The following is a 115032-nucleotide window of genomic DNA, read 5'->3' as shown; positions in this document are numbered from 1 at the left end:
TTGAAGCCAGGCGATAGCCCGGAAAGCTCGACCACCTGTCCATAGTCCATACGGATCGCCACGCCATCAGCGGACGACCAAGTCTCCGCGCCTTGATCCAAGGCCGTCAACACGAAAATGCTGGGCGGATACTTCGGCAAACGGACCCCGAGCTGCGCATACGTAAACGCCTCAATTTCCGGACGCGTGCGCGGATATTGAGCGGCAGCGTAATTGCCCAGCCCCATACCACGCGCCGCCAGCCGCAAGCTGGAATCATCGCTAAGGCATCCAGCACAGGAAAAGGCCGCCACAAATGCCAAAGAAGAAGAGAAAAGCCGCAAGATCATCCCGCCTTAACGCTCTGGAATTCGAAGTGTGTCATATCAACCACCGACAAGAGCTGTAAAGCAAAAAAGGCCGCCTACACGGCGGCCTTTCGCATCTTGGCGTCCCCACGGGGATTCGAACCCCGGTACCCACCGTGAAAGGGTGGTGTCCTAGGCCTCTAGACGATGGGGACGGACTAGGAAAATCGATAAATCTGGTGGAGCCAGCCGGGATCGAACCGGCGACCTCTTGCATGCCATGCAAGCGCTCTCCCAGCTGAGCTATGGCCCCGAAAAGGGACGCGAAGTTTACTGTCGGTTCGTCATCTACGCAACACGTTTCGCAATCAATCTCTCAACAGGTAAACAGGCATAGTGCGCGATACGGCCAACATCGGGCTCTTAGGGCCCTGTGACTCGCCGCCGCTGCCTGCCATCTATAGCCAACGTTGCAAGTTCTTCCACAAACCGCCCAAGCACCGCCTCTCGGCCTAATGCGTCTTCTGCGTACTGCCGCGCGCAACGACCGAGTTCGGCTCTACGAACAGAGTCCGACGCCAGCTCCGTTAGCGCCGCCGAGAAGCGCTCAACGTCGCCCGGAGGCACGACCACGCCTCTCCCAGAAACCGCCTTAGCAAGCTCCGTTGATTCCACAGCCGTAGCCAACACGGCCCTACCGCTGGCGAGCATGCCAGTAAGCTTGGATGGCATAACCAGATCTGCTGCGTCTGCTCTCTGGGGCAACAAATGGATGTCAGCAAGACCAAGCAGATCGTTGAAACGGTCCATAGACTGCAGCGGCAAGAACTGGACATTGCTTAAGCCAGCACACTGACGCTCCAGCGCGGACCTGCCGGATCCGCCACCGCAGAATACAAACCTAATATCCGAACGACCGGACAACCGGCGAGCAGTATCTCCAAGAATCTCTAAGCCCTGCTTCTCCCCCATGTTTCCCGAATAAAGTGCCACGACGCTCTCAGCGGGGATCCCGAGTTCTCTGCGATACGGGCTGAATCCTTCAAGTGGGCGAACCGCCGCGGTGTCAACCCAATTTGGGAAAAGCGTCAGCTTGGATGGCGCCACACCCTTCTTCGCCGCACGCTCCAACATTCGGTTAGAAATTGTCGAGACGCGGTCGAATCGACGTAGCAACATCCTCTCCATTACCAATACGATACGCTGAAGCGTGGCGCCACGCAGTAGCCCTAGCCCGAACGCGGCGTCAATTTCGAAGTCTTGAATGTGAATCCACGAAGCGGCTCCACTAAGCTTGGCCACGACAGCGGCTATGGGCGCGGTCAGCAAGGATGGCTCGACCGTCCAGACGACATCCGGTTTCCAGAACACCTGCCTTAAAGCAATTGGCAAGCTGGATACAGCAAAGCTCGCTAAGTGTACCAAACGTTTGCCCCCCCCCGGATTCACCGGCACCCACAGCGGACAACGGTACACAGCGCAACCCAGTTCGTTGCCCATATAATACCTGCGCGATGTATGGGGCAGCGGAACCACCCACTCTGGATAGTACGGTGGCGCTGTAACCACCCGAACGTCGTGCCCAGCAGACACTAAAGCCTGAACCATCTCGCCCGTGTATTTTCCGACGCCTGTCAGCTCGGGAAAGAAATTAAGCCCATAAACGAGAATGCGCATTAGGAGCAGGGAACTATACTAGCGTGCGCCACGCGCACCGGAAAGCGATAAACTTCGGGAACGAACGTACTGTGCCAGCCGCCTCCCCGACTCCCAGTTGCGAAAAAGCCCGAAATCACTGTCATCCTAGTCACGCATCTGGCCCACGTTCTCAAGGAACCATTGATACGTCATCCGTATACCTGCTTCCAAAGTTATGCTTGGCTTCCAACCCAGCGCCGCCAAGCGACTCACATCCATCAGTTTCCGGGGTGTTCCATCCGGCTTGCTGAGATCCTGAGTAATCTTGCCACTGTAACCCACCGCAACCTTTATCGCTTCCGCAAGATCCCGGATGGCCACATCGCTACCCACCCCCACGTTGATAAACTCTTCGCCCGTGTATTTTTCCATAAGAAAAACAGCAGCAGCTCCCAAATCGTCGACATGCAAAAACTCGCGTCGCGGAGTACCGGTGCCCCACATAATTACTTCCTTTGCACCGCCCAACTTTGCCTCATGAAATTTCCGGATCAAAGCCGGCATTACATGAGAATTTTCTAGATTAAAGTTATCGCCAGGACCGTAAAGATTCGTAGGCATTAACGATATCGCATCAAAACCGTATTGGCGACGATAAGCTTGGCACATCTTGATACCCGCAATCTTGGCGACGGCGTACCACTCGTTCGTCGGCTCCAAGGGGCCGGTCAACAGGCAGTGCTCGGACATCGGCTGCGGCGCGAGCTTGGGATAGATGCACGAAGATCCAAGGAACAACAATTTACTCACACCGTTCTTCCATGCCGAATGGATAACATTGGTCTGAATTGCGAGATTATCGCGAATGAACTCAGCTGGGTAGGCGTTGTTGGCATGAATGCCTCCGACCTTGGCTGCGGCGAGAAACACGTAGCCCGGCTTCTCATCAGAAAAAAAACGCTCAACCGCAGCCTGGTCAGTCAAATCCAGTTGGGTGTGCGTCCGCCATACTATGTTGTCATAACCCCGGCATCGCAGGGCACGCACGACCGCACTACCGGCAAGGCCGCCGTGGCCTGCAACGTAAATCGTCGAATTTTTATTCATTCCTTTCGAATTCCATCATTATGAGTTCCAACGCAAATCCCTCTCCACGATAAACATCCATACTCCAATGGTGTCAACTTGCAAATGCAACGGCGCCAATAAATTGGTGGCTTCTAACAAAGCCATGAACGAAAGTTACACAGCGCGCCATTTAAACACATAAATCGCCATAATTTGGTTCCATGACGTTTCGAGTGGGAGGATGAGGCGCAGTTGTTGCTGCGATTGAGCCGTCGGCGGGTGTCAAGGTCGGCCGCAGGCCGCCCGAAGGGCTCGACCTTGATGCCCGCCGACGGCGAAGCAATCCTACGGAAAGGCTTGTCGGACAGGCAGTTTTGGCCGGCAAGCCTCGGTGACAAGCCGTTTGCCGGCTGTGCGAGAGCAAACGCCCTCACGGTGGCAAACCGACTCCGCTTGGACCTCATCCTTCCACTCGAAACGACATAGACCCCATAATTTGAGCCTAAGCATGCAGACCGTCACGATCCTAGTTTTGGATCCCTACCGAGCAACGACCGAAAAATCAATGAGCCGGATCCCAAGACGCGTCAGGGAAAGTCGAATTTTTCTCATATAATTCCGCCCAATATCCACGCACAGCCTTGGAGTTCTCCAGGGAAATAACTTCAAGAAAATTTTCGGCGCTCCTTCCAGCAATATCATTCATGAGCGATATACGAGGCACATGGCAGCTCACTGTTATTCTATTTTGAAATGCCAAATTGGCGCCTCGCATATTGTCACTGTAGACCACGTAGTCGCACATCCCTGCACATATAATCGAAATTTTGTTGCCACTGGAAACAGCTGCCGCACTCGGCTTGACAGGGGCCAAATTCAACGCAGGAGAAAACATAACTAGCGCCATACATTCCCCCCGGTAACTTACATCAACGTCAGAATTAGAGAAGGAACCACGGATTACCGCACCGATTTCCCCATAGCTAGGTTCGTTCACAACCGAGAAGTTACGAACCGAGAACGAATGCCCTCGCTCGGAAACAACGACCCCCCCCCCCTCTCCGTTCGTTCCTGGGGCAAGTGCACTGGTGGACTTTCCACAATTGAATGCCGTCCCACCATTTACGATTACCTGGGCACTTTCGGCGCTGTTTAGGTTGATATCCCCATCAAAAAGATCATAAAAACTAATTGCTTCCTCACATTCTGAAATCGTAGGATTTACGACGATAATTCCATCCAAGCGGGCGCTATGGCGCCCATGAAAGTCAATTCCGGTAGTACAATTAGTGATTTTTGGGCTATTAACCTCAATATTTTTACAATTAAACTGAAACGTAATGCCACGCCCACCGCCCGTGCGAGGATCTCGTCGAAAGCCATATATGTGTGCACCGTCGCATTGTATGCCCTTCGAATTATTTGCCCCGAAGCCGTTCGGTCCGACCTCACCACCGCCGTTCAAGGTAAGGCCTTTGTATGTCGCATTTTCCACAAAGCTGTGCTCGAAAAAGCATGTCAATGGGTATCGAGCGGGGTTTTCCAGTTTGAGCACAGCGCCTTGAGCAAATTCGACCTGAACATTGCTGCGCCCTCGCAACACCGCCCCAGGCCCATTGGCCCTGATCACGTACTCGCCCGGCGGGAAATATAGCTTTCCCCGAATCGCAGAAGCCCGCTCCAGCGCGGCATCGACCGCAGCACGATCGTCGGCGATGCCGTCACCTCTTGCATAGAAAGGGGCCATTTTCACGCTGAGCGCGGCGCGCCGAACCGCAACGTCGCCGATACCGGCAGTCGGGCTCAATTGCGGTGTGAGTCCGTCGTCGTTCATCTCCGTTGCGTTGACTCGCCCCCAAACTCGTCCCAGCAGAGGCACCCCTAAAGCGGTCAGTATCAATGCCCGGCGAGTCCGATTACTCATAAGTCAGAAATATAGGCGACACTTGGGTGCCTGAAGAATGAGCGCACCAACGCGGGTCGCCGTGCGATCTCGGCCAACTGCGCGTGGATGCGCTCGGCCAGCTTTTCACCGGCTTGCAGAGGGCGGCGTGCATTGCCTGTCCGCTTGGCATAGCTCCAGACCAACTCGTCCGGGTTCAGGTCCGGGGCATAACCGGGCAAGAAATGGAGGGTCAGCTTGCCTTCCAGTTCATCGACGTGATCGCGCACGGCCTTGGTCTTGTGTGCAGGCAGTCCGTCCACGATCAAATGCACGGGCTTGCGGCGGCCGCGCATCATCTTGCGCAGCAACTCGATAAACAGCGATCCGTTCAAACCGCCCGTGTAGGTGACAAACCAAAAGGCGCCTTTGGAACTAACAGCCGAGGCCGCGCTGATGCTCTGGCGCTGGCCAGGAACCGACACCACCGGTGTCTGACCCTTGGCTCCCCAAGTCTTGCCTTGCACGGCATCGGCGCGAAACCCGGATTCGTCCCAGAAGTAGATGTCCGCCTTTTCCCGCTTGGCCTGGCGCGCGATTGCCGGGTAAGTCTCCCGCTGCCAACGCGCCACCGCCTGCGGGTCTCGTTGGTAGGCTTGCTGCAATGGCTTTTGCGGCGTCAGGCCTACCCGCGCCAGCAGGGCACCGACCGAGGCCAGACTCAGCGCCACACCAAAACGCTGCTCAATCAATTCTCGGACGATCTGGCGGGTCCACAGTCCGAAGTCGAAACCGTACTGCATTGGGTTCTTACCGTTGACCCAACGAAACACTTGGCGCTCCTGCGCCGCATCCAGTTTGCGCGGCCGGCCGCTGCCCTTCGTCGAACGCAAGGCTCGCTTGCCCTTGCCTCGTCCTCGTGCCTTTTCCCGAATCTTGTAGGCCCAACTTCGATGCAGCCCGAATGAGGCCGATACCGCCCGAGGACTCTCGCCTTCAGACAGGCGATCCAGCGCCATCAGGCGCATTTCTTCCAATGCTTCGCGCGATACGCTGCAACCATCTCTTTTCATGACCATTTGGAGCGCGACGACACGGGAAAGTTCAACCAATCGTCCCCTTTATTTCTGACCTATGAGCAATTTCCAACTGATCGTCCAAAATAGGTTGACATGTTCCGGGGGGATGCCGACGCAGGCAGCGGTCTAGGCTCGAACGCGACACCTGCGGACACATGAATTCCGCACCACCGCGAGCAGATCGTCCAGCGGCAGCAGCAACGTCCGGCGCAGTTCGACCGCCACCACCTCCTCCCCAGTTCGACGGTTAACGCCATAAGTGATTGATCTTACGATGTCGCGCTGCAGAACGCTCCACCACAGCGGCCCATTTCCGCAGAAAAGGCGAGCTTTTCGTTTGAATGCCGCCACTTTATCACTGGCCAATGACACGTCAACAAAAATTCATTTCCTTACAAACGTGCCACTACAAGTATTTTTCGAAAATTGGCGCTAACCGATTGATTCTTCGTTGCCCGGAAACCTAAAATGGCCGATTTTCGCCGCGAGTTGTCGAACTCGGTCGGGGGTTCATGAAGGCGCTGCGATGTTTCATGATGGCGGAAGAATGGTATTCAGAACCTCCGGCAACATATCCAGCTCAGTGATCTCGTGAATGAGCGGGTGACCGGAAAACGACACGCAAACTCGGTCCGGCGCCGCCCAAAAAATGGCGGGCACACCTGCCGCTACGTACTCCATTGCCAACGTTGAGTATCGGGTAATCACTACGGCGACGTTGGAACAACGCAGCTTTCGCTCAAACCGAATATCCGGGAAGCGAACATGCAGCTTCGCTAATCCCTTGGCTGGCGCCGCCGGATGTGCATAAGCCAACAAGGAGAAGCGCCCCCGCGCAATGACCTGGAGCGCATCCAACAGCCGCGCGTCGGATGCTTCATCATCGGTTTGTAAAGCGACTCCAACCGTGATTCCTATAGCGGCACAGTGTTCAAATATTGGCATTTTCTCTCGGACGTGAAAGACGCAATTAGGATTGGCGCTAAGGCGCTGTTCGAAATAGCGTCTTGACTCCGGAAAAAGTAACTTGTACTCATCAAAGAAAAGGGGCGCCGGCTCACCAAACCAAAAATTTTCAAACAGACCATGTTGAATTCCGGAAAAATTCTTTATCGAGCCATCTTGGCGAAGCTGGGACATCAGTGCCGTGTAGACGTCAAAATGTCCGGCACACTTAATCCGCTGAAATTTAGATAAGGCCGTTTTTGCAAGCAATAGATCGAGGCAGCGCAGATAACTGAATCCGGAAAGAGCTAGCAATTGCTTGCCTGAAAACTGAGTGATACCGCGCATACGCATAATATCCTCCGCCATCAACCGCCGCCGGCTAAAGGCGTCTACTAAGCAACGCAGCACTTCACGCAAAGACAGAAGCTGATAAACATGATCCTCACGAAACACGGAAAAATATTTATAGAGACCAATATTGTAAGCCGGGCAATCGCCCTCCGAAAATTTCAAACGACGCCTGTCCACATAAATGAATGCCGACTCTGGGTTAGAGCCCGACGGCACTCTAAAACAAAAAAGAATCAAAAACGAAAACGCGGAAGCCACTCGCAACAAAAATGAATAAAATACGTTAATGAAGAAGCCCGGAGATTTAGTGTATACGACGGCTGATGGAAACCGGCCTTTATGGAGGCCTCCATCGAGACGACAAATTTGATTCAGCTTAACTAAAAGCTCATTTTTAAAAATCAATTCAGCATTTAAACGATTCGACACGTACAGAGCCCATTATACGATAAAGTGACCTCAGCCAGCCATTGTCATCGCGCACTCGTTTTAATTCGGGCGCTCACATTACGCACGCTTTCTACTCCTATTCCCGCCCCACTTAATGCGGAGTAAACGATCCCAATGTATAGCCATATAAAAATGAAATTTAGATCCGGAGAAAGCATTCCACATAACATCCAGAAATATATTATATCCTTTACGCCGCGCCGCCATATGAACGACACCGCAACGATTGCAATAAAAAATCCAACAAATCCAACAGAAACCAACAGGTTGAATATAAGGGTTGTGGGCCTGTCGGAGCCGAGCGCGGCTCCCCAAAATGGATTTATTGAAATATTTTTTAGCGGCAATTCGAGTCCAAAATAATATCTTTCAATAAAAGATGCTTTCTTTTGATCAAAAAAAGTGGAGGGCTCGAATAAAAAAAGTGAGGGCAACCAACTCGCTGCAGCAACCACTACTAATATGCAGCACAGGCACAATGCGATGCCAGTCATTCCCCTATACTTATGAGCAAGATAGAATCCCGCCAATGTGAATAGGCAAAAATAAAATGTTCCGGATAGAGATATCATCCCAGCAAACAATGCGACCCAGAAGCTGGGCCTTTTCAGCAGATAGTCAACCCTCCAGCCTCCCAATATCAAAGCAACCAGCATATATAATCCAATATATAGCCCGAAAATTGAGGGTTCCGAGAACGTCGAATTTATTCTCTTTATTCCTCCAATTTCGTTCCACGCCAGTTCACTAAAATTGGATGCGGCGGAATTATAAAACATCCACAAATATACGCCATAGAAATTGTAGTAATAAGCGACGATTTGGAATAGGCCGATTATTGAGATGAGTGCGGCGGATTTCCCAAGTGCCGCCCCTATATGCTCTCGCTTTGATGCCATATCCACGCTGGCCGATACAACAAAAACAACCAGTGCAGCAATAATATAGAGAAGCTGCGTGAAATTTGTACTTGTTATCTCGCGCCTAGTTGTTAACTTTTCATAGAAAACCTCTCTTTTTTCCGCGTCGATTTCCCAAGCGTCAATCGGATTGAAGTGGTACACGTTAAGAACCAACGAGATCAGGAACGGGATAAAGAATAAAAGCGCAAAAATAAGCGGGGCCGATTTAAGGGACCCCCTCTTCGCAATGAACAGTACCGCCAATCCCGCAGCATATACTTCTGGGGGCTTTATGTACGCGCTCCACGGCAAATCAATCAACGAAATGGAATAGAATGGAGCAATATAGATAAAGTTAACTACGGCAGTTTTTAGTCCCATTCTAAATGAATAAGCCATGAATACCAGCACGCACATAAGATGCAGGTAGTTAACGTTCAATGAAAGCAATCCGCTGGCAGTTTAATTTGAACCGCAATGGTTGAAGCCCTTTCGCAAAAATAGCGGCGCACAACTATTTATGCCTTGTAGGAATTATCAGAATGGCACACAAAAAAAGAAACCGGATAGCGTAAAATACAATTGGCACCCATGCAACGGGGGCTAAGAAAGCCATCCCTACCGATGCTACCAAAACTAGTGAACTAGCGTGCAGCGCAAATCGGATGTTGGCATATTTCACTACCAAAGTTCTAACTACAGAGTATGCCAACGCAGTCGTAGTAAAGTAAAATACCAACCACATCTGACCTCCATATACTTCATGGTACAGGATGCTGTGCATCCATCTAAATACAACGACCGAACCTAATCCTGTAACCGCGATAAGCGCGGCAACCCAAATCAATATGTGGCGTATTTCCTTCGATCCTAGCGACAACCCGTATCGGCTCATGAAGCTGAGTAGCGGACTCGACACCATCAAAGATAACGGCGCGCAGAAGAAATTCACCGTCAAGATCAGCTTGGCATAGCCCACGTAGTAATCGGTGTCTAGCACTTTCATAAGGGTCAGGTCACCGCGTTGGATGAATCCCATTAGCAGAGCGCTGGCAACAAATGGAAGAATGGAAAAAAATTGAACCTCTGACCGCTGATTTCCACTTTCCGCACGAGCAGCTATGACCATGTCTTCATGGGTGATGGCGTTCAACCTGATCCAATATATGCATTCGAATGCCAGCAGCAGCCCCGCCATGCACTCGATCTCCACTCCCCGCGCCCATACCACATTCGATTGGATGCCCCAGAGAACCAGCAGGTAAGGCGCACTACGGAACGCCATGTATACAAAATTTTCGGCGAATCGCATTTTATTGAATACGATTTTAATCTTCAGCGCATTCAGGGCGAACAAGTAAAGGTAAACGGACAATAGCAGCGATACGCTCGTCCCCATTCCGAGCATCAAAAATGCTGCCAAGCTGACGAAGCTGATCAGACTAAATCTACCCAGCTTATGTATCAGTTCAGCGTCGACTGCACCGCCATGAACGCGCCGAACATAGTAGTCTGGAATAGCGCCCGTAAACCCATAGGCGATAGCCTCGAACGTAAAAATCATGAAAGTAAGGCCGATAAAAAGATCGTCACTATATCTAGAAACGGCTGGAAAGACGACGATCTGCCTGACAAAGCTGAATACCAGTACGGATAGCGCGAATATCCCAGAGCCGGAGAGGAATTTTTTTATCACGCGGCTTTACCATTGAAAATAGCTATGGTGCCCCAGTGAAGCAAGTCAAACATACTTGAGGGCAACATCAATCGAAAACCATGGGGTTCCGCCGTGGGACCGTTACTTGAAGTAGCTCTCTAGAAAGTCCAACGCACACCAAAACCCTTCTCCGTGATTTTTGTGCCCTTGCCAAACTTCCGGAATGAACTGTGTGCTTGGCGCGCATTGATTGAGATCGAGTGAAAGCTCAGTAAAGTCCACATCACCTTTACCGATCTGCACTCCTTCGCCGTCTACACCCAAAGCATCTACCACATGCATATGTGCGATATATAGACCGACTGCGTTAGTGAAATCGGTTAGCTTCCACTTATAGTAATTACAGGCCATCATCGAGTGTGAAATGTCGTAGCAGATGCGATAACCATAACTACTGCAGAATTCCCGAATCTCGTTCGGGTCCACAAACAAGTTGTGATAGCTCTGGCCACCAAAATGCCAGGGGAAAGGGGGCATCGTCTGGATAATCACTTCCACGCCGGACTGATTCAGTTGCCCCAGTGACTCCGCGATGCGCTTATACATAGTTGGGCGCGCGTCTCTGGGCAGGAAAGACGACGTACTGAACCCGCCAGCATTGATGACGATGACCGGCTTTTCAGTTTTTGGAAAAAACTGCTTGAGCTTGCGGGTGATGTCACAAACTCTTTGAAGTTCGGCGATGGAGTGCCGGCGATAGGCTTCATTCTCGCTGGCCAGATCCATGATGTGATCACCGGCGAACAGCTCCGGGCTGTGCACTGCAAAACCGATGTCCTGTGGGCCATCGAAGAAATCTGCCGGCTCCAGTTCCATATCCTGATAACTGAGATGAAACTCGACGAAATCGAAATTCGACTTAGGCACTAGCGTGTCGTAGTCATGGTAGCGAACCGGGATTCCGAACGGGCGGTTGAAGCGGTAATTGCGTGCCTCTACCGACTCATCCTTGAGGTCCGACTCGTAGAAATAGTCACCAACCTGCATGTTTCGCTTGGCACGCTTACCGAGCAATTGTTCCAAGTACATGGGTTGGAGACCTTGCCCAGGACTTTTCACTTCTACCATGCCCGGTTCAATCACCTGCCCCTTGCTCATCTCGCAGTTCGCCACCAAGCTCTTTGCCAAGGACTCACGGTTGATTAGCTCCCCCTGGGTGATGATGCGCTCGCCACCATTGCCCATGGATTCTTCGACTTCGCGAATCTTCCGGACCATATCGCGGAATTCATCCGGCAATAACGACACCTTGTGGTCGTTGCCCTCCATGCTCTTGTCGATGGTGAAGTGCTTTTCGATCACTCGGGCACCTAGAGTGACTGCGGCTACAGCGATAGAAATTCCCCGTTCGTGCCCCGAGTAACCGACTAGGCCACCCGTTATCTCCTGAAGGCGCTTTAGGTACACCAAGTTGACGTCCTTGAACGGCGTAGGGTACGTCGAGTTACAGTGCAGAATGACAAAATTCGCGCCCTTGCTTTTCAGAAAAGCAACGGAACGACGGATTTCCGCCTCTGTGCTCATGCCGGTGCTGCAAATCAATGGCTTGCCTGTAGCAGCCAAAGCACCAAGCAGCTGGTGATTAGTGAAGTCTGCAGAAGCCACTTTGTAGGCCTCCATTCCGTACGCTTCCAATACTTGCAGGCTTTTGATGTCCCAGGGGGTACATAGGGGCGTCAGCCCCAACTCTTTGCAGTAATCAAAGACCTCTATCAACTCCACGTTGCTCAGCTGAAACCTGCTCAGCAGATCCATGGTGTATTGAGCACCCAAGTCGGCGCTCTTGTCCTTGTCGCGCCCCCCCTTGTATAGCGACTCCACGTCGCGCATCTGGAATTTGACACAGTCAGCACCGGCCTCTAGCGCCAGATCAACCAAATGTTTGGCCAGCTTTATATCACCGTTGTGATTGTTGCCGATCTCGGCAATCACATAGGCCGGTGAAGTATCAGAAATAAGATGCTTGCCAATGGCGAGGCCGCGCTCGTTCTGAAATGCAATTGCAACAAGTCGCTGGTAGTGGTCTACCAGCGGAATCAGCTCGATGCCTTGACTGAAAGCGGCGTCGATCTCGGTGCGCGGCGCATCAACCTTGCATGACGTAACGGCATCATGAGCGATAGAACCCACTTCGCGATGCAGATCAAAGTCCGGCGACGATGTAAGCCAGCGGCGGAAATCGCCATCAGAGAATGAGCCTGTCAAAGTGCCGCCTTCATTGACCACGAAAACGACTCGCTTCTTATTATTGTTGATCTTCTCCAAGGCTCGAAAAACTGACTCAGTTTCAAAAACCAGGAACTCGGAAATTTTCTTGCTGATCAACATGTCATTTTCCTGCAGTGTGCTTCAGTAGCGTTTCGACGACCGCCCAATCCACAAGCGAGTCAATTTCGTAGCTTTCCTCGTCGCTCATGACGAAGGCTGCAATCTTCCCACTCAGGCGATTCTTTTCCTTCACCAATACGTCGGTGCGGGTGATGTAGATAGACCCATTCTCTTTCAGTTTGATGTCCTCAGCGCGAATGTCTTGCCGGCGCGGCCGACGCTTGTAGTCGTATAGAGCGACCGGCGCAGGTCGCCCCTGCCAAAGGAAATGCCAGAACTCGCAAACCGAGAGCAAGCTGTCGGCACCTTCATGAAGAAACTGCCGCATGGCCCGATCAATGGCTCCGCTATAGCGAACTGGTGAAGTCGCCTGCAGCAGGACTACATTGTCGGGACGATAGTTTTCGCTTTTTTTCAGCCATTCAAGCGCATGGATCAGACTGGGCTCGGTGGCTGCGGTGTCATTGGCAAGAGCCGCAGGACGTCGAAAAGGGACTTCGGCGCCATACTGCAAAGCCACCTCGGCTATCTCGTCGTCATCTGTGGAAACCAACACACGATCAACTGATTCGGCAGCCAACGCCTGCTCGATACTCCACGCAATCAGCGGTTTGCCGCCGATGTCGCGGACGTTCTTGCGTGGGATGCCTTTGGAGCCGCCGCGCGCGGGGATAATGGCGAGATTCTTCTGCATACTTGAATCTTCCATTAGTTCTCTTGACTTACAGCCACATCGTAGCCATGGCGCTTCAGCAGTGCGTGCTGGCGCGCACTATCCAGGTCCGCGGCCACCATCTCGATCACCATTTCCTGCAGGGTGATTTGAGGTACCCAACCTAGATTGGCCTTGGCCTTGGCCGGATCACCCAGCAGAGTTTCCACTTCAGCTGGACGGAAGTAACGCGGATCCACAGCCACGATCACGTCTCCCGGCCTCACCGCCGGCGCGTTGCCGCCCTCAACCGACCGTACCACGGCCTTTTCCTCGACGCCCTCGCCTTCGAAAGCCAAGGTGATGCCCAATTCCTTTGCTGCCATATCGATGAATTGGCGCACGCTGTACTGCACCCCGGTTGCTATCACATAGTCCTGTGGGCGGTCCTGCTGCAGCATCATCCACTGCATGCGGACGTAGTCCTTGGCGTGGCCCCAGTCTCTCAGCGCGTCCAGGTTGCCCATGTATAGGCACTTGTCCAGTCCCTGCGCGATGTTGGCCAAACCACGGGTAATTTTGCGGGTTACAAATGTCTCACCGCGGCGCGGACTTTCGTGGTTGAATAGAATACCGTTGCACGCATACATATCGTAGCTTTCGCGGTAGTTAACTGTGATCCAGTACGCGTAGAGCTTGGCTACACCGTAGGGGCTGCGGGGGTAGAACGGGGTGGCTTCCTTTTGCGGAATCTCCTGCACCAAACCGTAGAGTTCAGAAGTGCTGGCTTGGTAGAAGCGGGTCTTGTCGCCAAGCTTAAGGAAGCGGATCGCTTCCAGCAGGCGCAAAGTTCCCATGGCATCAACGTCTGCCGTGTATTCCGGAGCCTCGAAGCTAACAGCCACATGGCTTTGCGCACCAAGGTTATAGACTTCATCCGGCTGGACCTCGGCCACAATGCGCGTCACGTTACTGGTATCGGTCAGGTCGCCATAGTGCAGGTGAAAGCGCGCGCCGCTCTCGTGGGGATCTTGGTAGATATGGTCTACACGCTGAGTATTGAACGATGACGCTCGGCGCTTGATTCCATGCACCTCGTAGCCTTTGTCCAACAAAAACTCGGCCAAGTAGGAGCCGTCCTGCCCAGTGATGCCGGTGATAAGGGCACGTTTAGTCATCCAAGGATCCTATTGATTCGGTAATTAGGTAAACGTTCGCGTATAGGCCTAGCATAAGCAATGCGGGCGATACTGCCCATCAGGCTAGGATCTATGCCGTTTCGAGTGGAATCGGCCTGTAATCTGGCTCTATGTCGTTTCGGGTGGAAGACAAGGCCCAGTTTCTCGAGCTGCTGTTGAGCGTCAAGGTCGGCCGCAGGCCGCCCGAAGGGCTTGACCTTGACGCTCGGCGGCAGCGTGAAATGCTCGGAAAAGGCTTGTCGGGCAAGCAGTTAGCCCGACAAGCCTTGACCACGGAGCATTCGTCCTCACCATGATCGACGCAACACACTGAGAAGGGTGTCCAGCACATCAACGGTAACTGCACGCGATGAGGGCACGATTGTTCCACCTGAAACGTCATGGACCCGAATCATGCGCACCAACGCTGCCAAGTGGCGCTAGCCGCTTCTTGTAGCACTTGGGGAGCGAAAAGCCAGTTTCATTCAGACACGCTACCGCCAGGGCGAACCAATAAGCCGCCAATTTACAATGAGTTACACCGACTATTATGCCAGCAGCGTTACTCCGCCGCCGTTGATCACACGGCCCGCAGGTGCTCTTGCGGCAGTTCCACCGGGCGCGACGCACCAAGTAACTTCAACAAAACAATGACCCGATCATGGCTACTGGCGGCGGCGAACACGGCATCCAAACCGGCGAAAGGTCCATCCAATACATCCAATCGCCGGCCCGGCATCCAGCTTGCTTGGCGGCGACGCGATTCACCTTCCCGGCAGCGCGCCTGAATCCATTCCAGAACACCGCTCGGCAAATACGCCAATCGCAGGCCGAAGCGAACCAGACCGCAGCAGCCGACGGTGGACCGGATCGGAGCGGTGTTGTCCACAGCCGTATCCAGATTCACGAACAGGTAGCGGGGGAACAGGGGAACGCGCTTGTTAACGTATTTGCCTTGCTCGCGCCGACGCTCACTGACGATGGGTAGATAGCTCTCATAGCCCTGCCGCGTGAGCTGGGCGAGTGCGATCTGCTCCTGCCGGGGCTTGGTCATCACGACGTACCAACGGCGCATCAGCGTTTTCTCCTGGCCGCCCGAGACGATGCCGCACCGTTCTCGCCAGCCGCACGATAGGCTTCCACATCTGCGCTCAAGCGCAGAATCTCAAGGCGCAATTTTTCGTACTCCGCCACTTTTCGCTGAAGGAAGAACAGAGTCGCCTGCGCCTTGGCTTCAAGGCCGCCCGGCGTCAGCAGGTAGGAATACACCCGCTTGTTGGGGTTGCGACGAAAGTTGTCGAGCTTGACATAACCTTTTTCCATTAGCGCGTGCAGACAATAATTGATCTTGCCGACACTGACGCCGAGTTCTTCGGCCAGTTGCCGCTGCGTGAGTTGCGGTTGCTGTTCGATCAGCTCCAGCAAACGATAGCGAACCTCTTGGGCGTCCATTTGAGCCATTGGCGTTACGCTGCGTCCATCTCATTCGAACTCCCCTGCTCTCGCGTACTCGGGCCACTGCGGTGCGTTCAACGGTTGAACATTGTTGCAGTCTCTCAGCGCAAGGACAAGCCCATTCCGCCAGGCATTTGCACGTGGGCGGCATGGCGATGACTTGCGACGGAGCCAAGCGCGACTCAATAGGCACGTTCGTCACCGCGTAGCACGGTGAGTACCGTGAGCACAATGACCTTGAGGTCCATACGAAGACTCATGTTCTTCGCATAGAACAGGTCGAAGCGAATGCGGTGCGTCATCTCGCGAATGCTTTTGGTCTCCCCGCGGCACCCGGAGACCTGCGCCAAGCCTGTAATGCCCGGGCGGACGACGGTTCTCGCCGTATAACCGGGCACGGCGGCGCCAAAAACGTCATCCAGTTCCGGGACGTGCGGACGTGGGCCGACAACGCTCATGTCACCCCGCAGGACATTGATGAACTGCGGCAGCTCGTCCAGGTTTGTCTTCCGAAGGAAGGCGCCGACCCGCGTGATGCGGGGGTCATTTTTCCGGGCCTGGACAAACGCGGCTTGGGGGTCGTGAACCATGGTCCGAAACTTGATGCATCGGAACACCCCGCCCCCTTCCCCGACGCGGCGCTGTATAAAGAATACGGTTCCCCGCGAATCGAGCTTGATCAGCAGCCCGATCAGGGGCAGCAGCCAGCACCCGATCAGCAGCATAAAGGCAAGCGCGAACAGGACATCGAAGCCGCGCTTGCTTGATCTTGCATAGACTGACTTCTTCGGCACCGTTTGGTTGACGGACTCAGCTCGGCGCCCGCGTGCTCGATCGATTGCCCAATCGGTGTTGACCCCCTGTTCATAAGGGCCTGCTTCAACTCTGCGTTCGAATGCCACGTTGCCTCCACTTGACGATTTGATTGGTTCCATGACCTCACCCACTACGAACCTCTATCGATTCTTTACGGGCAGGCGCACAGAAATCGCGGTCCGACTTCCTACATCGCCGCGTCTCGTCCTTGAGGGTTTGATGCGTCGGCGGCAGGCGTTTTCAGCCCCCCCCTCCCGACGCGTGCAACAGTGCGATCATCATCCACGCGGGCATCATTGTAGATGCATCACGTTTCAATTGTGCAACGCAGCATGAAGTATGCCAGAAGAAGTTCCGTTGAAATCCCAAGGGGTTTTCCCTATGTAGCGCCTGGCTGCCATTAGAGGGCAATGGCGGACAAAGGTCATCCCCTATTTGGGGGTCTCTTTGCCACTTTTCATGATCAAATTCACAAATCGCCGCTGCATGGCTGTCATGCGTAAGTAAAAAGTCGGCGGCCGGCCCGGCTCGATGAGCGAATCGATATTTCCGCCACGTTGTGTGTCATCCACGCGGCTTCCGAACAGGCGCACGATGGCTTCCCTGCCAAGCTCTCTGGCGACTTCGCCTTTTTATGATTTCAGGTGTTTTTGTCGTCGAACTGCCTTTAGATCTCGCGGCCAAGTTGGGGATAATTTTCCAGCATTTGGCCTTTCCGCCCCCCTCGGCAAACAGTGAGAGGATGAAGTCGACCGCCAGGCGCGTACCCTTGGTGATCGGCTTGCCGGCCAACACGCCCGGCTCGGTGGCAATGCGAGTTTTCCATGTCAATAGCCCCATGACAGTAAGGCGATTTTGCATTACCATGCAAGGCACCAACCGACGAGATCGCGAGGGCACAACACCATGACCACATTGACTGTTACCGCACGGGGACAAGTGACGTTTCGGAAGGACGTACTGCAACACCTCGGCATCAGGCCAGGCGACAAGATCGAGCTGGATTTATTGCCAGATGGTCGGGGCGTACTCAAGGCGGCGCGGCCCGCTGGGACGATATCCAGCTTCATCGGCCTACTCGCGGGCAGGACGCAGAAGGTAGCCAGCATCGAAGAGATCAACGAGGCGGCAGCGCAAGGATGGGCAGGCAAGAAATGAAGGTCGCAGTAGATGCCAATGTCCTTGTGCGTGCTGTTGTGCGCGACGATCCCGTACAAGCGGACGTTGCCGCCACGGTCTTGACCGACGCCGAATTGATCGCTGTCGCGTTGCCGTGCCTTTGCGAATTTGTTTGGGTGCTGCTCCGGGTATATGGCTTCCAGCAAGCCGACGCGGCCAGCGCGATCCGGGTACTACTTGCCGCTGCGAACGTGGAGGTGAACCGGCCAGCCGTAGAGGCTGGCCTGCTGGTGCTCGACGCGGGTGGAGATTTTGCCGATGGCGTTATTGCCTACGAGGGCAATTGGCTTGGCGGAGAAACCTTCGTTTCCTTCGACAAAAAGGCGGTGGCACTCCTCGCGTCTCAAGGGCAATCAACGCGCCTTTTGTGATCTGGGCGAAATGCCAGCCTTCAAGTGCTATGTCAGGATAAAATGCCCTATCCGCCAAGCACTTTAGCCAAACTTAGCGTGAAACAACACGGGGTTGCGGGCACGGTAAAGCTTCGCGACTCCAAAAGAGCGCGAAGCGTTTGAAACCGCCTCGGCGGCCCGGGTGTAGCCTCGATGACGGACTGCGGCTTCGAAGGCCTGCAAGGTTGCCGGGGGCGGGAGCCGGACGGTCTTGGAAAGCATGTCCCAGTGTACTGTGAATTCCGCTCACATCGCTGAGGAAAAGCTTTCGATTCCGGCCGGCGCGAGCTTGGTGCACACTGCACGCCCTTTTCGCCTTAGCGGACCTGGCGGTCCGATTGGAATCCGAGATGAGCGAACCCAAGGCCGTTCCGGCCGCCGATCCCGCAAGCGCGCCGAATCCGGCGCGGCGTGGTCTGATCGCCGGTGTGGCCGCATTCGCGATCTGGGGAGCGCTGCCGCTGTATCTGCACGAATTGCAGGGTGTGTCGGCGGTCCTGATCATGGCGCACCGGGTGGTGTGGTGCGCGCTGATGGTGTTGCTGTGGCTTGGCGTGCGTGGCGAGTTGTCCGGTGTCATGCGGGCCTTGCGGCAGCCGGCCACGCGCCTGCGACTGGCCGCCAGCGCGACGCTGATCAGCGTCAACTGGCTGACCTATGTCTGGGCGGTGGGCAATGGCCATGTCGTCGACAGCAGTCTTGGCTATTTCATCAATCCTCTGGTCAATGTGTTGCTCGGCGTGACGCTGTTGTCCGAGCGGCTCAATGCGCGCCAGTGGACCGCCGTATCGATTGCTGCCGGCGGTGTGCTGTGGTTGACGGTGCAGGCCGGACAGCTGCCCTGGATCGCGCTGGTTCTGGCCGTCAGCTTTGGCGGCTATGGGTTGATCCGCAAGACCACGCGAGTGGATGCGGTGACCGGACTGGCCACCGAAACGGTGCTGATCACACCGTTCGCACTGGCCTACCTGCTATGGGCGCAGTTTCACGGCACCGGCGCGATGGGCGGCGCGAATGCTCTGCAGATCGGTTTGCTGTTGGCCGGGGGCATCGTCACCGCGGTGCCGCTGGCGCTGTTCGCGTACGGTGCGCAGCGCATTCCGTATTCGACCATCGGCCTGCTCCAGTACCTCGCTCCAAGCCTGCAACTGATTCTGGGGTTGAGCCTGTTCGGCGAGTCGTTTCCGCTGGTACGTGCGATCGGCTTCATTCTGATCTGGCTGGCCCTGGCGATCTTCGCCGCCGATGGGCTACGGCGATCCTGGCAGCAGCGGCGTCCGCCGGTGGTTGCCGGCATCGAGGCCGAGGCGCCGGTATGCCGAACCTGACGAAAAGCGGGGAAGCGAAGCGGTGATCACCGTGTACGGCATCAGCAACTGCGACACCGTCAAGCGGGCGAGAGCACGCCTGGAAGCCGAAGGCATCGACTTTCGCTTTCACGACTTCAAGCGCGACGGGCTTGCGCCGGAACTCGCGCGATCCTGGATCGACCGGCTGGGGATCGAGCCTGTGCTGAATCGTCGCGGCACGACCTGGCGCAAGCTCGACGAGGCAAGCCAGGCCGCGCTGCACGGGCCGGCGGCAGCCGATGCACTGGCGCAGCACAGCAGTGTGATCAAACGTCCGGTGTTCGATCGCGACGGCGAGCTGCGCATCGGCTTTGCCCGCGGCGATGAGTCCGAACTGCTCGACTGGCTGCGCGGCTGAGGCCTATTGCATGCGAAAGCGCACAGGCTGGTCGATCAGAAACGCCAGCTGACCGGGATAGATCGCGCTCGGAATCGGCGGGAACCGCCCGATGCGCATCATCACTTCGCGGGCTTCCGCGTCCAGGGAGTCATATCCACTGCTGCGCACCACCAGCGCCTCGATGACGCGGCCGTTGCGCGCCAGTCGCAGGCGCACGGTGGCGACGCCCTGTTCCGCGTTGCGCATCGACCATGACGGGTAGTTGACGTTGCGATTGACGATGCGGCTGAGCTGCGTGAGATAGCTCAGCGGGAATTCCTGCACCGTCAGCGCGGACGGTGGCTGCGAGCCGCTGGAGACGCCCGCGCGCGAATCGGTGGCCGAGGGCGGTGTCGACGCCGGCGCGGAGGATTCGGTGGCCGCACTGCTGCGGGGCGGGAGTGAATCGGTTTCGGCCGGTTCGGGCGGCGCTGCCTGTTGGGTGGCGCTGCGTTCCGGGCGCTGACGTGATTCGACCGCCTGCGGACGCGAGCGGGCCTGCTCGCGCGACTCGGATTCGCTTCTCAGGGCGGCCGCCGGCTCGGCTTGCGGTGCTTCGGCCGGTGTCGCGGGTTTCGATGAGGGACGAGCGGGCGCAGACAGCATGATCGCGGTGATCGTCCGGCCTGCGGCGGGCACTGGAGAGGCCGCCTGCATCGGCGGCGGCAGGCGCAACCACAACAGCAGCAGGAGCAGGTGCAGCAGGATCGCGCCGGCCAGATTGCGCCAGTACCTTGCGGGTGCCGCCGGCCGCGTAGGCATGTGTGTCAGTTCGATCTGCACGTGCCGTCCATGGAGTCGCGTGACTCATCCGTGTGAAACGCGGCTTTCTGTTCGCAAGAACGAGTCCAGACGAGGGCATCTGCGCACCGAAAAATAACAGACGCGCAAACAGAAACCGCGGCCGAGGCCGCGGTTTCTGGTACTGCGTGAAGCTCGACTTACAGCGGGCGGATCTGCGTGGCCTGCATGCCCTTCTGGCCGCGAGCGGCGACGTACTCGACGCGCTGGCCTTCCTTGAGGGTCTTGAAGCCGCTGCCCTGGATTTCCTTGAAGTGCGCGAAAAGATCTTCGCCGCCTTCGCTCGGGGTGATGAAGCCGAAGCCCTTCGCATCGTTAAACCACTTCACGGTGCCGGTCGATGAGTTGCTCATGAATACATTCCTGAATAAAAAAATAATATTACGGACGCGGAACGCCCGCAGGGTGCAAGCGATCAAGGAACGCATTGAGGAGAAACCGGCCGTGCATATTGATACGGCTTTTACTCACGCTGAATACATGCTTGAAACACTGCGGCGCGGACGTTACCGCAGTTTTCTCGATTTGTCCAAAAGCAGCCGACGGACGTACGCCGGCAGCCTTCGGCTTCGGGATTGGAAACCGGCCGGCGGCGATGCCAACGGGGTGAGACAATCGCCAAATGACGTCGATCCATCCTGAACAAGTTCCGAACCTGAACTGCCTGGTACTGCGTTGCTCCAGGCAATCCGAGATGTACCTGTATCTGCGTGAGGGCCTGGACCTGGACAGCTTGCCGCCGGCACTGCTACGGCGACTCGGCAAGCTCGACGAGGTGATGCGCCTGAGCCTGGGGCCGACAAGCCGACTGGCGCGGGTCGATGTGCGACGTGTGGTCGAAGCGCTCAAGAACACCGGCTACTTTCTGCAGTTGCCGCCGGGCGGCTTGGTTGAGGCTCCGCTGAATCAGGGCGGTTGAAGGACTCAGTTCGGACGTCGAATTCCTGCTTCGAGGTTGGCCTTCACTTCGGCCGCGCTGAGCGCATCGCTGCGATCTTCCGGCTTGTCGCCTTGGTACATCAGCACATCGGCCTGTGCGCGAAAGTCTTCACCGCCGCCGCCAATTCCGGTGCCGATGCCCAGGCCGAAACCCGTGGAACCGCCGAACGAGCCGAGACCGAAGCTGACGCCGGTGCGCGAGCCGCTGCGTGTGCCGGGTTCTGCCGCGGCGTCCCGCCCGGCGAGCACGAAGTAGTCGTAGCCATTGGCCAGCGTCAATTCGGCGGCCCGGTAGATCAGGTAGTTCTGGACGGTCTCACGCGAGGTCTTGGAACTGCCGACAAAGCTCACGCGGTAGCGATTCGATTCGAGCTTCTGTTCACTGTATCCATAGCCTTGGTCGGCCGGCTGGTACGGCGTGGCGGTCGCGCAGGCGCTGAGCAGCGCGATCAGCCCACACAGGATCAGTTGCTTGGTCTTCATGTCGAACCCTCCTGACAAGTGAAATGAAAAAGCCCGCCGAAGCGGGCTTCTGATAGGGCGTACGCGCTAGAGGTCTTCGGTTTCGGTCAAACTGCGGCAGCGCTCGGCGCCGAGCGCGCTCGGCGTGCTGGCTTGGTGACGATGACGGGCGCCAGGCCGGAACGGCTGGCCATCTTGTGCAGCGCATCGAGGCTGAACTTGCTGAGCCGGCCGTTCACCAAGTCGCTGAGCCGCGGTTGCGTCACGCCCAGCCGTGCGGCGGCTTCGATCTGCGTGACTCGCCAGCCCTTCACGCGCTTCTGCAGGACGGCCATCAGTTCGGCCCGCGATTCCATCAGCGCGGCTTCCTCCGGCGAGTAGAGGTGGTGCCACACACTCATGTTGGTCAGGTCAGCGGTCATTGGGTAAATCCTCATTTGAGGATCTTGTCAGCGCGAAGTCGCGCCACAAGATTCGGAATAACGCTTACGGCCTTTCTCGATGTCGCCGGCGGTCGTAGCGTTCGTTCTTCAGGAAGGCGTGCAACACATAGACCGCTGGCGGAAACTTGGCGAAGTAGAAGACGCGAAACCAGCCATCTTCATCGTTGACGATCAATTCCATGACGCCCGATCCGACCGCGTTCATAGACTTCATAGACTTGAAGCTGTCGGCCGGATCGCCGCGCTGCGCCTTGCTGAGCTGGAAACCGGCGTCCTGTTGCACGGCGTCGGGGAAGTTGCAGAACACAGCCTTGGAGCCCCCCATTCGAGGTTTTGTATCCGGGTGCTTCCTTCCTTGGCTTATTCGTCGGCATGGTGTCGTCCGCGCGCATTATATCAGTGTTGATATAGAAAAGAGTGGCGAAGGTGCAGGGACTCGAACCCCGATCCCCGGCTTTGGAGACCGCCGCTCCACCATTGAGCTACACCCTTGCCGTCGCTGTCCTGCCCCTGCTCTTGATTCCCGCCTGGCGGGGTACGGCATCGATCTGAGCGATCTGTTCGCGGCCGTGGAGCACGGCTCTACGAGGCCAAGCGGGCGGGACGCAAGCGCGTCGCCGCCGACTTCCGAGACGGCTAGCTTGCCTCGTCGAGCAGTTGCCCGAGGTCGTCCTGCATGGCGGCGAGCGGGTCGTCCGGGCGGAACAGCAGACGTGCGGCGCCGCTACCGTCGAATACGTAGATGCCGCTGCTGTGAGACACCTCGTAGAAGCCGGTCTCGTCCGGATCGCCATAGCCGAAGGTGGTCCGGTAGCGCTGTGCCAGTTTGCGCAAGGCTGGCTCCGGGCCGCGCAGGCCGATGACCTGATCGCCGAAATAATCGACGTAGGCATGCAGCTTGGCGACGCTGTCCCGCTGCGGGTCGACCGACACGAACAGCACGCGCACCCGCTCGCGCCGTTCCTCCGGCAAGCCCTGGATCACCGCGCCGAGCCGGCCCAGCGTCACCGGGCAGATGTCGGGGCAGGAGGTGTAGCCGAAGAACAGCAGCCGGATCTTGCCGGCCGTATCCTGCGCACTGGCTGCATTGCCCTCGTCGTTGGTCAGGGAAAATTCCAATGCCGGCATCAGGCCGGCGATCGACTTGGCGTGAAAACCCTCGTCACGCGAGCAGGCCGTCGCCAGACCGAGCAGCAGCATTGCGATGAACGCCAAGGACGGTTTCAGCTGTCTCATTGCACAATTTCCGTGTAGCGAGGGCGGGTGGCGGCATTGCGGCTGTGGCGCAGCAGGCCGGCGAGGACCACGAGCATGCCGAGCACGCTCATCATCGCCGCCGGTATCCAGGTGACCAGGCCACCGATCTGCTGGTCGACGATCGGGCTGAGCGGCCAGGCGCGGCCGCACACGGCGTAGACGTCGAACAGTTCCTGGTCGGACAGGGCGATGCGTGAGCCGATCACGATCTGCGGCGGCGCGATCAGCACCAGCACCAGCAGTCGAACCCCGTAGCCGAAAGGTGGCGCGGCGCCGTTGCGACCACGCTCGAAAGCCCAGAACCAGAACAGCAGGCCGTCCAGCGCCATGCTCCAGTTCATCAGCCAGTACAGGTTCAGATTGAGCATCGCGTCGAAATGCAGCGATGGCGTCAGCCAGAAGGCGATCAGGCCCACGAACAGCAGTGGTGCGACCAGGGGATTCTGCAGCGCCAGATAAAGCCAGCGTCCAGCGCGTTTCAGCGCTGCCGGCAGCGGCCGGGCACGCCATGCCGCTGGCAGGCCGGCGGCCAGCACCGCCTGGGGTTGCGCCAGCGCCAGCAGGAACGGGCCGAGATGGTGCAGGCCCAGATGCTGCAGGCGATGCATGAAGAACATGTATTGCGAGTAGTAGTCAAAGCGGGTCTGCGCCACCACGTACATCAGCACGGCGCCGAGCACGAAGCTCAGCGCGCGGCCGAAGCCGGGCCGTGCGCCTGCGCGCAGGCCGCGCCAGTACAGCAGCAGGGTTCCCCAGAACAGAATCTGGGCGGTCGGTGAGAAATGGGGTGGCAGCAGCCAGCTGATCGGCATCGAAATCGGGAGGGTCGGTATGCGGCCTTGGTTCAGACCGCGCGGTGGTGGAGCGGTTCGGTCGGGCTCAGGCGGAACGGTTACGGCGCAGTCGGCTGTTCTCGCGGCTTTCCACCGAATCGCGAATCTGCGTGAGATTCTCGCGCAGCAGATCGGACACCAGTTCGTCGGTGCGCGGATCGTTGAGCGTTTCCATCACCACGCGATAGGCCGCCCGGACCACCGAACGCACGATCTCATCATAGAACGGAACCCTGCGCAGGCGTCCGGTCTGCGGATCCTCGCGCAGTTTTTCGAGGATCATCTCCTCGACTTCGCCTTCGTTCTCGTTGAGGGCGCGCGCGATGTTGCGGGTGTAGTGGCCGCGCTGCAGCACGATGGCCACCTCTTCGAGCACACCGATGGTGATCGGGCCCTTGATCGCATCGACGAAGCCCTTTCGGAAGCGCGTGATGATCCGGTACGTGAATTCGTCGCCAAAGGCACGATCGGCGGCCTTGCCGAAACGCGACAGCAGCACGATGATGCGAATCACCCGGAACAACCGGAAACCACGGAAGGCCGGACTCGATACGGGGATCATGCCGAGAATTTCGTACCAGTTGCGCAGCACGTAGCTGCGGTCCCAGCCCTGGGCGCGCCAGCGCCACACGAACTCCAGCGCGAACACCGCGCAGATCAGGTAGTCGGTCAATATGATCAATCGGGTGGTCTGTTCGGAAACGTCCCAGAACGTCTCCCAACTGAGCAGGCCGATCGAGGCGATCGCCAGCGCCAGCATCAGCCAGTCGATCAGGCCGATGCGCGGGCGAACCACCTCGGGTGGTGTTACCAGACTCGATGCTTCGGTACTGTTCTGCAAGAGTTTCCCCGGTCTGCGTCGCGACCGGCTACGGTAGCCGCCCGCACGCCGACTGTCGACGCGGGCGCTTCACGTGCGATGATGATTCCGGACTTCAGTAAAGCAGGAACACCGACACAAAGACGCCGATCATCACCAGCGAGATCGCCAGTTTGGCGAGTGCCCCGAGCAGCAGGCCGATCCAGGTGGCGACGCCGACGTTCATCGCCTGCGACAGCCCGCCACGGGCGACCAGCTCGCCGACGACCGCGCCCACGAAGGGGCCGATCAGCAGGCCCGGCAGCCCGAAGAACATGCCGGCGATCGAGCCGATCAGTGCGCCGGTGACGGCCTGCCTGCTGGCGCCGACGCGCCGCGCGCCAAGCGCGCTGGCGATGAAGTCCAGGATCACGCTGAACGCGGTCAGCACGCCCAGAAAGACCAGGGTCTTGGTGCCGACGCGGGCATAGCCGTCGACCCATGCGCCGATCCACATGCCGATGAAGATCATCGGCACGCCCGGCAGCAATGGGTAGATCGTGCCGACCAGACCGCCGCCGATCAGCAGGACCGCCAGGCCCCACCAGAGTATTGGTACGAATTCCACAATCTATGCGCCTTGCTCGCGGGCACGTAGTCTAGGCGATTGACTATTTCAACATTTGGAGACGCCATGCAGGCCGCCTATCTGACGCATCGCGCCTGTCTCGACCATGACACCGGGACGGTTCATCCGGAGAGCCCACAGCGCCTGCATGCGATCAACGACCGTCTCATGGCGAGCGGGCTGGAGGCGCTGATGTGGCAGATTGAGGCGCCGGCGGCAAGCCGCGAAGCCCTGCTGCGCGTGCACGATGCCGCACTCATCGACCGTGTCCTGGCGCCTGTGGCGCAGGGCCGGGACTGGCTGGATGCAGATACCGTGGTCAGTACCGGCAGTGCCGCCGCCGCCTTGCACGCGGCGGGCGCCTGTGTTCATGCCGTGGACCTGCTGTTGCAGAAGCGCGCCGAATTCGCGTTCTGCGCGGTACGTCCGCCGGGCCATCATGCGGAGCGCGCGCACCCCATGGGATTCTGCCTGTTCAACAACATTGCGGTGGCGGCGGCGCACGCGCTGGCCAGCGGTCTGGAGCGCGTTGCGATCATCGATTTCGACGTGCACTACGGCAATGGGACCGCCGACATCTTTCGTGCCGACCCGCGCGTGATGATGTGCTCGACCTATCAGGAAGCCTTGTACCCGAACTGGGCCGGCGACCCCGAGGCGCGCGGTCTGATCGACGCACCCTTGCGGTCCGGCGCCGGCAGCGGGGACTACCGAACAGCCGTGGAGACCGTGTGGGGGCCGGCACTGGAACGCTTCCAGCCGCAGATGCTGCTGGTCTCCGCCGGCTTCGACGCGCATGCCGGCGACCCACTCGCCGATGTCCGGCTTCACGAAGACGACTATCGCTGGACTGCTGCCTGGTTGCGCGAACGCGCCGCCGAACATGCGCAGCGGCGGGTGCTCGCGTCGCTGGAGGGTGGCTACGACCTGCACTCACTGGCGCTCAGCACCGAGGCCTTCCTGCGGCCGTTTGTCGAAGCTTCGGGGTGAGCGCCCGGGCATCGACGCGGCGCAGATCGGACCCCCCTGAATGACGATCCGCAATCTCGACTTTCTGCTGCGCCCTCGGCGGATCGTGATCTGCGGTGCGCCACGTACCGCCAGCCATCGGCAGATACTCGCCAATCTGGAACGCTCGAAGCCGGTGCTGCAACGCTACACCCTCGGTTTCGACCGCGAGGGCTGGGGCAGCGCCCAGGCCGATACCCCGCCGATCGTGGAGCTGGGCATCGTCTTCGAGCCCGACAGCCTGCCGGTTGCCACGCTCGGACGCCTGATCGAAAGTGGCTGCCGTGCGCTGTTGTGGGGTGCCGATGAGGCGCCGTCGCAGGCCGTGCTTGAGGCGGCACGACCGCAACGGGTTCGCATTCTGGGGCCGCGCTCCGGTGGCGTGGCCTGGCCCGGGCTCGCACTCAACGCCACCACCTATGAACAGCCCATCGGCAAGGGGCGGGTCGCCCTGATCGCGCAGTCGTCGTCGGTAGCGGCGGCGGCGCTGGACTGGGCGGCCGGGCGTGAACTCGGCTTTTCATGGGTGGCCGTGACCGGCGGCGAAGCGGATGTCGATATCGGCGATCTGCTGGATACCGCAGCGGTGGATCCGATCAGCCACGCCGTGGTCCTGCAGATGTCGCGCCTCAAGAGCGCGCGCAAGTTCATGTCGGCGGCGCGAGCCTGCGCCCGCAACAAGCCGGTTCTGGTGTTGCAGACCCCGCCGCACGGCATCGGTCTGCGCGATCCGGTGCGCAGCGCCGCGCTGCAGCGTGCCGGTCTGATCGAGTGCGAGGTTCTGGGCGGCCTGTTCGACGGCATCGCGGCCCTGGAGCGATTGCCGAATCAGCAAAGATTTCGCGTCATCGTGGCCGGCAACGGGGCCGGGGTCTGCGCGCTGGGTCTGGCCGCGATCGGTCGTCACGGCCTGCAGTACACCGATCTGGCCGCGTCCTCGCGCACGGCCATCAGCGGCATCTTCGCCGGCACGCGCTTTCTGGCCGGCTCGGTCGATCTGTGCGGCGCGCCGCCGGAATCGATCGCCCGGATCGTGCGTGCCCTGAGCGAAGATCCGGGCGTTGACTCGGTGCTGCTGATGCACAGTCCGCGCGCCGGCCAGCCACACGATCAGACCGCGCAGGCGGTTGCCGGGCTGGGTCTGGGTGCGCGCGTGCTGACCGTATGGCTGGGCCTGGAGACCGCGTTGCAGGCGCGCGCCTACAGCAGCGAGATGACCGTGCCCACGTTCGCGTCGGCCGACGAGGCGATGCGCGCCTTGCGCTATCGCCAGCAGTACCGAAGCACGCAGGAACTGCTGATGCAGACCCCGCCGCCGCTGGATCTGCCACAGATCGACCGCGAGAAGATTAGCGGGCTGCTGGCGGCGGCGGCACGGCACGGCACGGCGATGGAGCCGGCGCTGACGGCGGAGGTCATGAGTCATTACGGCCTGTCGATGGCGGCCGACAAGGCCGATTCCACGCTGGTGGTCGAAGTCGCGATCCTGCGGCATGAGGAATTCGGGCAGTACCTGCGTGTCCGCGGTTCGGCGCTGTGGTCCGGCCGTGGCGCGGCCCATGGGTTTGCGCCGCTGGACCCCTTGTTGGCGCGACGTCTGCTCGAAGAAGCGGGCGTGGTTGCGGCGATGGCACGACGCGGCTGGGACGCCGCGGCCTACGCCGCCGTGCTCGTGCACATCGGCCAGATGCTGGTCGATCAGCCGGCCATCGCCAATGCGGTGTTGCGGCTGGCGCCGGATGCACGAGGGCTGCCGATCCTGTTGCCCGATTCCACCTTGACGCTGACCGATGCGCCGGAGCCGCCCAGGCGCCGCCTCGCCCTGGCGCCGTACCCCGCCGATCTGGCGCAGGGCGTGACGCTCAAGCAGGGGCGGGAATTCCACATCCGGGTGGTGCGCCCGGCCGACGAGACGGCGGTGATCCGCCTGCTGGAACGCAGCGACCCGGAGAACATCCGCCTGCGTTTCTTCGGTTACATCCGCCAGTTCTCGCATGCGATGGCGGCGCGTCTGACCCAGCTCGACTATGACCGCGAGATCGCCTTCGTCGCGATTCCGCGCGGCACCGCGCGCATCGTCGCGCTGGCGCATTTGATCGCCGATCCTGATGCCGGCAGCGCCGAATTCTCATTGCTGGTTCATCAGGACTTCGCGCGTGTCGGCCTGGGCCGGTTTCTGCTGGGTGAGCTGGTCCGCCACGGACGCCGCCAGGGCATTCACACGGTCTTCGGAGAAATTCTCGCGGAGAACTGGCCGATGCTGTCGCTGGCCCGCGCGCTCGGCTTCACGGTGCGGCATGCCCGGCACGACCCAGGTAGCATGCATGCTGAAATTCAGACCGGGGCACCAGCCCATGTCCAGTAATTCCTTGATGGCATACGCCTTGAGCCTGGCCTGTCTGCTGGTCCCGGCGATCCCCACCGCACAGGCCCAGGAGGGCACCGGAATGCAGATCGATCAAATCGATTTCGTGAACATGCGTCATCCCGAGGACGGGCGAGTCAGCGGCGGCCAGCCCACGGCCGATCAGCTGCGCGCGGCGGCGAATGCCGGGCTTCGCCATGTCATCGATCTTCGTCCCGAGAGCGAGGACGCCGGTTTCGACGAGCCGGCACTGCTGCAATCGCTGGATGTGACCTACCGTCGTGTGCCGGTGGCCGGAAGCGTCGGCCTGACGCCGCAGGCGGTCAGGGCACTCGACGAGGCGCTGGCCGACGCCGGCGGCGAGCCGACGATGATTCACTGCGCGTCCGGCAATCGTGTGGGCGCGATGATGGCGCTGCGCGCGCACTGGTTGCACGGCGCTTCCGCCGAAGATGCGCTGAAGATCGGACGTGACTACGGATTGACCGGGATGGAGCCGGCGGTGCGGCAGCTGCTGGGGCAGTGAGCGTGCTGCGACTCAGTTGAGTCCGTACTTCTTCAGCTTGTACCACATCGATCGTTCACTGATTCCGAGCAGCGCGGAGGCCTTGGTCTTGTTGCCCTCGGTCTGTTCGAGCGCGCTGCGGATCATGCGCGATTCCAGGGCTTCGACCGCGTGTTCCAGGCCCAGAGACAGATCCGGCGGCGGCGTCGACGTGCTGCTCGCGCCCGTCACCGGATGGGCCGCCGTCGAAGCGGCCAGCGGAAAGTGCTCGACATCCAGCGTGTCGCCGCGCGTGAGCACCAGGGCGCGCTCGATCATGTTCGACAGTTCGCGGATGTTGCCGGGCCAGGCATAGCGCTGCAGGTGATCCAGGGCGCGCGGCGTCAGGCGTGCGCGGCGGCCGCCATGTTCGGCGACGAAATGCTCGACCAGCAGTGAAATGTCGTGCGGATGTTCGCGCAGCGGCGGCAATTCGATCGCGAATACGTTGAGGCGATAGTAGAGATCCTCACGCAGTCGCTGATCGCGTACCGCGTCCTGCGGGCGGCGGTTGGTGGCGGCAATCACGCGCAGGTCCAGTTCCAGGGTGCGGTTGCTGCCGAGCCGCTCCACGGTCTGTTCCTGGAGCACGCGCAGCAACTTGGATTGCAGCGCGATCGGCATTTCGGTGATTTCGTCGAGAAAGATCGTGCCGCCGTTGGCGAGTTCGAACTTGCCGACGCGGTCGCGTACGGCGCCGGTGAACGCGCCCTTGTCGAAGCCGAACAGTTCGGCCTCCATCATGTCCGCCGGAATCGCCGCGCAATTGATCGGAACGAACAGGCGATCGCTGCGCTCCGACTCGCGGTGGATCGCGCGAGCCACCAGTTCCTTGCCGGTACCGGTTTCACCCAGGATCATCACGCCGGTGCGCGTGGGGGCCACCTGCTTGATCTGTTCGTAGACCTGGCGCATCGGCTCGCTGCTGCCAATGAGTCCGCCCCAGCCGCGGTCGAGTTCCTCGCGCAGAAACTGGTTCTGACGCAGAACCTCGCCGGCGGCGAATACCCGCCGGATCGCGAGGTTGAGTGCATCCACATCGAAGGGCCTCAGCAGGTAGTCGAAGGCGCCGAGCTTCATCGCTTCGACCGCGCTTTCCACCGTGCCGTGCGCGGTGATCACGATCACCGGCACGTCGTTGCCGCCGGCGCGCAGCTTTTCGAGCAGACCGAGCCCGCCGAGCACCGGCATCTTCAGATCGCTGATGACGAGGTCGGTGTCGCGGGTGTCGAGAAATTCGAGTGCCGCGACGCCGTTTTCGACGCTGTCGGTGCAATAGCCCATGCGCTGCAGCATGATTTCCAGCACGCGCCGCATATTGGTTTCGTCGTCAACGACGAGGACGTGTTTGTTGCTCATGACTCCGTGGCCTGAAGCGGCAGGACCATCTCGAAGACGGCGCCGCCGCTGATGGGTGCATCGAGTATGGTGACAGAACCGCCGTGTGCCTCGACGATCTGACGCACGATCGCCAGGCCCAGGCCGGTGCCGCCTTCACGCTGATACACGAAGGGATCGAACAGTTGCTCGCGATACTCCGGATCGATGCCGGGGCCGTTGTCGGCCACGGCGATGTGCAGGCCATCGTCCTGCATGTGTGCACTGACGTCGACCTGACCACCCGCATCCAGAATCTGAATGGCGTTGAGCAGCAGATTGAGCAAGGCCTGGGTGAGTTGCTCGGCGTCGCATTCGATTTCCGGCAGTTCGTCCGCGATCCGCGTGCGGATCGTGACGCCGCGTGCATCGGCCTGGTTGTTCAGCAGTTCCACACAGCGGCGCACCAGCCCACCCGGCGCGGTCGGCGCCAGCTGCAGCGGGCGCGCCCGTGTGCTGTCGAGCATCGACGACACCAGGCGGTTGAGGCGTTCGGTCTCGCTGGCGATGAAACCCACCAGCTCGCGACCTTCGGGACTGATTGCGGGCTCGCGTTCCAGCACCTGTGCGGAGGAGCGGACGATGCCCAGCGGTGTCCGAATCTCGTGAGCCATCACCGCCGACATTTCGCCCAGCGCCGCCAGCTTCGACGCCCGGATCAGCGCTTCACGCGAGCGTTCGAGGTCCTCGACCATCTGCACGAAGGTATCCCGCAGCCGCCCGATCTCGCCGCCGGAACCGGGCGGCGGGGGCGTGGTGCGTCCGCTGAGGATGAAGCCGCGGGTGTAGTCGGTGAGCGCGGCGATGGGCCGCGACAGGCGGCTGGCCACGGCCGAGGACATCAGCACGCAAATCGCGGCGATGCCGGCGATCAGCGCGGCGAACACCAGACTCATTCGATGGACCGGTTTGAGCGCCTGACCGAGCGGTTGCAGCACCATCGTGGTCCAGCCGAAGCCGGCGAAGTGCTCGTAACCCTGCGAGCGGTCGATACCGACGATGATCTTGCCGTCGATCAGCGGGGCACCATCGCGCAGCATCACTGCGGCGCGGTTGCGCGGAGTCACCCAGTCGCGCAGCGAGGCGGTCACGGCGCGCGGCGCCAGCAGCGACGAGGCCGCGATCACGCGACCGTCGGCATCGGCGACGATGACACCGCGCCGATCCTCCGCGGCCTGATCGAGCAGACCCTCGATCTGCGTCCAGTCGAAACGCAGGACCAGCTCGCCGAGTTCACCGTCGCTGAACTGTGACGGTATGCGAGTGCGGATGGTGAAGGTGGCCGGTCCACCCGGACGGTCGCGCTGCGGGCGTTCGATCCAGACCACGCCGCCGGGAAGCTTTGCCTGCAGCCAGGCGTATGACGAGGGCTCGACGCGGCCGATCTGCCCGGCGTCGCTGGATGCCAGCACACGACCGTCTGCGTCCACGCAGTAGATCAGGTTGTAGACGCCGCCGTAGCGCTGTTTGACCTCGCCGAGGAACGCGGACACGCGTTTGTCCACATCGTCGATGCGAAGATCCTGCATCACCTGCAGATGATTCCAGGTCACCGCGTTCTGCAGGCGCTCGAACAGCATGCGGTCGATGTCTGCGGACACGGACTCGGCGCGGCTTTGCAGGTTGCTCTCGATCTCCTGCTGCATCGAGGCTCGCATCTGCGAGAACGACAGCGCCCCCAGAGCCAGCGCCGGCAGCAGGCTGATCGCGAGAAAGGCGAGCAGCAGCGTCTTGCGTATCGTCACCGTGCCGGGATACCGGTGGCGATCGCGCGCGGGTGCCGCGTAGAGTAGCGCCGCTTCTGGCTGTCCATGCTGGGGCTGGGGACCGGAGTGGTTTGAATCATGAGTGACTCGAAAATGATAGCGCTACGGCGGCGGCAGCTGTGGGCGGCGCTGTTGGCAGCTGGTCTGGTCTGCGCGAACGTTCAGGCGTTCGCGCAGACTGATGCCGCTGCGGACGAAGTGCCGGTTCCGACGCCGCAGCCCGAGCTGCCCCAGAATTCCGACAATCGCTTGGCGCGCGGTTATACCGTGCCGGGCACCCGTGCGCGCATCGGCGGTTACGGCGAAGTCAGTTTCATCGACGAGAACGACAACGCCGAGCGCTGGCGCGCCACGCTGGACAGCATCAGCCTGTTGCTGAACTGGGACGACGGCGCGCGCTGGCGCTTCTTCGCCGAGGTGGAGCTGGAGGATTCCTTGATCCTTTCGCCCGGTGACAGCACCACCGACGAGGCCTACGTCAGCCTCGAACGGCTGCATGTCGACTACACGCGGTCGGACTTCCTGCAGCTCAGGGTCGGCAAGTATCTGACGCCGATCGGCCGCTGGAACCTGATCCACGCCGCGCCGCTGGTCTGGACCACCTCACGGCCGCTGATGACCGATTCCACGTTCCCCACCAATGCGACGGGCGCCATGATCTTCGGCGTGGTGCCGCTGTTCCACCGTGCGATCGACTATTCGATCTATGGTTCGATCGGGGAGGAGCTGTTTCCCAATCCCGAGCTCGACACCTTCAAGGAAGCCTATGGCATCCGCCTGAACTACTCGTTCGATGTGCATACGCAGATCGGCACCTCCTTCGCGTCGTTCGAACAGGAACTGACGCCGGACGAGCGCAAGGAAATGTTCGGCGTGGACTTCGTTTGGAAATATCACCGTTGGGAACTCCAGGGCGAATGGGTTTATCGCCGCCTGCAGCAAGCAGCGGAACGCGCCGATGAGCGTGGTTACTACGTGCAGTTGGTGGCTCCGCTGAGCGAGCGCCTGTACGCGGTGGCGCGCACCGAATATCTCAACAAGGTCGATTTCGACCGAGGCGTGCATCTGCAGATCGGTGGCCTCACCTGGCGCTACAGTCCGGCGTGGGTGTTCAAGGCCGAATATCGCTATGCCGTCGAGAACGATATCGGCGTGGACGAGGGTCTGCTCACGTCTTTCGCGGTTCTGTTCTGAGCCGCGCAATGCGAAACGCAAGCATCCGGATGAGGCGCTGGCTGGCCGGCTTATGCCTGCTGGCGGCGATGGCGCCGCTGCATGCCGAACCGGTGCCGATCGCCGTCATCGTCGCCGCCGAGCATGCCCGCGAGGCGATCGACCCCGACGCTCTGACTTTGATCTATCGTCGCAAGCGTCTGCACTGGGCGGACGGCAGCCGCATCGAGCCGATCAACCTGCCGGCGGATCATCCGCTGCGTCTGCGTTTCTCGCGCACGGTGCTGGGATTGAAACCCGAGCAGATGCAGGATTACTGGAACGAAATGTACTTCCAGGGCGTATCGCCGCCCTACGTGCTTGCCTCGGAGGCAGCGATGCTGGCCTTTGTTGCCGCCACGGCCAATGCCATTGGTTATGTCTCGGCCTGTCACGTCGCCGGTGATGTCAGCGTGCTGTTTCTGCTCGACGAGCGCGGGCGGCGTCTGCCCTTCGAGACAGTGCCTCCATGCGCGGACCCGGCTCCGTGAGCACCGCGGAAAACCCCGCAAGAATTGTCGACGCGGCTTGCAAGCCTGCATTTCCCGGAGGGAGGCTCAGCGCCTCGATTTAGTAAAAATAACCGTAAAAACAAAAAGTTGAATCGATGATGCCGGGCCGCTTCACGCTGGCACTGCGATTGCCATAGAGCCGTCAGACCCGGGCGAAAATCCTCGCCCCATTCGGACCGCAAGCTTTCATGGCCCCAAACATGGCATCCCTCGGCGCGAATGCCGGCGCCGCCGGCCCGCGTCACCGCACGGCTGTCGGCCGGTATCTGAGCGTATCGATCGCCGCGACCGTTGCGCACTATCTGGTGTTCGCCGCGCTGCTCCGGTGGAGTGGTCCGATTGCGGCGACCGCGCTGGGCGCGCCGGCGGGCGCCGCGCTCAGCTACCGACTCAATCACGCCTGGACCTTCGGCCGTCGCGGCGGACATGCGCGCGCACTGCCGAGATTCGCGATCACGGCTTTGGCTGTCGCACTCGGCAACGCTGCGCTGCTTGCCGCGCTGGCTCCGCGGATCGGGGCCTGGCCGGCGCAGATTGCCGCCACGGCCAGCGTATTCCTCGCAGGCTTTCTGGCGAACCGGCATTGGAGCTTTCGATGAACGCGCGAACCCCGCTGGTTGCGCCGGTCGCCGGCTTGCCGCGCCCGGCACGCCCCAGTCTTTGCGTGGTGGTGCCGGTACACAACGAGATCGATGTATTGCCGTTGTTCCTGGAACGCCTCGGTGCAGTGTTGACGATGCTGCCCGTGGTGCCGGAAATCCTGTTCGTCGACGATGGCAGCCGCGATGGCAGCCTTGCCTGGATCGAACGGGCGGCGGTGACGGATTCGCGCATCGGCCTGCTGCAACTGTCGCGCAACTTCGGCAAGGAGGCGGCAATGACCGCCGGGCTCGACCATGCCGAAGCCGAAGTCGTCGTGGTCATGGACGCCGACCTGCAGGACCCGCCGGAGCAACTGCCACGCATGCTCGACGCCTGGTTTCAGGGTAATGACGTGATCGTCATGAAACGCCGCTCCCGCAACGGCGACAGTCCGGGCAAGCGCATCGCGGCAGCCGCGTATTACCGCCTGCTGGCGCGGGTCGGGGAAATTCCGATTCCGGTCGACGTGGGCGACTTCCGACTGATGTCGCGGCGCGCGGTTCTGGCCCTGCGCACGCTGCCGGAGCGCAATCGCTACATGAAGGGCCTGTTCGCCTGGATCGGCATGCCGCAGGTGCAACTCGAATTCGAACGGCCGGCGCGTGCCGCCGGCAACACGCGCTGGCCGCTGATGAAACTGATCGGACTGGCTGCGGACGGCCTGACCTCGTTCTCGGTATTGCCGCTGCGCTTTGCCGGTGTCGCCGGCATGCTGGCCGCCTGCTTCGCACTGGTGATGGCGCTGGTCTATGCCGGCAAGACCGTGTTGTTCGGCGAATCCGTGGATGGCTTTCCGACGCTGATCGTTTCGATCTTCTTCATCGGTGGCCTGCAACTGTGCGGGCTGGGCATACTCGGCGAGTACGTCGGGCGCATCTACACCGAGGTCAAGCAGCGCCCGCTGTATCTACGGCAGTCCTATCGCCCGGCGCGGCAGCAGTCGGATCGGCTCGAACGCCAGTCGGTATGATGCTGTTCCCAAAGACGGCGGCGCGTCGCTACGCGCTCGCCGCGATCGCGGTGCTGGCGCTGCGCCTGCTGAGCCTGCCGCTGTATCCGCTGACCGACACCACGGAGGCGCGTTACGCGCTGGTGGCGCGACTGATGGCGGATTCGGGCGACTGGATCACGCCGTGGTTCGCGTCCGGCGTTCCGTTCTGGGGCAAGCCGCCGCTGCTGTTCTGGGCAACCGGCGGACTGATGCAGCTGTTCGGATTCGGCGAGTTCACGGCGCGTGCAGGCACTTGGATTCCCAGTGCTTTGCTGGCCTTGCTGACTGTGGTCTGGGCGCGCCGTCGTTACGGCGCCAGCATCGCCAACCTGGCGTCCCTGATGCTGGTGTCGGGTGTGCTGTTCTTCGTCACATCCGGTTCCGTGCTGACCGACAACTGGCTGGCGCTGGGCCTGGGATTGATTGTGGTCGGCAGCTTCGAGTGCCATCGATCCAGCGTGATCGCGCTGCTGACGATCACGCTGGGTGTGGCCATCGGAATGCTCGCAAAAGGGCCGCTGGTGGTGGTGCTGGGTGGTCCACCGGCCTTGCTGAGCGCATGGCTGCTCGGCAGCAAGCGTTTCAGAGCAATCGGCTTGCTGTGCCTGGCCTGTTTGCTCGGCGGGCTGCTGACCGTGCCCTGGTACCTTGCCGCGGAACTCAAGACGCCCGGTTTCATCGACTATTTCATCGTCGGGGAACACTGGCGTCGCTATCTTGAGCCGGGCTGGGCCGGCGATCGCTACGGCAGCGCGCATCTTCAGCCGCTCGGCAAGATCTGGCTGCTGGCGATTCCGGCGTTCCTGCCGTGGCTGCCGCTGGCTCCTCTGGCCTGGCGGGGCCGCCGCGAGGACCTCGAGGGCTGGTTGCTGTTGGCCTGGGCGCTTTGGCCAGCGCTGTTTTTCACCGCCGCGCACAACATCCTCTCGACCTATCTGCTGCCGAGCGCGATGCCGCTGGCGGTGTGGTTGTCACGTGGGCTATGCGCTCGGCCACAGCAGAATTCGGGGATGCTATTGCTGATGTCGAGTGTGGCGCCGCTGTTGCTGTTCGCCGCCATGCTGGTCCATGCGTTCGGTGGCTTCGCCTTGCGATCCGAGCGCGATCTGATCGCGCAATGTGATCGATACCCGGGCCCGCAACGGCCGGTCTTCTTTACGGATGATCCACCGTTCTCGGCAAGGCTGTACGGCGGCGACCGGGTGCACCCACTGAGCGGCGTGGTCGCACCCCCCGAAGCTGCGTGCTGGGCGCGGCGCAAGCGCGACGTGGATGCGATTGCCGGTTGGCATCCGGTGTTCGAGGACAAGCGCTACCGCCTGTGGATCCGCCGCGAACGCGAGTGACCGTTCCGAACAGCGTGGCGTCGGTATCGCATCCTACAATGGGCCATGAACTTCCTCGCGCATCTGCTGCTGACGGACGAGGCCGGCCTGCCGCTGGAAGGCGCGCTGCTCGGCGACATGGTGCGGGGCAATCTGGAGGGGCGCTTCACCCCCAACCTGGAAGCATCGATTCGTTTGCATCGCAGCGTAGATGCGAGCACCGATGCACACCCGGATGTGCACGCCCTGATCCGTGAATTTCCGTCACCGAAAAGACGCTATGCGCCGGTGATCGTGGACATGCTGTTCGATCACTGCCTGGCCCTGGACTGGTCCCGGTACAGCGAGGAGCCGCTGGAGCAGTTCACGCGCCGGGCCTCGCTGGCCCTGGCCGGGGCGGCCGATGCGTTCCGGGACGCAGGGGGCTGGGTGCCGCAGCCCTGGCTGTTTCAGCGCCTGTTGCTGTCCTATCGGCGCGAGGCCGGTCTGGACCGTGCGCTGCATCGAATTTCACGGCGATTGAAGCGGCCGGAAGGATTGATCGAGGCGAGCCAGGGCTGGGCCGGGCATATCCAGTCGGGGCGGCGGACGCTGCCCCTGCTGATGGCTTCGCTGCGCGAGGTGGCGCGCGCGGCCGCCACCGAAATCAGCCCGGCCGACGCGCCAGTGCGGTGAGCACCTCGAAGTAGGGCGGGCGGTTTTCGCGCGAACTGATCTGACAGCTTTGCACCTCGAGCCCGGCGTCGCTGAGCCAGGCGCGCAGGGTTTGCGGCGTCACGCCCAGATTGACGTGGTCGTAGGCTTCGGCGGCCACGGAATGTTCGTGCTGGTTCAGCGCCGTGACGATCAGGCAGCCGCCCGGTTTGAGTACGCGCGCCGCTTCGCCGAGCACGGTTTGCGGCGCCTGAGCGAACGCCAGGGCATGCATCAGGAACACTTGGTCGTAGGCGGCGGCCGGCAGCGGCAGGGCATGCATGTCCGCCCGGATCAGACTCACGCGGTCCACGGCCTGAAGGCGTTTGGCGGCCGCATCGAGCACCGCGGCGCTGACGTCGATGCAGGTGATCGAGCGGGCCTGGCCGGATAGCAATTCCGCGAGCACGCCGTCGCCGCTGGCGATGTCGAGTACATCGCCGAGGTCGAGCAGGGTGATCAGGCCGCGCGCCGTCGCCTCCCAGGTTCGCCCCGGTGAGTAGTGCAGTTCCATGCGTCCGGCCACGGTCTCGGCCCAGGACTGGCCGGCGTGGCGGGCGCGAATCACCTGTTCGGCGTGTTCGAAATCCAGTCCGGCCTGCACATCATCGATGCGTTCGCGCAGCAGCGCCCAGACCTGGGCGGCCGGGTCGTCCGAACCGATCGGCTGCGCGCAGTAGTACGAGGACGCGCCGACCCGGCGGTCCCCGACCAGCCCGGCGCGACGCAGCCGCGACAGATGCGTGGAGACCCGACTCTGCGCCAGGCCGGTGACGTCGGTCAGCTCGGCCACGGTGAGCTCGTGGCGTTCCAGCAGCAGCAGGAGTCGTAGGCGGCTGGCATCGGACAGCAGACGGCACAGCGCGGTGCTTTGGTCCAGGGAGAAGGGCATCCGTCGATTGTAGGCGGCGGGCGTTTTCGGCGCGATAAGCCGCTTACGGCGTATCGGCCCGCGCGAGCATCCCGTCGCGCAGCAAGTGTCGACTTTTCTTGCACCTTCGACATTTCATGCGGCGGTGGAAGCGGCCGAATCCGAACCGAGAATCTCAGATAATCGTTGCTGAAACAATCAGATGGCGCGAGTTCGGGATGTGGCGTCCGGCTGGCACTGTCGCTGCGCTGTCTGCCTGTTCCCCACAGCAGACCGCCAGCGTCGATGTTCAATACCGAGACAGTTCGTGACACCCGCACCGCCGAGCGTAGCGAGCGCGTGCCGATTCGTGCAGGGCGGCCGGCCGCAGCGGTCACCCTGCTGTGCGCCCTGTTCGTGGTGATCTTCGACAACTTTCACTTCTGGGCCTCGCTTTACCGCGACACGCCGCCCGAGTCCATGGAAGCAGTGGCGATGTACGGCATCGTCTTCATCGCCCTGGTGATGATCTACAACGCGCTGTTTTCGCTGCTGGCTCTGCGATGGCTGCTCAAGCCGATGCTGAGCCTGATCCTGATGGTCGCGGCGGCCTGCGCATATTTCATGGATGCGTTCGGCGTGATCATCAACGATTCGATGTTGCGCAATGTGTTGGAGACCGATGCCGGTGAGGCCGCCGAACTGCTGTCGCCACGGTTGCTGATCTATCTTGGCCTGCTCGGTGTATTGCCCTGCGTGCTGCTGTGGCGCACACCGATCCGCCACGGTGCTCTGAGCCGCGAAGTTCCGCTACGTCTGATCACGGCGATACTGAGTCTGATGATCGGTGTCGGCGTCTTATTCACGCACTACAAATACATCTCGTTCGTGGCGCGCCAGCACAACGAGCTGCGTTACCTGCTGAACCCCTACTATCCGGTATGGTCGGCGCGCAAGCTGTTGCCGAGTCGCGAAGCGGCCGCTCCCGATCCGCGAGGACGGACCGCGACGCAGGCAGCCGCCACGGTCACCGCCAAGCCGACCGTACTGGTGCTGGTGGTCGGCGAAACCGCGCGCGCCGCCAATTTTCAGCTGAATGGCTACGCGCGGACCACCAATCCACGCCTGTCGGACGAGCCGTTGCTGATCAACTACACCCAGGTCACGAGCTGCGGAACGGCGACGGCGGTGTCGGTGCCCTGCATGTTTTCCCGCCTGCCGCGCAGCGAGTTCAGTCACGACAAGGCCAAAGCTAACGTGGACTTCGTGCAGGTACTGCAAACGGCTGGCGTATCGGTCTACTGGCGCGAGAACGACGGTGGTTGCAAGGGCGTCTGCGTCGGCACCGATTTTCAGGATCTCAGCCATGGTGTCGCGCCCGATCTGTGCGATGAGGATGGTTGCCAGGATGGCGTCATGATTCGCTCGCTGAGCGCGATCCTGGATCACCTGCGGGGCGATACGCTGATCGTGCTGCATCCCCAGGGCAGCCACGGCCCGGCCTACTATCGCCGCTATCCGGAGGCATTCCGCCGCTTCACGCCGGATTGCCGCACGCAGCAGGTGCAGACCTGCAGCCAGCCCGAGATCGTGAACGCCTACGACAATACGATCGTCTACACCGACGACATCCTGGCCGAGGCGATTGCGCAGTTGCGTCGCCGCGCGGACAGCCTGGATACCGCGATGCTCTATTTATCCGATCACGGCGAATCGCTGGGGGAGAACGGTCTGTACCTGCACGGCATGCCCTATTCACTGGCGCCGGCCGAACAGACACATGTGCCGTTCATGCTGTGGCTGTCGCCGCAGCTTGAAGCCCATGCCGGCCTTCGGCGTCACTGTCTGCTGGGCAACGCCGATATTTCGTACTCGCACGACAACCTGTTTCACTCGGTGCTTGGCTTGTTCCGTATCCGGACGGATGCCTACGAACCGGAGATGGATATCCTGGAAGAGTGCCGGGGCTAAGGGCGCGTGCTGTTCCAGGCAAAAACAGGCCGGGCTGATGCCCGGCCGTTCTGCGCTGCCGGAAACCGGGGCTCAGCTTTCGCCGGACGAATCCTTGGGAGTTTCCGTTGCCGGTGTCATAGACGGTTCGGCCGGCGCCGCTGTCGGCATCGGTGTTCCTGCGCTTGGCGTCGCGCCGGCCTTCTTGGCTTTGCTGGTTGCCAGCGCGGCGCGCGAATTCGGGGAAGGCTTTACGCGAGTGGGACGCTTGACCACTTTGGTGGGCGCCCTGGTGACGGTCTTGGTCGGCATCTTGACTGGCGCCTTGGCGACGATGGCCTTCTTCACCGCGACCTTGGCCGGAGCCTTCTTGGCCACGACCTTCTTCGCTGCCGCCTTTTTCACGGCGACTTTCTTCGCAGGTACCTTCTTGGTGGCCAGCTTTTTGACGATGGCTTTCTTGGCGACCAGTTTCTTGGCCGGAGCCTTCTTGGCTGCCGCCTTCTTCGCCACGAGCTTTTTGACTGCGGCCTTCTTGGCGGCGGCTTTTTTCGCCGGGGCCTTTTTCGCGACGGGCTTCTTGACGACCACGGCAGCTTTCTTTGCGGCCTTGGCAACAGCCTTTTTCGCAGATTTTGACGATTTAAGCGCTTTCGAGATTTTGTCGCGTGCTTTTTTCAGCATGAATGTGCTCCCTCGGAATAGTTCAGAACTTCGATCATTCAGTGCGCCGCCGCCCTAGCGGCGAGGGTAAGCGCGAAACAATCCCGACCGGCGAACACACCGCAGAACGCTCGTCTCAAAAAGTGACTCGCGGGTGCTGCGCCCATTGATCTCCCTCAGAATCCCTGGGCGGTACGAGTGATTGCAGTGTATGCGGCGGAAAATCCACTGTAAAGCGCAGAAAATACAAGAAATCCGACACTTGTCCACGCTCCGGAGTATTTTCCGATCCCCAAATGAGTCTGAACGCATCGATGTGTAGCGATGAGTCAGGCGGTAGCGCGGGATCGCGGTGAGAAGGAAGCGAAGAGCGTATGGCGTGCGGTGTTGAGGCCTTGGGTGGTTTGGGAATCGGACATGGTCCTGGCGGTGTTCCGGAGGTGCGCGGGCGTGAGGTCGGGCTTGAGCTGGGAGACGATGTCTGGGATGGCGAGCAGTCGGTCGCAGGGCGTCATGATCCGGTTTTTCGGGTAGCGCTTTTGGATCTAGCCCTTGGCATCGCGAGTCTCCACGGCAAAGGCGCAGGAGTGGTGGAAGCTCATAGGGCTTGAGGTACCGGCGCTACAAGCAGAAAAGACACCCCACCGAGCAGTGCAAGGCGCTCAGAAAATCCCAGGATGGGCACGGCCTACGGCCTTTGCCCATCCTCTCCCAATCGATGCCACAAGCACAGTGGGCGGTGTCCTTTCGGAAAAGGCGCATGCGGGCCGGGCGACTTCGAGCCCACGGGCGAAATCAACGGTTCAACCAGATGCGCGCAGCACGACGCTGCGGTGTCGGCCGAAACACGCGTTCCGCCTCGACGACGTTCAAACGCCCGGTACAATTCCGCCACGGATATGGCAGGATTCACGCTAATCGGAAATGGGGGATTTTTCGACCGACTGGGCCGTCAGATTCACTAGCGCACAGCGTGCGACAATCAATGTGGTGCCGGCGGAGGGAGTCGAACCCCCGACCCACGCATTACGAATGCGTTGCTCTACCAACTGAGCTACGCCGGCCCTAAAAGAGGGCGCGAAGTATACGCAAAGCGGATTTGAAATACAGCTTGGGGAACTGGGACGAGAAATGGGCGGTATCGGCAGCTGGGGGACAATGCAGCGCACCGCAGAAGACCGGGGTTTCACCCTGATCGAAATGTTGGTGACGATCGCCGTGCTCGGCATCCTGGTCGCTGCCGCCCTGCCCTCGATGATCGATATCGTCCGAAACAATCGCGCTTCATCAGAAGTCAACGCCCTATTGACCATGATGACACTGACGCGTAGCGAAGCCATCAAACGCAACCAGTCCGTGACGGCGTGCAAGACCGCGGACAGCCTCAGCTGCAGCACGACGGCCACCTGGGCGGACGGTGTGCTCGTCTTTTTGGACACGGACGGGGACGGTACTTATGACAGCACCGCGACCGGCGTCGACGAGGAGACGTTGATCGCCGTCGAGTCGCCGCTCGCACCGCGCAGCAAGGTGAGCTGGAATGGCGGAAGAAACATGATCGTGTATGGGTCGGATGGTCGCGCGAGTCCGTTCGGATCCTTTTTGCTGACGCCCAACGGGGAATCGGCAGCGACACGCAAGCTGACGATCAACTGGATGGGACGCCCATCGGTATGCACGCCGGACGCCAGCGGGAATTGCTGACATGCGCTTCCCGAACCGAAGTTTTCGATCGGATTCTCGCGGCGTATCGATGATTGAAGTACTCGTTGCGATCGTGATCATCGCGATCGGTTTGCTCGGGATTGCCGCACTCCAAGGCTCTGCGCTCCAGAACAACTACCTGTCGATTCAATATACCCAGGCGGCGCTTCTCGCCCAGAACCTCTCGGAAAGCATGCGAGCCAATCGCGAGGGGGTTCTGCAGGATGACTACGCTGTCGCTGCCGGGGTCACGCCCAACAGCCCCGCCACCGATTGCGCGCTGGCGAACTGCAGCCCGACCGAGCTCGCCACCTGGGACCTCGACCGGTTCGATACCGCCTTGCGGGCGATCAACGCCAACAAGCAGGTCAACGCCCCGGTTGCCCTGGCCAGCGGAACGTTCAGCGTCCGCTGTTCCGATACCCCGTGCACCGACAACAGTCCCAGAGTCATCACGGTGTATTGGGACACCGAACGCAGCGACGCCAAGGAATATGATTGCGACCCGGACAGCAGCGGCAGTCTTCGGTGCTTTCGACTGATTCACATTCCATGAGGCGATCAAGCGCTTTGGGTTTGTCGTTGATCGAGCTCATGGTGGCCATGGTGCTCGGCCTGCTGCTGATCGCCGGCGTGATCGAGATATTCGTACAGAGCAAACACGGCTACCGCGTGCAGGAGAGTTCGGCACGCATGCAGGAATCCGCCCGGTTCGCGCTCGACGCCCTGGGCCGCGATCTTCGTCATGCCGATTTCTGGGGCGGCGTCGATGTCGCCGGCCAAGCCGCCTTGCCGCCCGAATTGATCTCCGACAGCGCTGCCCCTTGCAGCCTGAGCTGGTTTGCCGATTATCGCTACGGCATCGGCGGCTATGACGGGGCCGCCAGCTCGCCGCTGCCGACTTGCACGGTGTCGAGCTATCAGGCGCAGACCGATGTGCTGGTGATCCGCCACGCCGACCCGAACAATCTGATCGACGAATCCAGCTTCGTCTCGGATCCAGCCGACGAGATGCCGGCCCTGCTGTTCAGAGGGATCGTCGGCCGCGGCGGGCTGGTATTCGCACCTGCGCAACGAAATGCGGCCAAGGCGGCGCTGTCGGGAGACCAGTCCAACGGCGTCTTCAACTATGGTGTGCGAGGGGCGGCCTACTACATCGCAACATTCAAAAGTGGCGGGGTCGATCGGCCAACGCTGTACATCAATGCGTCCGACACCTCGAATTCGCAACCGCTGGTCGAAGGTATCGAACAACTGCAGATCGCCTACGGCCTGGATACCGACAGCAACGACATCGTCGACCGCTACGCCGCCGCGAGTGCGCTCGCCACGGCCGACTGGGCGCGGGTCATCAGCGTGCGGGTGGGCATCGTCGCACGCGGCGATACGCGCGACGCACGCGACGCGGATACGAACGTTTATGCCATGCCCGGGGCGTACGACTTCACGCCCGCGGCCAGCGAACGGTTCTATCCAAGAAAATTGTTCGTTCGCGACTTCCAGCTGAGGAACAGGACACGCCAATGAAGCATCGCGCCCGAGGCTTTGCCCTGTTCACGGCCCTGATTCTGCTTGGGGTGCTGGCGCTGGTCGGCGTGCTGGCCTTGCGCGTGTCCGGTCTCGAACTGGACATGAGCACCAATCAGGTGCTGCATATCGAGTCCTTCGAATCCTCGGATTCACCCCGGCTACTGACAGTCCCGGCCCTCGAGGCGCATATCTTCAGCCGGGGCTGGCCCAGGACGGTGGACCCGGACAGCGAGATTACCGACGGGGAGTTCGACTATGACCCGCTGATCAGCTGGATCAAGGCGGGCTGGTACACCGTCGAGCCGGACAAGGGCGGACGCCCGCGCCAGTGGTACCTCGGCAACGAGGAATGCGGCGGCGCCGCCAGCTGCATACTGAAGCAGGACGCGTTACAGACCGATGCACGCTACGAACGCTCGGTCACGCTCTCAGGACAGGATTCGAGCAACCCGATCCGGGTCCACAGCGACATGGCGGTATTCAAGGTCCGAACCGACCTGGCGCCGGGCGCCGGCGCCGCGATGGTCGCCGGCTACGAGGGAACCGGCAAGGCGGCGGCAGCCAGCGGCGGAAACATTTTCTTCCTGATCTCAAGCCGTGGACTGGACAGCACCCCGACAGCCGGCAAGTCCGAGGCCGCAACCCGAACGTCCGCGATGTATCGTCACGTCATTAGAAATTAGGCATCGAAGATGAGCGCTCTTATATCCAAATTGATCTTTCGTCTCACGGTCGCACTGATTGCGCTGGTACCCGGTTTTGCACTTGCCGGCGGACTTGAGCACATCTCATCGGATTCGGTCGTAAAATACACGAGCCTACCGGTCACGAGCGTGGACTCGGCTATTCCTCAGGCGATGATCACTTTGGCCAAGGATCATCAACTGTTCATGAAGGCTTTCAATGACTACGTCGACCTGGACCGTGACGGCAACGTCGAACCGAATGAAGTCACCTACAACCACGGCTTCGACTATTACGGCTATTTCGACAGCTACAAGTGCTATGACTACAGCACGACTTCACAACGCTTCGTTCCGACAACCGAATACGACAAGGTTGAGTCAGACAGCGCTGCCAGTAGTACCAATCTCGCCGCAAAATACTGCTCCGGAAACTGGTCTGGAAACTTCCTGAACTGGGCGACAATGGCCCGCATTGATGCAGTTCGCAAGATACTGTTCGGGGGGAAACGGAGCATCGACAATTCTATCTCCTACGATCAACCTGCATTGACCGTCCTCGAGAGAACCTATCTTCCGAACGACGCGCATTCCTGGGCAAAGTATTACAACGGCTCGGACATCGACAACCTCACACCATTCAACCCTCCCTCAGGTGGCAGCGGCCAAGCCAACGGCATCACGATCTGCAACACCACTCTGGACTCCAGCTTCTCCAAAACATCAGGGGAAGTGACTGCGCCACCGTTGATTCGGGTAGCCGAAGGCAATTACTCACTTTGGGCTGCGAATGAGCGGTGGCAGTGCCTCTGGAGTGACGAAAAAGGCGCCAGTAACGGCAACGATCTCACCTATTCCGGCATCGCAGCCGCAAGCTCGAATCCCGACCGTTCCAACATTGCGCTTGGCACTGGCGTCGCCAAAGGCGATTACGTTGTCCGTATAGAAGTGTGCACAACAAATTTCGAAGAAGGCGATCGATGCAAGAAATATCCGGACGGTACTTATAAGCCGATCGGTCTCTTGCAGGAATACGGGGACGGCGAACGCATGTGGTTCGGCCTGATCGCCGGCAGCTATTCCAAGAACAAAAGCGGGGGCGCGATCATGAAAAACGCCGAGCCCTTCACTGATGAGATCAACGTCAGCGTCGACGGACGATTCATCAAGGTGGCCGGTCTCAACGGCGTCGGTAGTCAACCGTCCAAATCCAACGGAATCGTCAACGCCTTGTCGCTCTACCGCATCATCAAGTATAGCCATGATGACGGCACTTACGGAGTCAAAGGCAACAGCAACGACAACTGCACGTTTCGACTCGCAGAGTTCGGGAGTGGAACCTGTCAGAACTGGGGAAACCCGTTCGGCGAAGGCTTCTTCCAAGCCATTAACTACTATGGACGGGGCAAAACAATTGGCGACTTCCAATCGAACGATTCCAACGAAATTCCGGGGCTCAACCCACCCACCAACATCAAGCCGTCAATCGAAGACAGTAACTCGTGCGCCTCCCTGAATGTGGTTGCGTTCAACAACAGCACGATCTCGTACGACGGCGATGAGCTGGATGGCAATTCCGACGGAGTTGGCAGCATTGGATCAACCCTGACCGCAGCCCAGTTGACCGATATCGTCGGCGCTGGCGAAGGCGTCTACGGCAACAAGTTTTTCGTCGGCGAAAATGGCAGCACTTCCCAAGGTGACGCCGGTCATCAAGTGTGCACCGCCAAGACCGTCTCTTCGCTTGGTGCCGTGAAAGGGCTCTGCCCTGAGGCGCCACGCGTCGAAGGCACGTTCAAGATCGCAGGGGTCGCGCACTACGCGCACCTCAACGACATTAACGACGACGTCGACGGTGTGCAGACCGTCAAGATGTATGCAGTCAATCTCGCGTCAGCGACTCCTCAAGTACACATTCCCGTTCCGGGCGGCGGCGACTCAGTTCTCCTGCTGCCTTCCTGTCAGAACTTGGATCTAAAAAATGCCAACGGCAGCACGGTCAGCGGACTCAGTGGCGCCTGTGCGATCGTCGACTTCAAAATCGTCAAGCCCTATTCCGAATCCGCCGGCGTGGGTTCGGGGAAGTTCTACGTGAACTGGGAAAACGGTGAGCAGGGCGGTGACTACGATCAGGACATGTGGGGGGTGATCGACTACAAGATCACGGCGTCCGAAATCACAGTAACCACCGATGCAATTGGCTACAGCGGTGGTTCGGCCCGTATGGGGTTCGGCTACATCATCAGCGGCACCACAAAGGACGGTGCCCACTACCACTCCGGCGGCGGCGGCGACAACAACGGCAACAGCACCAGCACTCCTTATCGATACACCGACCCTACCGGCGCAACAGATTGTTCGGCCGGCAATGGCTGCCAAATAAGCCAAGACTCAACGTCTTACACCTATGCAATCGGTGCTTCAGATGCTGAATTGCTCAAGGATCCGCTCTGGTACGCGGCCAAGTGGGGTGGCTTCGACGATCTCGACGGCGACAACAAACCAAGCAGTCTGGCTGAATGGGACAATGTGGACGCGGACGGAAACCCGAATCCGGACGGGGACCCGGACAACTATTTCCATGCCGTGGAACCGCGTCAGCTGGAAGCGCAGCTGCGGCGTGTATTCGACCAGATCATCGGCCGCGTTGCAGCCGGCACCGCGGCCTCGGTAGTGGCCAATGCGCGCGAAGGCGAAGGTGCGATCTATCAAGCGCTGTTCGAACCCACGCGATCCGACAAGGACGGCAACGAAGTTCGCTGGCTTGGTTCGCTGCACTCGCTCTGGGTCGATTCCAACGGCTACCTGCGCGAGGACGGCGATCAGGACGCGGTGCTCGACGGTTACGGCACCGATCCGGTGGTGGAGCTGTTCTTCGACGATTCCAGCGCCAACCAGCAGGAGCACAAGACCAAGGTTCGCCGCTATTCCGGGGACCCCGCCGATTCAGCCACGACCTCGTCCGTGGTGTCGATCGACGATCTCAGAACCCTGTGGGACGCGCGTGAACGTCTGGCCGCCATCAGCAATTCCAACATCAATACGCAACGCCCGTACGGCAGCTCGGCCACGACCGGTCGGTACATCTTCACCTTCCTGGACCTCAACCAGAACGGCTCCGTCGACTCCGGGGAAATCAAGCCGTTTGTCCCGGCCAGCTTCGGAAGCGCCTCGGGTACGTACGGGGTCCTGAATGCGCCGAGCTCCGATACTGCGGACAAACTGGTGAAGTACATACGCGGCGACGACCAATCCGGCGTCAGTGGCCTCAATCTGCGACCGCGCACGCTGGACTATGACGGAGACGGCACACCCGAAACGATGCGCCTGGGCGACATCGTGCAGTCGACGCCCACGGTGGCGGCCGCGCCATCCGAAGCCTTCGACCTGCTCTACGACGATGCCAGCTACGGCGAATTCCGACGCAAGTACCGGAACCGTCGCAACGTCGTCTACGTGGGCGCCAACGACGGCATGCTGCATGCCTTTAACGCCGGCTTCTATGACGCCGAGAACACTCAATTCAAGACCAGCTACAACGGCGAGACGGCGCACCCGCTGGGCTCGGAGCTTTGGGCCTACGTACCCTACAACCTGCTGCCCCATCTGACCTGGTTGAGCGATCCCGACTATCCCCATGTCTGGTACGTCGATGCCAAACCACGCGTCTTCGATGCCCGCATTTTCAACGACGACAGCGACCACCCCAACGGATGGGGCACCGTGCTGGCGATCGGCTTCCGCTTCGGCGGCGGCGACCTGACGCTGCCCGCCGGGAACTACGCGGATGCATTCTCAGCGTTCAGCAACTGGTCCCAGAATCAGGCAAAAAAGCGCAAGCTCGAAACGCACTCCGCAATCGTGCTGCTCGATGTGACCAACCCGGAGAAAGCGCCCACGCTCCTGGCGGAATTCAGTGATCCGGACCTGGGCTTCACGACCTCGTTCCCCACCGTGATCGCGATGAGCCAGCGCGGCAATCAGGCCGGCGCCAGCATCGACGATGACTGGTATCTGGTATTTGGATCCGGCCCCGACAATCTCAATTCGATTTCGAGCAATATCACGGACGCCGAAAGCACGCGCAGCGGATTGCTCTATGTCCTCGACCTCAAATCCATGAAACTGGTCAATGGCAAACCCTACGACCTCGGAAATGCGGCCAGCAAGAGCTTTGTCGGCGACCCCGTCACCGTCGATTGGGATCTCGACTTCATGGCGGATAGCGTCTACTTCGGGACTATCGGCGGCGATGCCGCAGCCCCTTCCGGCAAACTCTTCAAATTCCAGCTCGCAAATGGCGTTGGTGAGGAGCAGCGCGCAACCGCCAACTGGGCAGCACCTCGGGTGATGGTCGACCCGGGGACGGCCAGCGTGTCAACGCCGACGGTCACTTTCGACCCACAAGGAAATCGATGGGTCTTCGCAGGAACAGGCAGACTGTTCGGCGACCCGGACAAGGCCTCAACCCCGCAGCAGTATCTTTTTGGTGCAGTCGACTCGTCCAATTCAATCGGCACGTCGACCTTGTACAATTTCTCGAATTTCGTGGACGTATCTGACGCGACCGTAGCCACCAATGGCAGCGTGACGAACGTGATCGGCGTCGGCAGCGAAGGTGCGCTGTCGACCCTGGCCGTCAAGAACGGTGGCTGGAGGCTCGATCTTGAACTGCCCGGCGTGGCTGAACGCAGCGTCACGCAGATGTCCCTGCTGGGCGACATCCTGTTCGCCTCGGCGTTCACGCCGAGCACCGACCTGTGCGGAGGCGAAGGCACGAGCCAGCTCTACGGTCTGTACTACAAGACCGGGGCGCCCAAGGCCGCACTTCCGACCTTTGGCACAACGACCAGCACCGTTGATGGACAAACACTCGACATCGGCATCCGCCAAGTCACGATTGGGGCCGGGCTTGCGTCCTCGCCAAGCCTGCATACCGGCGTAGCGCGTGACCAACGCGGCATCACAATTTTCACGCAGACCTCAACGGGCGCCATCGTGAATGAAACAGGCCTGGTCACGGAACGCGCGCGCAGCGGTGAAATTGACTGGCGCGAGCGCTTTTGAGCATGTGGCCCTCCGCACGACACGCGGCGACAGCAGCAGGTCCAGCACGTCACGAACTGGGCGTAACCCTGATCGAGTTGATGATCGCCGTGGCCGTGGTCGGCATTCTTGCGATGATCGCCTACCCCTCCTACGTCGAGTATCGCCTGCGCGCCGATCGTGCGCTTGGGCAAAAATGCCTGATCGATGCCCTGGGGCGTGCGGAAAGCTATTACACCAGGATCGGGCGTTATCCCGAATCCGCGAACGAGATATTTCCGAGTGCCGGCAATGCCTACTCATGTGGAAATGAAGGCCTGTATCGATTGTCCATCGAGTCGGAAGCGGATTGTCCTTCTCGAAACTGCGTCTCGATTCGGGCGGACAGCATGGGCAAGCAAGTCAAGGACGGGAATCTGCAAATTCGCTACGAGTTCGGTTCCAAGTCGACGACAAAGAAGCGCCTGCTGCCGGATGGCGGAAGTACGAGCTGGGTGGGTCACTGAGCCATGGCCAACGCCCGACAGACCGCCACTGCTCCACGGGGCACCCCGCACGGTTTCACGCTGATCGAGCTGATGATCGTCGTCGCCATTGCAACGATCCTGACCGTGATCGCACTTCCGGCCTACCAGCAGTACATTCGCAAGTCGCAGCGGGATCTGGCAACAACCGCCTTGGCCGACCTTGCTTCGCGGCAGCAGGCGTTTCACATCAAACGACGCAGTTATGCCGGCAGTTTCGAGCCGCTGGTCGCAATCGACGCGACCAAGGTCTACCTTCAACGAAACGGACAGTACGTGGCCAGCGCCGACGAGGACTCGATCTACCTCCTGAGTCTGCTCGCCGACGGCATCCAGGCGGTGCCAAAAGGGCGGCAGGCCAAAGACGAGTGCCTTTCCCTGAGCGTCGCCTACAACGGGCAGCGCTCGGCCACGGCCACCGGTCACACGGCCGCCGAAGCGCGGTTGTTGTGTTGGCGCTGAGGCGCATGACTGTGGCGCGCTCTGGAGGCCCGGGGCATCCGGCTTCGTGTGCTTCGTCCGGCTTCACGCTCGTAGAACTGCTCACCGCCATCGCGGTGCTGGCCATCCTGCTGGCGATCGGAATCCCCAGCTTCCGGCTCTATCTGCTGTCGTCCCAGCGTTCAGCGGCCTCGACTCAGCTGTACGGCGCGCTCGCCCAGGCGCGCTCGGAGGCGATTGCGCGCAATACCGAGATTTCGGTATTCCCGCGAAGCAGCGGCGCGGATCTGGCCTGCGGCAGCAGCGATCAGGATTGGAACAACGGCTGGCTAGTGGGCGCGTCCTGCGATCAGGACTTCATCGCGGTATTCGACGCCGTCGGCGCCGGCGTTTCTGTCATCCCGGCGACCGACATCACCCGGGTGGTCTATCGCGCCTCGGGCAGGACCAGCGGCAATGTGTGCTTCATGATCGAGCCGGACAGCGAAAAACTTCAGCCGCGCGAAGTCAGCACGCAACTTTCTGGACGTGTCAGCCTGCGCGAAACCGATACTCCCTGCGCCGGCTGAAACGCGCCTCGGCCACTGCTGCTGCCGGATCACAAAGCAAAAATAACGCGGGGCAAAAATAACGCGGGCCTTAGCGTTCCCTGTCCACACGGTTCAAGGGCCGTGGCAGCGAGAACACCACGTTTTCCTCGCGCCCCTTCAGCTCCTCGGCCAATTCGCCACCCAATTCGCGCAGACGGTTCACGACCTCGGACACCAGGACCTCGGGCGCGGAGGCACCCGCCGTGACGCCGATGCGCAGCTTGCCGCAGGTCCATTCGGGATTGATGTCGTCCGGACCGTCGATCAGATGCGCGACTACCCCACGCTGTTCGGCGAGCTCGCGCAGGCGGTTGGAATTGGAACTGTTACGCGAACCCACCACCAGTACCAGATCGCATTGCTGGGCCAGGGACTTCACGGCGTCCTGGCGGTTCTGGGTGGCGTAGCAGATATCGTCCTTGCGCGGTCCGTGCACCTGTGGAAAACGGGCGCGCAGCGCGTCGATGATGCGCGCGGTGTCGTCCATCGACAGCGTGGTCTGGGTGACGTAGGCCAGACGGTCCGGCTTGCGCACCGGCAGCCGCTGCACGTCGTCCACGGTTTCGACCAGAAAGATCGCACCACCGCAGGTACTGTCAAACTGGCCCATCGTGCCTTCGACCTCAGGATGGCCGCGATGGCCGATCAGCACCACCTCCCGCCCCTCACGCGAATACTTGGCGACCTCGATGTGTACTTTGGTCACCAGCGGACAGGTCGCGTCGAACACCGTCAGGCCGCGTATGCGCGCGTCGCTGCGCACGGCCTGCGACACGCCGTGGGCCGAGAAGATGCAGATTGCGCCTTCCGGCACTTCATCGACTTCCTCGACAAACACCGCACCGAGTCCGCGCAGCCGGTCCACCACGAAGCGGTTGTGGACCACCTCGTGGCGAACGTAGACCGGCGGGCCGAGTTGTTCGATCGCCCGTTTCACGATTTCGATGGCGCGGTCGACGCCGGCGCAGAAACCGCGGGGGTTGGCGAGCAGTATCTTCATTCAGGCTCCTGCGCGGGCCTTGCCGCGCTTCTGCCGGAAGCTATCCAGCACCATGTCCAGAATCAGCAGGGCGGCACCCACGCTGATCGCGGAGTCGGCAACATTGAAAGCCGCGAAGTGCCAGTTGCCGACGTAGAAATCGATGAAATCGACCACGTGCCCACGCGTGGCGCGGTCGATGACGTTGCCGAGCGCACCACCGAGTATCAGCGACAGCGCGACCGCCACCAGCAGCTGCCCGCGCGGATTGCGCCGCAGCCACCACATGATGCCGATCGACACCGCCACGCCCAGCGCGATGAACACGACCGGCGAGGCCTCGGCGAACATCGAGAACGCCGCGCCGGTATTGCGCATGTGCACGATGTTGAAGAACGGAATCACGGGAATCGACTCGTACCAGTCCAGCCCGCGCACGATCAACTGCTTGGTGATCTGATCCAGCAGGATGACCGCAGCCGAGAGCCACAGCCAGTACACATTCTTGTATCGAAATTCCATTAGCGTCCCGTGGATCGAATCCAGTAGGCGGCGGAGATGCCCCAGATCGCATTGAATATCAGGACCGCGGCCGGTGTCAGCAGGCCCAGACCCAAACCACCCAGTCCGTGTGACGTCTGTTGCGGAAAGAAGAAAAGCAGCTGCGCCAGACTCGGTCCCAGGCTGACCACCAAGCCGCGGATCAGGGTACGTCCGGGCGCCAGCGGCAACAACAGCAGCAGGCCCCATAACCCGCCCCATACGATACGCGGATAGAGCCAGGCCGCGCTGAACGATGGGTGGATGGCCACACCGATCCGCGCCGTCAGCCCGTAGTGTCCGGCCGCCCACACTGCCAGGCTGTTGAGCAGGGCGCCGACCGCGCCGGCCGCGAAAGCCAGGGAAGCGGCGCGCATCAGACCCAGCGCCGCGTCTCGCCGACGCCGTCCACGTTGTCGATGCAACGCCCGCACAGCGCCGGATGCGCCGCATGCTGGCCGACATCGGGCCGGCGATGCCAGCAACGCTGGCACTTCTCGGACTCGCTACGGCCAATGCTGATGCCCAGCAGTTCGCCATTGTCGAGCTTGATCGCGTCCTCCAGCGGCTCGGCGACCAGCTCCGCATCCGATGTGATCAGCCAGAAGCGCAGTTCGGCGGCGACGCCGCTCAGCGCTTCCTGAAGCACGCCCGTGGCATGCAGCCGCACCGTGGCGTCCAGCGATCCGCCGATCTCACCGCGCCGGCGCGCATCCTCGAGTTCCTTCTTGACCGCATCGCGCACCAGAACCAAGCGCTTCCAGTCGATCGCAGCTTGCGGCGCGGCCATCGGGAACGCGTGCCAAGTCTGGGTAAAGATGCTGGCCTTGCGCTCACCGGGCAGCAGTTGCCAGATCTCATCGGCCGTGAACGACAGGATCGGCGCGATCCAGCGCACCAAGGCTTCACTGATGTGGAACATCGCGGTCTGCGCGGACCGACGCGCTTCGCTGGCCTGCGGCAGGGTGTAGAGCCGGTCCTTGAGCACGTCCAGATACAGGCCGCCCAGGTCCACCACACAGTAGTTATGCAGACGCTGGTACACCTGATGGAACTCGCGGGTCTGATACGCCTTGCTGATCTGCGTCTGCAGTGACGCGGCCTGAGCCAGCGCATGCGCATCGATCGCCAGCATCCGATCCACCGGTACGGCATCACCGGCCGGATCGAAGTCATGCAGATTGCCGAGCAGGAAGCGCGCGGTGTTGCGGATGCGTCGATAGGCATCGGCGATGCGCTTGAGCAGATCGTCGGAGACCGCGATCTCGCCCGAGTAGTCGCTGGCCGCCACCCACAGGCGCAAGACATCGGCGCCCAAGGTCTTGAGCACGGTCTGTGGCGCAACCACATTGCCGAGCGACTTGGACATCTTGCGTCCCTGCGCGTCGACCGTGAAGCCGTGCGTCAGCACCTCGCGATACGGCGCCCGGCCGCGCATCGCCACCGAGGTCAGCAGCGAGGACTGAAACCAGCCGCGGTGCTGGTCCGAGCCTTCCAGGTACAGGTCCGCCTGCGGCGCCAGCCCGTCCGCGCCCAGCGCTTCGGGATCGACCGATTTGAATGAACACTGATGCACGGCACCGGAGTCGAACCAGACGTCCAGCGTGTCCGGGCATTTCTCGTAGTCCGCCGCTTCCGCGCCGAGCCAGTCTTCGACGGACGAGCCGAACCAGGCCTCGAGTCCCTCGGCTTGCACACGTTCCGCCACTTTCATCAGCAGCGCCGACGTTTCGGGATGCAGCTCCTGCTTCTGCCGGTGCACGAACACCGCCAGCGGCACGCCCCAGTAGCGCTGACGCGAAATACACCAGTCTGGGCGCCCCGCCACCATCTCGCGGATACGGCTTTCGCCCCAGGCCGGAAGCCATCGGGTCTTTTCGATCTCGCTGATCGCGTCCTTGCGCAGCCCGGCCACGTCCATCGATACGAACCACTGCGGCGTGGCACGGAAGATCAGCGGCGTCTTGTGACGCCAACAATGCGGGTAGCTGTGCGTGATCGTGGCCTTGTGGGCCAAGGCACCTTGGGCCGACAGCGCGTCGAGGATCAACGCGTCCACCTTGCGCACGTGCTGGCCAGCGACCAGCGGCGTGCCGTCGATGAACACACCATTGCCCTGCACCGGATTGTCGACCGGCAGGCCGTATTCGCGGCCCACACCGTAATCTTCCACGCCGTGCGCCGGCGCGGTGTGGACCAGGCCGGTGCCGGCATCCAGCGTCACATGCTCGCCGAGTATCAGCGGCACCGTACGCCCCGCGAACGGATGCCGCGCGCGTGCGCCTTCCAGCGCCGCGCCCTTGATCGTGGCGAGCATCCGCGCTTCGGTGGCACCCACGCGCGCCGCATAGGCCTCTACCAGACCGGTCGCCAGCACGAGGTGTTCGCCGCCGATCTCAACGAGCCCGTACTCCAGTTCAGGATGAACCGTGATGGCCTGATTCGCCGGCAGCGTCCACGGCGTGGTCGTCCAGATCACGTACGAGGCCGGGGCCTCGCCATCGAGTCCAAAGCGGCGGTTCAACTCGGCCGCGTCCGCGGTCGCGAACCGCACATCAACGGCAAAAGACTGCTTGTCCTGATATTCGACCTCGGCCTCGGCCAGTGAGGAGGCGCAATCCAGGCACCAGTGCACCGGCTTGAAGCCGCGCACGACATGGCCGCGCTCGACGATACGAGCCAGCACCCGCAGCTGCTCCGCCTCGAATGCCGGCTGCATCGTCAGGTAAGGACGATCCCAGTCGGCGAAAATTCCCAGCCGTTTGAAGTCCTCGCGCTGACGGTCGATCTGCTGCCCGGCGTATTCGCGGCAATGCGCGCGGAACGCAGCCGCATCCAGTTTGACGCCGACCTTGCCGTGCTTCTTCTCGACCTGCAGTTCGATCGGCAGACCGTGGCAGTCCCAGCCCGGCGTGAACGGCGCGCGATAGCCGTCCAGGCGCGCGGACTTGAGGATCATGTCCTTGAGCACCTTGTTCACGGCATGGCCGATGTGGATGTCGCCATTCGCGTACGGCGGGCCGTCGACAAAGCGAAATACGGGGCGATCGCGGGTCTCAGCCTCGATCCGCTCGTAGAGCTTTTCGGACTCACAGGCCGCAATCCAGGCCGGTTCGCGTTTGGCCAGATTGGCCTGCATCGCGAAATCGGTCTTCGGCAGGTTCAGCGTGTTCTTGTAGTCTTGCTCGTTGCTCACGGCGTCGAATCGGTCAGGGCCTCGATCGAAACCGTCGCGCGGGCCGCGTCTCGGTTTTGACGATCAGGCGATGGAGAAATGGTCCCGCGCGGCATCGGCATCAAGCCGAATCTGCGTCTTGAGCGCGTCCAGCGAGTCGAAACGCTGCTCCGGCCGCAGAAACCGGGAGAATTCAACCCGCAATTGTCGCCCATAAAGCTCGCCCGTGTCTGCAAACGCATGGACTTCCAGCAATAGTCGCTGCTCGCCGCCCAAGGTCGGACGCACGCCGAAATTGGCAACTCCGGTCCATTGCCGGTTCGCCTGTTGCACCCGCACGGCATAGACACCGTAGCGCAAGGCCATGCGCTTCTTGAAAGCGATATTCGCGGTCGGTACGCCCAGAGCGCGACCCAGCTTGCGGCCATGCCGCACCACGCCGCGGATCGAATAGGGGCGCCCCAGCAGCTTCGCGGCAGCGGCCAAGTCGGCCGCGCCCAGCGCCCCGCGTACCGCCGTGGAGCTACAGCGCAGTCCATCGACATCAACCGATCCCAGGGTTTCCACGATCATCCCGTGTTCGGTCCCCAGCTTGCCGAGCAGTTCCAGATTTCCGGCACGCCCACGGCCGAAACGAAAGTCGTCACCGACCACCAGCGCACGCACACCGAGCCGGCGGATCAGCAGCTCCTCGACAAAGGCTTGCGGGCTCTGCGAGGCAAAACGCCTGCAGAAGCGCACCAACAGCAGGCGGTCGATCCCGCGGTCCTGGATTTGCGCGAGCTTGTCGCGCAGCGTGGCGACACGCGGCGGCGCCTCATCACGGGCGAAGTATTCGCGCGGCGTGGGATCAAAGCTCATGACCGCAGAAGGTAGACCGAGACCCTGCGCGATTTCGCGCGCCTGATCCAGCAAGGCCTGATGGCCCAGGTGAACGCCGTCGAAATTACCGATCGTCAGCGCACAGCCGCTGTGCCGCGATTTCAGATTGGCGAGTCCCCGTATCAGCTCCATGATTTTTCAGCGGGGCAATGGACAGAAGGATGGCATCAATACCACGATCGTTTCGGACAGTCTGTTCAGACGGCGGGCGTCGGCAGACGCAGGAAATGCTCGCGGTAGTAACGCAGCTCCTCGATCGAATCGCGGATGTCGTCCAGCGCGAGATGACGCGATTCCTTGCGGTGCCCACGGGCCACCGCCGGCGCCCAGCGGCAGCACAATTCCTTGAGCGTGCTCACGTCGAGATTGCGGTAGTGGAAGTGACGCTCCAGGGCCGGCATCCAGCGCGCCAGGAAACGACGGTCCTGGCAGATCGAATTGCCGCACATCGGCGAGGACCGCTCCGGCACCCAGCGATTCAGAAATTCCAGGGTTTCGCGCTCCGCCCTCGCCTCGTCGACGTTGCTGTCGCGCACACGCTGGGTCAGGCCGGAGCGGCCGTGCTGGGTGGTGTTCCATTCATCCATCGCGTCGAGCTCGGTAGCTGGCTGGCGCAGCGCCAGCACCGGCCCTTCGGCCAGCACATTGAGATGACTGTCGGTCACGACGGTCGCGATTTCGATGATTCGGTGGCGTTCCGGAATCAACCCGGTCATCTCCAGGTCAATCCAGATCAGGTGGCTGGCTTCGGCTTTCATGGCGTCGGGGGTCTCATGCGTATCAATGCTAACAAATGCCGGGTGCCAAGCTCGGCGGACTGTCTCACATGCGCCTGCGCCCAAACCAGAACCAGAACCAGAACCAGACAGCCGTAGGGATTGCATTGGACTGCGACAACTCCGTTCCGGGACGGTCGGCGCACCATGCACCGCCCACATTCAACCTTGCAATCATGGATATGTACTCCATAATTGCAATGATGATAGCTCGCAACTTGCTTGCTGAGGTACGTCTTGCGCTGGCGGAATCGCCGGCCGTCGCTCTGCTTGGCCCGCGGCAAGTTGGCAAGACCACACTGGCGCTGACGGTGGGCAAGGACGAGGCTTCGGTCTACCTTGACCTGGAGTCTGCACAGGATCGCGCAAAGCTAAGCGAGCCGGGACTCTATCTGCCGCAGCATGAAGACAAGTTGGTGATTCTCGACGAAATTCAACGCGTACCACAGCTGTTTCAAAGCCTGCGCGGCCTGATCGACGCGGGCAGAAGGCATGGTCGAGGAAACGGTCGTTTCCTGCTATTGGGCGCAGCTTCCATCGAGCTCTTGAAGCAAGCCAGCGAATCGCTGGCGGGGCGTATCCGCTATCTGGAGTTGTCGCCGGTCCATGCCGGCGAAGCTGGCGCGGATCGCCTGGACGCACTGTGGCTACGCGGGGGATTCCCCGAGAGTCTGCTGGCCGCATCGGATGCAGCCAGCCTGCGCTGGCGCTCGGATTTCATTCGCACTTATCTGGAGCGGGATATTCCCCAGCTAGGGCCGCGTATTCCGGCAGAAACCCTGCGCCGCCTGTGGACCATGCTTGCGCATCAACAGAGTGGCCTGCTCAACGCCGCTGCGCTCGCCCGTTCGCTCGCCGTGGACGGTAAAACCATTGCCTCGTATCTCGACCTGTTGGTCGACTTGCTGCTCGTGCGCCGTCTCCCCCCTTGGCACAGCAACGCCGGCAAACGCCTTGTGAAGTCGCCCAAAGCCTACGTGCGCGACAGTGGGCTGGTTCATGCCCTCTTGGGCATCGGAGACAGGGAGGCCCTGCTATCTCATCCCGTGTCCGGCGGGAGTTGGGAAGGTCTGGCGGTCGAGTCCCTGGTGGCGGCCGCGCCGATCGGCACTGAAGCTTCGTTCTATCGCACTGCAGCGGGCGCGGAAATTGACCTTGTCCTGAAGTTGCCGGGACATGCCCAGGCCTGGGCCATCGAAATCAAGCGCAGCCTTGCCCCCAAGCTGGACCGTGGATTTCATCTGGCCTGCGAGGATATTGAACCAGAGCAACGTTGGGTGGTTTATGGCGGAACCGAGCTGTATCCGATAGCGAACCAGGTCCAAGCGGTATCATTGACTGCCTTGTGCACGCGTCTGTCTGCGCTAGACGCTCATGCCCGGATGGGCATTGGAAGCGAAACGCCCTGGCGCCGAATGTGAAAAAATCCATTCCCGGAAGATTGTCTGGAGATTGCACATGCTGCGGCGGATGCTGCCCAGATACTGCCCAGATACTGCCCAGATACTGAGGTTCCCCACGCCCACGACGAGTCCTACAGTGTGTTGGCCTGATCACGCGAGTCGACCTGCGCAAGCAGCTTCATTCCACCCGTAGACACCCAAGGCGCCATGCACGACACCATCGCTGTCGTATTCGACTTCGACGACACCCTCGCCCCGGACACTACCAGCGGCTATTTGCGCAAATCCGGCATCGACGACCTGTCGCGATTCTGGAAAGAAGAGGTCGGCAGCCTCTATGCAGAGGACTGGGACCCGGTACCGGCCTACCTGTACAAGATGATAGAGGCCGCTCAAAGCGGCCGTATTGGCCCGATCACGCAGGAATCGCTATCGACCTGGGGCGCAGAAGCGCCGCTGCATGCGGGCGTGGACACCCTGTTCGACAGACTTCGCGCGACCGCGAAGAAGGCCAACCCCAGGCTGCGTCTGGAGTTCTACGTGATTTCCAGCGGGCTGGGCGACGTCTTGCGCTCGACCCGCATCGCCCACGAGTTCACCGAAATATGGGCCTCGGAACTGCACTACGACCCGGCGGGCCACGCGATCTTTCCAAAGCGCGTGGTGAGCTTTACCGACAAGACGCGCTACCTGTTCCACATCCAGAAGGGACTGACCGGCACAGCCTTTCGAGGCAAGCCGTTCGAGGTCAACCGCAAGGTGTCGCGCGATCACCAGCCGGTGCCGCTGGATCACATGATCTTCGTCGGTGACGGTTACACCGATATCCCGTGCTTCTCGCTGCTCAAGCAGAACGAAGGCATCCCGATCGCCGTCTACGACCCTCATCACGAAGAACGCTGGGGCAATGCCTTCCGCTTCGTCTCCGAAGGCCGCGTCTCCAACCTGCATTCGGCGAACTATCTGGAAGGCTCGGATCTTTCGAATTTTCTGATCATGGCCGTACGCTCGTTGGCCGAACGCGTTGCGCTGTCGGCGCATACCTACAAGGGTTGAAGCGGGAGCTTTCGCATGAACAAACAAGGCGTCGGCACGCGTGCAATTCAGGTCGACCCGTCGCCGAACCAGAGCACGGCAAAGACATCAGCGATACCCTGTGCCGCCTCTCGGTCGGCATCGAGGATCTCGACGATCTTCGTGCCGCCCTCGCACGTTCTCGCCGGCTGAAAACGCCCCGGTGCCCAAGGAGAATCCATGACCGAACTTGTCCAACGCCGCTGCGTTCCCTGCGAAGGTGGCACCCAGCCGCTGTCCCACGCCGACGCTGGCGTGCTGATGAAGAAGCTGCGCGCCAACTGGACCCTGGCCGACGACGCCAGCTACATCGAAGCCCATTTCGAGTTCAAGAACTACTGGCGAACCACTGCCTTCATCAACGCCGTGATCTGGATCGCCCACAGCGAGGATCATCACCCGGACATCCAGTTCGGCTACAAGACCTGCTCCATCCGCTATTCGACCCACGCCGCCAATGGCCTGACCGAAAACGATTTCATCTGCGCCGCCAAGGTCGATGCGCTGAATCGCGATTGACCCTGATCGGACTGGTGTATCGTCATCGGACGTTGCCTCAAGGGAATACGTCATGAGCGCCGACGACACATCAGGCCGTCCAGGTCACATCCGCCTGACCTCGCATCCCCCCGCGAGCGACGCGGAACTGCTGTCGATCCAGTGGGGTGCGCCCGACCCACTGACGCGCGGGCCGGTCATCGGCACCGTCACCAATCGCCTGAGGCGCAACGTCATCGGCTCGCACAGCGGCGCCTACGGCATCTATCGCGCGCTGGCCGTCGCCGCCAATGCGCTGCCGCGCGGTCACCGCGCCGACCTCACGGATACCCGACCCACCGACCGCGTCGGCCCCTATCCTCAGTGGTTCGACCCCGAACGCATCGTCTCGCTCGACCCGTTCGGTGCCGATGTCGCCGAGATCTACGCCGAGCAGATCGCGGCCGGCTTCGACATCCGCCCGACGATCGCCATCACTCAGGCGCACATCGATCTGCCGGAACTGCGTGAGGCGATCGCAGCCGGCCGACTCGTCCCCGATGGCCGGTTCCTGCTCGACAGCGGCTCGGCACGCGTCACCAAGATCGCGCTGGAACCGGTGTGGTGGCTTCCGGGTGTGGCACAGCGCTTCGGCGTGGTGGAATCGGACCTGCGGCGCGCGCTGTTCGAAGAAACCGGCGGCATGTTCCCGGAACTGGTCACGCGCAGCGATCTCGAGGTCTTTCTGCCGCCGATCGGCGGTCAAACCGCCTACATCTTCGGCGAGCCGGCCGATCTCGCCGATACCGGCAAACCGCTGAGCTGCCGCGTCCACGACGAATGCAATGGCTCGGACGTGTTCGGCTCCGACATCTGCACCTGCCGGCCCTACCTCACGCACGGGATCGAGGAATGTATCCGGAGCGCGCAGGGTGGCGGTGTCGGCCTGATCGTCTACTGCCGCAAGGAAGGTCGCGCGCTCGGCGAGGTCACCAAGTTCCTGGTCTACAACGCGCGCAAACGTCAGGCCGGCGGCGATACCGCAGACAATTATTTTCTGCGCACCGAATGCGTGGCCGGCGTGCAGGACATGCGCTTTCAGGAACTGATGCCGGATGTGCTGCACTGGCTTGGCGTGCGCAGGATTCATCGGCTGGTGTCGATGAGCAACCTGAAATACGACGCCATCACGTCCTCCGGCATCGAGGTCGGCGAACGCGTGCAGATTCCGGACGAACTGGTTCCAGCCGACGCCCGTGTCGAAATCGAGGCGAAGATGGCGGCCGGCTACTACACCGAAGGCGAACGGCTCGATCTGGACACCCTGAGCGCCATCAAGGGCCGTGGCCTGTGAACCCGGAGCCGTCCGAGGCGGTGCGTACCCTGCGCGAAGCGGCCACGATCCGCGAGCGCTGCGCCAACATCACCGCCGCGGTGGAAGCCGGCGACTCGGTCTGGTTCCGTATCGACGACAGCCGCTGTGCATACACCGCAAGGCTCGTCGCCGAGTTGACGCTCCGCCAATATCCCGGGCTGAACGTCCCCTATCACAGCCGCTGGCGACATTTCGAAGCCGGCGGTATCGATCGGATGCAGACACTGCGCAGCCTGATCGGCCCCGGGCAGGACGAAGCACTGGCGCGCGCCAGCCTGGACCTGGCCGTGGTCAGCGTGTTGCTCGACGCCGGCGCCGGCGCCCAGTGGCGCTGGCAGGAACCCGGCGGAACGATCCACACACGGTCCGAAGGACTCGGCGTGGCCAGCTTTCACGCTTTCGTGAATGGGGCATTTTCGTCCGAGCGCGGCAAACCCTTGCAGGCGGATGCGCGGGGGCTGCAGCGCATCGATGCGCCGCATCTGGCCAAACTGTTCCAGCTCAGTCCCGACAATCCGCTGCTCGGCCTGGAAGGTCGCGCTGCGCTGCTGCGTCGCCTCGGCGAGGCGCTGGAAGTCCAGGAATCGATATTCGGAGTATTCGGCGGCCCGGCGAGACCGGGTGCGCTGTTTGATCTGCTGGCCGGCAAGACGCAAGGATCCACGATCGAGGCCGCCGAGCTGTTGCGTGCGCTGCTCGACCATTTCAGCAGCGTCTGGCTGACACCGTCGCGGCTCGACGACACGCCGCTCGGCGATGTCTGGCGGCACCGCAATGCCGGCGGCCGTGGTGGTTCGACTGGCTGGGCCCCGTTCCACAAGCTCTCGCAATGGCTCGCCTATTCACTGGTCGAACCGTTCGAGTCCGCCGGATTCGAGGTCGCGGGGCTCGATGCGCTGACAGCCTTGCCGGAGTACCGCAACGGCGGCCTGCTGATTGACAGTGGCTGGTTGCAACTTCGAGACGCCGCGCGCGGACCGCGCAGTTGGCAGGTCGGTGATGAACTGGTGATCGAATGGCGGGCGCTGACCGTCTGCCTGATCGACAAGCTGGCCGAGTCGGTGCGCGGACTGTTGAAGCTGGATGCACAACAACTGCCGCTCGCATCACTCTTGCAAGGCGGAACCTGGGGTGCCGGGCGGCAGCTCGCAATGGAACTTCGGAGCGGCCTGCCGCCATTGTCCATCGAGACCGACGGCACCGTTTTCTAGGACCAGGAGCATTCATGCAAGGCGAAGTCACCGTCATCGAGCACCCGCTGGTGCAGCACAAGCTGACGCTGGCGCGGCGCAAGTCCACCAGCACCAATACGTTCTCCCGGCTGATGGGCGAAATCGCGACGCTGATGGCCTACGAGGTCACGCGCGAGATGCCGATGCAGGAGATCGACATCGAAACCCCGATCGGCCCGATGCGCTCACGCGTGATCGACGGCAAGAAGATCGTGTTCGTGCCGATCCTGCGCGCCGGCCTGGGCTTTCTGGAAGGCATGCGCGCGGTGGTTCCCGGTGCGCGCGTCGGCCATATCGGCCTGTATCGGGACCCCAAGACCCTGGTCGCGGTCGAGTACTACTTCAAGATGCCGCAAGGCATGCGCAACCGCGATGCGATCGTCATCGACCCGATGCTGGCCACCGGCAATTCGGCTGTGGCGGCGGTCGAGCGCCTCAAGGAAGCCAGCCCGCGCTCGATCCGCTTCGTCTGCCTGCTGACCTGTCCGGAAGGTCTTGAGCACTTCCATGACAAGCACCCGGACGTGCCGGTCTTCACCGCCGCCATTGACCCCGGCCTGAACGATCACGGCTACATCGTGCCGGGGCTGGGTGATGCCGGGGATCGGATTTTCGGGACCAAATGACGGCAGAGGCAAAAGCCGGTTTCTCGCGAAGACGCAAAGACACCCAGAAAAGCAGCAGACTGTTTGGGTACCCGTATTCCAAGCTTGCGACGCCGGTAACATGTTTTGGCAGGATGTACACATCCGCCCACAAGCAATTTGCGTCCATGTCCACAACGATGACCATTCGCCGCTAAGACGGCGCCAGGGATCGTCTGGACAAACTCGCCGAGGCAACGCAGTGAAGCTGGGAATTTCTTCGGCGGCTGGCGCCGTCGTGCAGATTAGGTGGCTAAACCGCGCGCTGCTCAACTTCAAGGAAGAGGCTGACTACATTGCACAGGATGACCCTCAAGCCGCTGCCCGAATTGTCGTCCTGATAGAAAACACCGTTGGCACGCTGGCCGATCATCCCGGTCTCGGGCGTCCCGGACGGGCCCCCGGCACGCGTGAGCTGGTGGTGCCCGGAACAAACTATCTCGTGCCGTATCGTGTCCGCGGCGAGCGCATCGAAATCCTGCGGGCTTTCCATGGCCGGAGGCGTTGGCCGTCGCAACGGTAGCAGGAACGGACCGGTGGCTCCGCTCCTATCAACAGCATTCTTACCGCTTTCTGCGCGCCTAGCGTCTTTGCGCGAAACAAGCGCGAAACAAGCGCGAAACAAAAACAGTATCGAAAACCTCAAGCGCCCAGGGTCTGCCGCCCCGAAAACGCATGCGCCAGGGTGCTGCCGTCCACGTATTCGAGTTCGCCGCCCATCGGCACGCCATGGGCGATGCGCGTGACCTTGAGGCCGGCGGCGCGCGCCATCTCGGCCACGTAGTACGCCGTGGCCTCACCTTCGACCGTGGGATTGGTGGCGATGATGACTTCGCTGACGCGGTCTCCACCCATGCGCTGCGCCAGCAGGCTCAAGCCCAGTTCTTCCGGGCCGATGCCGTCGATCGGCGAGAGCTTGCCCATCAGCACGAAATAGCGCCCGCGATACGGCGTGCTGGACTCGATCGCCAGCAGGTCCGCCGGGGTCTCCACGACGCACAGCTGGCCGGACTCGGCGCGAGACGGGGAACAGTACAGGCAGTTCCCACCCTCGCAGAACATACGGCAGCTCGGGCAGCGACCGACATGTTCCAGCGCTTCATCGATCGAGCGCGCCACGAACGATGCACCTTCACGGTCGCGGTCGAGCAGGTGCAGCGCCATACGCTGCGCGGACTTCGGGCCCACGCCGGGCAGACGCCGCAGCGATTCGATCAGGCGAGCCAGACGCGGGGAATACGCGACCATTACGGACGGTCGTGGCTCAGAACGGCAGGTTCATGCCAGGCGGCAGGTTCAGACCCGCCGTGGCCTGCGCCATGCGCTCCTTGGACAGTTCCTCGGCTTTGGCGCTGGCGTCGTTGATCGCGGCCGCGATCAGGTCTTCGAGAAATTCCTTGTCTTCGGACAGCGCCGCCGGGTCGATCTCGACGCGGCGCGCCTGGTGCTTGCCGGTCAGCGTGATCTTGACCATGCCGGCACCGGATTCGCCGGTGACCTCGGCCTGCGCGATCTCTTCCTGGATGCGCTTCATCTGATCCTGCATCTGCTGCGCCTGGCGCATCAGCTGGCCCATGGGACCTTTCATGTCTGTTCTCCGTGAAGGCTCTGGTGGGGAAATGTCCGTGACGGACCGTAAGCTACAGGGGCTGAACCGAACCGGTGCGGAGCTGCGCGCCGAAGCGGTCCTGCAATGCACGCACGTTCGGATCCTGCGCGATCGCCGCCTCCGCGGCCGCCTGCCGGGCCGCGGCCCGGCGCCGGTCACGCTCCATCGGCGTGCGGGTCGCCGCCTCGTTCATCTCGATCGCCAGCATGAGCGGCCGACCCTGCGCCTTGGACAGGGCGTCCTGAATCAGCTGGCGGCGCTCATCCTGCAACAGATGCTCGAAGCTGCGCAGCAGCCCGAGCCGAATCCGATCGTCGTCCTGAGCGATCCAGGCGCAATGACGCGCGAGGCCGCGCACGAAGCCTTCGAGTTCCAGGGTTTCGACCTGATCGGCCCAGCGTTCGTCTTCGGGCGAAAAGGCGTCGCCGGCATCATTGTTCGCAGATGCCGCGGCGCTCGCCTGTGCCGCTGCGGGCTCCGGCCACACCAGCTGAACCGGGGGTCGGGCCGGCGGCGCGGCATCGTTCCGGGCCGCCGATGCGCCGGCAGCGCTGGCCGCATTCGAGCGCGGCGAACTGCCCGAGCCCTCCCCGGAACGCCCGCCCGACGCGCCCGCCCCGGCGCCGACGGGCGCCGACGGCACATCAACCGGACGAAACGTCATCATCCGCAGCACGGTCATTTCAAAACCGAGGCGCGGGTCCGGCGTCCACGGCAGGTCGCGGCGGCCGGCAATGGCAATCTGATAGTAAAGCTGCACGTCCTCGGCCGGCAGGGACCGCGCCAGCTCGACCAGCGTGTCGTCATCGTCCTCGTTGCGCGCTTTCGGCAGCAGTTGCAGGACGGCGATCCGCTGCAGGATCGCGGAAAGATCATCGCTCAGCGCCGAAAAATCCGGCGCCATCTCGTCGAGCCGCTGAAAGCCCGCCAGCAGACGGTCCGAATCGGCCACCGCCACGGCACCGATCAGTTCCAGCAACAGACGCCGGCCGCCGCTGCCCAGCATGTCGTCGATCTGCGCCACGCTGAGCGAGCTGCCACCGGCAAACACCAGGGCCTGATCGAGCAGCGACAAACCGTCGCGCATCGAACCGTCGGCGGCGCGTGCCAGCTCGGCCAGCGCCGGGGATTCGAATGTCACGCCCTCTTCCGCCAGCACGCGCTCCATCAGACTGCGAATCGAGCCCGTGGGAAAGCGCTTGAGATGGAACTGCAAACAGCGCGACAGCACCGTGATCGGCAGCTTCTGCGGGTCCGTGGTCGCGAGAATGAATTTGACGTGTGGCGGCGGCTCCTCAAGCGTCTTGAGCAGCGCGTTGAACGAGTGCCCGGACAGCATGTGGACCTCGTCGATCAGATAGACCTTGTAGCGCCCGCGCACCGGCGCGTACTGGACGTTGTCCAGCATCGAACGTGTGTCCTCGACCTTGGTGCGACTCGCGGCGTCGATTTCCAGCAAATCGACGAAACGGCCCTCGTCGACTTCGCGGCAGGACGAGCATTCGCCACAGGGATTGGCGCTGACGCCGATCTCGCAGTTCAGGGACTTGGCGACGATACGCGCCAGCGTGGTCTTGCCGACGCCACGCGTGCCGGTCAGCAGGATCGCGGGATGCAGACGATCGGTGTCGAGCGCATGCGTCAGCGCCTGGACCACATGCGGCTGGCCGACGACATCCTCGAAGCGCCGAGGCCGCCACTTGCGTGCGAGTGCGAGGTAGCTCATAGCTGCGTGAGGGGGCAAACGAGAAGCGCGAGGCGTGCGCCGCAAAGCCGCGGACCGTTCGGACAAGGAAACGCCTGACGCCTCACACCTCTCGCCTCACGAAATTTGGAGGCGGCCCGCGCCGACGGTCCCGGCGCCCGGTCGCACCGCTACCGTTGCTCCCTTCCGGGCCTGGCGGAGTTCACGGCTGACCGTCGCGGGGGCCGACGCGGGCCACCATTGACGAAATGGACGCGAATTTTGCCTGATCCGGAGCCGGGCTGCACGGCTCCGGATCAGGATCGCGCATCCAGCCGGGATCAGAAGCGCCAGTCCAGCGCCTGCCGCGCCTGCAGATACTCATAGCCCAGGGCCTCGGCGACGGCCTTGTAAGTCACTTTGTGGAAGTACACGTTCAGGCCTTCCAACAGATACGCATCGTCCTGCAGCGCCTTGCGGTAGCCCTTGTCCGCCAGTGACAACACGTACGGCATCGTCGCATTGGTCAAGGCGAAGGTGGACGTGCGCGCCACGCCGCCCGGCATGTTGGCCACGCAGTAGTGCACCACACCGTCGACGATATACGTGGGGTCCTGATGCGTGGTGGCGCGGCTGGTCTCGAAACAGCCGCCCTGATCAATCGCCACGTCCACGATCACCGCGCCGTTCTTCATCTGCTTGAGCATGTCGCGCGTCACCAGCTTGGGTGCCGCAGCGCCGGGAATCAGCACGGCGCCGATCACCAGATCGGCCTTGAGCGCATATTCTTCCAGCGCATCGACCGTTGAATAGATCGTATTGAGCCGGCCCTGAAACAGCGAATCCAGATAGTTCAGGCGCGACAGCGAGCGGTCCAGAATCGTGACCTTGGCCCCCATGCCCACGGCGATGCGCGCCGCGTTGTAGCCCACCACCCCGCCGCCGATGATGGCGACCTCCGCCGGAGCCACACCGGGCACGCCGCCCATCAGCAGACCCACACCGCCCTGCGCCTTCTCCAGGGCATGCGCGCCGGCCTGAATCGACATGCGCCCCGCCACTTCGCTCATCGGCGCCAGCAAGGGCAGGCCGCCCTTGCCGTCGATCACCGTCTCATACGCGATCGCGACGCAGCCCGATTCCACCAGGCCTTTGGTCTGTTCGGGATCCGGCGCCAGATGAAGATAGGTAAACAGCAGCTGTCCTTCCCGCAGCTGCGCATATTCGGTCGGTTGGGGTTCCTTCACCTTCACGACCATGTCGGCCATCGCGAAGATTTCTTCCGGCGTGTCGACCAGCACGGCTCCGGCGTTGAGGTACTGCTCGTCATACAGACCGATCGCCTCGCCCGCCGCTTTCTGGATCATCACCTGATGACCACGCCCCGCCAGTTCACGAACGCCGGACGGCGTCAGACCCACGCGGTATTCGTGATTCTTGATTTCCTTCGGAACGCCGATAAGCATTGCCGGATTCGCATCTCGCCAGTAAAGCGCGATTCAAACCCGGCGGGATGCATTTGACAAGGGCCTGCGACGAATCCCGGTGGCCCAGCCCCGACCACACAGGGCCGGACTACCCATGCAAATCCGCTACGGCGCACCCACTGTGATCGAAGCGCTAGCATCCAGGCCGACACAATTTACAGTCGCTTGGTCACCGTTGACGATGTTCATACCACTGACCGAAATGCGAACCGAGCCATGGCCGGAAACGCCCGTCGCGGAATCGCCGTCGGAATTTCCGAGAACATCGGCAGCGACTGAAAAATCGCTGTTGTCATCGCGATTAACCTCACTGACAAAGCAACCGAGACCGGTGTACGGCAACGGAATCGTATCGCCCCCATCACGCAGCAGCAGGTCGACGGTTGCCGAACCTCCACTGCCCAATATCACCGTCGCCGGGGACGGCGACAGCGTAGCCCCAGCAATCGCCTTGAAGCAGAACTGCTCCTGATCGATCGCAACGGCGTTGCTGCCGGCGCTGGCCACGGTGATGATCTGGCGGGACTGCGGCACCGTGCCACGACGGTCACGATCCGAATAGGCTCGGTCGATGAACGGATAGCCATAGCACCCGGTGAGGATGGTGCGCACATTGGCCGGATAGGCCAGACGCAATTCAGCAATTCCCTCCTTCACGATGCCCGTTCCCGGCGTCAGGCCTCCATCTTCGTCGAGCCCGAAAATCTGCACGCCCAGCAGAGAGGCGCCGACGAACATCTCGCGGCCGCTTTCGCTGGTCATGTAGCTTTGCTGGGCACTCAATTGTGTGGCGCTGTCCACGTTGTCGACCAGGCGGCGCTTGTCGTTAGTGGTGGCATTGCGCAACAGGACCAGGTCTCCGGTCTGGATCGTACGGTCGGTTCCATTTCGCAGGATCGGACTGGTGAAATCGCTGGCATCCGCCTGAAGGCTCGGCGCGGAACAACCGGTCGCCTCGCCGTCAGGCAAGGGTTCGGTCGTACAACGCCGCCGGATCAGGCTAGTGCCCGAGCGGTTCAGCTCGGAGGATCCCGCGGTCTTGTCGCCGGTGTTGTCATGCATCATGACCGAATCCATGACGGCGAAGTTAACCACCGTGCCATCCGGCACGGCATTGCCATAGCGATCGGTGACGTCCACCTTGCCGATAAGCCGATAGTTGCCGTTGTCGAGATTCTCCACCGCACCGGTGATCGGCCCGGAGAACACAATCGTATGCGGCGGACCGCCGGCGATCGATACCTGCGGCAGGCTGGCGCGGGCACTGATACTGGTGCCGTCAAAGTCGAGAACCGAGAATTCGATCTCGACGATTCCAGAGGCCGTTCCGCTCAATAGCGTCAAGACCGCAACGCCGTCGCGCGTACGGACATCGAGCGTGTCCGAGGTGCCGCTACTGATGACAGTTCCATCGGCGTCGCGTCCGGCAATCGCCTCACCGCCTCCCGGCCGGGTCACGAAACGCGCTTGCAGGTTGTTTAGCGAACCGTTGCCGTAGAGCGACTCGTCGATGACATTGCCCGCAGAGTCGAGCACGGTCACGGTGATCGAGGTCTGATCGTTCTGCCCGACGCCGGCCACGCTCAGTGACGGATCGACGACGACGAAACGGATCGAAGCCGGATCGCCAGTGCTGGCGGACTCGAAGCTGACTTCGGTCGAAAGTCCGGGCAGGTCCTGGACGCTAATGGTCGCCGTTCCCGGCAAACTCGGCGAACGCAGTTCCAGACTGGCCCGCCCACTGGCGAGGCTGGCGGTATTGCCGGAAACGAAGGCGCCAGCAGTAGTCAGCAGGCGAACCGTACGACCATCCGGCAAGGGATTGTCGAAACGGTCGTTCAGTATCACGGTCACCGTCGTCGTCGAAGCTCCATCGGAAAGCAGCGTCGTCGGATTGGCCGTAATGCTCGAATGGCCGGCATCGGCCGCGGCCGGGACGACTTGAAGTTGATCCTCGTCTGAAATTCCGGCCACCGCCGCCCGAATCGATAGCGTGGTCGCGAAGTTCGGTGGTGCTAGCTGAACGCGCGCGCGCCCCGTCGCGTCGGTTGTCGCCATAGTGCTGGAGAGACTGCCCGCCGTCGTGGTGAACATCACGCTGGCGCCTGCCACCGGATTACCGGCGGGATCGGCCACAAGGGCATCGACCGCGACGTCGCCGTCTCCAGCCGCGACCGAATCCGTCCCCAAATTTAGGGTGAGCTGCGCCACCAGCGCATTGGCTGCGCTGGATACGACAGTCGCCGTCCCGTTCTTACCGCCTGCGGTTGCTACATTGATCGTATCCGTGCCCGCCGCTGGTCCGGTTTGATAAGCAACCGTCGCCCTACCATTACCATCCGTCGTGGCGGTAGCCGACACCAGAGTTCCACCGGTGTTATTGCCGACAATCGAGAACAGCAACTGTTCATCGGACACCGGATTGGCATTGGCATCCAATATCGTCGCCGTCAACGTGGTGCTGCCGCCGACCACCACCGCGCCCGGACTCGGCGAAAGCGAGACACCGTCGGGTTCACCCGGAAGGAACTGCACCGAAGTGGATGCCGAGAGCCCCGGCACCGTGGCTGTGATCGCCGCTGAACCAATCGTTGTGGGCGATTGCAATCGCACCGTCGCGGTCCCGGATGGGTCCGTTGTCGCATCAGCCGGCGACAAGGTTCCGGCTGAAGTTCGGAACATGACCGGTGCATTGCTGACCGGCGCACCATTGGAATCGAGGACCGTGGCGATCAGGGTTGTCGAATCCGCGCCATTGGCAACAATGCTGTCATTCGCAGGCTGCACATCGAGCATGCCGAGTTGCACTGTCACGGCGATATCGATGCTTTTCGCCGTCAGCGATGCCACGCGTGCGCGCACCGTGTCGGTCACCGCTGTAAATGTGTTCGACCCCGCTGTGTAGCTCGTCGTCGCGCGTCCGTTCGCATCCGTGACCACACTGGTGCTTGCCAGCGTCGCCCCGGAATTGTCCGTTGGCAGGTCGAACAGGACTGTCGTGCCCGACACAGGGTTGCCATCGGCGTCCAATACCGAAGCCTGCACAATGCTCGTACCGCCAATCGGCACGACGACCGGCGACGCATTCAATTCGACCCGTGACGCCGCGCCGGCAACAAAACCAACCGTTGCCTGGTCAGACTTTCCGCCCGCGAACGCACGAACCGTCGCTGTGCCGACGGTGTCCGTTGCGTCGAACGTCACTTCGGCAATACCCGAGGCATTGGTCGTCGCACTGTCGGCACTCAGCATCCCCAGCGTCGTCGCGAAGCTCACGCTCACCCCCGACAGCGGACCGCTGTCGCCGGAAATCGTCGCCCGCAACGTCGTGCTACCGCCCACCGGTACTTCATTCGCCCCCGGCGTCAGCACGATCGTCGTCACCGCTTCGGCGGACGGATCAATACTCAGCGTTGCCGTGCCCGATACACCCGAGGCGGTGGTCACCGTCAGCGGCACACTGGTCGGGCTGCCATCCGGCGTGTACGCCAGTTGCGCCACGCCGTCCGAGCTCGTCACCGCCGAGGCCGCATTCGTCCCCGTCGACGCGAAACTGCCCGCCCCGCTCGGCGCCGAGAAGTCCACGCGCTGGTTACCCACCGCGTTGCCGTTGGCGTCCGTCACCCGCGCCACTACCGTCGTCGCCCGGTTCGGCGCCACTGTCGACGGCGCCAGGCTCACGGCCACCGCCGTAGGTACACCCGCTGTAAATGCCACCTGCACATTACTGGAAAATCCACCCGAGCTCGCCGTCACCGTCGCCGTACCGACCGTATTGGTGGCCTTCAGTGTCACTTCGGCAATGCCTGAAGCGTTGGTGATCGCGCTGGACGCTCCCAGCATCCCCAGCGTCGTCGCGAAGCTCACGCTCACCCCCGACAGCGGACCGCTGTCACCGGAAATCGTCGCCCGCAACGTCGTGCTACCGCCCACCGGTACTTCATTCGCCCCCGGCGTCAGCACGATCGTCGTCACCGCTTCGGCGGACGGATCAATACTCAGCGTTGCCGTGCCCGATACACCCGAGGCGGTGGTCACCGTCAGCGGCACACTGGTCGGGCTGCCATCCGGCGTGTACGCCAGTTGCGCCACGCCGTCCGAGCTCGTCACCGCCGAGGCCGCATTCGTCCCCGTCGACGCGAAACTGCCCGCCCCGCTCGGCGCCGAGAAGTCCACGCGCTGGTTACCCACCGCGTTGCCGTTGGCGTCCGTCACCCGCGCCACTACCGTCGTCGCCCGGTTCGGCGCCACTGTCGACGGCGCCAGGCTCACGGCCACCGCCGTAGGTACACCCGCTGTAAATGCCACCTGCACATTACTGGAAAATCCACCCGAGCTCGCCGTCACCGTCGCCGTACCGACCGTATTGGTGGCCTTCAGTGTCACTTCGGCAATGCCTGAAGCGTTGGTGATCGCGCTGGACGCTCCCAGCATCCCCAGCGTCGTCGCGAAGCTCACGCTCACCCCCGACAGCGGACCGCTGTCACCGGAAATCGTCGCCCGCAACGTCGTGCTACCGCCCACCGGTACTTCATTCGCCCCCGGCGTCAGCACGATCGTCGTCACCGCTTCGGCGGACGGATCAATACTCAGCGTTGCCGTGCCCGATACACCCGAGGCGGTGGTCACCGTCAGCGGCACACTGGTCGGGCTGCCATCCGGCGTGTACGCCAGTTGCGCCACGCCGTCCGAGCTCGTCACCGCCGAGGCCGCATTCGTCCCCGTCGACGCGAAACTGCCCGCCCCGCTCGGCGCCGAGAAGTCCACGCGCTGGTTACCCACCGCGTTGCCGTTGGCGTCCGTCACCCGCGCCACTACCGTCGTCGCCCGGTTCGGCGCCACTGTCGACGGCGCCAGGCTCACGGCCACCGCCGTAGGTACACCCGCTGTAAATGCCACCTGCACATTACTGGAAAATCCACCCGAGCTCGCCGTCACCGTCGCCGTACCGACCGTATTGGTGGCCTTCAGTGTCACTTCGGCAATGCCTGAAGCGTTGGTGATCGCGCTGGACGCTCCCAGCATCCCCAGCGTCGTCGCGAAGCTCACGCTCACCCCCGACAGCGGACCGCTGTCACCGGAAATCGTCGCCCGCAACGTCGTGCTACCGCCCACCGGTACTTCATTCGCCCCCGGCGTCAGCACGATCGTCGTCACCGCTTCGGCGGACGGATCAATACTCAGCGTTGCCGTGCCCGATACACCCGAGGCGGTGGTCACCGTCAGCGGCACACTGGTCGGGCTGCCATCCGGCGTGTACGCCAGTTGCGCCACGCCGTCCGAGCTCGTCACCGCCGAGGCCGCATTCGTCCCCGTCGACGCGAAACTGCCCGCCCCGCTCGGCGCCGAGAAGTCCACGCGCTGGTTACCCACCGCGTTGCCGTTGGCGTCCGTCACCCGCGCCACTACCGTCGTCGCCCGGTTCGGCGCCACTGTCGACGGCGCCAGGCTCACGGCCACCGCCGTAGGTACACCCGCTGTAAATGCCACCTGCACATTACTGGAAAATCCACCCGAGCTCGCCGTCACTGTCGCTGTGCCGACACGCAATGAGCTCTGCAACGTGACCTGGGCAACGCCCGACGCATTTGTCATCGCGCTTAAAGCGCTGAGCGTTCCCAGTGTAGTGCCGAAATTAACTGGGATGCCGCTGATCGCTCCGGCATCGGTCGCGACAGTCGCACGTAGGACCGTCGTGCTTCCCCCTGCAGCTATCGTTGATGCTCCGGACGAAACATTCACCGCCGATATCGTGGCCGCCGCAGTGCTAACGTCGATTGACGCGTTCGCACTCACCCCATTGGCCATCCGCGCCTGAATCGTTTGCGTACCGGTGCCAGACGACGTGAACGTCGTCATGGCCTCACCGTTGCTGTTGGTGGCGACGGTCGTGCTCGACAAATGTCCGTTGCCCGACGTCGAAAAGGATATTGTCTCTCCGGGGACGCGATTGCCGTTCTCGTCGGCTACGAAGGCCAAAACGGAGGCATTTGCGCCTGGAGCAATCGACGTCGGAGCTACGCTGAGCGTAATCACGCTTGCATCTGCCGGCACGAAGTCCAAGGCGGAGGTAGCGCTGTATCCCGCTGCGGATGCAGTAACAGTGACCGAGCCAGCGATCGTGCCCGCCTGCAAAACCACCTGCGCAACCCCGTCTGAATTGGTGATTGAGCTGCTGGCCGAAAGACTACCCGCCGATGCAGAAAAGCTGACGATCAATCCGCTGACTGCAGCCCCCTCAGTGTCGGTCACCGTCGCGCGTAACGCGACCGTAGACGACCCGTCGGCGACCAGCCTGTCGGCCCCCGTCGTCAGCTCCAGACTTCCCGCAAGCACTGCGCTGGCGCTGATCGTCAGATCAGCCGTGGCGAACAATCCACCGGCCGTCTGGCCGCGCAGCGTATCGACGCCGGAACTGGAACCGGCCGTGTAAGTCGTTAGCGCCCGTCCGTTCGCGTCTGTACTAACCTGAACGTCGGAAAACGTACCCCCGCTTTGGTTCTGTACATTATCGAAACGAACAGCTTCGTTGGCGATCGGATTGCCGTTGGAATCCAGTGCCTGCACAGAGACGGTCACGGGCTTATCCGGTCGTACGGACGACGGCGACAACGAAAGTACAAGTCTGCTGGTATTAGCTGCAACGAAATCCACAGAAGTGGTTGCGGAAATTGCAGTGCCAGGATGTCGCGCGGTAATCGTCGCTCGCCCGACGATCGTAGATGACGTCAACCGAATGGCGGCGACCCCACTGGAGTCAGTGCTTGCAGAACTCTCCGAGAGCGTCCCGGCGGTGGTGGAAAACGTGACAGTTTCGCCACCAACGCCGTTACCGTCAGCATCCTGAACCACAGCGCTTAAAACGGCCGTGGATTCTCCATCAGCAAGTATCTGCGCTTGGACGCTACTTAAGACTAGGGCTGCGACAGGACCAACACTCCCGCTGTCACCCCCGCCATCTCCACCATTATCGAAGCCGCCGCCATCCGACGAAAAGCCGCCGCCGCCTCCACAGGCCGCGAGTGCCGACACCAGCAACAGGGCGAATGCCCCCCGAATCCCCCGAACGCGCATCGATTCCCCACTCGCCACGAGTGTCGCGGCGTTTTTAAGAGTCGCCGCGATCCTAATTCAAAAGCGCCAATCGCAACAAGCAATTCCGACACTTAGGCAAAGCGCTTTCGAGGCATCTGGTGGCCTGGCGCTGGTGATTTTTATACATTCGAGGGTTTTGCGAAATTCCCGCTGAAGTTGGCTTGAGTGCTTGCGCCTGCCGCGCGCTGGTTAAGTTGCGACCAATCCGGAAGCCTTTGACTGAAATCCGGATATCGATATGGTCAAGTAGTGTCCATGTCTCGGTTTAGCGGGTGAACTTAGGGTCAGGTCTTGCTTCTTGACGAAACCTGTCGATCAACACCTCGCGCGATCCGGCTTACGGTCGAGTAGTGCAGACCGAAGTGCGCGCCGATCTCCGGTCGAGCCCGTCGAGAAAGGCGGCGCTCGTCGCCAGCGCCACCCAGGGGCCGCCGTTGTCGAAGGCTTCCGGGAACATGTGCCCGGTCCAGCATGGTGTCGAGCAGGATAAAGACCAGCGTTCCGGACAGCTGCCCGGCGAGGACGAAGCCGATCGCCCCCTTCTCCACCGACTCCGCCATCAGCTCGAAGCTCAGCGCGACGACCTGCGTACCGGCGCCGAACGCGATGATCGCCGCCAGCTTGCGCCGCGGGATTGGCAGCGCCAACTTGCAGGCGACCACCGATCGAAAACGCGGAACTGGCCAGCAGGCCATAAGCAGGGCGCCGTCATTGCGGCCTCATTCCGCCGTCTCGGCCAGGGCGGCGGCGCTGCCGAGCGCCTGCGCCGAGGTGTCGACGACGCTGGCGCCGACGCGATACAGACCATCGATGAAGTCGCCGAAACCGCCGCGGGCGCGCGCGACGAGACGGGCGCTGGTGGCGACCCGAGGTGCCGCGCTCCAAGCGATGGCGAAGCCGGCGCGTTCCAAAGCCGCGGCCAGGGCCACATCCTCGCCGACCGCCAGCGGCGCGAATCCGCCGACGGCCAGATACGCGGCGCGCGAGACGCCGAAATTGGTGCCGTGGACGTGGCGGTGGCCGTCCCGATCGCGGTAGCCGGCATCAAAGCGCGCGCGTACCTCGGCGCTGTGCGCACCCCAGTCGCGGACCGTGACCGAGCCGCAGACCGCGTCGGTCTTGAGGTTGAGCTGGCACGGCAGCCAGTCGGCGGCGACCACCGAATCGGCATCGGTGAACGCCAGCCAGCGGGCGCCACGCGCCAGCAGCCACTCGGCGCCGCGACGCCGCGCATGACCGACGTTGCGCACCTCGACGGCGACGCAGCTCACGCCGTAGGCGCTGGCGATTTCCGCGCTGGCATCGGTGCAGGCATCGAGCACGACGACAATCTCGACCGGCTCGCCGCCAAGGTCCGGGTGCCGCGCCGCGGCCAGCACCGCCGCCAGAGAGTCTCCCAGCAAGGCTTCTTCGTTATGCGCGGGTATGACGATGCCGATCATCTCGTTTCTTGCTCCGATGGTGTGGGGTCGGTCATTGCGGAAAGGCCTTCACGGGCGGCCACCGATGTCGGGTCCGGCGACCAGGCTTCCAGCAGAAAATCGGGTTCCTCGTGGCGCAGCAGTCGCGGCAGGCCGAGTGCGGCGAAAGCAGCGTGCACCGCATCGCCGGCGCGCACGGCTTCGGCAAAGCGGTGGCGCCAGTGGCAGGCCAGCAGCACACCGCCATCGCCCAGGCCGGCGCGCGCGCGGCGCAGCAGTTCGTCCAGATCCCGGTCGCCGAGGTAGTAGCCGAGTTCGCTGACGACGATCAGCTCGAAAACGCCGTCGGGCCAGTCCTGTGGCAGACGGCGGCGTTCCACGCGTGCCTGCGGATATCCCGCCAGGCGCAGCCGTGCCCGATGCAGCGCGCCTTCGTGAAAATCGCAGGCCAGCAGGTGTTCGCAACGGCCGGCCAGTTCGGCGGCCAGTTCGCCGGTGGCGCAGCCCGCTTCCAGCGCACTGCGATAGCGGCGGTGCGGCAACGCAGCCAGTGTCAACGCGCGCTTGCGCTGTTCGTACCAACGTGTGCGGAAGCCCCAGGGGTCCGCGCTGTCGCGGTACAGGCTTTCGAAATAATCCTCGTCTGCGGCCAGGCCGCTCATGTAAAGAAGACCTCGTAGGGGCGCAGCCAGCGCGCCAGCGCCGCGGTGCCGAGAATCGGCGGCGCGCCGCGCGTGGCGTCGGCTTCGAGCTGGCTGCGATGGCAGGCGATCGCGGCGCGCTTGCGCGCCAGCGCCGCGTCTCCGAGTTCGAACCGGATGGCCCGCTGCCAGGGCACGCGCTCGGAGCCTGGCTGCGCCCAGTGCCACATCCACACCGGCATCTGCAGCAGGCGCGCGCCGCGGGCGGCACAGGCCCGGGCGGCGGCCTGCCCCACCGCTTCGTGATCGGGATGGCCGTCGCAGGCCCAGGTCGCGAACACCACATCGTCTTGCCGCAGCGTCTCGCCGAGCCGGCGGGCCAGACCGGGGATGTCCGAGGCAAGTTGCCCGTCCGCGTAGCCGAGTCGGTCGATGCCGGCGGCAAGTCCCAGCGCCTGCAAGCCCTCGCTGCGCTCGGCGCCGCGTCGTGCCGCCAGCGCCTTTGCGTGCCACAGCGCCGAACCGGGATGCGAGCCCTCGCCTTCGGTCACGCCGACGATCAGCACCTCGCGCCGGCGCTCGGCGAGCGCGCTCAGCAGGCCGCCGGCACCAAGGACCTCGTCATCCGGATGCGGCGCAACGATCACCGTGCGCCGGCCCGGCGGAACCAGTTCGTCCAGCCCGGCGCGCGACAGCTGCGCGAGACCTCGCCATGATCGCCACGCGGCCTCCGGCGTGCCCTCGCCGACGATCTCGCGGCCTTCTCCGGCATGCGGCGCTTCGCCCGCCGGCACACGAAGCGCTACAGCGTCCACGGCGCCTCCCGCGGTGCGGCGAGCAGTTCGCCGAGCGTCTGCAGATCGCGTTCGGCATGGCACTGGCGGATGAACACCGGCAGGTCCGCGGCACGGCGCGCGAAATCGCCGTGCTGACAGAACGGCGCCGCGCCGAGCGCGCGGCCGACGTGGTCGAGCACGAAGCCGGCGGTACGCTCCGCGGCCGCGCGGGCGCGCAAGGCGATCAGCTGCGCATAGGCCGCCGGACGGCGGTCGATTTCGGCGGCCGTTTCGCGCAGCAGCGCAGCGGTGCGGCTCAGGGCCACGTCCACCGCCCCGAGATGGGCGGCGGCATGCGGCTCCGGCCGCTGCGCGATGCGCTGACGCAGCGGCCCGGCCAGGATCGCCGTCGCGCCGTACCAACAGGCGGCGATGCCGGCGCCGCCCTGCCAGAATCCCGGCCGGTTCACATAGGCCCCGAGTTCGCCGACCAGCCGTGCCTTGGCACCGTCGAAGCTCACTTCGACGCTGGCCGATTCCGCCATGCCGACCGCTTGCCAGCCCTCGTCGCTGACTCGCACGCCAGGCTGGTTCATCGCCACGGCCGCCAGCAGCGGTCCACGATCGGCGCCGCCGTCCTCGCGCTGCCAGCAGGTGACGAGGGCGTGACTCACCGATGCGGCACCGGAGCACCAGGCCTTGCGACCATCGAGCCGCAGCGTGTACCGGCTGTCTTGCCGGCTCTGTGCGTACAGACGGGCGTTCGGCGGTTCCGCGGCCCATACACCCCAGCTCGCGTTCCAGGGTTCATCGGGCGCATCGCCCAGTTCGGCGCGGATCGCCAGTGCGTCGGTATGGCCCTCGTAGAGCTTGACCAGGCTCAGGTCATGCGCGGCGACCGCGGCCAGTGCGCGCCAGCGGTCGAGCGTTTGCCCGCCGCCGGGCAAGGGCAGCCGGTCGAATCCGGCCTCGATCAGCGCCGCAAGCTTGTCGACTGCGGGCATCGCTCCGCAGCGCTCAAGAAGCTCGTCGATTGCGACGGCCGAGACCGGCTCCGGCAGGCCGCCCGCACCGGAATCCGGCGGCGTCATTGCGTTGTCCCGCGAAAGGTGGCGCTCATGCGTCCACCATCGCGCGGCCGCTGCGCTCCCAGTGCCGGTGCTGGGCGATGCTGCCGACAAACTGTTGCGTGAATGCCTTCCAGTCCACCGACTCGCCCGCCACGGTGACCACGCCGGCATCGTCGACGATCTGCTCGGAGTCCGCATAGTCCACCTTGGGCAGGCGCTCGCGCTGGAGCAGCGCCACCGCCGCGCCGCTGGCCGCCAGCGCCTTGCCGTGGCGGAAGGCTTCCTTGAAGAAGTGCACGGCGTCGGCATCCTGGCCGATCGCCTTGGCACTGGCCTCGCCGCCGGCGACATAGACGGCGTCGAACAGGGTCGAACGCGAGGTCATGAACGACAGGTCCGGCTTCATCTCGCTGCCATCTTCGGCGGTGATCGTGCCAAGGCTGCCGGCGATCAGCATGCACTGGCCGCCGCCGTCGCTGACGGCTTTCTTCACGGCACTGACGCCGGCCGCATCGAAGCCGTCCATCGCCAGGATCGCGAGCTTGCGCGTGGCGATCGTCTCCGGGTTTCCGGTCACCATCGACAGCGCCGGCGATTTTCCGGGCTTGGCGGCTCCGCGGCGCTCGTTGGGCTGGGTGCCGGTGTAGTCGTCGAGATAGCTCAGGTCGGGATCCGGTTCGATGCCGAGATTGGCGGCCACGCCGGCGGCCAGGTTCTCATCGATGTGGGCGAGTAGCGCGACCACGCGGCGGCGCACATGCGGCACGTCGCATTTGCCGAGTTCGAAGGACAAGGCCTCCACGATGTGCTGTTGCTCGACCGCGCTCTGGCTCTGATAGAACAGCGTGGCCTGCGTGAAGTGGTCGGCGAAGCTGGGGCTGCGCGCGCGCAGCTTCTCGCCGTCCACGCGCGTGGCCACGGACTGGAAGCTGCGCGGCGCCCCGCCCTGCACCGGGCAGTTGCCGGCCAGCGAATTCGGCTCGTAGGCGGTGCGGCCGCGGTCGATGGCCTGCCGCCCATAGCCGTCGCGCTGCAGGTTGTGCACAGGACACACCGGCCGGTTGATCGGGATTTCGTTGAAGTTCGGACCGCCCAGCCGGATCAGTTGGGTATCCAGGTACGAAAACAGCCGCCCCTGCAGCAGCGGGTCCTCGGAGAAGTCGATGCCCGGCACGATGTTGGCCGGGCAGAATGCGACCTGCTCGGTTTCGGAAAAGTAGTTGTCGGGGTTGCGGTCGAGCACCAGCTTGCCGATCTTGCGCACCGGCACCAGTTCCTCGGGGATGATCTTGGTCGCATCGAGCAGGTCGAAGTCGAACTGGTCGGCTTGGTCTTCCTCGACCACCTGCACGCCGAATTCCCATTCCGGATAGTCGCCGTTGTCGATCGCCTCCCACAGGTCGCGGCGGTGGAAGTCGGGGTCCTGGCCACCGAGCTTCATCGCCTCGTCCCAGACCAGGGCGTGCGTGCCGAGCCTGGGCTTCCAGTGGAACTTGACGAAGCGCGACTTGCCGCTGTCGTCGATCATGCGGAAGGTATGGATGCCGAAGCCCTCCATCATCCTGTAGCTGCGCGGAATCGCGCGGTCGGACATGATCCACATCGCCATGTGCATGGATTCGGGCATCAGCGACATGAAGTCCCAGAATGTGGAATGCGCGCTCTGCGCCTGCGGGATTTCGTTGTGTGGTTCGGGCTTTACCGAGTGGATCAGGTCCGGGAACTTGATCGCGTCCTGGATGAAAAACACCGGGATATTGTTGCCGACCAGATCCCAGTTACCGTCCTCGGTGTAGAACTTCACCGCGAAGCCGCGCACGTCACGTGCGGTGTCGGCGGAGCCGCGAAATCCTGCGACGGTCGAAAAGCGCACGAACACCGGCGTCTTCTTCGACGGGTCCTGCAGGAAACTCGCGCTGGACAGCGTGTCGCCCAGCGGCTCATAGGCCTGAAAGTAACCGTGTGCGGCCGCGCCCCGCGCATGCACCACCCGTTCCGGAATCCGTTCATGGTCGAAGTGGGTGATCTTTTCGCGCAATACGAAATCTTCCAGCAGCTGCGGGCCGCGGATTCCGCTCTTCAGGGTGTTCTGATTGTCGGCGATGCCGATGCCCTGGTTGCTCGTCAGGCCGCCGCCGTCATTGCTGCGATGAAAAGCGGAAAGCTGGTCCTGCTTGCTGTCGTGATCGGGGGCGTTTTGTTTGGCCATGTGCGTCTCTCCATAAGGCAGTGCTCGGCGTTGGATGGGCATGCGATCTCGACCGCCTCGCTACCATGAAGACGGCGTCGTTAATGCAGGGTGAAGCCGGCACGGATGTGCGTTTGCCTGCCCCGACGACATCCGAAAGCGGACGAAACGAACGATCAGAGCTCGGGAGCAGACTTGCGCGGACGGTGCGCATTTGGCGTACCCGGCCAGGAAAGTTCGCTGCATGTTCCATCGACTGCGAAATGCACGACCGTGGAGATGGGGCCCGTCAAATTGCGGACTGGCGATGGCCTGGCTGGCGTCGTCCGGTATCTCTGAACCCGGGCCGGGCAGCGCATAGGCGATCAGGTGATTGCCGGTTCGGGGGTACAGTGCTTGGTGACCACCCCGCGGCCGTCTCTACCGCGCGCCTGAAAGGCTTTCCCCCTCTATTCAGCGTCTCACTCACCCCCCGCGTCAGAATAGTTGTCGCTTCGATTGGAAAGCCATAGAGGGGGCGAAAGGATGATGACGTGGCTCGATACGGACAAGGATTCAAGGACCGGGCGGTGGCGAGATTGCTACCGCCGGAGAGTGCAGGCGTGCGGAGAAAGATGTTCACAGCGCGGCTTTATTCTATCGGATACAGTCTGTCAAGTTGCGGATTCGTCTGATGTCAGCCCCAATCGGGATAGGGGCGGGGCCTTACGGCCCGACCCGCCGGGTGGCTGATCAGAAGTCAGCCCTTACCCGATCAGGTGGCAACTCGCTCATGGCCGAAACTGCTTCAACTGAAGCTCTTTTACACATTTGAAGTGTTTGATATTGGCGCTGAGCAAGACCTGGTTTCCCTCAACCGCCGTAGCCGCTACAAGTGCGCCGGCAACACCGATGGAATGGGATAGCGCGTACTCTTCGACGTAGATAGATGCCCTATGGCCAATGTTCTCGGTCAGAGGAAGCGTGGAAAATCCGAAATCTTTCAGAAAACCTTTAATTTCGTGAGTTTCGTGCTTGTTTTTGGACCTCTGCAATAGCTCCATGTACGTAACCAAGGAGATACTTCTGTTTTCTTCAGAATCAACAGCTCGTGCTGCCTTGGGACTGCCCCGGAGAAACCAAATGAGAACGTCGGTATCAAAGATCATCGAATCTCCGCCGCCTTAGATCCGCTACTTGTTCTTCAACACTTAAAGGTTCCGCTCGGTCAGCCCAGATGCCGAATGCCTTATGCTGTGACGCCAGCTTTGATTCATCAGTGACCCGACTATCAATGGGCTCCATAATGGCTGCAGGCTTCCCTCGATAGAGCACAGTCACACGCTCTTTTCGGCTCAAAGCCTTGATGATTTCAGCGGACTTCTTCCGCAGGTCGACGAATGATGCCTCCATGCCAGGCGCTCCATATATGTGTACACAGTGACTGTACACTTCAGACCGCCCCCCGGAACAAGTGGGTATTCCATCTGGCGAACGTGCGAGTCGACGAACAGAAATCGCATGGAAGGCCAGTCCGTGGGTGAGTCAGCACCAGATGACCAAGCCCAACCGGAACGATTGACAGGGTAAATGCGGCGGTTGTGCACGGAAAGTTCATGTTCTTATTCGGGGAGAGCTGCCGGCCATGCGCCGTGGCGTCGACGTGAGTCCCGGACGGTTCACCGGGTGATCAAGGACCCGGCGCGAGGACGGACGGCCCGTGGTCGCGAGCGAAACAGCCGAACACGTCGGTGATGATGCAGCGCGTATCGCCGCAAGGCGCTACGTGAGACGGCAGCAGTCAGCACAGACCATAGTGGTTGCGGGCACGCAGCGAAGGGTCGAACAGGAAACGACAAGAGGGAGCCGTGAGCCACTCGGACTCGGCATCGACCCCGACCGGAGGGGTACGGTGACGGTATACAAAATGCGTGAATTGGTTCGGGCCGAATAGGGGAAACAGTAAACTGTCACCGTAACCCCTGACGATCCAAGGCACAGGTCGCTTCACGACGCCGTCGTGTCGGCCGGGGCACCATCGTGGAGGATCTTTTCAGGGAGCCTTGCCATGATCGACGTGCTGCGCACGCCAGATGAATGCTTCGAAAACCTGCCGGGGTTCATCATTCGGCGAGCGATTCGAGAGCCTGCCGGATCAGGTGCGCTTTCTCGGCCAGCGCTTGCGCGTCAGGCTGCTGAACCTGCGAAAAATCGAAGGCACCCAGGCTCTCGGCCGGCAGTATGTGCAGATGCACGTGTGCGACCTCGAATCCGGCGATCATCATGCCGACGCGCTTGGGAGACAGCGCCTTCTTGATGGCCCTGGCGATGCGCTGGCCGGTCAGCATCAGATGGCTCGCCAGCGGCGCCGGCAGATCGTCCCAATGATCGATCTGCTCGCGGGGAATCAGCAGGACATGGCCGGGGCGGATCGGGGCAATCGTCATGATCGCCACGCACTGATCGTCCTGCCACACAAAATGGCCGGGCAGTTCGCCCTTGATGATCTTGGTGAAAATGCTGTCCACAAGCGCTCCTGTTGCGAAGTCCGGGCGGACCATCGTAGCAGCCACGCGATCGATGTTCGCGGCGGCGCGAACGGGCTGAAACTCCCGGTGTCTCGCAAGAGATGGCGGCACGCTCGCGGAACGGGCACGGTACCGACTCATCAACGGTCGGGGACTCGATGAATCAAACACTGTTCGCGGCCGATCAGACTTGGGCGCTGGCTTGGGCGCTGGCCGCCATCCTGTTCGGTGCAGGCGCCTTCGGGCTACTGTGTCAAACTTGTTGCGTGCGATCGGCTGAGCATCAGTCGTGCCACGCACGCCCGGCGCGTTCGATCAGCGCGAACGCGCCGGCCGGCCCCCAGCCTCCGGCCGCGTACGGCTTGACCCCGAGGCCGGACTGCTTCCAGGCGTCGACGACACCGTCGACCCATTTCCAGGCCTGTTCGACCTCGTCTCTCCGCACGAACAATGTCGGATTGTTGTCGATCACATCGAGCAGCAGGCGCTCGTAGGCGATGCGGCGGCGCTCGGTATCGGCGCTGGGCTGCGAGCCCAGACTCAGCGGTAGCGCACGCAGTGCCATGCCTTCGCGGGCCAGTCCCGGTTTCTTGTTGATCAGCAGCATCGAGATGTCTTCGTCCGGCTGCAGGTCGATCACCAAACGATTCGCTGTCAGGCCCGCGTTGCCGGTCTTGCCGAAGATCGAATGCGGCACATCACGCAACTGGATGACGATTTGGGTTCTGCGCTCTGCCATGCGCTTGCCGGTGCGCAGGAAAAACGGCACACCGGCCCAGCGCCAGTTGTCAATTTCCGCACGCAGTGCGACGAAGGTTTCGGTGTCGGTCGCCTGGCCGCGTTCGTCCGCGTAGGCGCGAGTGGGCTTGCCATCCGTCAGACCGACTCCGTATTGCCCGCGCACGCTGGCATTGCCCGCCGCCACCGGTGTCATCGGCCGCAGCGCCTTGAGCACCTTGACCTTCTCGTTGCGCACCGAGTCCGGATCGAGATCGGCCGGCGGCTCCATCGCCACCAGACACAGTAGTTGCAGAATGTGGTTCTGCACCATGTCGCGTAGCGCGCCGTATTCGTCGTAGTACGGCCAGCGGTCGCCGACGCCTTCGGTTTCGGTCACCGTGATCTGCACGTGATCGATCGTGAGATTGTTCCAGAGCCGTTCGAACAGACTGTTGGCGAATCGCAGCGCCAGCAGGTTCTGCACCGTTTCCTTGCCCAGGTAGTGGTCGATGCGGAACACGCGATCCTCGTCGAAAGCCTCGCCGACCGCGCGGTTGATCGCCCGGGAACTGGGGAGGTCGCGCCCCAGTGGCTTTTCCAGCACCACGCGCGCCGGCGCGGCTGACAGCCCGGACTCGCGCAAGGTGCCACAGATCGCTGAATACAGGCTCGGTGAGGTGGCGAGATAGAACATTGGCACCTGAATATCGAGCTGTTTCAGACGCGCTGCGAGTTCGACCACGCCATCGGCGCGCGTGGCGTCGCCGCGACAGTAGTCGATGCGCTGCAGCAAGGTTTCGAGTTTGGCCTCATCCACAGGGCTGCCGGTATGGCGCAGCCGAATGGCCTCGGCAACGCGTACCCGGAAACCCTCCGTCGTGCTCGCTTGCCGGGCCACGCCGACAATCCGGAACGATTCCGGCAGAAATCCGTCCACGGACAAGGCATAGAGCGACGGAAACAGCATGCGCAGCGCTAGATCGCCGGTCGCGCCGAACAGCACCACGGCGTCCGCGCGCAATTCGCTGTCGAGTCTGGGAAGCGTGTCCATCAGCGGCGTGATTCCGGTCAGTTGTCGTCTCGGGAGACTGCCACGATATCAAGTCGGGCTGGAACCATGGCGATCTGCGCTGCGCCCATCTGGCCCTTGATGCGAAACTCCGGCATTCAGGTTTGCGCGTGCTGAAACTCAGCCTCACTTCTCGCGTGGTGACAGCGCGACATTGCCATTGGCTCCTGGCCAGTCCGGCGCTTCGCTGCGCAGCGGTTCGATCTTGGTGAGCTTGCCGGCATGTGCCGGGAACCAGCCGGCCCAGGCTGGGAAATGCCGCAGAAAGTGAAACACGAAGAACGTGATGACGCGCTGCCAGATCAGCGGGCGATGCGCGTGCTCGCTGACGATGCGTTGGCAATGCTCGTCGATCAGCCATTCCATGTGCTCGCGCAATCCGGCATTGAAGGACCGGTCGCGAATCATCAGATTGGCTTCCAGGTTCAGCGCCAGGCTCAGCGGATCGAGGTTGCTGGAGCCGACCGTGGACCATTCCTCGTCCGCCAGCGCGATCTTGGCGTGCAAGGGACGCTCGACGTATTCATAGATTTCGACACCTGCGCGCAGCAGATAATCGTACAGCGACATCGCCGCCCAGCGCATGATCTTCTTGTCCGGTTGCCCCTGCAGGATCAAGCGCACGCGCACTCCGCGGCGAGCGGCATTGCGGAATTCGCGCAGTACGCGATAGCCCGGAAAGAAATAGGCGTTGGCGAGCATCACCTCCCGGTTGGCCGAACGGATCACGGCGCGGTAGTGCTTTTCGATATCGTCGCGATGATTGACGTTGTCACGGGTCACGAACAACACCTGAGCGCCTTCGCTCTGCGGCAACGCCGGGTCTGGTGCCCAGCGCGCGCGCCGGCGCCACCAGCGGCGCGCGGGCTTTCCGGCCATGGCGCGCAGCATGAAGCTGCGTATGTCGTCCACCACCGGACCGCGCACCTTCACGGCATAGTCCTGTTTGCCCTCTGGGCCGAAATCACGCAGGTGGTCATGGGAATAGTTGATGCCGCCGACCCAGGCGTCAGTGGCGTCCACCACCACCAGCTTGCGATGCAGCCGCCGGAACAGATTGGTGCGCATGCCCAGCAACTTGGGCCGCGCGCCGAACACCTGCACCTGCACGCCGGCCGCGCTCAGTTCCGACAGGTACTGCGCGCTGAGGTCCGGTGAGCCGTATCCATCGACCATCAGATTGATGCGCACGCCGCGCTTGCCGGCATCGACCAGCACTTCGTGCAGTTCAAGACCGACCTTGTCCTCGAACAGGATGAAGGTTTCGATCAGCACTTCTTCACGGGCACCGCGAATCGCATCGAACACGCTGGGAAAGAAGCTCTCTCCGTTGATCAGCAGCTCGACCTTGTTGCTGTCCCGCCACGCAGGATCGCTCATATTTCCACCTCGACGCAGAGTGCGGCATGGTCCGAAAGCCGGGACCAGGGTTTGTCCGAAAGAATGTTCGCGCGCCGGATACGGGCGTCGCGATAGTAGACGCGGTCCAGTCGTAGCATCGGCCATCGCGACGGAAAGCTGCGCGCCGCCCGACCGTGCAGTTCGACGAACGCCTCGCGCAGACCGGCTTCGCGGCTCAACGGCTGGTGTGCACGCACGCGCCAGTCGTTGAAATCGCCGGCCACGATCAGCGGCGCGCCCGGCGGCACGCGCTCGTCGGCCAGCTTGCCGAGCAATTGAAGCTGGTGCTGGCGATGCGTTTCACGCAGCCCCAGATGTGCGCAGACGACATGCGTGTCCAGATCCAGGCCCGGCAACTCCAGCGTGCAATGCAGCAGGCCGCGACTTTCCGAACCGGCCACCGACACATCGAAATTGTGATGCTGTCGGATCGGAAACTTCGACAGTACGGCATTGCCGTGATGGCCACCGGGATAGACGGCATTGCGCCCATAGGCGAACTCGCCCCAGATCGTGTCAGCCAGGAATTCGTATTGCGGCGCCGAGGGCCAGTTCTCGTAGCGCGTGGAATGCTCCTCGTGCTGACCCAGCACTTCCTGCAGGCACACCACATCGGCCGACACCTCACGCACCGCGTCGCGCAGTTGATGCAGGACGAATTTCCGGTTCAGCCAATTGAACCCCTTGTGCAGGTTCAGCGTCAGCAGTCGAAAGGACGTTTGCGTTGCGTCCGAACTCATCGTGTCTTCATTGTTCCGGGAACCAGCCGTATCGATCATGTTCAAGGCCATTAAGGTTCTCGTCGGGCCAATGAACCCATGCTTAGCGCCATTCCCGCTCCGCGCCTCCCCTCGCCTGCCTGCTTGCCTGGATTCGATGAAACTGAAGAAACACTGGCTGCAGCGCGCCCGAATGATCTTGATGCCGGTGCTGTCGCTGTTCGTGATCGGCTTGGTGGTGACTCGCGTCGATACGATCAAATGGCACGAAGTGGCTCAGGCCCTCACCAGTTTCGACGCCCTCACCATGGCCGAAGCCTTGGCGCTGGCGGCGCTGAGCCTGCTGATCTGCAGTGCCTACGACCTGTTCGGCCGGCACTACATCGGACACAAGCTGCCAAAGCCGCTGGTGATGCGGATCGCCTTTGTCGGCTATGTGTTCACACTGAATCTCGGCTCGCTGATCGGTGGCATGGGGTTCCGCTTCCGGCTGTACACGCGCTTCGGCCTCAGCGCCGGCGACACCGGCAAGGTCATCGGCACCAGCGTATTCACCAACTGGGCCGGCTACGTGCTGCTGGCCGGGCTGGTGTTCACGATTGCTCCGCCCCACATCACGCTGATCCCGCTGCCCTTGCTGCGGGTGCTGGGCCCGGCCCTGCTGCTGGTCACCGCCGGCTATCTGACGCTGTGCTTTATCGGCCACGGACGTGAGTGGGAATTCAAGCGTTGGAAGCTCTATGCGCCGCCGCCGCTGTTCGCGCTGCTGCAACTGGTCGTATCCAGCGCAAGCTGGCTGTTGATCGTGGCCGTGATCCACCGCTTCATGCCCGAGGAAGTCAGCTATGCGGCGGCTCTGGTGGCCTTGCTGGCGAGCGCCATCGCTGGCGTCGTCAGTTTCGTGCCCGGCGGGCTGGGCGTGCTCGAATCGGTGTTCATCGCACTACTGGGTTCCGAAGTACCGGCGAACCGCTTGCTTGGTGCGCTGATCGCCTACCGCATGGCCTACTACTTCATTCCGTTTGCACTGGCGATCCTGGCCTATCTGAGCCTGGAATGGCGGGCGCGGCGCGGCGTCGAGGGGCTTGCCGAAGCCGGCGAGGCCCGCTGAAGCTCGGGCCGTTCAGTCCTGTCGGCGGAACGTGGCGACCAGTACGTCACGATAGGCCGGCAGGTCCACGTCGACCGGCTCGACCGGCGTCACGCCATGAAACACGCGGGAGTCTTCGACCAACGCGGCGTCGAAAGGCGCCGACAAGGTGAAGCTGCCGAGTTCACGCCGTTCCAGATCGTGAATCGACGTCGTGCCGCTGGCGATGTTGTGACGCCGCACCAGCATCACCAGAACATAGTCCACGCCGTCGCGATGCATGCCTTCCGGTGTAGGCTGGCCGAACTGGTCGGCATGCGCCTCGATTCTGAACTGATGCAGTTCGATGAACCATCGCGACGCTTGCGGTGCCAGCGATTCGAACAGCGCCTGCGCCGCCGCCAATATCGTGCGCAGGCTCGCGCTGTTACCGGTCGACTCCGTAACCGGCGCGAACCAGCGGGCGACGCCGCCGTTGAGCGGATTGTAGTCGCGGGTCTGGAAGTGTGGCGCGTGCGCAAGACGCCGTGCCGCCTGCCCGGCCTGCGCCTCGAATGTGGCGTGACGGCGGCGGCGATAGCGCCCGCCATCGGCCATGTGCGTATCGATTTCCAGATCGTTCCAGCTTTCGGCGAACGCATCCCAGTCGTGCAGGGGACCGGCGAGTTCCAGCAGCTCGCGCATTTGCGCGCCCCGGACGAAGGCGAAGGCCTGGCGCTCGATCCGGCGCTGGAGCGCATTCGTCAATCGTACTTCGCAGTCGGCGTCGCTCAATTCGAGGTCCAAGGGGGAAGGCAGGCAAACGACGGAACGTGAATTCTACGACGAGAGCCCGGCAACTCAGCCACCCTGTCGAGAGCACAGGCGGATCGTGATCGCGGCCAGCGTTGCGCCGGCGAGATTCGAGATCAGATCCCAGCCGGTATTCACATAGCCGCCTACATTGGTACTCGGCAGACTCAGCACGGCGATGAACTCGATCACCTCGTTGAGGGCGCCGAAGCCGATGCCCGCCGCGACGCACAGGATCAGCAGGCCAAGGCTGGGCCGGATCGCCGCGCCGTCGGGGGCTCGCAGACTATGGCTGAGCACATGCCAGCATACCCAGGTGGTGGTGCCGAAGCCGTAGGCGTGCACGATCTGGTCGTACTTGAGGTGGCCCGGAACCAGCCACAGCGAATACAGCACGGCCTGATCGCCGTCATACGGCCATCCGCCAGGAACCGGGACCAGCCCTCCCGCCATGTGCAACAGGCCCCAGACCGACAAGGCCCACAGAATCGGTGCGCTGAGCGTCACCCGCGAGTGCAGCAGTCCGATGGCCGCGATCAGCACCAGCATGACCACGATGTAGAACACGAATTCGCCGTTGCCGCCGAGCAGCGATGCGACGACGGCCGCGACGATATAGGCGACGGTAAAGCCGGCCACGCCCCATAGGGGCGGTTTGGCGGGCGACGATGGCGTGCTAGGGTCTTGCATGGTCGGTTGGATCCTGGTCATTGGCGGGAACATACATACATGCAATTGGCCGGCGCTAGCGCCTTCCCTGCGCAGGAGCCGGCGGACTCAGGTCATTTTCGCCACCATGCCCAAGGGCAGATGGCGCATCAGCAGGCCCATCAGCTTCCATGGCCAGACTGGCACGCAGGCGGTCTGCGGCTCGCGCTCGATGGCACGGACCAGCAACCGCGCACCGGTTTGTGCACTGACTTCGAACGGCAGTTTCTGCGCGTGCGCGTTCATCTGAATACGCTGCAACCCGTCGCAGGTCTTTGGGTAGCTCGCATCGAGACCACCACGAGCCGATGCGCCTTCCAGCGGGAAACTGATCTGAATATCCGCCGCGCTGATTTCGGCACCGGCGAACCAGGCGGACTGGCTCAGCTCTCCTTCGCGAATTATTGAGATGATGAACGGCGATCATCGGACAATTATCCTTTGAAGCCTGATTCGGGGTTTGGGGGTTTGGGGGTTTGCGCCGATTGTGCGTGAATCCCGACAATGGCGAAACGCGGGTCGGCGTACCGTCCGGCTTGCAGGTTTGTCCGCAAGAGGGTCTGCAAGACTGATATAAAGGCCTTCCACGATCGAGAATTGGCTTCGATGACGGACGATTCCGCAGTCGATCCGCGACTGTTCCAGGACCTGGTACCGCTTGGCAGTCTCAAACCGGAGCGTCAGAGGGATCTGGCCCGAAAGGCGCATCTGCAGTCCTTGGCACCCGAAGAGTTCCTGTTTCGGCAGGGCGATGCTGCGGACGAAGCGCTATACCTGCTTGAAGGCGAACTGGTGCTGCAGGACGACCAGGGCAAGCCCCTCAACGCCATCCTCGCCGGCCAGATCGCCGCCCGGCATCGTATCGCACACCAGTCGCCACGCGCGCTCTCCGCGCGCTGTCGCACGGCCTGTCGCGTGCTGCGGGTGGATGCCGGTCTGCTCGACGTGATGCTGACCTGGGACCAGACCGGTACGTTCGAGGTGCAGGAACTCGATTCCGCCCCCGGGGATTCCGGCGACTGGATGGGGCGCCTGCTGCAGATGAAGACCTTTCAGCGCGTGCCACCGGCCAATCTGCAGGCGATGTTCATGCGTCTGCAGGAAGTGTCGGCGCAACCCGGCGAGGTCATCGTCAAGCAGGGTGCGGAAGGCGACTACTTCTACGTGGTCGTGGAAGGTCGTTGCCTGGTCACGCGTGAACCGCCCTCAGGCAAGGCGGTCCGTTTGGCCGAGCTGGAGTCCGGCAATGTGTTCGGCGAGGAAGCCCTGATCGCGGACGAAACCCGCAATGCCACGATCACCGCGCTGACGCCGTGCCGCCTGATGCGCCTGGCCAAACAGGATTTCCGCACCCTGCTGGATGAACCGCTGTCACGTCGGATCGATCGAAACGCAGCGCAGGCGCGTGTGGACGCCGGCGAAGCGGTCTGGCTGGATGTGCGTCTGCCCAGCGAATTCCAGGCGGACTCGCTGCCGGGCAGCATCAACCTGCCACTGTACATGCTGCGGCCACGCATCGGCATGCTGAAAACCGAAACGACTTACGTCGTGGTCTGCGACAGCGGCCGCCGCAGTTCGGTGGCCGGCTTCGTGCTGACGCAGAAAGGCTTCGACGCCTACGTGCTCGACGGCGGTCTGGACGGCCATCGCGATTGAATCGGCTTGAAACCGGGATACCGTGCCTCCCGGACACGGTGCGGCATCACATCGTGTGCGTGGCCCGATCGGCACCCAGGGCGCCAGCCAGCAATATCTCGATCTTGCCCTGGGTGGCGCCGCCATCCTGCGTGCTGAACTGCACGCCGATACCTTGTGTGCGCTGGCCCTGCGCCGCCTTGGGCGTGACCCAGACCACCTTGCCGGCCACCGGGATGCGTTCCGGATTGTCCATCAAGGTCAACAGAATGAACACTTCGTCGCCCAGGCTGTATTCCTTGTTCGTGGGAATGAACAGGCCGCCGTTCTTGACGAACGGCATGTACGAGACATAGAGCGCGCTCTTGTCCTTGATGTTGAGCGTGAGAATTCCGGGTTGGGACATGTCGAGTCGGTATTATCGGGCAGCCGCCATGGCGCGGGCGCCGCGGGCGGCGAGTTGCAGCCAGCGCATCATAATCGACTCGATGCTGAGCTGTGCATTGGCATTGCGCGACAGGGCACGCAGGCCTTCGATGGCGTCGGTCGACAACTGTTCATAGACGCTGGCCGGAAAACCGGCGTCTCCGGCAACCGCCGAGCGCAATCCACGGCCGCTCCAGTCGACCAGCCATTCGAAGAACGCCACGGCCTCACTACGTTCTACCGCGGACGCGGCGGCCAGCGGCGACTGCCGCCGCGAGGCGACCTTTTCCAGCAACGCCGCCCAGTTCCGACGCCGCTCGAGAGTGCCGTCCTCATGCCAGCGCATCGCGCGCAGCGGCGCCCCGCCCGCCTCGGTCAAGGCCGATTCGTCGGCGCCCGAGGCGTTTTGAACCAGCCAGCCGAGCGCCATCTCGCGCGGTGGTGTCGGAAAGCGCAGCAACTGCGTTCGGCTACGCAGGGTCGGCGTGAGCAGTCGTGGCCGCTCCGAGATCAGCAGAAAATGAGTGGCCGAAGGCGGTTCCTCCAGAGTCTTGAGCAAGGCGTTGGTGGAGGCGCTGTTGAGCAGGTCGGCCGGATCGACACGTACCACCTTGGCCTGGCCGTAGTGGCTGCTGACCATGACCCGCGACACCATCTCACGGACCGAATCGACACTGATGTCACGCTTGCCTTCTTCGGGCACCAGTTCCATGCGGTTGGGATGGGAACCGGCGGCGAGCTGCGAGCAACTGCGACACGCGCCACAGGCCCGGCTTTCGTGCCGGGCTTCGCACAACAGGTAGTTGATCAGCGCCTCGGTGAACAGACGCTTGCCGACGCCCGGCGGACCCGCCAGCAGGATGGCATGCGCCAGACGTGAATCGCGATTGGCATCGACCAGGCGTTGCCATTGTCCGAGCTGCCAGGGCAGCGGCTGCGTCATCAGTTCACTCATAGATGCCGCTCCAGTGCGAGATCGATTTGCGCCGACACCTCGTCCTGAGCGAGCGCCGCGTCGATGATTTCGTAGCGCGAAGGCGCTGCCGCCGCGCGCGCCAGATAATGCTCGCGCACGCGCCGTTGAAACGCCAGGTTCTCGGCTTCGAAACGATTGTTGTCGCCGCGCGCGTCGGCGCGCGCCAGGCCCTGTTCGGGCTCGATGTCGAGCAGCAGCACCAGATCCGGCCTGAGCCCCTGCAACACCAGATCGCTGAGCGCGTCAATGTGGCGCAATGCAATGCCACGGCCGCCGCCCTGATAAGCGTAGCTGGCGTCGACGAAGCGGTCGCAGACCACATCGCAGCCGGCCTGAAGCGCGGGCCGCACCGTGGCATTGAGATGGGCTGCGCGCGCGGCGAAGATCAACAGCAGCTCGGTCTGCGCGTCCACGCCCTCATCCCAATCGCCGAGCACCACGCCACGGATCGCCTCGGCCAGCAGTGAACCACCCGGCTCACGGGTGCGCCGCACGTCTCGGCCGCGACCGAGCAGCCATTGCTCCACGTGCGACACCTGCGTCGATTTTCCGGCGCCCTCACCGCCTTCGAGAACGATGAAACGGCCAAGTTCGCTCATGGACGTTTTCCCAATTGATAGCGTCTCACCGCCTCATTGTGCGCCTTCAGAGTGGCCGAAAATTGATGCGTGCCGTCGCGTCGCGAGACGAAATACAGGGCATCACCGTCCACGGGATGCAGCGCCGCATGCAGAGCAGCCCGCCCCGGCAGGCAGATCGGGCTGGGCGGCAGACCGGGACGTGTGTAGGTGTTGTACGGTCCATCGCTGAGCAGATCACGACGTCGCAGATTACCGTCGAAGTCTGTGCCGAGCCCGTAGATGATCGTCGGGTCGGTTTGCAGTTTCATGCCCATGGCCAGGCGCCGCACGAACACGCCGGCGATCTCGCCGCGCTCCTGCGGCACCCCGGTTTCGCGTTCGATGATCGAGGCCATGGTCAGCGCTTCGTAGGCGTCGTCGTAAGGCAGGTCAGGCGCGCGCGCCTGCCACTCGTCCTCCAGCGCGCGCTGCATCGCGGTATACGCGCGGCGCAGGAATTCCAGGTCCGTGGTGTCCTTGGGAAAGCGGTAGGTTTCCGGCAGGAAGCGCCCCTCGGGATGCAACGATGCATCACCCAGTGCGGCCATCACGTCCTCCGCCTGCAGGGTCTTACGCAAGGCCGGGGATTCGTGCACGGCTTCCATCATTTCGGCAAAAGTCCAGCCTTCCACGATCGTCAGCGAGTGCAGCTTGACGCGGCCCGAGGTCAGCAGCGACAGCGCCTCCAGCGGCGTGATTCGTGGTGGCAGTTCGTATTCGCCAGCCTGGATTGCCGCTGCGCTGCCACGCGCACGCGCGTACAGACGCAGGTACACAGGCTGCCGTGGATTCTGAAACCAGCCCTGCGACTGCCACTGCGCAAGCACGCCGCGCAGACTGCTGCCCCGTGACACATCCGTGCGCTGCGCCTGCGCCAGATTCATGGGCGCGGACAATTGCCGACGCGCATCCAGCCACACCGCAGTGACCGCGAGGACCGCGATCAGCAACAGGGCGAACAGAGTTCGTATAACCCGCATCTCAACTCAACCTTGGGTGTGCCAGTTCGGCATCGATCCGCGCCGTGACCGGGCCCGGCGCGGACAGGGTACGATGCTGATAGCGCCGTACCGGCCAGACACCGATCAGGCTGTTGCTGAGCAGGATTTCATCGGACTCAAGCAAACTGTCGCGCGCGGCGTCGCATACCCGAGTCTCGAGGCCGATACGCGCGGCGATACGCAGGATGCGGCCACGCATGACGCCGGCCACGCCACAGCGCTTCAGCTCGGGCGTGTGCAACACGCCCTCATGAACCCAGAACAGATTGCTGCGCGTGCCACAGACGATGTTGTTTTCGGAATCTCTCATCAGCAGTTCTTCGTCGTCCGCTCGAAACTCGCGGCTCGCCAGGATCTGTTCCAGGCGATTGAGATGTTTGATGCCGGCCAGTGCCGGCTGTGTGGCCAGGCGCAGTTCGCAGTCGCGCAGGCTTACGCCCCGGCTCCAGTGGCTGGAGGGATAACGGGGCGCGGCGGAGTGCATCACGATTCGATCGGAGCCGTCATCGTCGGCGCGGTAGCCGCGTCCGCCGGCGCGGCGCGACAGCATCAGTTTGAGCACGCACGGCGTCACGTCGACGGCCTGCTGCAGATCCTGTCGCAGGATCTCGCGATCCGGCGGCGTCATCCCCAGTTGCCGAGCGTCACGCCGGAGATGATCGAGATGATCGTCGATGTCCAGGATCGCTCCGTTCCAGCTCAGACAGGTTCTGAATACACCATCGCCATAGTGCAGCGCGCGCAGCCCGGCAGGCAGGCCGGCTACAGACTCGCCGTTGAACCAGAACGGCTCAGACATGCTTCGCTCCCAGTGCCAGCAACAGGCCGCGTGCCTTGGCGCGTGTTTCGGCGAGTTCGCGCTGCGCATCCGAATCGACGACGATGCCGGCACCGGCACGCAGCACGACCTGTGCGCCCGCATTGTCCTGCTTCCAGTGCAGGCTACGAATCAGGATATTGCTGTCCATGCGCCCGTCTCGCGAGTAGTAGCCCATGCAGCCGGTATACGCGCCGCGCGCCTCGCCTTCGAGTTCGGCGATGATCTCCATCGAACGCAGCTTGGGGCAGCCGGTGATGGTACCGCCGGGAAACACGGCCCGCAGAACCTGACCGGGGCCCACCGCCTGCCGCAAGCGGCCACGCACATTGGAAACGATGTGGTGGACGTGCGCGTAGCTTTCGACGGACATCAGTTCGCTGACCTCGACCGAACCCGGCTCGCAGACACGTCCCAGATCATTGCGCTCGAGGTCGATCAGCATGACGTGTTCGGCGCGTTCCTTGAGGTTGCCGATCAGTGCGGCACGTTGTGCCAGATCGGCGGTGGCATCCGCGAGCCTGGGGCGCGTACCCGCGATCGGGCGTGTTTGCACGCGATCGGCATCGATCTGTACCAGCCGTTCCGGCGAAGAACTGAGCACGGCCTCCCCATTCCAGCATAGCGAACCGGCGAACGGCGCAGGGTTGCTGAGACGCAGTCGGCGATACAGTTCGGCCGGCGTGACATCGTCCTCAAGCCGGGCTCGCCAGATCCGCGAAAGATTCACCTGAAAGGTGTCGCCGGCTCGCAGGTAGTCCTGGATCGTTTTCACACCATCGAGAAAGTCCTGCGGCGCATCCTCGCGCACCTCGGTGGCGGCAGCGCGCGCCGGCAGATCGGGCAGACCTGGCGCCGCCTGCAGATCGGCGTGCATCGCCTGCAACTGCCCGCCATCCTGCTCGGCGATGAGGTGACAGACCTGCTCGACCCGGTCGTAGATCAGCGCGGCCGGACAACGTACGGCCAGCGCCAGCGGCAGCCCCGATCGGGATGCAGGCAAATGCAGGCTCGGTTCCGCCAGGGCCCCGGCTTCGTACGCCAGAAACAGGAACCAGCCGCCGACAAAGGGTAGCTCCGGATCGCGCGAGTAAGGCTGCGCTTCGCGATGCACCCAGGCGTCCAGGGCCTCGAAGAAATCACGGCCTTCCGCCGTCAGCCCGTACGCGCACAGTTGCCGATCGGCGCCCACTTCCAGCCGCCCCTGGGGGAACGCGAACAACACGTCGAAGCGGCCGGCCTGGGGATGCGCAGCCACGCTTTGCAGCAGAAGCGGATAACGCTGCGGCATCGCCGCATGCAGGTCCAGCAGATCCACCGGACCCGATACACGGGATCGCAGCGTCGTCACCGTGTGCTCCTGGCTTGGATCGGCCGCTGCGGCGCCCGCGGCTGGGCGCACGCCATGAGTTTCAGATACGGCGGAACGCGACCGTGCCGTTGGTACCACCGAATCCGAATGAATTCGAGACCACGACATTGAGCGCACGCTCTTTCGCTGCGTTCGGCGTGTAGTCCAGATCGCAGTCTTCGCTGGGATTTTCGAGGTTGATCGTGGGGGGCACGACCTGATCGCGCAAGGAGAGCAGGGAGAAGATCGCTTCGATGCCACCGGCCGCGCCGAGCAGATGACCGGTCATGGATTTGGTGGAACTGATGGACAGCTTGTAGGCATGCTCGCCCAATGCCTGCTTGATCGCATTCGACTCCACGGCATCGCCAGCCGCGGTGGAGGTCCCGTGAGCATTGATGTAGTCGATGTCTTCCGGATTGAGTGCGGCATCGCGCAGGGTGTTCACCATGCAGCGATAGGCGCCCCCGTTGCCGGGCAAGGTGATGTGATAGGCATCGCTGGACATGCCGAAACCGATCACTTCGCCGTAGATATTCGCGCCGCGTGCCTTGGCCGATTCGTAGTCTTCCAGCAGCAGCACACCGGCGCCATCTCCGAGTACGAAACCATCTCGGTCGCGATCCCAGGGACGACTGGCATGTTCCGGGTCGTCATTGCGGGTGGACAGCGCCCGAGCCTGACAGAATCCGGCCAGACCTGCGGGACTGGAGCCATGTTCGGCGCCGCCGACCAGACAGGCGTCGATGTCACCGGCCTGGATCAGGCGTGTGCCCACACCGATGGCGTGGGTGGCCGTCGTACAGGCACTGACGACCGAGAAATTGGGGCCGGCGATCTTCAGTTCGATCGAAATGTAACCGGCAACCATGTTGATGATGCTGGCCGGCACGAAGAACGGGGATACGCGACGCGGCCCACTTTTGTGGAGCTGCGCCACCTCATCCTCGATCGTGCCGATACCGCCGATGCCGGAACCGACCACCGCACCGATCCGCTCGCGATTCTCATCGGTGATCTCGTAACCGGCATCGGCGATCGCCTGTTTCGCCGCCGCCACGCCGTAGTGGATGAAAGGATCCGTCTTGCGGGCCTCCTTCGGGCCCATCCAGTCCGCAGCGTTGAATTCACGGACCAATCCGGCAAAACGTGTCGTATAGGCCGACACGTCGTACTTTTCGATCGGACCGATCCCGCTTTTTCCGCCAAGGATGTTATCCCAGGCAGTCTTTACGTCGTTACCGACCGGGGACACGATCCCAAGGCCGGTGACGACTACACGGCGACGATTCATTGCGATGAGATTCCGGCGGGCGGAGGGAGAATCAGGAGGCTTGGCCGGTATGGGCCTTGATGTAGTTGATGACGTCCTGGAACGTCACGATCTTTTCAGCTTCTTCGTCGGGGATGTCGATCTCGAATTCCTCTTCGAGCGCCATGACCAATTCGACCGTGTCGAGCGAGTCGGCACCCAGATCCTCAACAAAGGAGGCGTCCGGGGTGATCTGATCTTCGCTGACCGACAGTTGCTCGGCGATGATCTTCGTGACCTTCTCTTCTAAGCTGCTCATGCATCACTCCTAAGGAATAGAGATACGCGACCGTGTCTGTTTGTGCTTACGGATCGCGTTACCGGTTCATCGCCGGCGGGCCAAACCCGACGGCGATTATAGAGAACTGCGCCTACGCGATCTACCATCGTGGGCGCTGAGTTTTTTGAGTTTTTGTGCAGTCCAACGATGCCGCCGCGCGGCCTATTGCATATACATCCCACCGTTCACATGCAGGGTTTGACCGGTGACGTAGCCGGCATCGGGTGAAGCCAGATACAGCACCGCCGCGGCAATATCATCCACGCTGCCGAATCGCGGAATCGAGGTCCGTTCCAGCAAGGTCTTGCGCGCGGCCTCGGGTAGCTCGCGCGTCATGTCGGTATCGATGAAGCCGGGCGCGACCACATTGACAGTGATTCCACGACTGCCGATCTCCGAAGCCAGCGATTTGCTGAAACCGACCAGCCCGGCCTTGGCCGCAGCATAATTGCCCTGCCCCATATTGCCCATGCTGCCGACCACCGAGCCGACGCTGACGATGCGACCATAGCGCGCCTTCATCATGCCGCGCAGCACCGACCTCGAGCAGCGGAACACGCTGGTGAGGTCCGTTTCGAGAACCTGCTGCCAGTCCTCGTCTTTCATGCGCAGCACCAGCTGGTCCCGCGTCACGCCGGCATTGTTGACGAGTACCGACACCGTTTCGAGTTCCTTGACCAAGGCGTCGATCGCCGTGGGATCGCGCACATCCAGCACCCGGCCCTCGCCACCGAGCGGCGACAGCGCCTCACTGATTGCGACCGCGCCGGCTTCGCTGGTCGCGGTACCGATCACGCGTGCGCCGGCCGCGGCCAGGCGCATGGCGATGGCGCGACCGATTCCGCGACTGGCGCCCGTGACCAGCGCCAATTGTCCCGACAAGGCGCCCGCAGGCGATGAATCTGACGACATCTAGTTCGCTCCCAGGTGCTGCAGCGCCGCGTCAAAGCCGGCATCGTTCTCCAGCGCGAATGCCGGCACATCGGCAGCCACTCGCTTCATCAGCCCGCTCAATACCTTGCCGGGCCCGCACTCACATGCAGCCTCCGCGCCAGCGGCGACCAGGGCCTGCACCGTCTGCGTCCAGCGTACCGGCCGGAACAGCTGATCGCGCAGCGCGTCACGGATGTCGTCGGGATTCTGGCGCGGCTCGGCGTCCAGATTGTGAAGCACCGGGAACGCCGGGGCTTTCACCTCAATCTGGCTCAGCCGCTGGTGCAACTGCTCCGCGGCGCCGCGCAACAAGGAACAATGCGAAGGTACCGACATCGCCAGTTTCTTCGCGAGTTTGGCGCCCTTGGGTTTCGCGTTCACCAACAGCCAGTCGAGCGCCTCGGTCTGGCCGGCAACGACGACCTGCCCCGGCGAATTGAAATTGGCCGGCTCGAGGACGTGATCACCCGGATAGTCGGCGCACAGCGCCTCGACCTGATCGTCGGCCAGCCCCAGTAGCGCGACCATGCCACCGGTGCCGGCTGGAACCGCCTGCTGCATCAACTGCCCGCGAAGCTCCACGAGCTTGAGCGCATCGGCAAAATCGAGACTGCCGGCGGCAACCAGAGCGCTGTATTCGCCCAGGCTGTGCCCGGCCACCGCGGACGGCACCGCCTCGCAGCGGCGGGACCAGGCGCGCCACACCGCCACGCCGGCCGCCAACAATGCCGGTTGCGTACGTTCGGTGCGATTGAGTTCATCATCAGGCCCCGACTGGACGAGTCCCAGAAGGTCCCAGCCCAGGATTTCTGATGCTTCCTTCAAAGTATCGATCGTCTCGGGCGCACCCAGCGCCGCGAGCATGCCGACCGACTGCGAGCCCTGTCCCGGAAACAGGAGGGCATATCTCATTCGGGAACCTCTCGTTCTCTTTTGTAGGGTCGGGGCCTTTCCAGGCCGCCGGTAAACGAACGGAACACGAAGCCATAAGCCAAGGCACAAAGCGTGCCGTAGAAATGTGACTCCAGCGCAACCCGCCCCCCGATCGCCGCTTCGTCCGAGACCGGCGTACCGGTGATCGACTCGTACCCCAGTTTACCGAAGAGATAGAGCAAACATGCAATCGCGATCCAGTCGCGCTTGAGCGCCTGACGCCCGAGCCCCAGAAGGAACAGGCCGTGAAGCATGCCAGACAGGCCGACGTAGCGGGTCATCGACGGCACGAACGCGTACAGACACAAGGTCATTCCGGTGCCGATGATCCCAATCCGGCGCAACCAGACCCAGGGCGACAGCCGGTCCGGGCACAGCAGTACCATCATCACGATGCCGATTTCGTTGAGCATCAGGTGATACCAGCCGAGGTGCACGAAATTCCCGCTCAGGAATCGCCACCACTGCCCGTCCGCGATCCGGTCCCGGTCATACCGCAACCAGCCACGCCCGGCGTCGCCGAACAGCTCCAGAATCAGGGACAGCAACATCACCACCAGCGGCGCGATCCACACGCCACGGGAACTCATGGCTCGGTTCCACAGTCCCTGCAAGATGTTGCTTGCCCGGCCAGATCCGGTTTCAGAGCTTTGGACGGCCGTTTCGGCGTCGGTCCGTGGTCCCCGTTTGCTATCATTCATCCAGTCGTTCTATTCGCAAAACCAGTGCTCCCCATGAAACTGACCGCTGCACGGCGCTCTGTCGCCGGCTCCAAGTTCTGCCGCCCGAACACATCGCATCGGCGCGCCCAGCGTCAACACGGTTTCACCTTGATCGAGATCATGGTCGTGGTGGTGATTCTCGGCATCCTCGCCGCCATCGTGGTGCCGCGCATCATGAGTCGGCCGGATGATGCCCGAATCGCGAAAGCGAAGCAGGACATTCGTGTGATCGAAAGCGCGCTCGAACTGTACCGGCTCGACAACTTCTACTATCCAAGCACGCAGCAGGGCCTGGAAGCGCTGGTGCAGCAGCCGGGCGGAGAACCGCCAGCGAAGAACTGGAAGCCCGGCGGCTATCTCAAGAGCATGCCCAAGGATCCCTGGGACCGCCCGTATCAGTACCTGAATCCGGGCAGCCACGGCGAGTACGACATCTACAGCCTCGGCGCCGACGGAACACCGGGCGGTGACGGCGTGAACGCTGACCTTGGCAACTGGGCCTCGGAATAGGCGGAGCGCCACCTCAAGGCGCGATCGGATGACTGGCCAGCAAGCGGGATTCGAGTTTCGGAGGGCCGCTTTCTCGGGTCCCGGGTCCCGAAAGAACGGTTTCACGCTGCTTGAAATCGTGGTGGTGATGCTGATCATCGGCATCATGGCGACGTTCGCAATGCTGTCGATCGGCGGCCGCAGCTCGGATGATCGCCTGCAGGCCGAGGCCAGCCGTCTGCGCAAGGTCATGGCGCTGGCCGCCGATGAATCCCTGTTCAAGGGCGAACAGCTCGGCCTGCTGGTGGAGACCAACGGCTATCGCCTGCTTGCGCTGGGCAGCGGCGGCTGGACGCCGTATACCGGTGGCGCGGCCTTGCGACCCCATCCGGTTCCGGAACCGATCGTGATGACGCTGACGGTGGAGGGTCGCCCCACTCCCCTGTATGACGCACAGACGCAAGCCGATCCCGAGGATGAAGCCGACGAGCCGACGAGCGACGGACGTCTCGATCTGAGTGGCGACGACGAAACCAGCAACGGCCCGGCACCGCAGATCATGGTGCTGTCCAGCGGTGAAATGACGCCGTTCTCTCTCGAATTCTCGGTACCCGACCAGCCTTCGCGTTATCGCGTCGAAGGCGACCTGATGGGGCGCGTCAAGTCGGGCAGGGCCGACGAGGGTGACGAAGCGAGCGGACGGCCATGATCGGGCGCGAAATGGGGGTTGGGGGATCGGGACCGGGGACCCGAAAAAACGGGTTCACCCTGATCGAGATCATGGTCGCCGTCGCCGTGCTGGCGATCGCGATGGGAGCCTTGCTCGCGGGCATGGCGCAGTACACCAGCGCCGCGTCGCGCCTGCGCGAACGGACGTTCGCGGCAATGGTCGCGCACAACCGTCTCACCGAAATACAGCTCGACCGCGAATGGCCCGACGTCGGTCGCAGCGATGGCGACGTGGAACTCGCCAACATCGAATGGCGCTGGTTTGTCGAGGTCAAGGAAACCCAGGACGACAATCTGCGGCGGGTCGATGTCCGCGTACAGGCACGCGACCGCGAGGAGAACCTGGCGACGCTGTCGGCGTTCCTCGCAAAGACGGGGCGTGGCAATTGAACGCGCCCGCCCGCCGGAGCCGAGGCGGATTCACCCTGATCGAGATCATCGTGGTGCTGGCGGTGTTCGGCGTGTTTTCGGTGCTGGCCTATGGCGGTCTCAAGAGCGTGCTCGACAGCCGTGCCGGCGTGGAGCGCTCGCTCGACCGGACCGCGGCGATCCAGCGCGCCTACCAGCGCCTGCGCAATGATCTTCAGTCCTTGGTGCGGCGCCCGATACGCGACGGTTTCGGCGATACCCAGCTGGCGTTCATGGCCGATGTCAACGGCATCGTCGAGTTCACGCACAACGGCTGGCAGAACCCGCTGCTGCAACCGCGCTCGCAACTGGAACGCGTGGGCTACCGGCTGCGCGAGGACAAGCTGGTGCGCTATTCGTGGCGCACGCTCGACCGATCGCAGGACGCCACACCGACCGAGGTTGAAGTACTCGATGGCGTGGAGAGTCTGCGCTGGCGCTATCTCGACGCCCAGGCGCAGTGGCAGGAAAGCTGGCCGGCGAATGCCTCCACCATCAGCAACGTGGCGACGCAGGACGAGGATCCGGGCAGTGTCGGCCTGCCCATCGGCGTGGAACTGACGTTGGAACTCGAGGACTACGGCGAGATCCGCCTGCTGTTCGGCAGCGGCATCGCGCCGGAAGCGGCCGGCTCGCAAAACCCAGGAGCCCCGACATGAGACGCCCGATGGCACGGCCGCCGCGCGGCGTGGCCCTGATCACCGCGGTATTCGTGGTGGCACTGGCCACGATCGCAGCCACTGCACTGCTGGCGTCCACGCACAGCGGCATACAACGCGCGCAAACCTATCTGGAAAGCGAATCCGCGTGGTGGTACGCACAGGGTCTGGAATCCTGGGGCACGGCGATCCTGGAGCTGGATGCCAAGGAAACCGAAACCGACAGCCTCGCCGACATCTGGGCGCAGCAACTACCGCCCCTGCCGGTCGAAGGCGGCACGCTGGTCGGCAGCATCACCGACCTCCAGGGGCTGTTCAACGTCAACAACCTGGCCGTGCGTGATGTCCAGAAGCAGCAGATCTATCTGGCGCAGCTGAACAATCTCCTCACCGGCGGCTGCATCGACGGCATGCAGGAGGTCCAGGGCTTTGATGCCGGCGGCATCGCCAACGCGATCAAGGACTGGATCGACGCCGACGACGAGCAATCGTTTCCGGGGGGCGGCGAAGATCTGAGCTATCTGAGCCTGACGCCGTCCTATCGCGCAGCCAATCGCCCGATACAGGACATTTCCGAGCTGCTCGCAGTCCAGGGCATGACGCCGGAGCTGTACCGTCTGCTGCGCCCGCACCTCACCGCCCTGCCCGAGGAAACTGCGATCAACGTCAATACCGCCACGCCGGCGGTGCTGTGCGCGCTGGCGCAGGACGACGCACAGCGCCGCACGCTCGAATCCTTCGTCGAAACCCGTGAGGAACAACCGCTGGAAAACCTGGACGATCTGGCCAGCCCCGACAGTCCGTTTCCGGCCGAACTCGGAGATTACATTTCCGTGACCAGCAACTATTTCCAAGGTCGCGCCGCAGCCTTCATTGGCAGCGGTCGCGTCGTTCTTTATAGTCTGATCCGTCGGCCGACTGGGGGCACTCCAATCATTCTCGGCCACAGCACCGATAGTCAGTAAGCCTTGCGCGAAACCCTCTACATACGCCTGCGCGACTCCGCGTTGGATGCCGCCACGCCTTTTCGCGTGGACGGCGCCGCGCCGGGCGGCACCCGGGTATCGCGCCTGGGCGACGTGCTCGACGAATGCGCCGGTCGTCGCGTCGTGGTGTTCGTGCCAGGCACGGACGTTCGCCTGGCGCAAGCCGCCGTCCCCGCGCGGCAGGCCAGCAAGGCCTTGCTGGCAATTCCCTACGCGCTGGAAGACCAGCTCGCCGACGATGTGGAAACAGTGCATTTCGCGCTCGGCGCCAGACTTGCCGGCGGCGAATGGCCCGTGGCCGCCGTATCGAAGGCCCGGCTCGAAGCCTGGCTCGAACCGTTCCGCACGCGCGGCACGCGCATCGACTTGCTGCTGCCGGAATCGCTATGCCTGCCGCTGCCCGGCGACGGACGCTGGAGCGTACTGATGGAGACCGAACTGGCGACGGTCCGCAGCGCCGCTTTCGGCGGCTTCGTGTGCCGCTCCGATGATCTGCCGACCTACCTCGATCTCGCTGACCCGGAACGCACTCTGGGTCTGCAGATCATCACGCCGCGCGATGTCGCGACCGACTTCTCGGCCCTGGGCCGCAGCGTCGACGTGGTTCCCGAGTTCGGTGCCGCTCTCGACGCACTGGTCCGGCATCATCAAGCGGCCAATGCCATCAATCTGTTGCAGGGTGACTATGCGCCGGCCTCGGACATGCGCCGTGCCTGGCTGCCGTGGCGGCGCGCGGCCGTGCTGGCGGCGGCCTGTCTTCTGGTCCTGGCGATCGGCGGCGTCGTCGACCTGCTGCGTATCGGCGCGGCCGCGGACGCGCAGGTCGAAGCGAATTTGCAACGATTTCGCCAGCTGTTTCCCGGCCAGACCCGTGTCGAGGCGATCAATCTCGATTCCATGATCGCCGCGGAATTGCGGCGCCTGCAGGGTGGCGACGACACCGGACTGCTGTTCCTGATGCAGCGCTTCGCCGCTGGCATGAACGCCTCGAAAGGCCTGTCGCTGCGCGGCCTGCAGTGGCGCGACAATGCCTTGTATCTGAACATGACCGGCACCGATCTGCAGACCCTGGAAACGTTGCGGGCCTGGTTCGGGCAGCAGACCGACGTGGCGATGGAAGTGGAGTCGGCCAATGCCGGCAGCTCCGGCGTACAGATCCGCCTCAAGCTCACGGCCGTGTCATGAACGAATCCCTGCGCGAACTGCTGGGTCACTATCAGGCGCTGGAATCACGCGATCGCCGAATCCTGCTGATCGGCGGCATCGTCGTCTTGCTGACGATTCTCTATCTGGCCGTGTGGGAGCCGCTCGCGACCGCCCATGGCAACGCACATGACCGGCTCGAACAGGCCCGAGCCACGGCCGAGCGCCTCGAAGTGCTGGCTGCGCAGATCGGCCCCGGCGCGCCGCGCAGCGGAGCCACAGCGGTCATCGGCGCCGGTCAATCATTGCTGTCGGTGGTGGACCAGGCCGGCAAGAACAGCACCCTCGGCAAACCGTTAACGCGTATCCAGCCGGATGGCGACGACACTGTCCGCGTCTGGCTCGAAGCCGTGTCATTCGACGCCCTGGTGCGCTGGATCGACGAGCTCAAGAAGCGCTACGCGCTCGAAGTGGTGTCCGCCGAAATCGAGAACGAGAGCGCCGGCGTGGTCAATGCCCGTCTCTCTCTGGAACGGGCGCGATGAAGCTGCGCTGGCTGATCGTGCTCGGTCTGGTCGCCTTCCTCGTCACCCTGGTGGGCGCGGCACCGGCAGCGAATCTGTGGCAATGGTTCAAACCCGACGGCATCGCCGTGGAACTCGACGGCCTCGACGGCACGCTCAGCCACGGACGTGTCGCCACCGTCAGTGCCGGCGGCCGTCCGCTGGCGGGCCCGCTGGAATGGCGTCTGCAACCGCTGTGGCTGCTGCTGGCCAAGGTCTCGGTGTCGCTGCGCAGCGAAGGCGATGTCAACGGCCAGGGACATTTTCGGATCTCGCCGTTGGGCGCGCTCAGCGTCAGCGATCTGGAACTCGAAGCCGCCCTGCCCGACGTATTGCGCAATTCCGGTTACGGCTACCTGCCGATCGATGGACGCTTCTCGCTGGACCTGCGCGCACTCGACCTTGCCGGACGCCTGCCGACCGCGATCGATGGCCAGCTCGACCTGCGCAGCCTGCAATGGAAGTTCGGCCGCACGCCGCTGGCCCTGGGCAGCTTTCGCGCGATCCTGAGCACCGAGGGCCGCACACAGCACGCCGCGATCACCACCGTGGACGGTACGCTGGATGTATCCGGCGAAGGCACGCTCGACGCCGAGGGTGCATACGATCTGCATCTGCAATTGAAGGCCAAGCCGGGCACGGAGCCACAATTGCAGAACCTGCTGCGCGGCCTGGGCCGCCCCGACAATCAAGGCTACTACCACTTCCGCACACGAGGAACCGCGAAGCCATGAGTTGGTCCCCGCATGTCACGGTCTCCGTACTCGTCGAGAAGGAAGGGCGTTTCCTGATGGTCGAGGAGCGTGTCAACGGCGCGCCGGTGATCAATCAGCCCTCCGGTCACTGGGAACGCGGCGAGACACTGTTTGCCGGCGCCATTCGCGAAACCCTGGAAGAAACCTGCTGGGACGTGGAGCTGACCGATCTGCTCGGCATCTACGAGTACGAGCCGCCGGAACTCGGCTACACCTTCATCCGCTTCATGTTCATCGGCCGCGCGCTGAGCGAACGCCCTGATCGCGAGCTGGACAAGGCGATCCTGCGGAGCATGTGGCTCAGCGAGGCCGAGATCCGCAAGCAGATCGAACGCCACCGAAGCCCGATGGTGCTGCGCGCCATCGACGACTACCTGTCCGGCCACCGCTACCCGCTGAATCTGGTGCAACACCAGACAGATTTCGCCAGTCTGCCCGCTCTTTAACCTGAATCACGCGCGGCGGGGTACCGCTTGGCGGCATGGCCGTTAGACAAGCTCGATACGCGCGCCGCGGCGACCTATACCGCACATTTCTGTTGGTCATCGGCAACGGCGCTTCAGCGCGCGATGTAGTGAGCGTCCGGACGTCTTGAATCGACCCGGCCGCGTGATCTGCCTCGCGGCCACGGGCGTACAGAAATAAGTACAATGCCGGCCAGCTTTCACGCGAACACACGGCCGAACACAATGGACGCAATCAGCTACTCGGCGTTTCGCAGCCATTTGGCGCGGACGCTCGACAAAGTCAACGACGATCACAAACCGGTGTTGATCACCCGGCAAAACGGCAAACCGGCGGTCGTCATCAGCCTCGAGGACTTCCAGGCCTACGAGGAAACCGCGTATCTGATGGCGAGCCCGCACAACGCCCAGCGCCTGAACGAAGCCATCGCGGACATCGAATCCGGACAGGCGACTCCGCGTGAGCTGCTCGAAGAATGAATCTGTCGTGGGCGCGACACGCCTGGGACGATTGTCTGTATTGGCAACGGACTGACAGGAAGACGCTCAAACGCATCAACGCGCTGATCCGGGACATACAACGGCAACCATTCGAAGGCCTCGGCGACCCGGAGCCACTGAAGCACAACGGGTCCGGCTACTGGTCACGCCGCATCGACCGCGAACACCGTCTGGTCTACAAGATCACCGAACAGGCGATCCTGCTTGCGCAATGCCGTTATCACTACTGAGCACACCAACACCGCCCAAGAACCGCATCTTGTCCGCCCCCGCTCCCCACGTCATCGTCGGCCTGTCCGGCGGCGTCGACTCCGCCGTTTCCGCGCTGCTGCTCAAGCGTCAAGGCTACCGCGTGTCCGGTCTGTTCATGGTCAACTGGGCCGAGGACGAGCAGGCCTATTGCAGCTCCGCCGAGGATTTCCAGTCCGCGCGCGAGGTCGCCGACGAACTGCAGATTCCGTTGCATCGCGTGGATTTCTCACGCGAATATCGCGAGCGCGTGTTCGCCAGGTTCCTGGCCGACTACGAGGCCGGGCTGACGCCGAACCCGGACGTGCTGTGCAATCGCGAGGTCAAGTTCCAGCCGTTCCTCGAATATGCCACGCGCCTGGGCGCGGATTTCGTGGCCACCGGACACTACGCGCGCCTGGAAGCGGCCGACGATGGCCCGCGCCTGCTGCGCGCGGCCGACGACAACAAGGATCAGACCTATTTCCTGGCCGCCGTGGATCGTGCCGCCTTCTCGCGCGTGCTGTTTCCGATTGGCGGCATCCCCAAGCCCAAGGTCCGCGAACTGGCGACGCTGGCCGGCCTGCCCAACCACCGACGCAAGGACTCCACCGGCATCTGCTTCATTGGCGAGCGTCCGTTTCGTGAGTTCCTGGCGCACTATCTCAAACCGCAACCGGGACCGATCGTCGACGACAGCGGTCAGGTCATCGGCCAGCATCAGGGGCTGAGTTACTACACGCTGGGGCAGCGTCGCGGCCTGTCGGTCGGCGGCGTGCGCGGCGCGCGTGACGCACCCTGGTACGTCGTGGCCAAGCATGCGTCCGGCAATCGGCTGCAGGTCTCCCAGGATGCGGCGCATCCGCTACTGATGAGCACGCAGGTGCGCACGCGCCCATTCCACTGGATCCGGCAGCCGGAGCCGCTGCCGCAGCGCTTGCATGCACGGCTCCGCCATCGCCAGGCGCTGCAGGCCTGCGCCGTCACGCAGCTTCCGGACGGCGCCTTGGAACTGCGCTTCGAGCGGACGCAGCGGGCCGCGGTCGCCGGTCAGTACGCGGTGCTGTACGACGGCCAGGAGTGCCTGGGCGGCGCAGAGATCCGCGCCTGATAGCCCACGCCGCACCCCGGTCCGCAAATGGCCGACCATCCGCTGGCGATCGGGCTCACGCCCAGCCCGTCGAACTCCAGCCGAGTTCGGGCGGCGCCGGTTCCTGCAACAACAGGGTCGCGGCGGTGTCCCTGGCCTTGCCGGAAGCACTACAGTCTGCCCCCTGCCCATCGGTTCCTGACATGACAGACGCAAACGGCGAGGATTTCAGCTCATCGCCGCGACCAAACGTGTGGGTGAACCCAGCGGTATCCAGGGCTGCTCAACAACACCCGCGCAGGCTGCGCAGCGGCGCCAAGCGCGGCTTCCCGGCCAGCCAGTCCTTCTCGGCATCACGCGACAGCAGCCTCTGAGCGTCGCTTTCGGGGGCGCCGGTTCATTCGCTTTCCAGCAATTCGATAAATATCGGGTTGGAGTAGAACCAGAGGTCCTGCCAGGCATCCTCGTTGTCCTGGTCGGGTTGCGGCTCCAATTCATCGGTGTGTGCCTCTGACGCGCAGATAAGGAGGCGGCGGCGCGAATCGCGCCCTGGTAGCCATCGATCGCCAGCGTCAGTCCGGCATCGATCCGCGCGTCCACGGCCAGTTCATAACGCCCGAGCACGGTTCGCGATGCATCGTCGAGTGGGCCTCCGTGCATCAGCCGCTCAGCCACAAGAGTCAATTCTGCCGCGTCCACGGTGCCGACTTGCGCAGCCAAGGCGGGCGCCGGTCCCGGCCTCAAACCGATGCGCATCCCCTGACGCAGACTGCGTCGCAGTTCTCCAACGCCTTCGGGGTTGCGATGCCGTGCACGTAGAAATAACTCGAAATCCGTTCCATACGAGGTTGATAAGGAGTGAAGTAATGCTTCTCCAGGCATGCTCTTGAGTCGCTCGAATCCGGCCTTTCCCAAGGCCGACCACTTGAACGCTTCGACGATGCCGAAGGCCGCCGTGCCCAGTGCGCCCGCACCCAGAACCATCTCGGCGACATTCATCCCTGTACTCCGGCAGGCGCCGGGACATTCGCCGACGCTGCAAGCCGCGATCAGATCGAATCATGGATGTAGCCCGAAAATCCATGAGCCTGCAAGCGCTTTTGCTATAATCCGTGCCCGCTGCACCGCCGCTGCCGGCGGCCATCGATCGTCCCGCCAGCCACATTGAATATCTGGAGAAAGAAGCCATGACGGACAGCTTCAAGGCCAAGTCCACGCTGAACGTTGGAACCAAGTCGTACACGTACTACAAGCTCAAGGCCCTGGAGCCGACGTTCAATGTCTCGCGCCTGCCCTACTCCTACAAGGTGCTGCTCGAGAACCTGCTGCGCAACGAGGATGATCTGACCGTCACCAAGTCCGACATCGAGGCTTTCGCTTCCGCCAAGCTGGCCGAACTGCCGGTGCAGGAAATCGCCTTCATGCCGGCGCGCGTGGTGCTGCAGGACTTCACCGGCGTGCCCTGCGTGGTCGATTTCGCGGCGATGCGCGATGCGATGAAGGACCTTGGCGGCGACCCCAAGAAGATCAATCCGCTGTGCCCGGCCGAACTGGTTATCGATCACTCCGTCATGGTCGACCATTACGGCAGCAACGACGCCTTCGATCTCAACGCCAAGCTCGAATTCCAGCGCAACAAGGAACGCTACGCCTTCCTTCGCTGGGGCCAGGAAGCCTTCGACAACTTCGCGGTGGTGCCGCCGGACACCGGCATCGTTCATCAGGTCAACATAGAATTCCTCGCCCGCGCCGTTTTCGAGAAGGACGGCGTGGTGTACCCGGATTCCTGCTTCGGCACCGACAGCCACACCACCATGGTCAACGGCATCGGTGTGCTCGGCTGGGGCGTCGGCGGCATCGAGGCCGAAGCCGCGATGCTGGGCCAGCCCTCGTCGATGCTGATGCCGGAAGTGATCGGCGTGCGTCTGAGCGGCAAGCTCGCCGAAGGCGCCACCGCCACCGATCTGGTACTGACCGTCACCGAAATGCTGCGCAAGCGCGGCGTGGTCGAGAAGTTCGTCGAATTCTTCGGCCCGGGCCTGGGCAACCTTGCCACCGCCGACCGCTGCACCATCGCCAACATGGCGCCGGAATACGGCGCGACCTGCGGCATCTTCCCCATCGACAGCGAAACCCTGAACTACCTGCGCCTGACCGGCCGCCCCGAGGAGCAGATCGCGCTCGTCGAGGAATACGCCAAGGCGCAGGGCATGTGGTGGACGCCGGACGCACCGGAAGCCGAATACTCGGACGTGCTGCACCTGGACCTTTCGACCATCCTGCCCTCGCTGGCCGGCCCCAAGCGCCCGCAGGACCGCGTGCTGCTGACCGACGTGCAGGCCAACTTCAAGAAGGCGTTCGAGGCCGAGCAGAAGATGCGCCCGTCCGCCGGCCCCGCCAAGGTCAACGACAACGGCACCGAGTTCACGCTGGAAGATGGCGCGGTGGTCATCGCCGCCATCACCTCCTGCACCAACACCTCCAACCCGGCGGTGCTGGTTGGCGCCGGCCTGGTCGCCAAGAAGGCGCGCGAGAAGGGTCTCAAGGTCAAGCCCTGGGTCAAGACCTCGCTGGCACCCGGCTCCAAGGTGGTCAAGGATTACCTGATCAAGGCAAACCTGCTCGACGATCTCGAAGCCATGGGCTTCAACGTGGTCGGCTACGGCTGCACCACCTGCATCGGCAACTCCGGCCCGCTCAATGAGGCGATCTCGCAGGCGATCAACGACAACAAGCTGTCGGTGTCCGCCGTGCTCTCCGGCAACCGCAACTTCGAAGGCCGCGTCCACCAGGACGTGCGCATGAACTACCTCGCCTCGCCGCCGCTGGTCGTCGCCTATGCGCTCGCCGGCAGCACCAACATGGACCTCAGCTCCGACCCGATCGGCACCGGCAGCGATGGCCAGCCGGTCTACCTCAAGGACGTGTGGCCGACCACCAAGGAAATCCAGGACACGGTCGCCGCCTGCCTCAACGCCGACATGTTCAAGCAGAGCTACGGTGAAGTCTTCAAGGGCGACGAGCGCTGGCAGTCGATCTCGGTTGCCAAGTCCGAGACCTTCCCCTGGGATTCGTCCTCGACCTATGTGCAGAACCCGCCGTACTTCGTCGGCATGTCCAAGGAAGCGCCGGGCGTGCAGCCGATCGCCGGCGCGCGCTGCCTGGCGCTGCTGGGCGACTCGATCACCACCGATCACATCTCCCCGGCCGGCAACATCAAGAAGGATTCCCCGGGCGGCCAGTATCTGGTCGACAACGGTGTGCCGGTCGCGGAATTCAACAGCTACGGCTCACGCCGCGGCAACCACGAAGTGATGATGCGCGGCACCTTCGCCAACACCCGGATCAAGAATGCGATGGTCCCGGGCGTGGAAGGCGGCTTCACGCGCCATCTCAACGGCGGAGCCTCCGACCCGATGCCGATCTACGACGCGGCCATGAAGTACGCCGAAGACGGTGTGCCGCTGGTGGTGCTGGCCGGCAAGGAATACGGCACCGGCTCCTCGCGGGACTGGGCGGCCAAGGGTACGATCCTGCTCGGCGTCAAGGCAGTCATTTCCGAATCCTTCGAACGCATCCACCGTTCCAACCTGGTCGGCATGGGCGTGCTGCCGCTGAACTTCACGGATGGCCAGAGCGCCGCTTCGCTGGGTCTGGACGGCAACGAGATCTTTGACATCGAAGGGCTCGTCGACGGTGCACCGGCAGTCACGGTCAATGCCAAGAAGGCCGATGGCGAGCTTGTCAGCTTCAAGGCGCGGGTGCGCATCGATACACCGAAGGAATGGCTGTACTACAAGCACGGCGGCGTGCTGAACTACGTCCTGCGTGAGCTTGCGGCCTAAGGCT

At 62.4% G+C, this 115032-nt stretch carries 114 protein-coding genes, 3 tRNA genes, 1 other RNA gene and 3 pseudogenes (1 of these 121 only partly in view); 47 read left to right on the top strand and 74 right to left on the bottom strand.

Translation table 11 applies throughout. The features are described 5' to 3' along the window. From RM530_RS03205 to RM530_RS18620, 18 genes and pseudogenes are all read right to left on the bottom strand, one after another. A protein-coding gene (locus tag RM530_RS03205) for a YjbF family lipoprotein (protein WP_311363764.1) crosses the window boundary here: on the bottom strand, positions 1-329 show its beginning. It extends 343 nt beyond the left edge of the window; only the first 329 of its 672 coding nucleotides appear in the window; it begins with the start codon at positions 327-329; its stop codon lies off the left edge, out of view. 97 nt (positions 330-426) lie between these two features. Further along, positions 427-502, bottom strand: a tRNA-Glu gene (locus RM530_RS03200). A 22-nt stretch (positions 503-524) separates the two neighbouring features. After that, a tRNA-Ala gene (locus RM530_RS03195) sits at positions 525-600 on the bottom strand. A 110-nt stretch (positions 601-710) separates the two neighbouring features. After that, positions 711-1964 carry a glycosyltransferase WbuB gene (locus tag RM530_RS03190; protein WP_311363763.1) on the bottom strand — a complete coding sequence of 418 codons (1254 nt, stop codon included), beginning with the start codon at positions 1962-1964 and terminating at the stop codon, positions 711-713. Positions 1965-2090: 126 nt separating this feature from the next. Beyond that, positions 2091-3032 (bottom strand): GDP-L-fucose synthase, encoded by a 942-nt coding sequence (gene fcl / locus RM530_RS03185; RefSeq protein WP_311363762.1) that lies wholly within the window; start codon positions 3030-3032, stop codon positions 2091-2093. Between the two features lie 523 nt (positions 3033-3555). Continuing rightward, a complete protein-coding gene (locus RM530_RS03180; RefSeq protein WP_311363761.1) occupies positions 3556-4827 on the bottom strand; it encodes a glycoside hydrolase family protein in 1272 nt (423 codons plus the stop codon). Between the two features lie 86 nt (positions 4828-4913). Then, on the bottom strand, positions 4914-5948 hold the full coding sequence (locus RM530_RS03175; RefSeq protein WP_432276073.1) for an IS630 family transposase: 1035 nt from the start codon (positions 5946-5948) through the stop codon (positions 4914-4916). A 112-nt stretch (positions 5949-6060) separates the two neighbouring features. Next, positions 6061-6188: pseudogene (locus RM530_RS03170) on the bottom strand (IS481 family transposase); the annotation flags it as partial. Positions 6189-6485: 297 nt separating this feature from the next. Continuing rightward, the gene (locus tag RM530_RS03165; protein WP_311363760.1) at positions 6486-7682 is read right to left on the bottom strand and encodes a hypothetical protein; all 1197 of its coding nucleotides are present in this window, start codon (positions 7680-7682) and stop codon (positions 6486-6488) included. A gap of 44 nt (positions 7683-7726) precedes the next feature. Continuing rightward, positions 7727-9046: a hypothetical protein gene (locus RM530_RS03160; protein WP_311363759.1), complete on the bottom strand. Its 1320-nt coding sequence runs from the start codon at positions 9044-9046 to the stop codon at positions 7727-7729. Positions 9047-9119: 73 nt separating this feature from the next. Beyond that, the gene (locus RM530_RS03155; RefSeq protein WP_311363758.1) at positions 9120-10301 is read right to left on the bottom strand and encodes a hypothetical protein; all 1182 of its coding nucleotides are present in this window, start codon (positions 10299-10301) and stop codon (positions 9120-9122) included. A gap of 102 nt (positions 10302-10403) precedes the next feature. Further along, a complete protein-coding gene (locus RM530_RS03150) occupies positions 10404-12650 on the bottom strand; it encodes an N-acetylneuraminate synthase family protein (protein ID WP_311363757.1) in 2247 nt (748 codons plus the stop codon). Between the two features lies 1 nt (position 12651). After that, complete coding sequence (locus RM530_RS03145) at positions 12652-13344, bottom strand: acylneuraminate cytidylyltransferase family protein (protein ID WP_311363756.1); 693 nt, start codon at positions 13342-13344, stop codon at positions 12652-12654. Positions 13345-13358: 14 nt separating this feature from the next. After that, positions 13359-14480, bottom strand: coding sequence for a GDP-mannose 4,6-dehydratase (gene gmd, locus RM530_RS03140; protein WP_311363755.1), 1122 nt, complete (start codon positions 14478-14480; stop codon positions 13359-13361). 580 nt (positions 14481-15060) lie between these two features. Continuing rightward, the gene (locus RM530_RS03135) at positions 15061-15555 is read right to left on the bottom strand and encodes a transcription termination/antitermination NusG family protein (RefSeq protein WP_311363754.1); all 495 of its coding nucleotides are present in this window, start codon (positions 15553-15555) and stop codon (positions 15061-15063) included. Beyond that, complete coding sequence (locus RM530_RS03130; protein ID WP_311363753.1) at positions 15555-15941, bottom strand: MarR family EPS-associated transcriptional regulator; 387 nt, start codon at positions 15939-15941, stop codon at positions 15555-15557. The genes RM530_RS03135 and RM530_RS03130 overlap by 1 nt, the downstream gene beginning before the upstream one ends. Before the next feature lie 176 nt (positions 15942-16117). Continuing rightward, the gene (locus RM530_RS03125) at positions 16118-16837 is read right to left on the bottom strand and encodes a sugar transferase (RefSeq protein WP_311363752.1); all 720 of its coding nucleotides are present in this window, start codon (positions 16835-16837) and stop codon (positions 16118-16120) included. A 478-nt stretch (positions 16838-17315) separates the two neighbouring features. Beyond that, on the bottom strand, positions 17316-17591 hold the full coding sequence (locus tag RM530_RS18620; protein ID WP_349256165.1) for a DUF433 domain-containing protein: 276 nt from the start codon (positions 17589-17591) through the stop codon (positions 17316-17318). Positions 17592-17657: 66 nt separating this feature from the next. Between RM530_RS18620 and RM530_RS03120 the strand changes: the two genes are divergently transcribed. The 4 genes from RM530_RS03120 to RM530_RS03105 all read left to right on the top strand — a co-directional run bounded on the left by RM530_RS03120 (position 17658) and on the right by RM530_RS03105 (position 20029). Further along, a complete protein-coding gene (locus RM530_RS03120) occupies positions 17658-17909 on the top strand; it encodes an AbrB/MazE/SpoVT family DNA-binding domain-containing protein (RefSeq protein WP_311363751.1) in 252 nt (83 codons plus the stop codon). Beyond that, the gene (locus RM530_RS03115; RefSeq protein ID WP_311363849.1) at positions 17906-18301 is read left to right on the top strand and encodes a type II toxin-antitoxin system VapC family toxin; all 396 of its coding nucleotides are present in this window, start codon (positions 17906-17908) and stop codon (positions 18299-18301) included. Before RM530_RS03120 ends, RM530_RS03115 begins: the two co-directional genes overlap by 4 nt. A 371-nt stretch (positions 18302-18672) precedes the next feature. Continuing rightward, the gene (gene rarD / locus RM530_RS03110) at positions 18673-19650 is read left to right on the top strand and encodes an EamA family transporter RarD (RefSeq protein ID WP_311363750.1); all 978 of its coding nucleotides are present in this window, start codon (positions 18673-18675) and stop codon (positions 19648-19650) included. 22 nt (positions 19651-19672) lie between these two features. Further along, positions 19673-20029, top strand: coding sequence for a Spx/MgsR family RNA polymerase-binding regulatory protein (locus RM530_RS03105; RefSeq protein ID WP_311363749.1), 357 nt, complete (start codon positions 19673-19675; stop codon positions 20027-20029). Between the two features lie 3 nt (positions 20030-20032). Here the strand turns inward: RM530_RS03105 and RM530_RS03100 are convergent, their stop codons facing one another. Next, on the bottom strand, positions 20033-20812 hold the full coding sequence (locus RM530_RS03100) for an energy transducer TonB (RefSeq protein WP_311363748.1): 780 nt from the start codon (positions 20810-20812) through the stop codon (positions 20033-20035). A gap of 179 nt (positions 20813-20991) precedes the next feature. Continuing rightward, the gene (locus tag RM530_RS03095) at positions 20992-21204 is read right to left on the bottom strand and encodes a cold-shock protein (protein ID WP_311363747.1); all 213 of its coding nucleotides are present in this window, start codon (positions 21202-21204) and stop codon (positions 20992-20994) included. Here RM530_RS03095 and RM530_RS03090 point away from each other — a divergent pair. Beyond that, positions 21203-21493, top strand: coding sequence for a hypothetical protein (locus RM530_RS03090; protein ID WP_311363746.1), 291 nt, complete (start codon positions 21203-21205; stop codon positions 21491-21493). The genes RM530_RS03095 and RM530_RS03090 overlap by 2 nt on opposite strands. Then, positions 21474-21770, top strand: a complete 297-nt coding sequence (locus RM530_RS03085; protein WP_311363745.1) for a YcgL domain-containing protein — start codon at positions 21474-21476, stop codon at positions 21768-21770. Before RM530_RS03090 ends, RM530_RS03085 begins: the two co-directional genes overlap by 20 nt. A gap of 5 nt (positions 21771-21775) precedes the next feature. Here the strand turns inward: RM530_RS03085 and RM530_RS03080 are convergent, their stop codons facing one another. From RM530_RS03080 to RM530_RS03050, 7 genes are all read right to left on the bottom strand, one after another. Then, positions 21776-22273 (bottom strand): CC0125/CC1285 family lipoprotein, encoded by a 498-nt coding sequence (locus RM530_RS03080; protein ID WP_311363744.1) that lies wholly within the window; start codon positions 22271-22273, stop codon positions 21776-21778. Between the two features lie 86 nt (positions 22274-22359). After that, on the bottom strand, positions 22360-22674 hold the full coding sequence (locus RM530_RS03075) for a helix-turn-helix domain-containing protein (RefSeq protein WP_311363743.1): 315 nt from the start codon (positions 22672-22674) through the stop codon (positions 22360-22362). Positions 22675-22738: 64 nt separating this feature from the next. Further along, positions 22739-23020, bottom strand: coding sequence for a type II toxin-antitoxin system RelE/ParE family toxin (locus tag RM530_RS03070; protein ID WP_311363742.1), 282 nt, complete (start codon positions 23018-23020; stop codon positions 22739-22741). Positions 23021-23331: 311 nt separating this feature from the next. Then, positions 23332-23931: an SCO family protein gene (locus RM530_RS03065; RefSeq protein WP_311363741.1), complete on the bottom strand. Its 600-nt coding sequence runs from the start codon at positions 23929-23931 to the stop codon at positions 23332-23334. Next, positions 23928-24764 (bottom strand): cytochrome c oxidase assembly protein, encoded by an 837-nt coding sequence (locus tag RM530_RS03060; protein ID WP_311363740.1) that lies wholly within the window; start codon positions 24762-24764, stop codon positions 23928-23930. The genes RM530_RS03065 and RM530_RS03060 overlap by 4 nt, the downstream gene beginning before the upstream one ends. A gap of 67 nt (positions 24765-24831) precedes the next feature. Further along, entirely contained in the window at positions 24832-25626 is a 795-nt protein-coding gene (locus RM530_RS03055) for an ion transporter (protein ID WP_311363739.1), read from the bottom strand. A gap of 94 nt (positions 25627-25720) precedes the next feature. Continuing rightward, complete coding sequence (locus RM530_RS03050; RefSeq protein ID WP_311363738.1) at positions 25721-26212, bottom strand: DUF456 domain-containing protein; 492 nt, start codon at positions 26210-26212, stop codon at positions 25721-25723. A 66-nt stretch (positions 26213-26278) separates the two neighbouring features. Between RM530_RS03050 and RM530_RS03045 the strand changes: the two genes are divergently transcribed. Genes RM530_RS03045 through RM530_RS03035 form a run of 3 tightly spaced genes read left to right on the top strand, consistent with a single transcriptional unit; the run spans position 26279 to position 30111 of the window. Further along, a complete protein-coding gene (locus RM530_RS03045; protein ID WP_311363737.1) occupies positions 26279-27202 on the top strand; it encodes a histone deacetylase family protein in 924 nt (307 codons plus the stop codon). 40 nt (positions 27203-27242) lie between these two features. Then, on the top strand, positions 27243-29585 hold the full coding sequence (locus RM530_RS03040; RefSeq protein WP_311363736.1) for a bifunctional acetate--CoA ligase family protein/GNAT family N-acetyltransferase: 2343 nt from the start codon (positions 27243-27245) through the stop codon (positions 29583-29585). Next, positions 29575-30111 (top strand): protein tyrosine phosphatase family protein, encoded by a 537-nt coding sequence (locus RM530_RS03035; protein ID WP_311363735.1) that lies wholly within the window; start codon positions 29575-29577, stop codon positions 30109-30111. The genes RM530_RS03040 and RM530_RS03035 overlap by 11 nt, the downstream gene beginning before the upstream one ends. Before the next feature lie 12 nt (positions 30112-30123). Here RM530_RS03035 and RM530_RS03030 read toward each other — a convergent pair whose 3' ends face one another. Then, positions 30124-31488 carry a sigma-54-dependent transcriptional regulator gene (locus RM530_RS03030; protein WP_311363734.1) on the bottom strand — a complete coding sequence of 455 codons (1365 nt, stop codon included), beginning with the start codon at positions 31486-31488 and terminating at the stop codon, positions 30124-30126. Beyond that, positions 31485-33251 (bottom strand): sensor histidine kinase, encoded by a 1767-nt coding sequence (locus RM530_RS03025; protein ID WP_311363733.1) that lies wholly within the window; start codon positions 33249-33251, stop codon positions 31485-31487. Before RM530_RS03025 ends, RM530_RS03030 begins: the two co-directional genes overlap by 4 nt. Positions 33252-33350: 99 nt before the next feature. Here RM530_RS03025 and RM530_RS03020 point away from each other — a divergent pair, with 99 nt between their 5' ends. The 6 genes from RM530_RS03020 (at position 33351) to RM530_RS02995 (ending at position 38629) form a co-directional block, all read left to right on the top strand. Beyond that, a complete protein-coding gene (locus tag RM530_RS03020; protein WP_311363732.1) occupies positions 33351-34466 on the top strand; it encodes a porin in 1116 nt (371 codons plus the stop codon). Between the two features lie 8 nt (positions 34467-34474). Continuing rightward, complete coding sequence (locus tag RM530_RS03015; RefSeq protein ID WP_311363731.1) at positions 34475-34975, top strand: hypothetical protein; 501 nt, start codon at positions 34475-34477, stop codon at positions 34973-34975. Between the two features lie 221 nt (positions 34976-35196). Then, the gene (locus RM530_RS03010; protein WP_311363730.1) at positions 35197-35595 is read left to right on the top strand and encodes a GtrA family protein; all 399 of its coding nucleotides are present in this window, start codon (positions 35197-35199) and stop codon (positions 35593-35595) included. Beyond that, positions 35592-36608, top strand: a complete 1017-nt coding sequence (locus RM530_RS03005; RefSeq protein ID WP_311363729.1) for a glycosyltransferase — start codon at positions 35592-35594, stop codon at positions 36606-36608. The genes RM530_RS03010 and RM530_RS03005 overlap by 4 nt, the downstream gene beginning before the upstream one ends. Then, complete coding sequence (locus tag RM530_RS03000) at positions 36605-37975, top strand: ArnT family glycosyltransferase (RefSeq protein ID WP_311363728.1); 1371 nt, start codon at positions 36605-36607, stop codon at positions 37973-37975. The genes RM530_RS03005 and RM530_RS03000 overlap by 4 nt, the downstream gene beginning before the upstream one ends. A gap of 45 nt (positions 37976-38020) precedes the next feature. Next, a complete protein-coding gene (locus RM530_RS02995; RefSeq protein WP_311363727.1) occupies positions 38021-38629 on the top strand; it encodes an acyl carrier protein phosphodiesterase in 609 nt (202 codons plus the stop codon). Here the strand turns inward: RM530_RS02995 and RM530_RS02990 are convergent. After that, positions 38601-39539: an ArsR/SmtB family transcription factor gene (locus tag RM530_RS02990; RefSeq protein ID WP_311363726.1), complete on the bottom strand. Its 939-nt coding sequence runs from the start codon at positions 39537-39539 to the stop codon at positions 38601-38603. The genes RM530_RS02995 and RM530_RS02990 overlap by 29 nt on opposite strands. A gap of 264 nt (positions 39540-39803) precedes the next feature. On the opposite strand from RM530_RS02990, the gene RM530_RS02985 reads away from it, so the two are divergent. Then, positions 39804-41468 carry a phosphoethanolamine transferase gene (locus RM530_RS02985; RefSeq protein ID WP_311363725.1) on the top strand — a complete coding sequence of 555 codons (1665 nt, stop codon included), beginning with the start codon at positions 39804-39806 and terminating at the stop codon, positions 41466-41468. A gap of 72 nt (positions 41469-41540) precedes the next feature. Here RM530_RS02985 and RM530_RS02980 read toward each other — a convergent pair whose 3' ends face one another. Both RM530_RS02980 and RM530_RS02975 read right to left on the bottom strand, forming a co-directional pair. Continuing rightward, positions 41541-42131: a hypothetical protein gene (locus RM530_RS02980; RefSeq protein WP_311363724.1), complete on the bottom strand. Its 591-nt coding sequence runs from the start codon at positions 42129-42131 to the stop codon at positions 41541-41543. 967 nt (positions 42132-43098) lie between these two features. Next, a tRNA-Thr gene (locus RM530_RS02975) sits at positions 43099-43174 on the bottom strand. A 67-nt stretch (positions 43175-43241) separates the two neighbouring features. Here RM530_RS02975 and RM530_RS02970 point away from each other — a divergent pair. From RM530_RS02970 to RM530_RS02935, 8 genes are read left to right on the top strand one after another with little or no spacing between them, the layout of a single operon-like run. Further along, a complete protein-coding gene (locus RM530_RS02970; protein WP_311363723.1) occupies positions 43242-43814 on the top strand; it encodes a GspH/FimT family pseudopilin in 573 nt (190 codons plus the stop codon). 1 nt (position 43815) lies between these two features. Further along, entirely contained in the window at positions 43816-44370 is a 555-nt protein-coding gene (pilV, locus tag RM530_RS02965; RefSeq protein WP_311363722.1) for a type IV pilus modification protein PilV, read from the top strand. Further along, entirely contained in the window at positions 44367-45341 is a 975-nt protein-coding gene (locus RM530_RS02960; RefSeq protein ID WP_311363721.1) for a PilW family protein, read from the top strand. Before pilV ends, RM530_RS02960 begins: the two co-directional genes overlap by 4 nt. Further along, a complete protein-coding gene (locus RM530_RS02955; protein ID WP_311363720.1) occupies positions 45338-46027 on the top strand; it encodes a pilus assembly PilX family protein in 690 nt (229 codons plus the stop codon). Before RM530_RS02960 ends, RM530_RS02955 begins: the two co-directional genes overlap by 4 nt. 9 nt (positions 46028-46036) lie before the next feature. Continuing rightward, positions 46037-51094 carry a pilus assembly protein gene (locus tag RM530_RS02950; protein WP_311363719.1) on the top strand — a complete coding sequence of 1686 codons (5058 nt, stop codon included), beginning with the start codon at positions 46037-46039 and terminating at the stop codon, positions 51092-51094. A gap of 2 nt (positions 51095-51096) precedes the next feature. Continuing rightward, positions 51097-51579, top strand: a complete 483-nt coding sequence (locus RM530_RS02945; RefSeq protein ID WP_311363848.1) for a type IV pilin protein — start codon at positions 51097-51099, stop codon at positions 51577-51579. A 3-nt stretch (positions 51580-51582) separates the two neighbouring features. Beyond that, positions 51583-52059 (top strand): type IV pilin protein, encoded by a 477-nt coding sequence (locus RM530_RS02940; protein ID WP_311363718.1) that lies wholly within the window; start codon positions 51583-51585, stop codon positions 52057-52059. Between the two features lie 5 nt (positions 52060-52064). Beyond that, a complete protein-coding gene (locus RM530_RS02935) occupies positions 52065-52607 on the top strand; it encodes a GspH/FimT family pseudopilin (protein ID WP_311363717.1) in 543 nt (180 codons plus the stop codon). A gap of 70 nt (positions 52608-52677) precedes the next feature. On the opposite strand, the gene ispH is transcribed toward RM530_RS02935, so the two are convergent. The 6 genes from ispH to orn form a co-directional block, all read right to left on the bottom strand. After that, positions 52678-53628, bottom strand: coding sequence for a 4-hydroxy-3-methylbut-2-enyl diphosphate reductase (gene ispH / locus RM530_RS02930; RefSeq protein WP_311363716.1), 951 nt, complete (start codon positions 53626-53628; stop codon positions 52678-52680). Beyond that, entirely contained in the window at positions 53629-54129 is a 501-nt protein-coding gene (gene lspA, locus RM530_RS02925; RefSeq protein ID WP_311363715.1) for a signal peptidase II, read from the bottom strand. It lies immediately after the preceding gene. Continuing rightward, a complete protein-coding gene (locus tag RM530_RS02920) occupies positions 54129-54524 on the bottom strand; it encodes a hypothetical protein (RefSeq protein ID WP_311363714.1) in 396 nt (131 codons plus the stop codon). Before RM530_RS02920 ends, lspA begins: the two co-directional genes overlap by 1 nt. Next, positions 54524-57286, bottom strand: coding sequence for an isoleucine--tRNA ligase (ileS, locus tag RM530_RS02915; protein WP_349256164.1), 2763 nt, complete (start codon positions 57284-57286; stop codon positions 54524-54526). Before ileS ends, RM530_RS02920 begins: the two co-directional genes overlap by 1 nt. 120 nt (positions 57287-57406) lie before the next feature. Next, positions 57407-58336 carry a bifunctional riboflavin kinase/FAD synthetase gene (gene ribF, locus RM530_RS02910; protein ID WP_311363712.1) on the bottom strand — a complete coding sequence of 310 codons (930 nt, stop codon included), beginning with the start codon at positions 58334-58336 and terminating at the stop codon, positions 57407-57409. A gap of 65 nt (positions 58337-58401) precedes the next feature. After that, positions 58402-58962, bottom strand: coding sequence for an oligoribonuclease (gene orn / locus RM530_RS02905; protein ID WP_311363711.1), 561 nt, complete (start codon positions 58960-58962; stop codon positions 58402-58404). Positions 58963-59183: 221 nt separating this feature from the next. Between orn and RM530_RS02900 the strand changes: the two genes are divergently transcribed. Both RM530_RS02900 and RM530_RS02895 read left to right on the top strand, forming a co-directional pair. Next, complete coding sequence (locus RM530_RS02900) at positions 59184-60401, top strand: ATP-binding protein (protein ID WP_349256163.1); 1218 nt, start codon at positions 59184-59186, stop codon at positions 60399-60401. Positions 60402-60590: 189 nt separating this feature from the next. Continuing rightward, positions 60591-61439, top strand: a complete 849-nt coding sequence (locus RM530_RS02895; RefSeq protein WP_311363709.1) for an HAD family hydrolase — start codon at positions 60591-60593, stop codon at positions 61437-61439. A gap of 47 nt (positions 61440-61486) precedes the next feature. Here the strand turns inward: RM530_RS02895 and RM530_RS02890 are convergent, their stop codons facing one another. Then, a complete protein-coding gene (locus tag RM530_RS02890; protein WP_311363708.1) occupies positions 61487-61639 on the bottom strand; it encodes a hypothetical protein in 153 nt (50 codons plus the stop codon). Between RM530_RS02890 and RM530_RS02885 the strand changes: the two genes are divergently transcribed. The 5 genes from RM530_RS02885 (at position 61638) to RM530_RS02865 (ending at position 65708) form a co-directional block, all read left to right on the top strand. After that, the gene (locus RM530_RS02885; protein ID WP_311363707.1) at positions 61638-61976 is read left to right on the top strand and encodes a 4a-hydroxytetrahydrobiopterin dehydratase; all 339 of its coding nucleotides are present in this window, start codon (positions 61638-61640) and stop codon (positions 61974-61976) included. The genes RM530_RS02890 and RM530_RS02885 overlap by 2 nt on opposite strands. Before the next feature lie 52 nt (positions 61977-62028). After that, entirely contained in the window at positions 62029-63288 is a 1260-nt protein-coding gene (locus RM530_RS02880; RefSeq protein WP_311363706.1) for a GTP cyclohydrolase II, read from the top strand. Further along, entirely contained in the window at positions 63285-64520 is a 1236-nt protein-coding gene (locus tag RM530_RS02875) for a DUF1688 family protein (RefSeq protein ID WP_311363705.1), read from the top strand. The genes RM530_RS02880 and RM530_RS02875 overlap by 4 nt, the downstream gene beginning before the upstream one ends. Before the next feature lie 14 nt (positions 64521-64534). Further along, positions 64535-65167, top strand: a complete 633-nt coding sequence (upp, locus tag RM530_RS02870; RefSeq protein ID WP_311363704.1) for a uracil phosphoribosyltransferase — start codon at positions 64535-64537, stop codon at positions 65165-65167. 220 nt (positions 65168-65387) lie between these two features. Beyond that, a complete protein-coding gene (locus RM530_RS02865) occupies positions 65388-65708 on the top strand; it encodes a type II toxin-antitoxin system RelE/ParE family toxin (protein WP_311363703.1) in 321 nt (106 codons plus the stop codon). A gap of 119 nt (positions 65709-65827) precedes the next feature. Here the strand turns inward: RM530_RS02865 and recR are convergent, their stop codons facing one another. The 6 genes from recR to RM530_RS02835 form a co-directional block, all read right to left on the bottom strand. After that, positions 65828-66433: a recombination mediator RecR gene (recR, locus tag RM530_RS02860; RefSeq protein WP_311363702.1), complete on the bottom strand. Its 606-nt coding sequence runs from the start codon at positions 66431-66433 to the stop codon at positions 65828-65830. 16 nt (positions 66434-66449) lie between these two features. Further along, positions 66450-66773, bottom strand: coding sequence for a YbaB/EbfC family nucleoid-associated protein (locus RM530_RS02855; RefSeq protein ID WP_311363701.1), 324 nt, complete (start codon positions 66771-66773; stop codon positions 66450-66452). 52 nt (positions 66774-66825) lie between these two features. Beyond that, positions 66826-68520: a DNA polymerase III subunit gamma/tau gene (gene dnaX / locus RM530_RS02850; protein WP_311363700.1), complete on the bottom strand. Its 1695-nt coding sequence runs from the start codon at positions 68518-68520 to the stop codon at positions 66826-66828. A gap of 119 nt (positions 68521-68639) precedes the next feature. Next, positions 68640-68729, bottom strand: an RNA gene (gene ffs, locus RM530_RS02845) — signal recognition particle sRNA small type. A gap of 90 nt (positions 68730-68819) precedes the next feature. Further along, a complete protein-coding gene (ald, locus tag RM530_RS02840; protein WP_311363699.1) occupies positions 68820-69944 on the bottom strand; it encodes an alanine dehydrogenase in 1125 nt (374 codons plus the stop codon). A 126-nt stretch (positions 69945-70070) separates the two neighbouring features. After that, positions 70071-73832, bottom strand: coding sequence for a beta strand repeat-containing protein (locus RM530_RS02835; protein WP_311363698.1), 3762 nt, complete (start codon positions 73830-73832; stop codon positions 70071-70073). On the opposite strand from RM530_RS02835, the gene RM530_RS02830 reads away from it, so the two are divergent. After that, on the top strand, positions 73783-75783 hold the full coding sequence (locus tag RM530_RS02830) for a hypothetical protein (RefSeq protein ID WP_311363697.1): 2001 nt from the start codon (positions 73783-73785) through the stop codon (positions 75781-75783). The genes RM530_RS02835 and RM530_RS02830 overlap by 50 nt on opposite strands. 14 nt (positions 75784-75797) lie before the next feature. Here the strand turns inward: RM530_RS02830 and RM530_RS18920 are convergent. The 13 genes and pseudogenes from RM530_RS18920 to RM530_RS02765 all read right to left on the bottom strand — a co-directional run. Beyond that, a pseudogene (locus RM530_RS18920) lies at positions 75798-77039 on the bottom strand (Ig-like domain-containing protein); the annotation flags it as partial. A gap of 305 nt (positions 77040-77344) precedes the next feature. Further along, the gene (locus tag RM530_RS02820; protein WP_311363695.1) at positions 77345-77722 is read right to left on the bottom strand and encodes a ZIP family metal transporter; all 378 of its coding nucleotides are present in this window, start codon (positions 77720-77722) and stop codon (positions 77345-77347) included. A gap of 57 nt (positions 77723-77779) precedes the next feature. Then, positions 77780-78502: a glycosyltransferase family 2 protein gene (locus RM530_RS02815; protein WP_311363694.1), complete on the bottom strand. Its 723-nt coding sequence runs from the start codon at positions 78500-78502 to the stop codon at positions 77780-77782. Continuing rightward, complete coding sequence (locus RM530_RS02810) at positions 78499-79134, bottom strand: class I SAM-dependent DNA methyltransferase (RefSeq protein ID WP_349256162.1); 636 nt, start codon at positions 79132-79134, stop codon at positions 78499-78501. Before RM530_RS02810 ends, RM530_RS02815 begins: the two co-directional genes overlap by 4 nt. A 5-nt stretch (positions 79135-79139) precedes the next feature. Further along, entirely contained in the window at positions 79140-79874 is a 735-nt protein-coding gene (locus RM530_RS02805) for a PIG-L deacetylase family protein (protein WP_432276072.1), read from the bottom strand. Between the two features lie 50 nt (positions 79875-79924). Further along, positions 79925-80989, bottom strand: a complete 1065-nt coding sequence (locus RM530_RS02800; RefSeq protein ID WP_311363691.1) for an acyl-CoA dehydrogenase family protein — start codon at positions 80987-80989, stop codon at positions 79925-79927. Between the two features lie 25 nt (positions 80990-81014). Further along, positions 81015-83177, bottom strand: coding sequence for a catalase (locus RM530_RS02795; RefSeq protein WP_311363690.1), 2163 nt, complete (start codon positions 83175-83177; stop codon positions 81015-81017). A 749-nt stretch (positions 83178-83926) separates the two neighbouring features. Beyond that, a complete protein-coding gene (locus tag RM530_RS02790) occupies positions 83927-84304 on the bottom strand; it encodes a type II toxin-antitoxin system VapC family toxin (protein ID WP_311363689.1) in 378 nt (125 codons plus the stop codon). Continuing rightward, on the bottom strand, positions 84294-84548 hold the full coding sequence (locus RM530_RS02785; protein WP_311363688.1) for a hypothetical protein: 255 nt from the start codon (positions 84546-84548) through the stop codon (positions 84294-84296). Before RM530_RS02785 ends, RM530_RS02790 begins: the two co-directional genes overlap by 11 nt. A gap of 710 nt (positions 84549-85258) precedes the next feature. Continuing rightward, the gene (locus RM530_RS02780) at positions 85259-85663 is read right to left on the bottom strand and encodes an HIT family protein (protein ID WP_311363687.1); all 405 of its coding nucleotides are present in this window, start codon (positions 85661-85663) and stop codon (positions 85259-85261) included. Positions 85664-85946: 283 nt separating this feature from the next. Further along, on the bottom strand, positions 85947-87434 hold the full coding sequence (zwf, locus tag RM530_RS02775) for a glucose-6-phosphate dehydrogenase (RefSeq protein ID WP_311363686.1): 1488 nt from the start codon (positions 87432-87434) through the stop codon (positions 85947-85949). 144 nt (positions 87435-87578) lie between these two features. Then, complete coding sequence (gene clsB, locus RM530_RS02770) at positions 87579-88832, bottom strand: cardiolipin synthase ClsB (RefSeq protein ID WP_311363685.1); 1254 nt, start codon at positions 88830-88832, stop codon at positions 87579-87581. Beyond that, positions 88829-89593: an endonuclease/exonuclease/phosphatase family protein gene (locus RM530_RS02765; protein ID WP_311363684.1), complete on the bottom strand. Its 765-nt coding sequence runs from the start codon at positions 89591-89593 to the stop codon at positions 88829-88831. The genes clsB and RM530_RS02765 overlap by 4 nt, the downstream gene beginning before the upstream one ends. Positions 89594-89729: 136 nt before the next feature. Between RM530_RS02765 and RM530_RS02760 the strand changes: the two genes are divergently transcribed. Beyond that, positions 89730-90683 (top strand): lysylphosphatidylglycerol synthase domain-containing protein, encoded by a 954-nt coding sequence (locus RM530_RS02760; protein WP_311363683.1) that lies wholly within the window; start codon positions 89730-89732, stop codon positions 90681-90683. A gap of 12 nt (positions 90684-90695) precedes the next feature. Here the strand turns inward: RM530_RS02760 and RM530_RS02755 are convergent, their stop codons facing one another. From RM530_RS02755 to RM530_RS18615, 4 genes and pseudogenes are all read right to left on the bottom strand, one after another. Then, positions 90696-91346: a 2OG-Fe dioxygenase family protein gene (locus RM530_RS02755; RefSeq protein ID WP_349256160.1), complete on the bottom strand. Its 651-nt coding sequence runs from the start codon at positions 91344-91346 to the stop codon at positions 90696-90698. A gap of 156 nt (positions 91347-91502) precedes the next feature. Then, positions 91503-92144, bottom strand: coding sequence for a DUF2238 domain-containing protein (locus RM530_RS02750; protein WP_311363681.1), 642 nt, complete (start codon positions 92142-92144; stop codon positions 91503-91505). A gap of 87 nt (positions 92145-92231) precedes the next feature. Continuing rightward, complete coding sequence (locus RM530_RS02745) at positions 92232-92408, bottom strand: SDR family oxidoreductase (RefSeq protein ID WP_311363680.1); 177 nt, start codon at positions 92406-92408, stop codon at positions 92232-92234. Positions 92409-92411: 3 nt separating this feature from the next. After that, positions 92412-92558, bottom strand: a pseudogene (locus RM530_RS18615) (glutathione S-transferase family protein); the annotation flags it as partial. A 210-nt stretch (positions 92559-92768) separates the two neighbouring features. Between RM530_RS18615 and RM530_RS02740 the strand changes: the two are divergent. Further along, a complete protein-coding gene (locus RM530_RS02740; RefSeq protein WP_311363679.1) occupies positions 92769-93818 on the top strand; it encodes a cyclic nucleotide-binding domain-containing protein in 1050 nt (349 codons plus the stop codon). Positions 93819-93864: 46 nt separating this feature from the next. On the opposite strand, the gene RM530_RS02735 is transcribed toward RM530_RS02740, so the two are convergent. The 11 genes from RM530_RS02735 to rrtA all read right to left on the bottom strand — a co-directional run bounded on the left by RM530_RS02735 (position 93865) and on the right by rrtA (position 103036). After that, positions 93865-94203 carry a PilZ domain-containing protein gene (locus RM530_RS02735; protein ID WP_311363678.1) on the bottom strand — a complete coding sequence of 113 codons (339 nt, stop codon included), beginning with the start codon at positions 94201-94203 and terminating at the stop codon, positions 93865-93867. A gap of 12 nt (positions 94204-94215) precedes the next feature. Further along, entirely contained in the window at positions 94216-95178 is a 963-nt protein-coding gene (gene holB, locus RM530_RS02730; RefSeq protein WP_311363677.1) for a DNA polymerase III subunit delta', read from the bottom strand. Continuing rightward, entirely contained in the window at positions 95175-95798 is a 624-nt protein-coding gene (gene tmk, locus RM530_RS02725; RefSeq protein ID WP_311363676.1) for a dTMP kinase, read from the bottom strand. The genes holB and tmk overlap by 4 nt, the downstream gene beginning before the upstream one ends. Beyond that, a complete protein-coding gene (gene mltG / locus RM530_RS02720; RefSeq protein WP_311363675.1) occupies positions 95795-96799 on the bottom strand; it encodes an endolytic transglycosylase MltG in 1005 nt (334 codons plus the stop codon). The genes tmk and mltG overlap by 4 nt, the downstream gene beginning before the upstream one ends. A gap of 1 nt (position 96800) precedes the next feature. Then, positions 96801-97619 (bottom strand): aminodeoxychorismate lyase, encoded by an 819-nt coding sequence (gene pabC, locus RM530_RS02715; RefSeq protein WP_311363674.1) that lies wholly within the window; start codon positions 97617-97619, stop codon positions 96801-96803. Continuing rightward, positions 97612-98988, bottom strand: a complete 1377-nt coding sequence (locus RM530_RS02710) for an aminodeoxychorismate synthase component I (RefSeq protein ID WP_311363673.1) — start codon at positions 98986-98988, stop codon at positions 97612-97614. The genes pabC and RM530_RS02710 overlap by 8 nt, the downstream gene beginning before the upstream one ends. Positions 98989-99049: 61 nt before the next feature. Then, positions 99050-100282, bottom strand: coding sequence for a beta-ketoacyl-ACP synthase II (fabF, locus tag RM530_RS02705; RefSeq protein ID WP_311363672.1), 1233 nt, complete (start codon positions 100280-100282; stop codon positions 99050-99052). Positions 100283-100313: 31 nt separating this feature from the next. Continuing rightward, the gene (acpP, locus tag RM530_RS02700; RefSeq protein WP_311363671.1) at positions 100314-100559 is read right to left on the bottom strand and encodes an acyl carrier protein; all 246 of its coding nucleotides are present in this window, start codon (positions 100557-100559) and stop codon (positions 100314-100316) included. 183 nt (positions 100560-100742) lie between these two features. Next, positions 100743-101492, bottom strand: a complete 750-nt coding sequence (gene fabG / locus RM530_RS02695; RefSeq protein WP_311363670.1) for a 3-oxoacyl-ACP reductase FabG — start codon at positions 101490-101492, stop codon at positions 100743-100745. Next, a complete protein-coding gene (gene fabD, locus RM530_RS02690; protein ID WP_311363669.1) occupies positions 101493-102425 on the bottom strand; it encodes an ACP S-malonyltransferase in 933 nt (310 codons plus the stop codon). After that, positions 102422-103036 carry a rhombosortase gene (gene rrtA, locus RM530_RS02685; RefSeq protein ID WP_311363668.1) on the bottom strand — a complete coding sequence of 205 codons (615 nt, stop codon included), beginning with the start codon at positions 103034-103036 and terminating at the stop codon, positions 102422-102424. Before rrtA ends, fabD begins: the two co-directional genes overlap by 4 nt. Positions 103037-103180: 144 nt before the next feature. Here rrtA and gspG point away from each other — a divergent pair, with 144 nt between their 5' ends. The 12 genes from gspG to mnmA all read left to right on the top strand — a co-directional run bounded on the left by gspG (position 103181) and on the right by mnmA (position 111204). Continuing rightward, entirely contained in the window at positions 103181-103678 is a 498-nt protein-coding gene (gene gspG, locus RM530_RS02680) for a type II secretion system major pseudopilin GspG (RefSeq protein ID WP_311363667.1), read from the top strand. Between the two features lie 28 nt (positions 103679-103706). Continuing rightward, positions 103707-104366 (top strand): type II secretion system minor pseudopilin GspH, encoded by a 660-nt coding sequence (gspH, locus tag RM530_RS02675; RefSeq protein ID WP_311363666.1) that lies wholly within the window; start codon positions 103707-103709, stop codon positions 104364-104366. After that, positions 104363-104776, top strand: coding sequence for a type II secretion system minor pseudopilin GspI (gspI, locus tag RM530_RS02670; RefSeq protein WP_311363665.1), 414 nt, complete (start codon positions 104363-104365; stop codon positions 104774-104776). The genes gspH and gspI overlap by 4 nt, the downstream gene beginning before the upstream one ends. After that, positions 104773-105453, top strand: coding sequence for a type II secretion system minor pseudopilin GspJ (gene gspJ, locus RM530_RS02665; RefSeq protein ID WP_311363664.1), 681 nt, complete (start codon positions 104773-104775; stop codon positions 105451-105453). The genes gspI and gspJ overlap by 4 nt, the downstream gene beginning before the upstream one ends. Further along, on the top strand, positions 105450-106418 hold the full coding sequence (gspK, locus tag RM530_RS02660) for a type II secretion system minor pseudopilin GspK (RefSeq protein ID WP_311363663.1): 969 nt from the start codon (positions 105450-105452) through the stop codon (positions 106416-106418). The genes gspJ and gspK overlap by 4 nt, the downstream gene beginning before the upstream one ends. 3 nt (positions 106419-106421) lie before the next feature. Beyond that, positions 106422-107624, top strand: coding sequence for a type II secretion system protein GspL (gene gspL / locus RM530_RS02655; RefSeq protein ID WP_311363662.1), 1203 nt, complete (start codon positions 106422-106424; stop codon positions 107622-107624). After that, positions 107621-108127, top strand: a complete 507-nt coding sequence (locus RM530_RS02650; protein WP_311363661.1) for a type II secretion system protein M — start codon at positions 107621-107623, stop codon at positions 108125-108127. Before gspL ends, RM530_RS02650 begins: the two co-directional genes overlap by 4 nt. Beyond that, positions 108124-108879 carry a type II secretion system protein N gene (locus RM530_RS02645; RefSeq protein WP_311363660.1) on the top strand — a complete coding sequence of 252 codons (756 nt, stop codon included), beginning with the start codon at positions 108124-108126 and terminating at the stop codon, positions 108877-108879. Before RM530_RS02650 ends, RM530_RS02645 begins: the two co-directional genes overlap by 4 nt. Continuing rightward, positions 108876-109346 (top strand): NUDIX hydrolase, encoded by a 471-nt coding sequence (locus RM530_RS02640; RefSeq protein WP_311363659.1) that lies wholly within the window; start codon positions 108876-108878, stop codon positions 109344-109346. Before RM530_RS02645 ends, RM530_RS02640 begins: the two co-directional genes overlap by 4 nt. A 243-nt stretch (positions 109347-109589) precedes the next feature. Beyond that, entirely contained in the window at positions 109590-109844 is a 255-nt protein-coding gene (locus tag RM530_RS02635) for a type II toxin-antitoxin system Phd/YefM family antitoxin (RefSeq protein WP_311363658.1), read from the top strand. Further along, complete coding sequence (locus RM530_RS02630) at positions 109841-110095, top strand: Txe/YoeB family addiction module toxin (RefSeq protein ID WP_311363657.1); 255 nt, start codon at positions 109841-109843, stop codon at positions 110093-110095. Before RM530_RS02635 ends, RM530_RS02630 begins: the two co-directional genes overlap by 4 nt. Before the next feature lie 29 nt (positions 110096-110124). Next, positions 110125-111204 carry a tRNA 2-thiouridine(34) synthase MnmA gene (mnmA, locus tag RM530_RS02625; RefSeq protein ID WP_311363656.1) on the top strand — a complete coding sequence of 360 codons (1080 nt, stop codon included), beginning with the start codon at positions 110125-110127 and terminating at the stop codon, positions 111202-111204. Between the two features lie 207 nt (positions 111205-111411). Here mnmA and RM530_RS02620 read toward each other — a convergent pair whose 3' ends face one another. Further along, on the bottom strand, positions 111412-112182 hold the full coding sequence (locus RM530_RS02620; RefSeq protein ID WP_311363655.1) for a hypothetical protein: 771 nt from the start codon (positions 112180-112182) through the stop codon (positions 111412-111414). Between the two features lie 188 nt (positions 112183-112370). Between RM530_RS02620 and acnA the strand changes: the two genes are divergently transcribed. Further along, positions 112371-115028 (top strand): aconitate hydratase AcnA, encoded by a 2658-nt coding sequence (gene acnA / locus RM530_RS02615; protein WP_311363654.1) that lies wholly within the window; start codon positions 112371-112373, stop codon positions 115026-115028. The last annotated feature ends 4 nt before the right edge of the window (positions 115029-115032 follow it).

Source organism: Banduia mediterranea, assembly GCF_031846245.1.
Classification (GTDB): domain Bacteria; phylum Pseudomonadota; class Gammaproteobacteria; order Nevskiales; family Nevskiaceae; genus Banduia; species Banduia mediterranea.
This window is presented reverse-complemented; position numbering and strand designations above follow the sequence as displayed.

Bases quoted from the DNA above. Each gene is read 5' to 3' on its own strand.
- RM530_RS03190 (WP_311363763.1), bottom strand. From the start codon at position 1,964: ATGCGCATTCTCGTTTATGGGCTTAATTTCTTTCCCGAGCTGACAGGC.
- fcl (WP_311363762.1), bottom strand. From the start codon at position 3,032: ATGAATAAAAATTCGACGATTTACGTTGCAGGCCACGGCGGCCTTGCC.
- RM530_RS03180 (WP_311363761.1), bottom strand. From the start codon at position 4,827: ATGAACGACGACGGACTCACACCGCAATTGAGCCCGACTGCCGGTATC.
- RM530_RS03175 (WP_432276073.1), bottom strand. From the start codon at position 5,948: ATGAAAAGAGATGGTTGCAGCGTATCGCGCGAAGCATTGGAAGAAATG.
- RM530_RS03150 (WP_311363757.1), bottom strand. From the start codon at position 12,650: ATGTTGATCAGCAAGAAAATTTCCGAGTTCCTGGTTTTTGAAACTGAG.
- RM530_RS03145 (WP_311363756.1), bottom strand. From the start codon at position 13,344: ATGCAGAAGAATCTCGCCATTATCCCCGCGCGCGGCGGCTCCAAAGGC.
- gmd (WP_311363755.1), bottom strand. From the start codon at position 14,480: ATGACTAAACGTGCCCTTATCACCGGCATCACTGGGCAGGACGGCTCC.
- RM530_RS03135 (WP_311363754.1), bottom strand. From the start codon at position 15,555: ATGCGCCGTTGGTACGTCGTGATGACCAAGCCCCGGCAGGAGCAGATC.
- RM530_RS03130 (WP_311363753.1), bottom strand. From the start codon at position 15,941: ATGGCTCAAATGGACGCCCAAGAGGTTCGCTATCGTTTGCTGGAGCTG.
- RM530_RS18620 (WP_349256165.1), bottom strand. From the start codon at position 17,591: ATGGGGCTATTGACATGGAAAACTCGCATTGCCACCGAGCCGGGCGTG.
- RM530_RS03120 (WP_311363751.1), top strand. From the start codon at position 17,658: ATGACCACATTGACTGTTACCGCACGGGGACAAGTGACGTTTCGGAAG.
- RM530_RS03115 (WP_311363849.1), top strand. From the start codon at position 17,906: ATGAAGGTCGCAGTAGATGCCAATGTCCTTGTGCGTGCTGTTGTGCGC.
- rarD (WP_311363750.1), top strand. From the start codon at position 18,673: ATGAGCGAACCCAAGGCCGTTCCGGCCGCCGATCCCGCAAGCGCGCCG.
- RM530_RS03100 (WP_311363748.1), bottom strand. From the start codon at position 20,812: ATGCCTACGCGGCCGGCGGCACCCGCAAGGTACTGGCGCAATCTGGCC.
- RM530_RS03090 (WP_311363746.1), top strand. From the start codon at position 21,203: ATGAATACATTCCTGAATAAAAAAATAATATTACGGACGCGGAACGCC.
- RM530_RS03095 (WP_311363747.1), bottom strand. From the start codon at position 21,204: ATGAGCAACTCATCGACCGGCACCGTGAAGTGGTTTAACGATGCGAAG.
- RM530_RS03085 (WP_311363745.1), top strand. From the start codon at position 21,474: ATGACGTCGATCCATCCTGAACAAGTTCCGAACCTGAACTGCCTGGTA.
- RM530_RS03080 (WP_311363744.1), bottom strand. From the start codon at position 22,273: ATGAAGACCAAGCAACTGATCCTGTGTGGGCTGATCGCGCTGCTCAGC.
- RM530_RS03075 (WP_311363743.1), bottom strand. From the start codon at position 22,674: ATGACCGCTGACCTGACCAACATGAGTGTGTGGCACCACCTCTACTCG.
- RM530_RS03070 (WP_311363742.1), bottom strand. From the start codon at position 23,020: ATGGGGGGCTCCAAGGCTGTGTTCTGCAACTTCCCCGACGCCGTGCAA.
- RM530_RS03065 (WP_311363741.1), bottom strand. From the start codon at position 23,931: ATGAGACAGCTGAAACCGTCCTTGGCGTTCATCGCAATGCTGCTGCTC.
- RM530_RS03060 (WP_311363740.1), bottom strand. From the start codon at position 24,764: ATGCCGATCAGCTGGCTGCTGCCACCCCATTTCTCACCGACCGCCCAG.
- RM530_RS03045 (WP_311363737.1), top strand. From the start codon at position 26,279: ATGCAGGCCGCCTATCTGACGCATCGCGCCTGTCTCGACCATGACACC.
- RM530_RS03040 (WP_311363736.1), top strand. From the start codon at position 27,243: ATGACGATCCGCAATCTCGACTTTCTGCTGCGCCCTCGGCGGATCGTG.
- RM530_RS03035 (WP_311363735.1), top strand. From the start codon at position 29,575: ATGTCCAGTAATTCCTTGATGGCATACGCCTTGAGCCTGGCCTGTCTG.
- RM530_RS03030 (WP_311363734.1), bottom strand. From the start codon at position 31,488: ATGAGCAACAAACACGTCCTCGTCGTTGACGACGAAACCAATATGCGG.
- RM530_RS03020 (WP_311363732.1), top strand. From the start codon at position 33,351: ATGAGTGACTCGAAAATGATAGCGCTACGGCGGCGGCAGCTGTGGGCG.
- RM530_RS03015 (WP_311363731.1), top strand. From the start codon at position 34,475: ATGCGAAACGCAAGCATCCGGATGAGGCGCTGGCTGGCCGGCTTATGC.
- RM530_RS03010 (WP_311363730.1), top strand. From the start codon at position 35,197: ATGGCATCCCTCGGCGCGAATGCCGGCGCCGCCGGCCCGCGTCACCGC.
- RM530_RS03005 (WP_311363729.1), top strand. From the start codon at position 35,592: ATGAACGCGCGAACCCCGCTGGTTGCGCCGGTCGCCGGCTTGCCGCGC.
- RM530_RS03000 (WP_311363728.1), top strand. From the start codon at position 36,605: ATGATGCTGTTCCCAAAGACGGCGGCGCGTCGCTACGCGCTCGCCGCG.
- RM530_RS02995 (WP_311363727.1), top strand. From the start codon at position 38,021: ATGAACTTCCTCGCGCATCTGCTGCTGACGGACGAGGCCGGCCTGCCG.
- RM530_RS02990 (WP_311363726.1), bottom strand. From the start codon at position 39,539: ATGCCCTTCTCCCTGGACCAAAGCACCGCGCTGTGCCGTCTGCTGTCC.
- RM530_RS02985 (WP_311363725.1), top strand. From the start codon at position 39,804: ATGTTCAATACCGAGACAGTTCGTGACACCCGCACCGCCGAGCGTAGC.
- RM530_RS02980 (WP_311363724.1), bottom strand. From the start codon at position 42,131: ATGCTGAAAAAAGCACGCGACAAAATCTCGAAAGCGCTTAAATCGTCA.
- RM530_RS02970 (WP_311363723.1), top strand. From the start codon at position 43,242: ATGGGCGGTATCGGCAGCTGGGGGACAATGCAGCGCACCGCAGAAGAC.
- pilV (WP_311363722.1), top strand. From the start codon at position 43,816: ATGCGCTTCCCGAACCGAAGTTTTCGATCGGATTCTCGCGGCGTATCG.
- RM530_RS02960 (WP_311363721.1), top strand. From the start codon at position 44,367: ATGAGGCGATCAAGCGCTTTGGGTTTGTCGTTGATCGAGCTCATGGTG.
- RM530_RS02955 (WP_311363720.1), top strand. From the start codon at position 45,338: ATGAAGCATCGCGCCCGAGGCTTTGCCCTGTTCACGGCCCTGATTCTG.
- RM530_RS02950 (WP_311363719.1), top strand. From the start codon at position 46,037: ATGAGCGCTCTTATATCCAAATTGATCTTTCGTCTCACGGTCGCACTG.
- RM530_RS02945 (WP_311363848.1), top strand. From the start codon at position 51,097: ATGTGGCCCTCCGCACGACACGCGGCGACAGCAGCAGGTCCAGCACGT.
- RM530_RS02940 (WP_311363718.1), top strand. From the start codon at position 51,583: ATGGCCAACGCCCGACAGACCGCCACTGCTCCACGGGGCACCCCGCAC.
- RM530_RS02935 (WP_311363717.1), top strand. From the start codon at position 52,065: ATGACTGTGGCGCGCTCTGGAGGCCCGGGGCATCCGGCTTCGTGTGCT.
- ispH (WP_311363716.1), bottom strand. From the start codon at position 53,628: ATGAAGATACTGCTCGCCAACCCCCGCGGTTTCTGCGCCGGCGTCGAC.
- lspA (WP_311363715.1), bottom strand. From the start codon at position 54,129: ATGGAATTTCGATACAAGAATGTGTACTGGCTGTGGCTCTCGGCTGCG.
- RM530_RS02920 (WP_311363714.1), bottom strand. From the start codon at position 54,524: ATGCGCGCCGCTTCCCTGGCTTTCGCGGCCGGCGCGGTCGGCGCCCTG.
- ileS (WP_349256164.1), bottom strand. From the start codon at position 57,286: ATGCAGGCCAATCTGGCCAAACGCGAACCGGCCTGGATTGCGGCCTGT.
- ribF (WP_311363712.1), bottom strand. From the start codon at position 58,336: ATGGAGCTGATACGGGGACTCGCCAATCTGAAATCGCGGCACAGCGGC.
- orn (WP_311363711.1), bottom strand. From the start codon at position 58,962: ATGAAAGCCGAAGCCAGCCACCTGATCTGGATTGACCTGGAGATGACC.
- RM530_RS02900 (WP_349256163.1), top strand. From the start codon at position 59,184: ATGATAGCTCGCAACTTGCTTGCTGAGGTACGTCTTGCGCTGGCGGAA.
- RM530_RS02895 (WP_311363709.1), top strand. From the start codon at position 60,591: ATGCACGACACCATCGCTGTCGTATTCGACTTCGACGACACCCTCGCC.
- RM530_RS02885 (WP_311363707.1), top strand. From the start codon at position 61,638: ATGACCGAACTTGTCCAACGCCGCTGCGTTCCCTGCGAAGGTGGCACC.
- RM530_RS02890 (WP_311363708.1), bottom strand. From the start codon at position 61,639: ATGGATTCTCCTTGGGCACCGGGGCGTTTTCAGCCGGCGAGAACGTGC.
- RM530_RS02880 (WP_311363706.1), top strand. From the start codon at position 62,029: ATGAGCGCCGACGACACATCAGGCCGTCCAGGTCACATCCGCCTGACC.
- upp (WP_311363704.1), top strand. From the start codon at position 64,535: ATGCAAGGCGAAGTCACCGTCATCGAGCACCCGCTGGTGCAGCACAAG.
- recR (WP_311363702.1), bottom strand. From the start codon at position 66,433: ATGGTCGCGTATTCCCCGCGTCTGGCTCGCCTGATCGAATCGCTGCGG.
- RM530_RS02855 (WP_311363701.1), bottom strand. From the start codon at position 66,773: ATGAAAGGTCCCATGGGCCAGCTGATGCGCCAGGCGCAGCAGATGCAG.
- dnaX (WP_311363700.1), bottom strand. From the start codon at position 68,520: ATGAGCTACCTCGCACTCGCACGCAAGTGGCGGCCTCGGCGCTTCGAG.
- ald (WP_311363699.1), bottom strand. From the start codon at position 69,944: ATGCTTATCGGCGTTCCGAAGGAAATCAAGAATCACGAATACCGCGTG.
- RM530_RS02815 (WP_311363694.1), bottom strand. From the start codon at position 78,502: ATGATCGGCATCGTCATACCCGCGCATAACGAAGAAGCCTTGCTGGGA.
- RM530_RS02800 (WP_311363691.1), bottom strand. From the start codon at position 80,989: ATGACGCCGCCGGATTCCGGTGCGGGCGGCCTGCCGGAGCCGGTCTCG.
- RM530_RS02795 (WP_311363690.1), bottom strand. From the start codon at position 83,177: ATGGCCAAACAAAACGCCCCCGATCACGACAGCAAGCAGGACCAGCTT.
- RM530_RS02790 (WP_311363689.1), bottom strand. From the start codon at position 84,304: ATGATCTTTGATACCGACGTTCTCATTTGGTTTCTCCGGGGCAGTCCC.
- RM530_RS02785 (WP_311363688.1), bottom strand. From the start codon at position 84,548: ATGGAGGCATCATTCGTCGACCTGCGGAAGAAGTCCGCTGAAATCATC.
- zwf (WP_311363686.1), bottom strand. From the start codon at position 87,434: ATGGACACGCTTCCCAGACTCGACAGCGAATTGCGCGCGGACGCCGTG.
- clsB (WP_311363685.1), bottom strand. From the start codon at position 88,832: ATGAGCGATCCTGCGTGGCGGGACAGCAACAAGGTCGAGCTGCTGATC.
- RM530_RS02765 (WP_311363684.1), bottom strand. From the start codon at position 89,593: ATGAGTTCGGACGCAACGCAAACGTCCTTTCGACTGCTGACGCTGAAC.
- RM530_RS02760 (WP_311363683.1), top strand. From the start codon at position 89,730: ATGAAACTGAAGAAACACTGGCTGCAGCGCGCCCGAATGATCTTGATG.
- RM530_RS02755 (WP_349256160.1), bottom strand. From the start codon at position 91,346: ATGCGCGAGCTGCTGGAACTCGCCGGTCCCCTGCACGACTGGGATGCG.
- RM530_RS02750 (WP_311363681.1), bottom strand. From the start codon at position 92,144: ATGCAAGACCCTAGCACGCCATCGTCGCCCGCCAAACCGCCCCTATGG.
- RM530_RS02745 (WP_311363680.1), bottom strand. From the start codon at position 92,408: ATGAACGCGCACGCGCAGAAACTGCCGTTCGAAGTCAGTGCACAAACC.
- RM530_RS02740 (WP_311363679.1), top strand. From the start codon at position 92,769: ATGACGGACGATTCCGCAGTCGATCCGCGACTGTTCCAGGACCTGGTA.
- RM530_RS02735 (WP_311363678.1), bottom strand. From the start codon at position 94,203: ATGTCCCAACCCGGAATTCTCACGCTCAACATCAAGGACAAGAGCGCG.
- holB (WP_311363677.1), bottom strand. From the start codon at position 95,178: ATGAGTGAACTGATGACGCAGCCGCTGCCCTGGCAGCTCGGACAATGG.
- tmk (WP_311363676.1), bottom strand. From the start codon at position 95,798: ATGAGCGAACTTGGCCGTTTCATCGTTCTCGAAGGCGGTGAGGGCGCC.
- mltG (WP_311363675.1), bottom strand. From the start codon at position 96,799: ATGCGGGTTATACGAACTCTGTTCGCCCTGTTGCTGATCGCGGTCCTC.
- pabC (WP_311363674.1), bottom strand. From the start codon at position 97,619: ATGTCTGAGCCGTTCTGGTTCAACGGCGAGTCTGTAGCCGGCCTGCCT.
- fabF (WP_311363672.1), bottom strand. From the start codon at position 100,282: ATGAATCGTCGCCGTGTAGTCGTCACCGGCCTTGGGATCGTGTCCCCG.
- acpP (WP_311363671.1), bottom strand. From the start codon at position 100,559: ATGAGCAGCTTAGAAGAGAAGGTCACGAAGATCATCGCCGAGCAACTG.
- fabG (WP_311363670.1), bottom strand. From the start codon at position 101,492: ATGTCGTCAGATTCATCGCCTGCGGGCGCCTTGTCGGGACAATTGGCG.
- fabD (WP_311363669.1), bottom strand. From the start codon at position 102,425: ATGAGATATGCCCTCCTGTTTCCGGGACAGGGCTCGCAGTCGGTCGGC.
- rrtA (WP_311363668.1), bottom strand. From the start codon at position 103,036: ATGAGTTCCCGTGGCGTGTGGATCGCGCCGCTGGTGGTGATGTTGCTG.
- gspG (WP_311363667.1), top strand. From the start codon at position 103,181: ATGAAACTGACCGCTGCACGGCGCTCTGTCGCCGGCTCCAAGTTCTGC.
- gspH (WP_311363666.1), top strand. From the start codon at position 103,707: ATGACTGGCCAGCAAGCGGGATTCGAGTTTCGGAGGGCCGCTTTCTCG.
- gspI (WP_311363665.1), top strand. From the start codon at position 104,363: ATGATCGGGCGCGAAATGGGGGTTGGGGGATCGGGACCGGGGACCCGA.
- gspK (WP_311363663.1), top strand. From the start codon at position 105,450: ATGAGACGCCCGATGGCACGGCCGCCGCGCGGCGTGGCCCTGATCACC.
- RM530_RS02650 (WP_311363661.1), top strand. From the start codon at position 107,621: ATGAACGAATCCCTGCGCGAACTGCTGGGTCACTATCAGGCGCTGGAA.
- RM530_RS02645 (WP_311363660.1), top strand. From the start codon at position 108,124: ATGAAGCTGCGCTGGCTGATCGTGCTCGGTCTGGTCGCCTTCCTCGTC.
- RM530_RS02640 (WP_311363659.1), top strand. From the start codon at position 108,876: ATGAGTTGGTCCCCGCATGTCACGGTCTCCGTACTCGTCGAGAAGGAA.
- RM530_RS02635 (WP_311363658.1), top strand. From the start codon at position 109,590: ATGGACGCAATCAGCTACTCGGCGTTTCGCAGCCATTTGGCGCGGACG.
- RM530_RS02630 (WP_311363657.1), top strand. From the start codon at position 109,841: ATGAATCTGTCGTGGGCGCGACACGCCTGGGACGATTGTCTGTATTGG.
- RM530_RS02620 (WP_311363655.1), bottom strand. From the start codon at position 112,182: ATGAATGTCGCCGAGATGGTTCTGGGTGCGGGCGCACTGGGCACGGCG.
- acnA (WP_311363654.1), top strand. From the start codon at position 112,371: ATGACGGACAGCTTCAAGGCCAAGTCCACGCTGAACGTTGGAACCAAG.